The sequence below is a fragment of the Castellaniella sp. FW104-7C03 genome (assembly GCF_040276085.1).
Lineage (GTDB): Bacteria > Pseudomonadota > Gammaproteobacteria > Burkholderiales > Burkholderiaceae_B > Castellaniella.
The window spans coordinates 1-113,779 of record NZ_JBELOK010000009.1 but is presented as its reverse complement, the minus strand read 5'-3'; the positions used below and the strand labels follow the sequence as shown (position 1 = coordinate 113,779).

Below are 113,779 nucleotides of genomic sequence, written 5' to 3'. Positions count from 1 at the left end.
ACCAGCTGAAAAACCTGACCGAACAACTGGCGACCGCCAAAAGCCAGCTGGCTGCCTTCACACAGTCCAGTGGCTACGGCAACGTGGTTGGCAACCCGGATATCCGCAACCAGCTGCGTGCGGCCCTGCCCAATAGCGCCCAGGATCTGCTCGACCGCTCCGGTGGATCCAGCCTGGACGGGGATGTGGACCGGATCACCGATCAAGTGATGGCCCCCGTCAATTTTCAGGAGGATCGCCAGGCCCTGTCCAAACGGGCCCTGAACATCGAGGCCACGTCCAAGGCCATGAGCGAACGCGCCTACGATTCGATGACCCGACGCCTGGCCAATGTGGATGCCCTGCAGGACAAAATCAATCAGACCACCAACCCGAAGGAAATTGCAGAACTGCAGGCCCGCATCCAGATCGAACAGGCCAATATCCAGGCCGAACAGGTGCGGATCCAGTTGGCCTCCCAGCAGCTGGAAGCTGAACGTCATCTGCTGCAGGCCCGTGCAGAACGCGTCTATGGCGGATGGTTCGGCAACAAATCGGGCAAGAGCGAAGGCGACGCCGTAAACCCACAACCATAAGGCAAGACCATGGCCGGATTTGAAACTTCCGTCACACCGCCTTCAGATGCCGACAACATTGCACAGTGGGTGATGAGCCAGACAGAAAACGTCCTGAGTGATGCCGTCAACGGCCCTATGCAGGCCCTGTTCGAGGCCCTGATGCCGGTCATCGTCGTGGGGCTTACCCTGCAGTTCGTGATCTACGCCTTTGCCCTGATGCGCGGACAGGGCGGCATGACCGTCACCGAGTTCTTTCGCAAGGCCATCCTGGTGGTCATCATTTCCTTGTTCTTTGGTGCCGGTGGGCTGTACCAGAACGACATTGCCAAAGCCATGGTCGCTCTGCCAGACGACGTGACCCAGCTTGCCCTGGGCACTGGCAGCGTGGCCGAAGAAGTGGACAAGCTGCAGCAGGAAACAGGCGAAGCATCCAACGCCATGATGGGCGCCAGCAAACAGCCCTGGTACAACTTCATGCCATCGACCCGTGAAGTGCTGGTCAGCATTCTGGCCACGCTGGTGAGCTTCAGTTCGGCCATGGTAGGCAGCATCATCATGGTCATCATCGTCGTCTGCAAGGTCGGTATGGCTTTGGTCGTGGCCACCGGGCCCATTTTCATTGCGGCCACCCTGTTTGAGCCCACCAAGCCATTGTTCAACAGCTGGGTTTCTCAGGCCTTGAACTTCGTGTTTCTGGCACTGTTGGCAGGCCTCATCTTCGGGCTGCTGCTGCAGATAAATATCCAACTCATCCAGATGATCGCCACCGAAACCGAAAAAGGCATTACTGATGTGTTGTCGCTCTTTGGTGCTCAGGTATTGGTCGGCATCGCCAGCCTGGTCGTCATGATCATGCTCCCCGGCTTGGCCGCTGGCCTGTCCAACGGCTTCGGCGCTCGTCTGGGTATCGGTGCAGCTGCCCACGGAGCCTTCTCGGTGCTGCGCCTGCGCAGCATGTTGCGCCCCCGCGCCAAGTAATCCCTTCCGGCCAGCCGCTGGTTCGGCCCTCCCACCTCTGATCCGCCTGCCGCACCCCGGCAGGCTAGGAGCCCTGTACCCATGAAATCCTTCATCGCCGTCCTGGTATTCACAGGGCTGCTGGCTGGCTGCGCCTTTCACGCGCCCCAGCCGCCGCAGCCCGCCGATTCTCCCCGCGTGCCAGTGAACGCCACACCACCCTCGTTTGACGGAGCCTGAACCATGGCCGACACCCTCAAATCTGAAGACATCGCTGCCTACCTGGAGCGATCCCGAGGCCTGGAACGCGATCATCTGGGCGAGCTCATTGCCAGTCGCAAACGGGCCTGGCAGGTGGCGCTCGCCGCTGGCACCCTGGCACTGGTAGCCGTGGGCGCGGTGCTGGGCCTCACGCCCCTGAAGCAGCCGCCCGAAATGTATGTGGTGCGCGTGGACGACGCCACCGGCGGCATCGAGCACGTCAGCCGTCTGGGCCAGCCGCTGGAGGACTACGGCCAGCGCATCGCCAAGTATTTCCTGAACAGCTATGTGCTGAACTGCGAAGGCTACAGCTGGCAGACCATTCAGGAGCAATTCGATACCTGCGCCCTGCTGTCTTCGCCGCCCATCCAGACGGCCTACGGCAAACGCTTTGAAGGCCCCGAGGCCGTCACCACCCGCCTGGGCACCCAGGGCACGGTGGATGTGCAGGTGCATTCCATTACGCTCGGGGCCAACCAGGCCGCCATCGTGCGCTTTTCCAAGACCGAGCGCGACGTGACCACGGGCGAGACCAACAAGGTACGCCACCTGATCGCCACCATGGCCTACCAGTACGCCGATGTGCCGCTCACCGAAGCCGTGGCCCGGCGCAATCCGCTGGGCTTTCAGGTAACGCGCTACGACCTGGCCGCTGATCTCTCGCGTTGACGTCAGACCGCATCAGAAGGAAATCCCATGTTTGACCACTTCCCCAGCCGCCAGGCACTGGCCCTGATGCTGAGCCTGGCGCTTGCAGGGCCCGCCCTGGCCCTGGAAACCCCCAGATCCTCGCGTCTGGACCATCGTGTGCGCACTGTGAACTACAACCCGGCCGACGTGATCCAGCTGGACGCCGTAATCGGTGTGGCCACCCACATCGTGCTGGCCCCAGACGAACACTACGTCTATCACGTCTTTGGCGACAGCAGCGCCTATGCCTTCACCTACAAGGACAATCACCTGTTCTTCAAGCCCACGGCCGAGGACGCCAACACCAATCTGATCGTGGTGACTGACCAGCGCGATTACAGTTTCCGGCTGTCCTACAGCGACAGCCGCAGCGCTCCGGCCCTCTATAAGCTCGTCATCCGGTATCCAGACGTCGAAGCCCGCAAGCGCGACCAGGCTGCCCAGCAAGCTGCCATCAAGCGATCCCTACAGGCGACCCCCACCCGCGTTAACTGGCTGGCCTACACCCGAAGCGGCGACGCGGCGATTGCCCCAGTCCACGCCTGGGACGATGGCCGCCAGACCTGGCTGCAATTTGCCCCCGGTGCAGATATTCCAGCGGTCTATCGAGTCACACCCGACGGCCAGGAAGTCATCACCAACTTCCACATGGCCGACGACCGCACCCTGGTACTGCACCGCACCTCGACCCTGTGGCATCTGCGCTTGGGCGATCTGGTGCTCGCCATCCATAACGAGACCTATGGCGCAACGCCGCCACCGGCGCATACCGGGACGACATCGCCAACGGTCAAGCGGCGGATCAAGGGTCAATCTTCACGGTCCCAGTCGGTCGAATCACAGGCAGTAAGCAGCCAATCCTCGAGCATGCCCGTGCCCTCTTTCCGGGTTCGAGAAGTGAGCCCAGCAAGGAATACCCCATGAACGATGAACAACCCCACCCGAAGCTGGAGCGCGAGCCGTTGGAGCGTGAACCCCTGCACCGCGAGCCCCTGGACCTGGGCGCTACCGGCCACAGCGCCCCACGCGGTGCGCGGGCCTTTCTGTGGCTCACCATCCTCGTGGCCGTCGCCGTGGCAGCAGGCGTGCTGCTCAAGGCCTGGAGCCGCGATACCGAGCAGGCCAACACCACCGGCCTGGAGGCCGATCAAAGCGGCATCACCAACCGCCTGACAGCTCCCAAGGTCGAACGCCCGGCCCCAACAATCAAGCCAGAAGCACCGCCTCCAGCCGCAGAACCAAGCCACACCTACTATGTGCCGCCGCCCATGCCTGCCGCACCGCCGCCCGTCGATGAAGTCGCCCAGCGCAGGCTCGCGAGCCCCCTGAATGCCGGTTCCACCGATGGCGGCGCTGCAGCCAGCCACCCCACTGGTCCCGGCGGGCCGCTTGCCGATGCCGGTCCCCTAGCCGACAAGCTGCGGCCGCTGGAGCTCGCCCCTTCTGTCGCAGGCCAACTGGGCAACCGCAATTTCCTGCTCACCCAGGGCACCATGATCGACTGCACGCTGCAAACCAAGCTGGTGAGCACCCAGGCGGGGCTGTTGACGTGTCTAGCCACCCACGACGTGATGAGCACCAACGGCAAGGTGAAACTGATCGACGCAGGCACCAAGTTCACGGGCTACCAGTCCGGCGGGATCGTGCAGGGCCAGGCCCGCGCCTTCGTCACCTGGAACCGGCTGGAAACTCCGGCAGGCGTGATCGTCAATCTTGGGTCACTCGGCACCGGCCCCTTGGGCGAAGCTGGTCTGGATGGCCATATCGACAATCATTTCTGGCAGCGCTTTGGCAACGCCATCCTGCTGTCGCTGGTCGGAGACTTCGGCAGCTGGGCGGCCAACCAAGGGCAGTCTGGCAGCAACAACATCCGCTTTGACAACACCCGCGAAGGCGGCCAGGAGGTCGTCGCCAAGATCCTGGAAAAGTCGCTCGACATCCCCCCAACCCTCTACAAGAACCAGGGCACGCGCATCGGCATCATGGTGGCACGCGACCTGGACTTCAGCCAAGTCTATGACCTTGAACCCATCCCCTGAGCCGCTGCCCTTTGACCGGGCGATTGCGGTCAAGACCTTTCTACGGCCATTGGCCGCCCACCTGGCCGATTCCGCTGTCACGGAAATCGCCATTGTTCGAGCGGGCGAGCTCTACATCCGTGTCCGTGGGGCCTGGCAGCTGCATAAGTGCGGGGCGCTCACCTACCCGCATCTGGAGGCCCTGGCCACGGCCCTCGCAGCCTACAACCACATGGCCCGCGCCCCCATCCTGTCGGTGCTGCTGCCCGGTGGCGAACGCGGCCAGATCGTGCAGCCTCCGGCGTGCCTGGATGGCACGATGGCCATCAACATCCGCAAGCACACCCAGGCCGCCTTTACGCTCGATGAGCTGCAGGCACAAGGCACCTTCGATTCAGTGGCCGATACGGCGGCCGCATATACGGCAGGTGGCTTGTCGGCCGTGGACCAGCAGCTGATGGCGCTCAAATCAGCAGGCGATATCCCGGCTTTCCTGACCGCCGCCATTCTGGCCCGCAAGAACCTGGTCGTGACCGGGGCTACGGGATCGGGCAAGACCACCTTTGCCCGGTCCCTGATCGATCGAGTGCCCGTTGATGAACGGCTCATCACCATTGAAGACGTACACGAGCTCATCCTCCCACGCCACCGCAACTGCATCCATCTCATGTATGGCGGCACGCGGGGCCGGGTCTCGGCCACCGACAGCCTGGCCGCCTGCATGCGCCTATCCCCGGACCGGATCTTTCTGGCTGAACTGCGTGGGCCCGAGACCTGGGACTACCTGGCCGCCTTGAACACTGGCCATCCAGGGTCGGTCACGACCACCCACGCCAACGGTGCAGCCGATACGTTCGACCGACTGGCCGTGCTCATCAAACAGTCGCCCACGGGTGGAAACCTGGACCTGGCCACCATCCAGGCCTTCCTGCGCCAGACCGTGGACATCGTGCTGTATTTCGAGCGGTTCCAGCTGAAGGAACTGTGGTTCGAGCCGCGACGGCACGGGCCTGGGTAAGCCAACCCGCCCTCTCATTCATCCACGGCCACGCAGCCCCGTCTGCTGGCCCTATCCCCCCTGTACCCGTGTGAGGCGCTGCACACGACCAGGCAGGCCTTATCCGGGCCTGTCTGGAGTTTTCCCATGCTGACCCACACCAGCCACCTGACCCGGTCCCCAGCTGCCGCAGCCAAGCGCCTTGAAGACGCCATGCGCTTTGCCCACCGAAAAGCAGCGGAAGCCAAAACCCAGTCGCCCGCAGCAGGGCTCGATATCCGGCCCTTCGTCGTGCCCGGTATTTCCGAGACCTCTCGTGCCATCCCCAACCATATCGCCCGCTCTGGCATCTTCGCGCCCATCCGGCGTGGGGCCAGCATCATGCACAAGGAAACTGTGTTTCTGTCCGCTCGCAACATCCAGATCACGGGCAGCGGCGAACAGTTATCCGAAGACCATGCCGATATCTGGATGCACGCCATGTACCTGCAAGCCACCTGCCCCGCAGGCCAACAGCCCATTGTGAACCGCGCGGATTTCCTGCGCGGGATTGGGCGCAATACCAGCGGGGCCAGCTACCAGTGGCTGCATGAAGGCATGAAGGATTTGGCCCGTTTTACCCTGTGCATCGAAGCCAGGCGGCCGGATGGATCGGCCAAATACAGCTTTGGCATGCATCCGGCCTGCCGGGTACTGCCCATGATGGGCGGCTTCGACTACGCAGACGGCGTCTACACGCTGGTCATCGACCCGCGCTGGGCACAGATCTTCGGCAACCGGGAATATGCCCTGATTGACTGGGAGACGCGCCAGAAACTACGCGGCAATCTCGCCCGCAGCCTGCAGCGCCTGATCGCCACCTCTGCCGACACGCAGCAGCGCTATAGCCTGCAGTGGCTGAAGGATCGGGCGTACCACACCGGACACCTAAGAAACTTCCGTGCCGCCTTGCTCAAAGCCCTGGAAGAACTGGCCGATTTGAATCTGATCGCCAACCCTCAGATCGGGCTGGAAAAAGGCCGGGAAGTCGCCAGCTGGATCCGTAACAACGGTCGCTCTGCATCGTAATAACAAGGCGCCCAAAGGCCTGAAAGCAGGACCGGAAATTAGTCAAAACCAACCTGTGGATAAGCTATTCCAGCCATCGTAATAAGAAGGCGGGCACATCGTAATAACAAGGCGCTTTATCGTAATAAGAAGGCGTTTTCGTCGTAACAAGAAGGCGGGCACGAGTGCTGAAATGCAGTATCCATGCGGGTTTTCAGCCGTCCAAACCATGCTCTACCTTTCTTCTACCTTATCTCTACCAGAAGCGGTCTGTGGATAAGTCCGTCTGCCGTCCAGCCTGATCACCTCATCCCCACGCCATCTCAGCCTGCCACGCAGCGCAGCCGTTTGCACGGCTGCATCGGTCAGCAAGTGATCAACATCTGCCCGCTCGGGCCACACCCCACCCATTCCCCCATCACCGCCCTGAACCCGCAGGGCCAAGGAGTTCTCATGTCCCAGAACCCACACGCAAATCTCGACACCCGGATGCTTGCCATCGCGCATCGGGCCGCCCGTGAAGGCATCGGAGCGCTCAGCCTTGGCGAAGCGCTGACCGCCGCCCTGGTGCTGGATCGCGGCGACTGGCTGCAGGAGCGCGGCTACAGCATCGCCGACGCCCTGGATCGTATCGGCGGCGACTGGGCCGCCCGCATCCCGACGGTTGCCCGGCAGTTCCAGATGGAGCTGGCCCAGGCCCGGCTGCGCTTCTCGTTCGAGATCGTGCCGCGTGAAGGCGACGGCGAAGGCTACCTGCTGCGCCTGCTCGATCACAACCAGGAAGTCGGCTGCGGGCATTTCCCCGCCCGTGGTCAGTCCGTGCGCTTTGCCGATGATCAATGCGCCTACGACGAAGCCCACGCCGCAGGCCTGGCCTGGCTGGACGGCAAGCAAGCCGCCGTGCTGCCGGCCCTGCATCACTGAATCCCCACCCAAGGCCTTTCATGACTGACAACCCGCTCAAACCCGACCCCATCGCCCGTTATCGTGCCGTGCTGGAAAGCCTGGATCCGCGCCTGCGCCAGGCCGCGAAGTTGCGGGCGCTCTACCCGCTCATCGAGCCCCAGGTGGCTGCAGGCGTGCCTCACGCCGCCATCATGGAGGATCTGGCCGCAGCAGGCCTACCTGTGCGGCACAACACCTACATCACCACGCTGCGCCGCTGGCGCAGGGCCAGGCGGCTGGCCGCCGAAGAAGCAAGTCAGACGACCACTACACCCGCAGCCGAGCACGACGCGACACCCGCTGCCAAACCCACCCCACCACCGCTGGACGCTATCCAGGGGCGACCCAGCCGCATCCAGACCCCAGGGGATCTACGCAAGATCCGCGACATGCGTATCGACCTCGATGCCCTGCGCCGCGAAGGCCTGGCCAACCGAGCCAAGGCATCGCAAGACACCGAAACTCAACACGACAAGGAATGAACCCATGAAAGTCGCAGTCCTGAACTACACCGGATCGGTCGGCAAGACCGTCGTCGCCTCTCACCTGCTGGCCCCCCGCATGAACGGAGCCCAGATCTTTGCCGTGGAGTCCACCAACGAAACCGGGGCAGACCTGGGCCTGGAAGTCGATCAGCTGCGCGGCGAACACTTCGGCAGGCTGTTTCGAGAACTGCTCACCCGTGACGATGCCATCGTGGACGTAGGGGCCAGCAATATCGAGGATTTCCTGAACCACATGATGCGCTACGAAGGGGCCCACGAGGAAATGAGCTGCTTCGTACTGCCCGTCATCAACACCGGCAAGGCCCAGCGCGAAACCATCAAGACCGTGGCCGCCCTGGCCGAGCTGGGTGTGAATCCCGAACGCGTGCGCATCCTGTTCAACCGGGTGGAGTCCAGTGTCGAGGATGAGTTCCCCTCGATCCTGGCCTATGCCGCGAAGACTGGCGAAGTGCAGGCCAATCCCAAGGCTGCCATCTACGAAAACGAAGTCTTCGAGCTGCTGGCCGATCTGCGCACCACGCTCGCCGACGTGTTGGCCGACCAGACGGACTACCGGGCGCTCTTGAAGGCGGCCGACCGCAGCGACCATGCGCGGATTTCGCAGCTTTCCAACCGGCACGCCTTGCGCGCCCTAGCCCAGCCCGTGGATCGGCAGATGAATGCGGCCTTTGCAGCGCTCTTTGCCTGATCCCGCCATGGACACGCCCCAGACCCCAGGCCCGGCTCCGGGCCACGCCCGTACCAAGCTCGATCTGCTGTACTACGAGGTGCTGGGCGAAGTCGCCAGCCTCGTGGATCGGCTCGAAGCGGTCAGCACCAGCCTGGATGCTGCCCAACAGCAAATCCAGACCGTGGCCGACACGCAGCAGATTCTGCCTCAGCAACTGGCCCGGCAGCTCACGAACACCCTGGAAGCCGCTGCCAAGCCCATCCATCAACGGCACCAGCAGGCCATCCAAGCCATGCTGGATGCGACTGGCACCCGGCTGGATCACCTGGCTCAGGAAGCAGCCCACTGCGCCCGCATCACGCACCAGTCGGCCCGGCGCATGGCACTCATCGCCGTGGTCATTGGCGGTGCCGCCGGTGTGCTGGGTGGGCTACTGGCAGGCCTGGCCCTGGGCCAGTGGCTGATCCCCTGATTCCACGAAGGCACCCATGTCTACCCTGATCTCCCCCATCACCCGGCGGCGCATTGCCGCCTTCTCCCTGGCGCTCTTTCCCATCGGAACCTGGATGGCGGCCGCTACCTACGGCAGCGGCATCGCCTGGCGCGACTGGAATCGCCAGATGGCCTGGCATTTCGTGAAGCTTACCCCCGGCTATCCCCTGCTCTACGGGGCGCTGGGCGTAGGCCTGGTGCTGGCCCTGGCCCTGATCCTCTTTGTCGGCCGCACCGCGAAAACTGAAGGTTTCGAGGGGGCCGCCTACAAGCGTTTCGTGCGTGGCACCCGGATGACCACGGCAAAGCACCTGGCAAAGCTCTGCACAGAACCCGGCAAGCAACAGATCGACGTCGCTGGCATCCCCATGCCCACGGCGAACGAAAATCTGCATCTGCTGGTCAGCGGTGCCACGGGGTCCGGCAAATCCGTGCTGCTGCGCAATATGGCAGCGTCTGTGCTCGCGCGATCCCGCAGCCATCGGCACCATCTGCCAGGCCAAACACCTATACGCAATGACCGCATGATCGTCATTGACCCCAATGGCGATCTGCTGAGTAAATTCTGGCAACCCGGCGACGTGATTCTGAACCCGTACGACGCCAGAACCCAGGGCTGGTCCTTCTTCAACGAAGTCCGTGCCGACTACGACTGGAAGCGCCTGGCGCATTCCCTGGTACCCATGAGCCAGGACAAGAACGCCGAAGAGTGGAATGATTTCGGGCGGCTGCTGCTGCGCGAAACGGCGAAGAAGCTGCACCAGCTGCAAGGCACCGAGGCCAGCATCATGGATCTGTTTCGCCTCTGCACCATCGAGGATCCGAAGGTGCTCAAGCAGTTCCTGGATGGGACGCTCGCCGAATCCCTGTTCGTCGGCTCCAGTGAAGCCAGCAAGGCTCTGTCGTCCGCCCGGTTCGTGCTCTCCAACAAGCTGTCGGAACACACCAGCATGAAGCCAGGTCCTTTCTCCATACGCGACTGGCTGGACCAGCCCGGCGGTGGCAACCTGTACATCAACTGGCGCGAAGACATGATGAGTTCCATGCGGCCCCTGGTGTCCTCCTGGGCCGATGTCTTCATCACCTCGATTCTGTCCATGCCCGAAGGCACCGGCAGGCGCTGGTGGCTCTTCATCGACGAACTGGCGAGCCTGGAGGCCTTGCCGTCACTGGAAGCAGGCCTGACCAAAGGCCGCAAGAATGGGTTGCGCATCATCGCCGGCCTGCAGAGCACGTCTCAGCTGGAACATCTGTACGGCAGGACGATGGCCACCACCATTCGGGCGAGTTTCCGCAACCTGGTCGTGCTGGGCGGATCCCGTACCGACCCGCAGACTGCCCGCGATATGAGCGAAAGCCTTGGCAAACACGAGGTCGAGCGGCCAAAATACAGCGTCAGCCGCAGTGTGGATCATCGGAATACGTCGGACAATATGGATCGGACGGTGGAAGACGTGGTGACGGCTGCGCAGATTCAGGCGCTGCCGGTGCTGGAAGGGTATGTGGCGTTGGCGGGGGATTTGCCTGTGGCTCGGGTGCGAATGTCGATTCAGAAGTTTGACGGGCTCGCTGCGTCATTCCAGGATGGAAAATGACTGCAATCGGCCAGCAGTGGGCGTCTAAGTTATTTCTCATGGCAGCCATCCGTGAGCGCATTTTTACTTTTAGTATGCCAAGCAGCCGTCTGTCCGTGCCATCATTGAAACCACTGATTAGTGGGTTCATTGAATAACTGTTAGGCTTTTCTCAAAGAGAGATTGATGAGCTACATAGCAAAGACATACAACGTGATGATCGCCTCGCCGGGAGATGTCGCGTCCGAAAGAGCTATCATTCGTGACGTCGTCTACGAGTGGAATGTGGTTCACTCAAGCTCTCGGAAGATCGTTCTACTTCCGATTGGATGGGAAACTCATTCATCGCCCGAAATGGGTGCATCTGCTCAGGCCATCATCAATAATCAAGTCCTAGAAAAATGTGATCTCCTCGTCGGAGTTTTCTGGACCAGAATTGGCACAGCAACTGATGGCTACCCAAGTGGCACGGTGGAAGAGATTGAGCGCCATATCGATACGGGAAAACCGACCATGCTGTACTTCTCTAGCCAGCCGGTCGCAATGGACACAGTTGACCTAGATCAGGTTGCAAAGTTGAAGAGATTTAAAGATTCATGCCGTAGCCAAGGCTTATATGAGAGCTACGACAGTCATGCTGATTTCAGAACGAAATTCTATCGCCATCTTCAGTTGAAACTGAATGAGCACCTCTTTTTCCTGGATAATATCAGCGAGATTGACAGCAATCCAGTCGAAGAATCAAAGACTAAGATTCCCAGAATATCTGCTGAAGCACGAATCTTACTCAAGGAAGCAAGCTTGGACGCTCATGGGCGCATCATGTATCTCCGATACATAGGCGGCACCAACATCCAAACAAACGGAAAGAATGTAATACCATCAGGCGAGCGGCGTGAGGTCGCAAAGTGGGAGCAAGCGCTGAATGAACTCGTCGCATCGGGTCTTGTTGTTGAGCGCGGCCAGAAGGGAGAGTTTTTCGAACTCACAAACCTTGGCTATCAAATTGCAGAGATGATTGTGCTGTAAATCTAATAATTAGCACCACGTTTTATAAGCATACCGCTGAACCTGATGTCCAAGAGACGTAAATTTGCCGATCAATGGAAGCACAGAATGAATATAAGAAGTTTATCGATAACAGCCTTTTTATTGACATTTTTTTTGAGTCAATCTGCATTTGCTGGCGACAAAGAAGATATATCAAAGGCCATAAATGAAGGGAAATATGAAGAGGCTCTTCGAGAGTTGAAACCAGTTGCTGAGCAAGGCCATGCCTGGGCTCAAGATCTCCTTGGCCTGATGTACGCACAAGGTCAAGGTGTACCGCAAGACGATGCCCAGGCCAACAAGTGGTACAGAGCAGCCGCTAATCAAGGCTATGCTGAGGCTCAAAATCGTTTCGGATGGATGTATCTCTCAGGCCGTGGTGTGCCAAAAGATGAGGAAGAAGCCGTCAAGTGGATCCAGGCTGCAGCCGATCAAGGCAACGCTCATGCTCAATCGAGCCTCGGATTTATGTATGCGCAGGGCCTGGGTGTCTCGCAAAACTACAACGAGTCTATCAAGTGGTACCGCGCCGCAGCTGAGCAAGGAGACGCTGTCGCTCAATTTCACCTTGGCCTACTGTATGAAATAGGTAGAAATGGCGCTCAGAAGGACTACGCTGAAGCCCTCAAATGGTACAGTGCTGCGGCTGCGCAAGGTAAACAAGATGCTCGACTAAGAATTGGATTCATGTACGAGGCTGGCAGAGGTGTGCCGAAGGACTATGTCATAGCCTACGCTCTGTATAATCTATATTCTGCTAAAGATCTAAGTCACGGGGGCGATACTGCTTATGATCGTGAGAAAATTGCCAAAAAAATGTCGCCACAACAAATCGGTGCCGGGCAGAAGCTAAGCCGGGAAATGAATCGCCCAGGAAATTTTTTGAAGGCTCTGAACCAATACACTAAATAAAATTTGTGTATGAGAATTTGCGGCAAACACCAATTTACAGAAGCAACTATGGCACTGTCGTATACGAAACCCCATCTTGCGGAAAGATAACGCAAATTTCACCTATGTAGAGCCTTCACCATGTGTTCTTGATCCCCAGGAGTTCGACAGTAGCCTTCCTTTACATACCAGTCCAGCAGGTCACTCTGCTTAAAATTATCGTCTAATGTATAGGGCTTTAATCGAATAGAATTGCAGCCAAGCCGAAGGGCATATTCTTCCGCGTAGAATAATAGTGACCTTCCAACCCCTTGCCGGCGAAAGGGAGGAAGCACAAATATCTCGTATATGAAGCCCGGCATTCTATTGCTCCATTTTTCGTATGAAAGCAATCCTGCCTCCTCTCCATCTCGATATGCGACAAACTCTTTGGATCTTGCACAGTGCCCTCGTTCCGCTCGTTCCCGAAGGACCTTATTTTTTAAGTCAGCAAATTGCAAGATCTCTGAAATAATCAACATCAGTAGCGTCCGGTTAAATTGATGAGGGGGCCAGCAGCCATCCACAGTTCCTGTGGAAAACCCTGTGTAATCCCCCTGCCCTTCCTTCCAACAGCCAGCACTGGCGCGCCTTTCGCGCCCGCTGGCTGATCTTTTACCACCCCTCACTTCCCGGAGCACCCATGATCTCGCACAGCCAGATCTATCGGGCCCGTGCGGCTCTTGCCACCCACTATTACGCCGACCAGGCCGACGACTATTACAGCCGAGACGGCAGCGCCGCTGCCTGGCAAGGTAATGGTGCCCGGCGCTTGGGCGCTATCGGCACCATCGATTCCGCCCGGTTCAAAGCCATGCTGCAGGGTGATTTTGGCCATGGCATCACGGCCAGTCAATCCGTGCGCAAGGACGCCAAGGCCCGCGCTGCCCTGGATCTGACTTTCGGAGCCCCCAAAAGCGTCACGCTGCAGGCCCTCATCGGTGGCGACGAGCGCCTGATCCAGGCGAACGATGACGCGGTGGCCACGGCCCTGACTTACGTCGAGCAGCACTTGGCCATGGGTCGCAGAAAAGAAGGCGGCAAGTCGCGGGTGGAGCACACGGGCAACCTCATCATCGCCAAGTTTCGCCACGAAACGGCCCGGCCCACGGAAGACGCCGCACCGGACCCGCATCTGCACGTCCACGCGCTGCTGATGAATCTGACGCAGCGGGCCGATGGCCAGTGGGTGGCGCTGTCCAACGAGCAGATCTTCCAGCTGCTGCGGGTGACAGACTCCATCTACCAGGCAACGCTGGAGCGCAACGTCCGGGCGCTGGGCTATGCCGTGCGCCACGAGAAAAACCACATTGAGCTTGCCCACATCAGCCGGGAACAAATCGAATTCTTCAGCAAGCGCAGCGCGGGCATCACGGCAGAGCTCGCCGCACGCGGTACCAGCCGCGACCAGGCTCCGCACGCCTTGCGCCAGGGCATCACCCTCGCCCATCGGCAACAGAAGATTCAGGCCTACAGTCGGGCTGATCTGCAGCAGGAATGGCAGGCATCGGCCAAAGCCATTGGCATGCGGTTTGACCGGACAGGCCCGCAGGCGGCCATCCAGCCACAGCAGGAAACCAGGGACACCAGCAAGGCCTCTGATCTGGTCGCCCAGGCATCGCTGGACTGGGCAATCCAGCACCTGGCCGAGCGCGAATCCGTCATGTCGCTGGCCGATCTGCTGCAAAGTGCCGTGCGCCACGCGGGCGGTCATGCGGATGTCACCGCCATCCAGTCGGCCATCCAGGCGCGGGTACAGGCAGAGACACTGATCCAGGAAGCCCCACACTATCGCAGCACGCAGGACATGAAGGCAGCTCCCATGACCCGAGACGGCTGGGCGGCCGAAGTCGTGCGCCTGCGCGGCACTTCGCAGGACGCCGCTCTGCAGCTAGTCGATCAGGCCATCACCCAAGGACGGCTCTTGATGGAAAGCCCACGCTACGCCACACGCAAGGCCTATGAGGCCGAATCCCGCATCCTGGTGACTGAAGCCAGCGGCCGCCGTGCCTGGCAGGCCCCCATCGCCAGCACTGTGGCTGAATCCGGGCTGGATAAGCGCCTGACCCCAGGCCAGCGCGAAGCCGTGATGCTGATTGCCAGCGACACCGATCAGATCAGCGGCATCCAGGGCCTGGCCGGGACCGGCAAATCCTTTGCTCTGCAAAACGCCCAGGCCATCCTGCAGCTGCAGGGCCACAGCCTGGTGGCACTCGCCCCCTACGGCGACATGGTTCGCAATCTGCACAAGGATGGCGTACCCGCCAATACGGTGGCTTCGGTCCTGGCCGCCCGCGACAAGCGGCCCTTCACCAGCCAGCTGGGCCCACAGACCGTAGTGGTGATCGACGAGGCCGGGGTCGTGCCCGTGCGCCAGATGGATAAGCTCCTGGCGCTCATCCAGCCCACCGGCGCGAAGGTGGTGCTGCTGGGCGACACAGCCCAGACCAAGGCCATCGAGGCGGGCCGCGCCTTTGCCATGCTGCAGGAACACGGCATGAAGACCGTGCTCATGGGCGACATCCAGCGTCAGCGATCCGAACGGCTGCGCCAGGCCGTGCAATTGGCCGCCCGTGGTGAGGCCAGCCGCTCCCTGCCCTTACTGGATCGTGTGCTGACCATCCCGGATCAGTTCAGCATCGATGAACATGGCCACAAAACCCGCGACTGCTCGGCCCGATATAAGGCCATCGCCCAGGCCTATGTGGGACTGTCTGCCGATCAACAGGCCAGCACCATTGTCGTGACCGGCACCAATGCCTCGCGCCAGGCCATCAATGCCCGCATCCACGCCCTGCGCGGCCTGAAGGGCAAGGGCCAATGCTGCCAGCTGCTGGCCCGCCACGACACCACACGGGCCGAGCGCAGTGTCGCCCGGTATTACACCGTGGGCGATATCGTCGTGCCCGAACGCGATTACCAGTGCGGCTTGAAGCGCGGGGCACTGTACCGGGTGACTGGCATCCCCCGCCATGACCGCATCACGGTGCAGGCTGTGAACCCTGGCGCATCAAAACCTGAGCCCATCGAGCTCATCCCTCGCACCATGGGCAAGCTTTCGGTCTATCACCTGAACGAATCGGAACTGTCCGTGGGCGACCAGGTGCGCATCACGCGCAACGATGCCCAGCATGACCTGGTCAACGGCCAGCTGGCGAAGGTCGTCGCCATCGAGGCCAGCGCCGTCACCATCGAAACTGGCGACAAAAGCATCACCCTGCCGACTGACCGGCCGCTGCACCTGGACTATGCCTACACCACCACGGCGCACAGCGCTCAGGGTCTGACCTGCGACCGGGTGCTGTACAACGCGGAAAGCTTCAGCCGCACCACGGCCCAGGACACCTACTACGTCAGCATCTCGCGCGAGCGGCATGAGGTCGTGGTGTTCACAGATGACGCCGACAAGCTGCCCGAACGGGTGGACCGGCTGGGGGTCAAGGGGCTGGCGCATGACCTGGCCCCGGCACAAGTCGAGAGCCCCACTCTGCACCTGCAGGGGCCCGATGCAGCCCAGCAACAGGAGGCAGAACCTTCAATGGAGATCAGTTGACGCCTTTCTGCTCTCAAACAGCCTGCCGGATGCCCCCAGAATGGCCCTTAATTGCCTCCGAAGTATCCCTCTCTCGTCCCGAAGCTGTAGCCGCTCTGGCTCCATCGCGCATCTGGTTTGTATCCGTGGCGTATCCCGCATGGCTCCGACATGAAACTTCTTGTCTCGGCCAAAATGTCTACGCGCTATTCGGCCACAGTCGTAGCCGCCGTCCTCCCCGCTGGATCAATGGCTTGCGCCATTCCAGTGCCCTATCTGTCCTACATCACCAAAACCGGCCTGTTTCCGCCAAGCCATTGATCCACAAAGATTTTTCTCACCCCGCTAGGGGTGCGTCATGTGTGGGACGTTTAAGGCCACAAAGAAGCGCAGCGAATTTGGGGACTGAACGGCCCAGCCTGACCGGAAACCGGACAGGCAGCGTCACAGCACAGGGCCCCAGGCGAAGCCTGGGAACGGGGCCAGACATCAGCATCAGGCAGGCCACAAGATGCACAGAGCGGATCCAGAATGGCCACCACCAGGCCCACCAGCAGCAGCCCACAAAAGCCACCAGGCCAGAACACAACAAGGCCCGGACAAAGCCGGGCCAGGGTGCCATGCGGGACAGGGCCAGGATCACCCGGCCGGGCTCATGCAGTCTCTCAGAACGGAATATCCGACTCTTCCAGCGCGGCGGATCCAGCCGCCGGGGCTGGCGCGCGTGTCGGAACCTGCCCACTACGTCCCTTCGCCCTGCCTGCTGCGGCCGCCGCCTTCGCCTCACCCGCCGGGCCGTCATCCCGTCCGCCCAGCATCTGCATCTGGTCGGCGATGATCTCGGTGCTGTAGCGGTCGGTGCCGCTGTCCTTGTCCTGCCATTTGCGGGTCTTCAAGCGCCCTTCCACAAACACGGTACGGCCCTTCTTCAGGTATTCGCCTGCGATCTCGGCCTGTCGGCCGTAGAACACGACGCGGTGCCATTCGGTTTCTTCGCGGCGCTCGCCGCTGGCCTTGTCGCGCCAGGTGCTGGTGGTGGCAATCGACACGTTGCAGACGGCGGCACCGTCAGGCGTGTAGCGGATCTCCGGGTCCTTGCCCAGGTTGCCGATGAGGGTCGCGCGGTTCAATGATGCCATGGTGATTCTCCAATATTGAAAGTCTGGGGGGATGCCCCAGGCCGGGATCCGGCCCAGGGCGGATAAGGTGGTCAAGCCTGGTTCAATTCGTCCAGGTGGCGGATCACATCCTTGGCGGCCCATTGGGCGTTACCCGTCAGTTGGCGCACCCAGGCGCTGCGTGTCGGGCTCCAGCGAAAGCCGTGGCGCTTCAACACGTCGCGGGTGTCCTTGGCGGGTTTGCCGTCAAACAGGAACATGGCGCGGTTTTCCTGCGGATCCTCGCGGTAGGTATAGCCGTTGCCTGCCTGCTCAGTCTCGGTGCGCTCGGCCGCGTATTCCAACTCCTTGATGCGGGCCATGAGGCGGTGGATATTGGCATTGTTGTTCTGCAGCTGATATGGCGCAAAGCCGGTCCGACCGGCATAGTCGGGCGTCACCAGCTCGCGGGCGCGTTCTTCGTAGGTCAGGCCAGAATCCACCAGGGCGGCCACCTGCGCATCGGCGCCGGCCTTCGCATGGCGGCGCAAAATGGCATTGATCGCCTTCATCGTTTCCTGAATCGCCTGCAGGCTGGCCAGCTTGGCCTGCAGTTTCTCGATAGCGGCCGGGTCGTCGCTGGAAATCCCGCCTTTGCCCACTGCAGCGGCCTTGTCGGCGTAGTGTTCGGCCTTTTTCCGCAGATCGAAAGACTTTTCAAAGCCTCGACTGATCCGTTCCCGGTACCGGCGGTCGGATCGTTCCGAATGGTGCCCCACCAGGATGGGCTGGCCCATGGGGATGGCATCGGCCATGCGGCTGGCCTGGGACGCGACCGCATCGGATTGCGCATGTGCCTGCCCTGCGCAGGTTTCATAGCGGGCCGTACGGGCTGCCTGCTTGGCCTCAAAAGTGTTCATGGTCTGATCTCCAAAACAAGGGTTGAACTGCTTTTCAGCTGACCGGATCCGAAGATTCTTGAGCCGGAACGACAATCTGCCGTGTGGGGTCTACGCTGGTTTTCCGGTCTTGCCGCCGTCTTCCGTGAGTTCCGTCGCCGTGCCGATCTGGACCACGCAGCGCAGAGCGGAAAGGGGCAGGCACGCAAGCCGCAGCCCGAAGCCACCGGCGCAGGGACCGGGTGAGTACCTGGCAAAGCGCACCCCTTGCAGAGAGAAGCGGAAGTGGTACACGTCGGCGTTTCAGGCGGCGGGAGTCACGGAAGACGGGATCACGGCCCGATCCCCAAGCGATGACCCCACACGGCAGCCGCGCGGCAAGCGCCCCCAGCCCCGCACCCTCGGGGCTCTGACTGGGCCATGGCCCGCATTCCCGCAGAGACCCTTGCCATCGGCACCAGATGACAACACCGACCGGGGCACCCTGACCCGGTCGGTGTTGTCGTTGTGGCACTGCACTACTTCCTGGCCCCTGGCGGGCGACCCCAGACGCACGGCAGGGGCCGGCTGAATGCCCCCATCCTCATGATCAACCGATCATGCCATCTGCCGCCTTGGCCGATGATCAGGCTCAATCAGCCAGGCGACCAGGACAGGACGGATCCCCGCCCTGCCCCATGCCTTACATCTGCCCGCGCGAGGCCAGCGACGTGGTCTCAGTGGCGCTCACGATGATGTGATCCAGAAACCGCACATCGATCAAGGCCAGCGCCTGCTTCAGCTGCCGCGTCAGGGCCAGATCCGCCGGGCTGGGTTCAGCCAGACCCGAGGGGTGGTTATGGGCCATCATGAGCGCGGCCGAATTGAGCCGAAGCGCCGTCTTCACGATCTCGCGCGGGTAGATGCTGGCGTGGTTCAGCGTCCCATTGCCCTGTTCAATGTATCGGATGGGCTTCAGCTGTGTGTCCAGATACAGGAACGCGGCGCATTCATGGCCCAACCCAGCCAGCTTCGATTGAAAGAACTGCGCCACCCGGTCCGGATTTCCCATCATGTCGGTCGCGGGAATCAAGCTTTCGGCCGCGATCCGGCCAGCGGCCAGGATCTGATCATCCGTGGCGGGCTTGTAGCGGCCGTTGGGGCTGCGCACATACAGGGGGTGTGCGTCATTCATGTTGTCATAGCTCAGCGCGGCAATGCTGTTCGTCTTCATGGGTGCTTTCTCCTTTCTGGGTTAACCGGCTACCGGGGCCGAAGATTCCGAGCCTTTCGTAGGTTTTGCGGTGTCCGCAGACCTACGTCTGGCCCGGAGTGCCACCGTTGCCGTGAGTTCGTCGCCTTGCCGCGCTGGATCACGCAGGGACGACCGGAAAGGGGCGGGCACGCAAGCCGCAGCCCGAAGGAGAACGAAGAGAGACGAAGGGACCGGGTGAGTACCCGGCGAAGCACACCCCTTGCAGGAAGGAGCACAGTGATACAGTCGGCGTTTTAGGCGGCGAGATCAGGGCAATGGCTGCCCGCGCCGTGAAGATGGACAGCGGATACCGGCCGCGCGGCGAGCGCCGCTACTGGACGGAGGACGGTCTGACTTTAGAGCACCTCGAGTTATCAATAAATCTGGGTCTCATGGCGGTGTCGGTCAGTGCCTAGATGGCCGAGTTCGCCAACTCCGCAGCGAGTACCAACGCGACGCATAGCACGATAAGTGCCCACCAAAACGCGGCTGGCCGAACAATGGAAAACACGCCAAAGACGACCGCGACGAGAACCACCTGCGCGCGAAAATTTTGTTCTTCAGCCCACGCGAAACCGATGCCGGAGAGCGCATTGCGGACTTTTTTCGGGAACGACTGGTTTTTCATTGCCTCGACCCGTGAGCGCCGCAGATATCTGCGGCATCGGTGCGGCCACCCGGATCGAGCAGCCATAGCTGTCCCCGTGTGAAGAAACGGTCGCCCATCAGGTACGAGCCCGTCATCGGGGCGGTCAACGCGCGTTGGCAGATCGTGAGCGGTCGTCCGGACTGTTTGAGCGATTCGACGAATCGCTCGGCTGCCGCATCCACATCGGGCGAGACCGTGTGCAGAATGCCCCAGCGGATACCATCATATGTCCGCGCCACCCCCACAAAGATCTGGTTCGGACCGACACGAAAAGGGGTTTGCCATAGTCGGACGGTGGCGACCGCCTTATCCTGCGAATTCTGAATCGGCCGTTCGAAAGCCAGATCGTTGACACGGTTGTTCCAGAACGCCGGCGCGAGCGGTGCCGTGGTGTAGTCCAGACCCTGTCGGGCAAGGCGCAGCAGGTTTTTCGGATCCGGACTGTCGGCAGGGAACCAGCCTGCTCGGCTCAGAAGAGCGGACAATGCCTCCGCGCTTGGTGTGACGACGGCAAACGATAGCGGTTGTTCAGACGCGCCGAGCAGAGACGATGTGCTCGCAAGTTTTTGAGCACGCAGCATTTCGTCCAATGGACGATTGACCTGGATGACTGTTTTCGCCGCGGGAGGCGGGGCTGGCAGCGTGCGAGTGTGGACATAGGTAACGAACCCGGCGGCCGCGATGGCGACTAGGCCGAACGCCGCCGTTTTTCGGCGGCGTTCGGTTGGTGTATTCCAAGCAATTTGCCCGCCTGCACTCAGCCATTCCGTCAGGCTGATGCCCACAATAAGCCAAAGTGCACCAACCAGGTAACCTGCCCAGACGTCACTCAGATAGTGCACGCCGAGCATGATGCGGCTCAAGCCGACCAGGAGGACAAGCGCAGCGGCCGCCTTCTGAAAATGACAGTGAAGGTCAAGTACCAGGCATTGATCTTGTCGCCGGTGTTTGTTGGGGTGGAGTCGCCTCGACGGTCAGCAACGCGAAGTAAGCTTCGGCCACGGCGTCGGTCATCGCATATTCAGGCGGTGCACACGCTTCAATGGCGGCCAGCAGATGCTCGGCGACGATCCAGTTATCTTGACGGACAGCCTGCCGATACACCTTCAGCAGACTCCGCTCCAGAGAAGTTGTTTTCATTGCGACTCCTGCAACAAGAATTAATTACGATCGATCTCAGTCTTCGAGACGGCCTCAAGTGGGCAATATCATCTCGAATGTGATCAGATTCTCCGACGATGAGGCACTCACTGAACCGCCATGCGCCTCAACGATGGACTTGACGATGGCCAGGCCAAGACCGGCGCCGTCCTCACCGCGCTGCCTGGAGCTATCGGGCCGATAGAATCGGTCAAAAAGATGAGGCAGGTGTTCGGGCGATATTGCGGATGCCGGGTTCTGCACGCGCAGCACCCCGGTGTCATCGGTCGCGCTTATCGAGACCCTGACGGCGGCGCCCTTCGGCGTGTGGCGAATCGCGTTGGACAGCAGATTGCTCAAGGCGCGGCGGATCATCAGGCGGTCGCCTTGCACGCACACATCCGGGCCGGCCAGGATGAGCGCCACAGCGCGCTCCTCGGCCCAGGCCTCGAAGTAGTCAAACAAGCCGCGCACTTCGTCAGCGAGGTCAACGGCAACCATTTCCGGTTTGAGCAATTTATTATCGGCCTGCGCCAGAAACAGCATGTCGCTCACCATTTTGGCCATGCGCTCATATTCTTCCAGATTGGAGTACAGGACTTCACGATACTGCTCGACGCTACGCACCTGGGATAGCGCAACTTCTGTTTGAGTCATCAAGTTGGTGATGGGGGTGCGCATTTCATGGGCAATATCTGCCGAAAAGTTGGAAAGCCTGCGAAAGACGCTTTCGATGCGGTCAAGCATGTCATTGAACGATATCGCAAGCTCCGTCAGTTCCGCCGGCACAGCCTCCGGTGCGAGCCGAATATACAATTGATCGGATTTGATGCGCCGCATTTCCCGACTGATTCGTCGTATGGGCGCGTGGCCCTGATACACCGCGAACCAGATGGCCAAAATGGCAATCAAAGCGGCAGCAAGCGTTATCAACCTCAGATAATCGCGAAAGCTCCGGAAATAGCGTAGGTGAAAATCGATGCCTGTCGCAACGGTAACGGTCCAGGGTGTATTGGCTGAAGCCGCGTGCGGCACAAGCCGTACGACCGCCCCTCGATACGTCCGACCATCATCTTGCCAGATTCTTACCGACCCGATATCCACCTTGTTTCCCGACGGTGGCAAGCGGGAAAACCTGTCAAGGGCCGAACCAGGCGTTGCGTAGATCACGGCACCGCTCGCATCCGATATTCTGTACTCGGCATCATGATGTCCCGACACGGCAGCGGCCAGCCGGCGCCGAAGCGCTGCTGGCGCTTCGTCTATGGGAGAGGCCGACAACGATTGCTGCAGGGCCTGAACGACCGCGTTGAGCTCGTCGACATCCTGTTGGGCAAAATGATCGCTGATGGAGCGCTCAACCACCCATCCGAACGTCAGCAGGACCACCGTAATGACGGCCCCAATGGACAAAGTCAGGCGCAGTGCCAGAGAGGCGGGGCGGTGCGTCACGGTTCAGCCGACCTTGCCACCGATGTCGAGCATATAGCCCATGCCCCGCACGGTATGAATGAGCTTGGGCTCAAATGCCTCATCGATCTTGGCACGCAAACGGCGAATGGCCACATCGATCACATTGGTGTCGCTGTCAAAATTCATATCCCAGACCTGCGAGGCAATGAGGGAGCGCGGCAAGACCTCGCCCTGGCGCCGCACCAGAAGCTCCAGAAGCGCGAACTCCTTGTTTGTCAGAGTGATGCGCACGTCCTTGCGCCGGGCTTGCCTGCGCGGGATGTCCAGCACGAGGTCCGCGACCTGCAACTGGTCATTGAACACCGGCGCGGCCCCCCGACGCAGCAAGGTACGCACCCGGGCGAGCAGTTCCGAAAATGCAAAGGGTTTGATCAGATAGTCGTCGGCCCCAAGTTCCAGTCCTTTGACACGATCCTCTACGCTATCGCGTGCAGTCAAAAAAAGCACCGGGGTACACAACTTCGCCTCGCGCAAGGCTTGCAAGATGTGCCAACCATCAACGTCCGGGAGCATGACGTCAAGAATGATCAAGTCATAGAGTTCCGTCAGGGCGAGATGGCGCCCATCCAGACCCGTGCGGGCCAGATCGACCACAAAACCGGATTCCACCAGGCCTTGACGCACGTAGTCGCCGGTTTTTATCTCATCTTCAACAATGAGCAGTTTCATATCGGTGATCGCTCCTGCAACGCGCTTCTGTGCCACACCCGACTTGCGGCCAACACCCTGACCCGACATCGTCCGGGCCCATATAACACTCTACTGACCTGCGACTGACAGCAGGATGACAGACGGATTACAAAATTGTAATGTGCCTTTTCAATAAAAAACGCCTATCCTCAAGCTCGGAGCACGTGAAGCCAGGAGCAAGAGGTAAGGAAAATGAGGATACGAATTTTAAGCTTGGCAATCTCAGCAGCCGCTTTTCTAGCCAGTGCAAGCCCTGCAGTCCTGGCGGCCGAGCCTGCTCAGCAGGGCCAGGCCATCACACAAGCGTTCCAGCAGCCCATCGCAAACGCTCCGGGCAAATCACTGACCGGAGTCATAGTGGACTACGCACCGGGGGTAAAATCTCCACCACACCGCCACGGCGCTGCATTCATTCTCGCCTACGTCCTGTCCGGTGCCATTCGCAGCAAGGTCAACGACGGCCAGGAGATGGTCTTTCACGCGGGCGAGAGCTGGACCGAAAAGCCGGGTGATCACCACGTTGTCAGTGAAAACGCGAGCGACACCGAACCTGCAAAGCTGTTGGCCATCTTCGTTGCCGACAGCAATGACCATGACTTCGTCATCTGGGATACGCCCAAGGGTCAATAAGGAATGTTGGAATCCGCATGATATCTTTTCGCGTAATAGCATTGTTTGCCGCTCTGGTCTCGGGATCGGCACTGCTGGCGGCCCCCAGCCTGGGCGCTGAAGGGGCTGTCTCGGCCGCTTCGCTGAAGGATGGTGTGACACTCAAGGTTAAAAATCCGGACGAACTCGTCTTTAGCGCTGCGCCTGGCCCCCAAGTGGACCATCTGCACGTCTACGTGGACGGTGAACTGGTGGGACAAACACGCCAGCTCAAGGGCAGTTTCACGCTCGACGGTATGGACCTGTCACCAGGAAAGCACGCCATCTGCATCCAGGTGGCCAACCGGGCTCACGTCGCTACCGGCGCCGAGGATTGCGTCAGCATTCAGGTCGGATAAGTGCTTTGAACTGGCAAAACCTTGTCTACGCGCTGACCCAGGTTGGCCACAACTTTGGCGCAGTGGTCGTGGTGGCTGCGCCGCTCTATCGCCTGATCACCGGCCAGCCTGCACGTGAGCGCGGCGTACTGTGGCTGACCTTGTCGGGGTGGGCAGTACAAATCGCCAGCGGCACCTTGTTTGGGCTGGTGAGTCTCTACTTCTACCGCCAGCTGCCCGACATTCACGGCATTGCCATCGTGGCGCTGACCGTCAAGATCGTGTGCGCCATCACCGCGTTTGTGCTTATTGCCGTATCGCTGCGCGCGCGTGACCTGTACACGGGCCGACGCGCCACGATGGTCTGGCAAACCCTGGCCGTGCTGGCTATCGTCGCACTGACTGCGGCCGCCTTCCTGCGGTGGTATTCGTAAAGCATTGCCCCCAAACCGGGAGTTCAAGGCAGGGCACGCGCACGCCGTATGCCCCTACGTACCGTATGCGTATGTGTATGCCCTCACATGACAAAGTTGTAATGAAGGCGTCATCCGATTGCAAGCAAGGGAACGATAAAATGTCCTGCTTGTCGCCCATTCATGGTGACCTCGGCAATCTGGACCCATGACAAACTCATGGAAGAATATTTCGGACTAACGGATATCACGTGATGCGTTCTAAAACAATTTTTACCGCTCTGGCGGCAACAAGCTTCGCCACACTATTGACATTGGGCGGATCTGGCGTCGCAGTCGCCGGCACGCAGCCAGCCACGGCCGATGCGCAAAGTACAAAGGTTTCGGCCCAGACAGCGCCGGTTGAACTCGCGCACGTGCACGGGCTTGCCTATAGTGCGGACGGTCAACAGCTGTTCATCCCGAGCCATTACGGCATTGCGGCGTATGCGGAAGGACGATGGGCAAAAATGCCCGGGCCCGAGCATGATTACATGGGGTTCGCGGCCACCCGTGACGCGCTTTACAGCAGCGGCCATCCCGCGGCTGGCTCGAATCTGGTGAACCCGTTCGGTCTCATCAAAAGCACCGATGCGGGTAAAACCTGGCAGCAACTGAGCCTGGAAGGCGAGTCCGATTTCCACACCTTGGCCACCAGCTACGAAACCAATGCGGTTTATGTTCTGAATTATCGTCCCAACACCCGGATGCGCCAGCCTGGCCTGTATATGACCCGGACAGACGGTCTGATCTGGACGCAGGCAGCCGCCGATGGCCTGAAAACTAAAATCAACAGCCTGGCGGTGCACCCCAATGATGCCAATATCGTGGCCGTGGGCGCTGCCGACGGCTTGTACCTGTCGCGCGATGCAGGCAACCATTTTGAACCGCGGGTCGGGAACACTCAGGTGCTCGCGCAGTGGTTCGATCTGGATGGAGAGCACCTTTGGGTCAGCAGTTATGCGAATTCCCCCATGCTGACTCGCATGAGCCTGAAGGACGGTGAGGCCAATGAAAAGATCAAGCTTCCCGCACTGGACGAAGACGCCGTGGCGTTCATTGCCCAGAACCCTGCCCGCCACGACGATCTCGCGATCGCCACCTTCAAACGTAATGCCTATGTCACTCAAGATCGTGGTGCGACCTGGACGCAGATTGCGAAATATGGCACGACGCTTGATAAGTAAGACGCAGAATGCTTTGAATGATGGACGCTTGCTGTGAACGTGACACGATTGATTGCCACCCTACTCTTGCTGGTCTCATCGTGGGCATACGGCGCCAGCCACGAACCACCCCGTGACGCTTCGCCTGGCTCTAGTAGTACGCAAACACAGGTCTTCACCCCTTCAAAAGGTCTTTTCAAATCGATAACCGGTCTTTTTGATGGGTCGTCCTCCGAGCCAGGGCTGTTGCCACCCGAGAAGGCATTTCAGATTTCGGTCGTGGCGCGGGATTTCAACACGCTTGTCGCCACACTGACCCCCGCCAAGGGCTATTATTTGTACCGTAGCCGGATTGCGTTCAGCCTGCCGGATTCTCCGGACATCACGATTGCCAGCACATCGTTACCCTCCGGCAAGCTCAAAGACGACCCAACCTTCGGGGAAGAAGAGGTCTATTACGAGCCCGTAGAAGCCGTCATTGCCCTGGACCGGCCGGCTGACAGTGCGGCCCGGCAATCCCTGACCTTGTTCGCATCCTATCAGGGTTGCAATGATCCCTCAGGTGTTTGTTATCCGCCCATCGAGAAGACGCTCACGGTGCCACTGGCCCAGGCCAATGCCTCCGTTGCTTCTACTCGCACGGCTCCCACGGCGCCAGCCGCTGCGACCGATATCCGTGAACCGCGATCCAACACCAGCCTATCAGAGACCAGCGTAATCGGTAATTTGTTCGCACAAGGCAATGCGTGGGCACTGGTTACCGCATTCTTTGGTTTTGGCCTGATCCTGGCGTTCACCCCGTGCATGCTTCCCATGATCCCGATTCTGTCGGGGATTATCGTCGGACAGGGCCACCACGCCACGCGACGCCAGGCCTTTGGCCTCTCATTGGTCTATGTGCTCGCCATGGCAATGACCTATACGCTGGCGGGCATTGCGGCTGGACTTGCCGGTACGATGCTATCGGCCTATCTGCAAAACCCGTGGGTCCTGGGCGGCTTCGCGACAGTCTTTGTATTGCTTGCGTTATCCATGTTCGGTTTTTACCAGTTGCAGATGCCCGCTGCGATTCAAAGCCGCCTGACGCGCGCAGCCAACCGCACACCAGGCGGCAGGCTGTTTGGCGTCTTTCTGATGGGCGTGCTGTCTGCCGTGATCGTGGGGCCGTGCGTGGCTGCGCCCCTGGCAGGTGCGCTACTGTACATTGGGCAAACGGGTGACGCCGTGGTCGGCGGCATGGCGCTTTTCTCGCTCGCCATCGGCATGGGCGTGCCACTCCTGATCTTTGGCACAAGCGCCGGCGCCTTGCTGCCAAAAGCCGGCCCCTGGATGAAATCCGTCCAGCATTTCTTTGGCGTGACCCTGCTGGCCGTGGCCATTTACCTCGTCTCCCCAGTCATCCCCGCCGTGGTGCATCTGTTCTTATGGGCCATTCTGCTCATCATATCGGCGATGTATCTCAGGGCCTTGGACCCCTTGCCTGCGAGCTCGGCAGGATATATGCGTTTCGGAAAAGGTATTGGGATCATTGCCTTGACACTCGGCCTCGCGCTACTCATCGGCGGCCTTTCAGGCAGCCGAGATGTGCTGCAGCCCTTGGCTGCCCTCAGGAGCGTAAACACCACCACGCCAGCAGGCAGCGCTGCAACCGAGATTACATTCAGGCCCATCAAGAATCTGGCTGACCTGGAGTCACAATTGCAGGCGGCAGACGGCCGTTACGTGATGCTCGATTTTTGGGCGGAATGGTGTATATCGTGTAAGGAAATGGATCGTTTCACCTTTACCGACCCGCGAGTCCGGGGGCGCTTGAAGGACGTCATCCTGCTGCAAGCTGACGTGACGGCAAACAATGCGGATGATCAAGCGCTACTCAAGCGTTTTGCACTTTTTGGGCCTCCCGGGATCCTTTTCTTTGACAGGAAAGGCAAAGAAATCGACTTTCAAGTCATCGGCTTCCAATCGCCAAAACAATTCCTGAAGTCGCTGGACTCGGCCATCCCGCTTTGATTGGGTTCTTCCAGAACCGTCGCATTGTGCCGTAACCCTTGCGCATCGGGCAGTCTGCCCGGCGCCGGGACGCCTCGCATGTCGATAAAACACGTGAATCGCGCCACATTACAAGATTGTAATTAGCGCGTCATCAATCCGTCAGGGATGGATCGATACAGTGATCGATGGGCAGCACTGCTGCTTTCAATGACATGACTTTCAATGGTTACAACCGTTTCGAACCGGAGATCCGACAATGCTTCAAATACACCCTCTTCTTGCTTCGATTGCCCTCACGCTGGCTGCCGGGGCGGTCCAGGCGGCAACGCTACCGAACGGCGTTGTGTACAGCGCCAATGAAGGCGACGGCTCCGTGAGCGAGATCACCTTGCGTACCGGCGCCGTACACACGGCGAAGGTATCCGTCATCCCGCATAATGTCCAGATCTCCCCTGATGGAAAGACGGTTCTTGCCGTTGGCATGCCGGCGATGACCGGTATGGCCGGGCACGGTATGGGCAATGACCAAGCTGGTGAGAAGACCGATACGCACGCCAGTTCTGAAGATGGTAACGACGCCAAATTACTATTGATCGATGCCGGCCAGATCGACAAGACATTGGCGACGCTGCCTTCAGGCGGTCACCCTGCCCATGTTGTGACAAGCGAAAAGGGTGATCGTGCCTATATCACCAACTCCGAGGCCAATCAGGTCTCGGTCGTTGACATTCAGCACAAGAAAATCATCGCCGAGATTCCCACCGGAGCGTTTCCTCACGGCTTGCGTCTGAGCCCCAATGGGCAAGAACTGTATGTCGCCAACGTCACCGATAACAACGTATCCGTCATAAATACCCAAAATCTCAAAGAATCCGCACGCATCCCTGTTGGCAAGGCCCCGGTTCAAGTTGCCTTTACGCCTGATGGAGCACAGGTCTATGTATCGCTGCGGGATGAAAATAGTGTGGCGATCATCGACACCGTCACCAGACAGGTGCTCAATCGCATAAAGGTTGGCCGCAATCCCATCCAGCTATACACAACCGCGGATGGCAGCAAGGTTTACGTCGCCAATCAGGGCAGCGAGAGCGAGCCCGACAACACGGTCTCTGTCATTGATGTGAAAAGTCAAAGCGTTCAAGCCACGGTGACCACGGGCATGGGCGCCCATGGGGTTGTCGCCAGCAGTGAGGGGGGCTTTGTCTTTGTCACAAACAATCAGGACGACACGGTCAGCGCGATAGACACCAGCACACAGGAGGTTGTCGCCACATACCGGGTGGGGCCCAATCCCAACGGCATTACCTATCGGTCCATCCCGTAAGCCCCATTCCCAGCTCTCTCACATGGAGACCCGAACATGCGGATACTGAAGGCCATTTTTGCGGCGATACTGGCTCTGAGCCTGGCCGGCTGCGGCTACAACACATTCCAGAGTTCAGACGAGCAAGTCAAGGCGAGTTGGTCAGAAGTGGTCAATCAGTATCAGCGCCGCGCGGACCTGATCCCCAACCTGGTGAACACGGTCAAGGGCGAGGCAAATTTCGAACAGAGCACATTGACGCAAGTGATCGAGGCACGCTCAAGGGCCACCTCGATTCAGGCGACTGCCGAGCTGCTCAACAACCCCGAAGCGTTCCAGAAATTCCAGCAGGCGCAAGGCCAGCTGACGGGCGCCTTGTCGCGGCTCATGGCTGTCTCCGAGAACTACCCGGCCCTGCGGAGCAACCAGGGATTCCGCGACCTGTCGGCACAGTTGGAAGGCACCGAGAACCGCATCACCGTAGCGCGCAACCGTTATATCAAGTCCGTGCAAGACTACAACGTGACGGTACGAACCTTTCCTTCCAATCTGACTGCAATGTTGTTTGGCTACAAGGAAAAGCCCAACTTCACTGTCGAAAACGAGAAGGAAATAGCAAAGCCACCCAACGTCAGCTTTGAGAAACCGGTCGGCGGTGCGATACCGGCAACGTCCGGGGCGGTGCGGTGACCATTGGCGAGACGGTAGGCCGGATTGTCGGCGCCCTGCTGCTGGCCAGTTCGCTCGTCTGGAGCGCGCTTGCCATAGCGCAAGTGCCCGTGCCCCCATTGACGGGGCACGTCATCGACCAGACCAAGACCCTGGACACTGAGCAGAAGGCCACGCTGGAGCAGGCGCTGACCGACTTCGAGGCCAGGAAAGGCACACAAATCGCGGTGCTGATCGTCGCATCGACTGCACCCGAGCAGATCGAGCAGTTCTCGTTGCGTGTTGCCGAGCAATGGAAACCGGGACGCGCAAAAGTCGACGACGGCGCGATTCTTGTGGTGGCCAAAGACGACCGCACAGTGCGCATCGAGGTCGGCTATGGTCTGGAAGGCGCACTCACTGATCTCACCTCCGGGCGCATTATCAGCGAGCTCATCCTGCCCCGATTCAGGCAGCAGGACTTCTACGGCGGCATCGCCGCCGGGGTTGGGCAGATTATCCGCACTGTCGACGGCGAGGCCTTGCCAGCGCCAGAAGACAGGGGCCCTGCCCCCCAGGGTGACATCCAGCGCTACGGCCCTGTTCTCTTCATCGTGGCCCTCGCCCTGGGCGGTCTGCTGCGCTCGACGATAGGTAGGGTACCGGGTGCTGTCGTCACGGGCGGTGTGGTGGGCGCGGTGGCATGGCTCATGGTCGGTGCGCTATCGATCGCGCTTTTTTCGGCCATCGCGGCGCTGCTGTTCACCTTGATGGGTGGCGGCCGGGCCTTGCACGGGTTGGGGGGTCTATACCGCGGCGGCCGTGGTCATCGTGGCGGCGGCTTTCGCGGCGGTGGTGGTGGCTTCGGTGGCGGTGGCGCCTCGGGCAGGTGGTGACCATGAAGAGCCCGCGCATCGTGTGTCACCTGCTGACAACCGACTGGTATGTCCAGCGGTGCTTCCCCCGCAGTGCAATGGTGGCGATCGAGCGGGCGATCAAGGATAGCGAGGCCAGGCACGACGGCGAGATCCGCATCGCGATCGAGGGTTCGCTGGAGTTTCGCGCGCTGTTGCACGCACAGTCGGCCCGTGAACGGGCAATCGAGCTGTTCTCGCAGCTTCGGGTGTGGGACACCCAACACAATAACGGCTTGTTGATCTACCTGCTGCTCGCCGATCACGCGGTAGAGATCGTGGCGGACCGGGGCATTCACGAGAAGGTCAGCCAGGGCGAATGGAATGCGGTGTGCCGTCAGATGGAATCCGCCTTCAAACAATTCGAGTTCGAAAGTGGTGTGGTGGATGGTATCCGGATGGTGACACAACACTTGGTAACACACTTCCCGGCCAGTGGCCAATACGCAAACGAGTTGCCCGATGAACCAGCGGTACTGCGATGACACGGCCAGGGCAAGAGCATCAATCGCAAAGGCAGCCCAGACGAGTCATCAAATCATGGGGTCTCGGCTCACTGACGGTCACCGGTCACGATGCACCAACCAAGCTTGCGCCACCATGACATTACAGAATTGTCATGATGGTGTCATCTGATTGACATGAACACCTCGCTAGACTCTTATATATCAATGCAATAGCTGCGTGGGTTGCTTATTAGCGCCCAATGCCAGGCGCCAGCGTGATCTTATGCATCAACGATTTTTGTGTAGACGGCAACGCAATATTGGTTACGCGAAACAGGACCGTACGTGCCACCGCCTTACCCACAGTAACGGAGACGACTCCATGACTCAGCAGCAGCCCATAAAACGACCCGAACACGCGCAGCACGGTAAACAAGGGGCTGCCCAATACACCACCTCTACCCAATACACCTGCCCGATGCACCCCGAGGTGATCTCCGATCAGCCCGGTGACTGTCCGAAGTGCGGCATGCACCTGGTGCCCGTGCAAAGCGGCGAGCCACAGGCGCAGTCCCGCCATGACAAGGGTCATGGCCATGGTCACGGGCACGGGCACGCCCATCAAGCCGGCCATGAAACCGCTGCGCCGGTTCGCGGCGGCCAGTACGACCAGGTGCCCGCCGGCTATGTCGGTGCGGTCTACACCTGCCCGATGCACCCCGAGGTGCGGCAGACCACGCACGGCGCCTGTCCCCTGTGTGGCATGGGCCTGGAGCTGGAATCCGCCGCGGCCGGCGACGAGGGGCCCAATCCCGAACTGGTGGATTTCACCCGCCGCTTCTGGGTCGCGGCCGTCCTCACGATCCCGGTGCTAGTGCTGGCGATGGCTCCTTATCTGGGCCTCACGGCGATTCGCGACTTCTTCGGTGAACGAACCTCGATGTGGATCGAGCTCGTGTTCAGCACCCCGGTGATCCTGTGGTCGGGCTGGCCATTTTTCGTGCGCGGCTGGAATTCGTTTCGCACCATGAACCTCAACATGTTCAGCCTGATCGGCATGGGGGTCGCCGCGGCCTATCTCTTCTCGATCGTCGCGGTGCTGGTGCCGGGCATCTTCCCGGAAGGCTTTCGCGACCCCGTAAGCGGCCAGGTCGGAATCTATTTCGAGGCCGCGGCAGTCATCGTTGCCCTGGTGCTGCTTGGCCAAGTCATGGAGCTTCGTGCCCGTGAAGGCACCGGCAAGGCGATCCGTGCGCTACTGGACATGGCCGCCAAGACCGCCCGGGTGATCCGCCCTGACGGTACCGAGGAAGAAATCCCCCTGGAAGCCGTGCGGGTGGGCGATCACCTGCGCGTGCGCCCCGGCGACAAGGTGCCGGTGGACGGCGTGGTGCTCGAGGGCCGTTCTGCCATCGACGAATCGATGATCTCCGGTGAGCCAATCCCGGTGGAAAAAACCAAGGACGACAAGGTCACCGGTGCCACCCTCAACGGCACCGGCAGCCTCATCATGCAAGCCACCCGGGTCGGTGCCGATACCACGCTCAGCCAGATCGTCGAGATGGTGGCCAACGCCCAGCGCTCACGCGCGCCAATCCAGAAGTTTGCCGATAAAGTGGCGGGCTGGTTCGTCCCCGCGGTCATTGGCGTTGCGATCTTGTCCTTCATCGCCTGGGCGATCTGGGGGCCGGTGCCGGCATTGGCCTACGCGCTGGTCTCGGCGGTGGCGGTGCTGATCATCGCCTGCCCCTGCGCACTGGGGCTCGCCACGCCGATGTCGATCATGACGGCCACCGGGCGCGGCGCGCAGCTGGGGGTGCTGATCAAGAACGCCGAGGCGCTGGAGCGCTTCGCCAAGGTCGACACGCTGATTGTCGACAAGACCGGCACCCTGACCGAAGGCAAGCCCAAGCTCGTCGCCGTGCTGCCCGAAGCCGGGCACGACGAGGCCGAGGTGCTGCGGCTGGCGGCGACGCTGGAAATAGGATCCGAGCACCCGCTGGCCGCCGCCATCGTCGCCGGCGCCGAGGAGCGCGGAGTCGAATTGGGCAAGGCCGATGATTTCGAGGCCGTGACCGGCATGGGCGTCAAAGGTGTGGTCGATGGCCACCAGGTGGCGCTCGGCAATGCCAGGCTGATGGCCGAGCTGGGCCTCGATGGCGGCCCACTGGCCGCTGTCGCCAACGCGCGCCGCGACGAGGGCGAGACGGTCATGTTCGTGGTACTCGACGGCGCCATCGCCGGGCTGGTCAGCGTCGCCGACCCGGTGAAAGAAACCACGCCCGATGCCCTCAAGGCACTGCACAAACTGGGTTTTCGCATCATCATGGCCACGGGCGACAACGAGCGCACCGCGAAGGCGGTAGCCGCGCGCCTGGGGATCGATGAAATCCGCGCCGACGTGCTGCCCGAGGACAAGGCGCGCATCATCCGCGAGCTGCAGGCCAAAGGCCGCAGGGTGGCGATGGCGGGCGACGGGGTCAACGATGCCCCGGCACTGGCGCAGGCCGACGTCGGCATTGCCATGGGCACCGGCGCCGACGTGGCGATCGAAAGCGCGGGTTTCACCCTGGTCAAGGGCAATCTCGATGGCATCGTGCGCGCCCGCAAGCTGGCGCTGGCCACCATGCGCAACATCAGGCAGAACCTGTTCTTTGCACTGATCTATAACGGCGCGGGCGTGCCGATCGCCGCCGGGATCCTCTATCCGTTCTTCGGCATCCTGATCGGACCCATGTTTGCCGCCTTTGCGATGACCGCCTCCTCGCTGTCGGTGGTCTTGAATGCGCTGCGCCTGCGCAGCGAGAAGATTTGATCCAGGCCACCTTGATTAAATCAGATTTGCACACCGCGAGGTAAGCCACAATGAATGCCAAACCATCGACAGTCAAAACCCCTGCGGTGCGTAAAGCTCCTCGCGAGCGTCAACCCGCTTCCTCCCAGACGGCGGCCGACCAGAAGACTGCCCGTGAGCTCGACCACACCACCATTCCAAGCAATCCCGCAGCGGAACTACTCGCCTACCAGGCCGACCTGTGGCGGCGCGGCCTGCGCTACCTGGATACGCTGCGCCAGCGTGCCGACAACATGCTCGAGCATGAGCAGGCCGGCATGCCGCCACTGCTCGACTTCGACTATGAGATGATTCTGGACGGCCGCCGACTGGAGCGCCCCGCCAACTATGCCTTGCTGCGTATCACCCGGGTCGGCGAAGACTGTCTGGAAGACTGCCTTGACGAGACCAAGCCGCCGGTGATGATCGTCGACCCGCGCGCCGGTCATGGCCCGGGCATCGGCGGTTTCAAACAAGACTCCGAAGTGGGCATGGCGCTGCACGAGGGGCACCCGGTCTACTTCGTGATCTTCTTTCCGGAGCCCATGCCCGGGCAGACGCTGGAAGACGTACTGCATGTCCTGCGACGCTTCGTCGAGACGCTGGCCGAGCGGTATCCAGGCAAGCCACCGGTGCTCTACGGCAACTGTCAGGCGGGCTGGGCCATTGCGCTGCTCTCGGCTGATTGCGTAGGTCTGGTCGGACCGGCGGTACTGAACGGCTCACCGCTGTCTTACTGGTCTGGCGAATCCGGGGTCAATCCCATGCGCCTGGCCGGCGGACTGCTGGGTGGCGCCTGGATGACGCACCTGCTGGCGGACCTGGGGGACGGGCGTTTTGACGGCGCCCATCTGGCGGCCAACTTCGAATCCCTCAAGCCCGCAAATACCTTGTGGCAGAAGGATTACCAGTTATTTGCCGACATCGATGGCCAGCGCGAGCGCTTTCTGGATTTTGAGCGCTGGTGGACCGGCTTCTATAGCCTGAGCAAGGAAGAGATCGTTGCCATTGTCGAAAACCTCTTCATCGGTAACGAGATCGAGCGTGGCGAGTTTGAAATCTGCTCCGGTTGTACCGTCGACCTCAAGCGCATCCGCAACCCGCTGGTGATCTTCGCCTCCAGCGGCGACAACATCACCCCGCCGCACCAGGCGCTCAACTGGATCCCGGCGGTGTATCCGAGCACCGAGGCGCTCAAGGCCGCCGATCAGCGCATCGTCTATCTGCTCAACCCGCACGTGGGCCATCTGGGAATCTTCGTGTCCGCCAAGGTCGCACGATTGGAGCACCGGGCGATCCTCGAGAGTGTCGGCGACCTCAATGAGCTTGCCCCGGGGCTCTACGAGATGAAGATCGACAATCCCACTGGCGACCCGGACTGCCACAAGCCCGAGTTCCAGGTGCGTTTCGAGGAGCGTCGAGTGGAAGACCTGGATTACGCTGACCAGACGGCGGCGTTCAAGCAGGTAAAAGCCCTCTCCGCGCGCAACGTGGCCCTCTACGAGACCTTCGTCGGACCCTGGGTGCGGCTGGCCACCACCCCCTGGTCGGCCAAAATGCTGCGTCAGCTGCATCCGGCACGGACCAGCCGGCTGATGTTCTCGGAACGCTTCGCGCCCTGGATGGGCGGCGTGAAGTGGCTGGCCGAGAGGGTGGAGACCACACCAACGCCGGTCGATAGCAGCAGCCCCTACCGGCAATGGGAGACATTGGTGAGCGACTCGATCGCCTCGACACTGACGCAGGTTGGCACGACTCGCGACAGCGTCTTCGAGAAGGTGTTCGAGGGGCTCTATGGCGGGTCATGGCTCGACAAGAGCGAGACAGAGACACCCCATTCCCACAATAAGGAAGTGTAAGGAAATGTCGACGCGCCCATCCATCCTGGTGGTCAACTGCGGCTCATCCAGCCTGAAATTCGCCGTGTTCGGCCTGGCCGATGGCCTCAATCGTCAGTTGTGGGGGGAGGCCAGCGGCATCGGCACTGAACAGGGACGGTTCCGCGTGGTGGACGCTCGGGAACAAGTCCTCGCGAACAACGACGTGCGATTCGCGGATCATGCGGCAGCCATTGCGCGTCTCGACGAGATCTTGCGTCAGCAAGGTGAAGGGCTGAATCTGGTTGGCATCGGGCACCGAGTGGTCCACGGGGGGGAGGACTGTGACTGTTCGCAGCGTATCGACGACACACTGCTGCGTCGTCTGGACACGCTGATTCCATTGGCTCCGCTGCATCTGCCGCACAACCTGGCCGGCATCGCCGCCATGCGCGCGCATTTTCCCAACGTACCCCAGCTCGCCTGCTTCGACACGGCGTTTCATCACGGCCTGCCTGAGGTCGCCCGGCATACCGGACTGCCTCGGGAGTACGAGGCCCAGGGCGTGCGTCGCTATGGCTTTCACGGGCTCTCCTACGAATTCATCGTCGAGGATGTGGTGCGCCGCCACGGTCCAGCGGCACTTGACGAACGCCTGATCGTCGCGCACCTGGGCAACGGCGCCTCCTTGGCGGCGATCCGCGGTGGGCGCAGCGTCGAGACGACGATGGGTTTCAGCGCTCTGGGCGGCATGCCTATGGGTACCCGCAGCGGCGATCTGGATCCCGGCATCCTGCTGTATCTGGCCGGGCAGCAAGGACTCGATCCTAAAGCTCTCCAGTCATTGCTCTACCAACGCTGCGGCTTACTGGGCCTCTCTGGCGTGAGCGCCGATATGGGCGAGCTCCTGGCGCGCCGTCAGGACACCCCAGAGGCCGCGCAGGCGATCGACTTCTTTTGTCATCGCGCGCGCCACTTCATCGGCGCCCTGAGCGCCGCCCTCGGCGGGCTGGACCGGCTGATCTTCACCGGCGGCATCGGCGCGAACGCGCCGGACATCCGCGCGCAGATCTGCGATGGCCTGGCGTATCTGGGCGTGACACTGGACCCAGGGCGCAATCGCAAGCCCGAGCCGCTGATCTCCGCCGCCGAGGGCCTGGTCCAGGTGGAAGCCGTGACCACCGATGAAGAACGGATGATCGCGCGGCACGTGCAGCGCCTGTATGCCAACCAATGAAAGGAAACATGATCAATAACGCCGTCCAACGATTGGCCACGCTTGATGACCTGGTGCAGCAGGCACGGCACGGGGACCCGATTCGGGTCGCCGTGGTCAACGCGGCACAGGCTGCAGTGCTGGAAACACTTCGCGATGCGGTACGACTCGGAATCGCTGAACCGGTGCTGATCGGTCGCTGCGTCGAGATCGCCAAGGTCGCAGCCACGCTCGGCTGGGAGCTCGACCTGGCCTCCGTGATCGAAGCGGACTCGGAGGCGGATGCCGCCCGCCGCGGGGTGGAACTCGTGCGCGCCGGTCGCGCCGACGCGCTGATGAAGGGACACATCCACACCGATGCCTTCATGCGCGCCCTGCTCGACAGCGAGCACGGCCTGCGCCAGCCCGGCAGCCGCGTCAGCCACGTCTTTCTGGTAGATATACCCAATTACCCACGGTTGCTCGCCATCAGCGATGCAGCGGTGAATATCACGCCAGACCTCAACGCCAAGGCACAGATTCTGCAGAACGCCATCGCACTGATGCACATGATCGGCGTCGAGGTGCCCCGGGCGGCCGTAATCTCGGCGGTAGAGACCGTCAACCCGGCCATCCCCTCCACTCTGGACGCGGCCTGCCTGACGCTGATGGCCCGCCGCGGGCAAATCATTGGCGCCGAGGTCGACGGGCCACTGGCCTTTGATAACGCCATCTCCGAACGTGCAGCCCGGGAAAAAGGGATCGAGTCATCGGTGGCAGGCCAAGCGGATATCCTGCTGATGCCGGACCTGGTCTCGGGCAACATTCTGGCGAAAAACCTGGAGTACCACGGTGGCGCCACCGCAGCGGGGGTGGTCATGGGACTGACGGTGCCGGTAGTGCTGAGTTCTCGGGCCGACCCGCCGGCGGCACGCCTGGCGGGACTGGGCGTCGCGGCGCTGATGTACCGGGCGGGAATCCGGCTGCCGATCCCAATCGTGCCGGAGACGGAATCCGCCTTCCCCTGTGCCCCGCAACCCGAGTCGGCTTGTTGCCCCAAGGAGGTGTGCTGATGGACGCCCAGACGTTGGAACATGACTAATCCACGGTAATCTTTTAATCGGGCCACATCCATGCTGCAATACCCCCAGATCGACCCCATCGCCTTGCAAATCGGACCACTTGCCATCCACTGGTATGGCCTGATGTATCTCACCGGCTTTGCCCTGGCATGGCTGCTGGGCCGCTGGCGCATCCGGCATCACCCCTGCGGCCTGACCCTACGCGATCTCGAGGACATCATCTTTTACAGCGTGCTAGGCGTGGTGATTGGCGGGCGCCTGGGGTATGTACTGTTTTACAAACCGGGCGAGTACCTGAGCCACCCGCTCTCGGCGCTCTACCTATGGGAAGGCGGCATGTCGTTTCACGGTGGTCTGCTGGGCGTAATCGTGGCCATGCTGATCTTTGCCCGCAAGCGCGGTCGCACACTGCTGGAGATTGGCGACTTTGTCGCGCCACTCATCCCTTTGGGCCTGGCTGCTGGGCGCCTGGGCAACTTTATCAATGGCGAGCTATGGGGCCGCGCCACCACAGTGCCTTGGGGCATGGTGTTTCCACAAACGGGGGACGGCATCGCACGCCACCCATCGCAACTCTATGAAATGGGACTCGAAGGCTTTGCGCTGTTTGCACTTATCTGGTGGTTTGCACGCAAGCCACGTCCGATCGGGCAAACAAGTGCGGTGTTCTTGATGGGCTACGGGGTCTTTAGATTTATGGTGGAGTTCACCCGCGAGCCGGATAACTATCTCGGCTTATTCGCGGGTGGCCTGTCGATGGGCCAGTTACTTTCATTACCCATGATTCTCTTCGGAATTTTTATTTACTGGTGGGCCGCAAGACGATCGGCCCACGCACTGACGCCGTGACTGTCTCAGTCTGAGGTGGTGAACATTGCAAAGTTGTCATCGCAGCGTCATCCGATCGACATGAGCGCTTCACTAAACTCTTATACATCAATGCAATAGTTGCGTGGGTCGCGTATAAGCGGCCGACCTCGATATCTTGCTCGTTCCGATCACAGGATGCACACACGTGAAACACCAGCCACCACTTTCCATCGCTTTACCCTCCTCGGCGTCGTACGCGCTCAAGACTCGGACATCCGGCTTCAAACGGAGTCTGGCACCGTACACAGGGCGATCCCTCACAGCGCTTCAAAAGGACATCCATCATGGATGAATCGATCTCTCATTCAAGCGTCTGGGGCATTGCAGCGATCATGATCGTGATTGCGTCCTGGTTCTTCTACCGCTACCTGGCTCCGAAGACCTGGCGTGAATGGGCCAGCGCGGGACTCGTGCAGGCATTCATCATCGCACTGTACGCCGAGATGTACGGCTTCCCGCTCACCATCTATCTGATGGTCCGGTTCTTCGGGCTAGACAGTGCAAATCTGAGCGCCAGTCTCTGGTCCACGCTGCTGGGCGTGGGTGAGCTGGGCATGATGATCTCGATGCTGCTCGGCTATCTCTTGCTGTTTGTCGGCATTGGTTTGTTCGCCCAGGGCTGGCGCGAGCTCTACCGTGCGCAAAAGGAGAAGCGTCTCGCCACCGGTGGCTTGTATGCGCTGGTCAGGCACCCTCAGTACACCGGCCTGTTCATTGGCCTCTTTGGCGAGGGCGTCGTGCATTGGCCGACGATCTTCTCGGTGACGCTATTTCCCGTGATTGTGCTGATCTATTGGCTGCTTGCACGAAATGAGGAGAAACGCGTGCTGGCGGAATTCGGCGATGAGTATCGCGCCTATCGGCGACGCGTTCCGATGTTCATTCCGCGAATCGGCCAGTGGCGGCGACTGGTCGAGCGCTCCAGGGGCGGCAGCGAGCAGGAACTGCCGCGGCATTGACATGCCAAGACCAATCGCTCGCCGCCTTGCGCGGCTGTCCAGAACGAAAGGTCGACGTCTGAACGATCTCAACGAAAGGAGCTGGAAATGGCTTGGCTAACAGAGAACTGGATCTGGGTACTGTTTGGAGTGGCGTTCATTGCCATGCACTTGTTCGGACACGGGTGCCATGGAGGACATGGTGGAGGCCATGGCTCGGGTTCTGGCGAAGATCGCGACGCGAACAGGACCGCCGACCCAAAGGCCGTAGGGAACCCGCCGAGCGCCACGGGCGGTAGCCGCGAACCACATCCTCATTAGGAGAGCTTCCTGTACGGGGCGTATGCCGGGATGGTGTACGTGCCGATCTACAACTTCTTCAAGCGGCGCTGGGACACCGGACAATGACGAATATCTCGCACGCGTTCCACATCACACTGCGAGTTTTGAGGAGGATCCCGAGGGCCACGATGCCATTTGAACACATCCAGGCAGGCAGAGCAGATCCTGCGGGACTCGTTGACGACCACGACCTACTAACCAAGCCTGCACCGCCATTACATTACGACATTGTCATGCTGGTGTCATCAGATCGACATAAGCGCTTCGCTAAACTTTCATATATCAATGCAATACATGCGTCAGTTGTTTATTAGCTGCCGCACCCTGACAGTCGCAACTGTCTCTAGCTGACCAGGAGTTCAACATGACCTACCTCCGTACCTTTGCATCTATTGCCGTTCTGACCAGTGCAGCCCTGACCGCCCCGGCCTGGGCTGCCAATGGCGATCAAAACGACAGCCATCATCCGGCAAATGACACCGTCGCGCAGGCTGCTCAGGCGCAATCGGGTAGCCCGGGCGCAGGTATGCGCGCGGGCACGACTGCCCCCGACTATGCCAGCCAGATGAAGGCCATGCAGCAGATGCACGATGCAATGCTGGCCGCGAAGACGCCCGAGGAGCACAGTGCGCTGATGGCCAAGCAGATGAAACTCATGCAAGGCGGCATGAATATGATGGGTAGCATGGGCGGCATGAGCATGATGGGCCGCGGCATGGGCAGTGGCATGAGCACAGGCGCAGCGCCGGGCAAGTCGGCCGACATGGCCACCCGCCAGGACATGCTGGAGCAGCGTATGGACATGATGCAGTCCATGATGCAGATGATGACAGACCGCCTGCAGGCGCTTCCTGCAACAAAATGAGGAATCAGCCATGAGTACTTCAAATTCCCCTCACACGGCAGCAAGCGCGCAACAGCCACCTGCCACCCCCTATGGTTTTCGCTGTGACATCCAGGACAAGGACTTTGTGACGGCCGTCGCCCGCGTCACCGAAGCGCTGAAAGCCGAAGGCTTTGGCGTCCTGACCGAGATCGACGTGCAGGCCACGATGAAGGCCAAGCTGGGCATCGAGGGGCGACCCTACCGCATCCTCGGCGCCTGCAATCCGCCGCTGGCCCACCGCGCCCTGGAGGCTGAACCCGACATCGGCCTGCTGCTGCCCTGCAACGTCGTCGTGCGTGAAGAGGCCGACGGTCGCCTGGTCGTTGCCTTCATGGACCCCGTTGCGGTGTTGCAGATGACCTCGAACCCCGAGGTCGGGCGCATCGCCCACGAGGTGCGCGATCGGCTTGAGCGGGTGAAATCTGCACTGGCCAGTAGCACAACCCCGGCAGCCAAGGGCTGAGGGAGTGCACATGGTTTACAACGGCGGCTTCTTCATGGGCGGCATGCACTTTTTCTGGTGGATCTTCTGGTTGGCGCTGGTCGGCATCATCGTGTTCTACGGCTGGGGGCGTACGAGCGGGCGGCACAGACGCGCGCGCGAGTCGCCCCACGAAATGCTGCAGCGCCACCTGGCGAACGGTGAGATCACGCCCCGCGAGTACGAAGAACGCAAGGGCTTGCTTGATCGCGATGCCAGGCACACAAAATAAACCAGGCACAGGACAAAGATATCTCGTCAAACAGTTAAAAGCTTTCATGCGATGTCAGGGCCTGTCTTGAAACTACAGGCCAGTGCCGTTTGTATCAACCGAACAGATCAGGACTGCCTTGATCACCAGATACGGTTTAATCCGTTCGAATTGGCATGTATACCATATCAAGAAATCTGTTTCTTATCGCCGGCTTTTTTTTGACAAGCACTGCCGCCGCATCAGGCGTGAGGCAAATCTCTATCGTCGATGATCCAGCTCATGTACTCGGTCAACACTCGCACAAAGCGACTTCCCGGCTGGAAAATCTGCGGAAGATTTTTTTCGACACGCCACTGAGCGAACGAACACGCATCAGCTCGGCATTTGGTTATCGATTCCATCCCGTGTCTGGCAAGTGGGCAGGCCACCAAGGTATTGATTACCCTGCCCCGAAAGGCACACCCATCCGGGCGACAGCTCGCGGCAGGATATCCTTCATCGGCATTCAGAGCGGATATGGAAAAGTGATCTTTGTAGAGCATAACAATATCTATTCTACTGTCTACGCCCACCAAAGCCGTTTCAAAAATAGTTTGGAGAAAGGCGAATATGTCGACAAGGGACAAATCATTGGGTATGTCGGTTCTACCGGAACGTCCAGTGGCCCCCATCTGCACTATGAATTGCGTGTCAATAATCAGCCGGTAGACCCTGTTCGACAAAAGCGGCAACTGGCCGCCCACACCCAAAAATGAAGCGTCAGGTCCGGCGCCCGAACAATCGTAGTCCATCAAGCTACATTCACCGTACAGCAAAGTGAGCAAGGACGATTCCAATGACAATAGTCACGAAAAAAGCCGCTGTGTTCCTTGGTGCGCTTGGTTTTTTGGCACTCGGTACCGGTCTGTTCATGTACCAGTCGGCATCGAGTTCAAAACTGGCTTATATTGACCCGTCCGATCAAACACTCTTGGTCCGTGGTAGACAAATCTACACCAATAATTGTGCCGCATGCCATGGAGCACGGCTTGAAGGCCAGAATGACTGGCGCACGCGCAAGCCAAACGGACGATTACCCGCGCCGCCGCACGATAAAGCAGGGCACACTTGGCATCATCCAGATGCGCTTTTGATTGACATTGTCAAAAACGGCCTGGTGCCTGGGAAAACCGCGCCACCCGGATATGTGAGCGATATGCCAGCCTATGGCCAGTCATTGAGCGACCCCGATATAGCGGCGGTGTTGGCCTATATCAAGAGCTCCTGGCCACCTAAAGCACTGGCTGCACAGAAAGAAATCACGCTGCAACCGAGGCAGTAAGTGCCCGGCGAAGATGCTCTATTGCTTTGCCTTGTGCAATCGCTGCGCATCACCTGCAACCCATGCGATTCAATCCTCCCCCCGCAACTCCGGCCAGATCTGCCACCAGTCATCCGGACGCAGCTGCTTCCGAGTGACAGCACCGCCCGTCAATTCCTCGATCTCCACACAGCGGATGATTGGCACCGGACGTGTACCTGCCGCCCAGCTGCTGACTACCTGTACAGGTAACCCTAACTTCTTGGCCAATGGGGTCATCCCGCCCATCACTTCACAGGCATCACGAACAGGCTGAAAATCCCGCATATGCTTCCATAACCATGTGTTTAACATGGATTTTATTAGATAAATTCGTTATTAAGATATGACGACGCGTTGTTTATTTGTGCCGTTTTGCAGCGCCAAAGTTCAGCACCGGCTAGTCAATTTGTAACTGCAGGTCAGAAAACGGCATTCATCGCATGAAACAATCTGCACCGATCTGAACCAAGCGTTTTTCCTGCCCCCCTGGGGGACTGACGATTTTATGATCTTTCGTTTGCCGCGGGATAGTCACAGCCGTAAACAATTTGCCCTGGCCTCGTATCCTCCACTCGTAGTGGTATTCGCTAAGCTTTAGCACCCTCCAGTAGAACCTTGAATTGCTTGAAAAATCAATCAGCTGATTACCTATTGACAAAACTAATCAAAATGCTGACAATAGCTTTAACTGCTCAACGCAGACCAGCTCTTTAACAAGCAACAAGCGATGAATACTGCGCCCTGCCCGATCACGCGGCACGCGACTGCGCAGCAACCTGTAAGGCATCGGGGTTGAAGCAAAACCGATGAAATCCGCCAATCACAGCCAGCCCCTCGCGTGGGGCATGGATGGCCGCGTGCGGCGAGGACTTCCCACAACGGGACGCGCCCGGTGCATTCATATGAATGCCCAAACTCAGGGATGGCGACGTAATCCTTTGACGACAGCGGGAAAGACCGCAGTCCCCGGCATCCAGACGAGCCGCCACCGGCGGGCCAGCGTCTGGCCCTACCGGGGGTGATCCAAGCACCCGACCCCCATCGCGGCATCTTGGCGGGTCGGCCCCCAGGGCTCCGGCGAGCCCGCTTTGGCAGGCGTCCCTCCGGGCATCTACCAAAGTGCCCGTACTTACATTTTCGAACCCCTATTTTTACCAGCCATCCCGAAAGGATCGACTTATGACAGTAGCACGCACCTTCACCGCTCACCCTCCCCACCGCCCAGCAACACGGGCGCTGCTTTACCGCATCAACGTGGCGGAGGCAAAACTGGGGGTCTCACGCTCCACCATCTATCGACTGGTGCATGACGGCGAGCTGGAGCTGGTCAAGATCGGCAAGCGCTCCAGCGGCATCACCGCCACCAGCCTCCATGCCATGATCGAGCGAAACAAGACGCCGTGCTGATACCATAGTCGTATTCACGCAACACAGAGAAAAACGCCCACCGGGTTCAAACTGGGTAGCCAGGTGGGTAGCTAGAGCAAAAACGCGGCTTGTGCTGATGTGATAACTATCTGATTAACAAAAGTAATACTCATCGCATGAAACTCGCCACCTGGAACGTCAATTCGCTTAACGTCCGTCTGGGCCATGTGCTCGACTGGTTGCATGCCAACCCGGTGGATGCCCTCTGTCTGCAAGAGCTGAAATTGCCAGACGAGCGCTTCCCCGATGCTGCGTTGCGGGTGGCGGGCTATCACGCCTGCTGGGCCGGGCAAAAGACATACAACGGGGTGGCTATCATCAGCAAGACGCCACCTCTGGATGTGCAACGCAATATCCCTGGTTACGAAGACCCGCAACAACGGATCATCGCCGCCACCATAACGGATATCCAGGGCCAGGCGGTGCGTGTCATCAGTGCCTATTGCCCCAATGGGCAGTCGGTGGGCAGCGATAAATATGCGTACAAGCTGGATTGGTATCAGGCGCTGCATGCCTGGCTGGGTGATGAAATCAGTCAGCATACTGATCTGGCCATTTTGGGTGACTACAACGTGGCACCGGCAGATGCAGACGTGCACGACCCAAAAGCCTGGGAGGGCAATGTGTTGGTATCAGAGCCCGAACGCCAAGCGTTTCAACGATTGCTGGATCTGGGCCTCAAGGATACTTTTCGCCTGTTTGATCAGCCGCCCAAGATATTCAGCTGGTGGGATTATCGGATGATGTCGTTTCGGCGAAATGCAGGTGTGCGTATCGATCACATCCTGGCAAGCCCCGATCTTGCCAGCCGCTGCCTCGAGTGCGTGGTTGATAAAATACCGCGTGGATGGGAAAAGCCCTCCGACCACGCGCCTGTTGTGGCGCAATTCAAAATATAATGCGGAGATATTCCGCGTTTTTGCTTCCCTCATGCCCCTAGACAGCCAATTGATCGCGCGCGTAGATCGCGGCGCGATTCTCGACATCACCCTTGAAAACCTGCCCTTTCGTGTATACGTGGCCCAGCGGCCAGCCGATGTACAGCAGGTTGCCGATATTGTGCCCGCCCAACAGTTTCAGGGCGAGGGAGACGTCCATGTAGCCGCTGTCAACGATACCGACGACGTCGCCAGCCAGATTCAGGATGTACTGTTTAATCTGAATCCGGGCGATGCCATCGTATTTCTGTGCACCAGTGCCCAGGCTTATGCAGATACCTTGGCTGAGTTTGGTCAGTCGCCAGATACGCCGGCGGTATCATGACAACATCGTCCCTTTCACAAGCCGCAGATATGTCTCCCAAGCACGCCGGAAATATCTTCATGGTGGTGGCACCCAGTGGTGCGGGCAAGTCCAGCCTGGTCAATGCCTTGCTGGCACAGGATGATACCCTGTCGTTGTCTATTTCCTGCACCACCCGCCCCCCACGTCCCGGGGAAGAAGATAAAAAGCACTACCGTTTTGTGTCAGTGGATACTTTCCAGGCCATGCGCGAACGCGGTGATATGCTCGAATGGGCCGAGGTGCACGGCAACTTTTACGGCACACCGCGCGACCGCGTGGCCCAGACCATCGCTGCCGGACAAGACATCATTCTCGAGATCGATTGGCAAGGTGCCCGGCAAGTCCGGCAGCATTACCCGCAGGCCATCGGCGTCTTTATCCTGCCGCCCTCCATCGAGGCGCTCGAAACGCGCCTGAACAAACGCGGCCAGGATGCACCCCAGGTGATTGCTCGCCGTCTGCTCGCCGCAGGGGGCGAGATGGCGCATGCATCCGACTGCGAATATGTTATTATTAATCAAGACTTTAGCCTGGCTTCACAGCAGCTTCAGGCTGTTGTACTAGCAGCCCGGTTACGATATACCGCACAATCCGTTCGCCACGCTGATCTGTTCATGCAGCTGGGCATACGTAAACCTCTCAATAACGCTAGCTAATCAGGACACTCATGGCCCGTATCACCGTCGAAGATTGCCTTCAGCAAATTCCCAACCGCTTTGACCTCACCTTGGCCGCCACTTATCGTGCCCGCGAGCTTGCCCAAGGTCACGAAGCCCGCATCGAAAGCCACAATAAGCCTACGGTCACCGCACTGCGCGAAATCGCACAAGGCCAGGTTGGCACCGAAATGCTGCGCAAGGTTCCAACCTGATCTAAACGCAAAGAGGGGATTCAATGGCGTTTTCTGGCATACGCGGTGCATCGTCCGGGCTTCTGGCGGTGTTGCGCAAAGGGCCCAGGCTACACAGAAGAAAACCCCACGCTGCCCCCGCGTCCATCCCTGCGGCCGCACCCAGCCCCATCGCCTCGTTGGCGGGGCTGCAACAAATCACCTCTACATACCTGGCACCGCGTGATATTGATCGTGTGCGTGAAGCCTACCGGTTTGCAGACAATGCGCATCTGGGGCAATTTCGCGAAAGCGGAGAGCCCTACATCTCGCATCCCATAGCCGTCACTGAAATTTGCGCAGGCTGGAAGCTCGACGCAGATTCTCTGATGGCCGCCTTGCTGCACGATGTCATCGAAGATCAGGGCGTTGCCAAGCAAGACCTCACCGAAAAATTTGGTCCGGACGTCGCTGATATTGTGGACGGCCTCACCAAACTCGAGCGCCTTGAATACGCCACCAAGGCCGAGCAGCAGGCAGAGTCTTTTCGTAAAATGCTGCTGGCCATGGCACGTGACGTGCGTGTCATCCTCATCAAGCTGGCGGATCGCCTGCACAACATGCGCACGCTGGATGCCGTGCCACCCGAGAAGCGCCGCCGGGTAGCCCGCGAAACCCTGGACATCTATACACCCATCGCCCATCGCCTGGGCCTGAACGCCCTTTTTCGCGAGCTTCAGGATCGCTGTTTCAAGGCCATTTACCCCAACCGCTACGACGTGCTGTACAAGGCCATGATGGCCGCCCGCGGCAATCGTCGTGAAGTCATCACCAAAATAGCAGAAGCCGTACGGGCAGCACTGCCGGCAACTGGCCTGGATGCAGAAGTCAGCGGCCGGGAAAAATCCTTGTACGGCATCTACAAGAAGATGGTCGAGCAGAAAAAATCATTTTCTGATGTGCTTGATATCTACGGGTTTCGGGTGGTTGTGCACACACTGCCAGAGTGCTACCTGGCCCTGGGCACACTACATCAGTTATATCGTCCCGTACCAGGCAAATTCAAGGATTACATTGCCATTCCAAAGATCAATGGCTATCAGTCCTTGCACACCACCTTGATTGGCCCCTATGGCACGCCGGTCGAATTTCAGTTTCGTACGCGGGACATGGATCACGTGGCCGAAGAAGGTGTTGCCTCTCACTGGCTTTATAAAGAACAAGGCACCTCACTGAACGATTTACAAAAGCGCACGCACCAGTGGCTGCAATCGTTACTGGATATCCAGAACCAGACGGGTGATTCCGGCGAATTCCTCGAACACGTCAAGGTTGATCTGTTTCCGGATGCCGTTTACGTGTTTACGCCCCAAGGAAAAATCCTTTCTTTGCCGCGCGGGGCTACACCCGTAGATTTCGCATACGCCATCCACACGGATGTCGGCAACCATGCGGTGGCTTGCAAGATCAATGGCGATTTTTCTCCGCTGCGCACCGAACTGCACAGCGGAGACGCCGTAGAGATCATGACTTCATCGGCCTCGCGTCCCAGCGCTCAGTGGCTTAATTATGTCCGCACCGGACGGGCACGCTCCGAGATTCGCCACTATTTGCGCACCGAGCGCTACGAAGAATCCATCGCGTTTGGACGGCGCTTGCTTAACCAAGCGTTTGATCAGCTGGGGATCACCTATCCAGCCGATACGGATCCCCAATGGGATCGTCTGGCCAAAGGCTCGGGTGGCGCCTCGCGCACCGAAATTCTGGCGGATATCGGCTTGGGGAAACGTTTGGCTGCGGTGGTAGCGCGCCGCTTTGCCCCCGAAAACGCCATGCTCGAAACCACGGCCATGGCGGTAGACGAGTTCAATGCCGTCTCCGGCGCTCCAATCGTTATCCACGGCAACGAAGGTCAGGCTGTACAGCTGGCGCCGTGCTGTGGCCCATTGCCGGGCGATGCCATTATCGGCGGTATCCGCCTTGGGCACGGGCTGGTGGTTCATATGGCTGATTGCCCGGTTGCCTTGCGCCTGCAAGCCAAAGAGCCCGAACGCTGGATCCCGGTGATATGGGACGTCACCACTGCGCGGCACCTGACAACCCGCCTGGACATTACTGTGCTTAACGAGCGTGGCGTACTGGGCCGTCTGGCGGCTGAGATCACCGAGGCAGACTCCAATATCACGCAGCTCAGCATGCCTGACGAAGCGGCTGCCACAGCATTGCTGCATGTCACCGTGCAGGTCGACAGCCGCAAGCACCTGGCTCAGGTCATCCGGGCAATCCGGCATGTTCCTCAGGTGCAAAAGATTGTTCGTGCCAAGGGATAGCTGCCTGGGATAGAAAACCCCAAGCAGTCGATCCGCCCGTGTCGGTGAAGACGCCAGGCGGATGGGCAATGCTCAGCTGTTGCCGCTGTCGCCGTTCTGGATCAGGGCTTTGCCTTCTTCGGTGATTTTCACATTAAGCGCTTTGCGTAAATCAACCATCAGGGCTTGTTGTTCAATTTCACCCCATACGCGCCCCAACTGGGCAGCCAGGCCGTCCAGGGCGGGCTTGTCGATGGTGCCAGGTTTAACCGCATCCACCCGAACAATCGCGTAGGCATCCGGCAGCGTGACGCCACCAAACGCTGGCAATTTGTCTTGCGACACAGAAAATGCGGCGTCCAGCACAGATTTTCCGAGACCGGCAGAATCCAGACGGCTGATGGTGATGGCATCCTCGAAGCCTTCTGCCGAACTGGCGTCAGCCTGCAGTGCCGACAAGGCTTTTTCGCCTTCAGCGACAGCCGCCGCCTGTGCCCGTTGGCTGGTCAGCTGTGTGCGGATATGATCTTTTACCTTGTCCAGTTTGGGCACATGCGAAGGGATAACCTGCTTGACGCGCACCACCACCATGGTGTCCGGTGAAATTTCAATCACCCCCGAGTTTTGCTTGTCGCCAAGCACCTGGCGACTAAACAGTGCCTGACGCACCCGGACATCGCCCAGCACAGCCGCATCGTTACTGGCTGTGGCTGAATCGGGGCCGGCTTCGTCCTTGCTTAGCAGGCGATCTCGCGCAATACCAGTGGCCGAACGCAATTGCAAGCCCAGCTCTTTGGCGGCGGGCTCGAGGCTGGTGGGGTTATCGTACACCAGGCTGGTGAGCTTGGTGGCCATATCGGCAAAGCGGTCGGCTGCCAACTGGCGGCGCACTTCGGTTTCTACCTTGCTGCGCGCTTCGTCAAAGGTTTCGCCTTTTTCGGGCTCAACCTGGTTGGCCATAAAGATGTGATAGCCATCCGGCCCCTTCACGGGCTCGGAGATCTCGCCCTGCTTGAGTGCAAAGACCACCTGCTCCATGGCCAAGGGCAAGGTGCCGCGCTGAATCCAACCGAGTTCGCCGCCATTACGGGCGGTTCCTGCGTCCTGGGACTCCTTGCGGGCGAGCTCGGCAAACTGGCTGGGGTCGGCCTTGGCCCGCTGGCTAATGTCTTCGGCGCGGCTGAGCGCAGCCTTGCTGGCTTCATCCGAAGCACCCGATGGCAGCTTTACAAGGATATGGCTGACGTTATAGCGCGCAGGCACAACGTAACGTGCCTTGTTTTGCTCGTAGTAGTCTTTCAGCTGTGCATCGGTGACGCTGGCCACGCTGGCTACGGCAGCCGCTTCGTCCAGCACGACATAGCTGGCAGTCACTTGCTCCGGCAGACGGAGGTCTTCCTGGTGCTTGTCGTACCAGGCCTGAATATCTTCAGCAGAAATCTGCACCGACTGCTGATGATCCTTGGCCAGAAACACTTTAAGGCGCACGGTGCGCTCTTCGGTAAGGGCTCGCTTGATGGAATCGAGCACAGGCGTAGGCAAGGCTGCGGTGTCGCGCACAGGCCCTAGGACAGTATCCAGGGCCAGCTCGGCACGTTGGCTGTCTTCAAAATCGCGCGGGCTCATGCCGATAGACGCCAGTACTTCGTGGTAGCGGTCTGCGGAAAACTGACCATCCACCTGCACCTGCGGCATGGCAGCAATCGCACGACGCAGCGCGTTGTCGGACACACTGAAGTGCTCATCAGTGGCCAGCACGATTTGAACCTTGCGATTGATCAACTGATCCAATAGTGCCTGACGGGATTCCGGGTTGTCCAGCAAGGCCGGATCAAAGCGGCCCTGACTGCTTTCTTGCATTTGCTGCAACTGATTGCGTTGCGCCTGGGTGAATTCCTGCTTGGTAACCGACAATTTGCCGATTTCCGCAATGGCAGTATCAGCGGTCACAAACGAATATCCGCTGATGCCAAGAAATACAAACGAAGGCACCACCAGGATCAGAAGGATCAACTGCATCAAACGCTGGTGCGTGCGAATAAAATCGAACATGGGCGAAGGTCCTGCTGAGTAGGGCTGGCATCCAAACCAGGCACTTGAAACAAAAAAGGCGATCACCATCGCCCCTGCCGGCTGGTCGAACCGGCAGCCGTAAATGCCACGCAGTTTAACACCGTAAGGCACGGGCATGCTAAGCCACCCTGCAAACCGTTAAAATGGAGCTCATTTTCCCTGAGGCGCCTTTTGGCGTAGCTTCTTCATGACCGCTCACTCTGTTTGGCCCTGGCCCCGTCTGATTGCCCATCGGGGCGGTGGCCGTCTCGCACCCGAAAACACGCTGGCGGCAATGCGCGCGGGCCATGCCTGGGGCTATCAGATGGTTGAATACGATGTGAAGCTCAGCGAAGATGGGGTGTTGTTCCTGTTACACGATGATCGCATCGATCGTACTTCCAGTGGTACGGGCCTGGCTTCCGAACTCAGCTGGAAAGCGCTGTCCGAGCATGATTTTGGTGCCTGGTACGACGCGGGCTTCGCTGGCGAGCCTGCCTCTACCCTCAGTGCGGTGGCGCGCTACACCCAGGCGCAGGGGATCCACAGCAACATTGAGATCAAGCCGACCACCGGCCATGAGCATCAAACGGGCCTGGCAGTAGCTGCCGCGGCACGTACCTTGTGGGCACAGGCTGCGCTTCCCCCTTTGTTGTCTTCTTTTTCAGAAGTTGCCCTCGAGGCCGCCCGTACGGCGGCCCCGGATTTGCCGCGTGCCCTGCTCATCGAGGGGCCTGTCCCCACCGACTGGCGAGTCCGGCAACTGGGGCTGGGCTGTATAGGTGTCAATATTGATGCTACTTATGCCGAGCCGGCTGTGATACAAGAGATTCTCGGCCAAGGTGCCACCCTGGCAATCTGGACGGTGAATGATGTCGCCCAGGCCAGGCAATTGCTGCAATCGGGGTGTCACGCAATTTTTACCGATCAGCTGGCGCAGATACGCCCGGCCGATTTCGGCCAAACCCCTTAAAGGCAGCGGATGTTCAGCTATCGACACGCGTTTCATGCCGGCAATCATGCCGACGTTCTCAAACACACCATTTTGGTGCAGATACTCGAATATCTGAACCAAAAAGACACGCCGTACTGGGTGATCGATACCCACGCCGGGGCGGGACTATATGCGCTGGATGGCGAATGGGCCGGCCAAAGTGGCGAGGTCAGTGATGGCCTGGATCGCTTGCTGGGCGCACCAAACGCGCCTGAGATGGTGCAGCACTATCTGGAAGCCGTGCAGGCGTTCAACCCCGACGGCGTGGCCAATGTGTATCCAGGCTCACCCAGCCTGGCCTTGCAGGCGATGCGTTCACAGGATCGCCTGAGGCTGTTTGAACTGCACCCCACTGAGGGGCAGGTGCTCGAAGACACCTTGCGCAAGCGCATGCGCGCCTCTCCACGACAAGTGGCGGTGGCGCGTGAAGATGGCTTTCAGGGCCTGAAGCGCCTGCTGCCACCACCCTCGAGGCGAGGATTGGTACTGATAGACCCGTCTTACGAAGACAAACAGGATTATCGGGCTACCTTGCACGCAGTGCGAGATGGCTTGCAGCGTTTTGCGACAGGCTGCTTTGCAGTGTGGTATCCGCTGGTGCAACGGGTGCAGGCCCACGAAATGGTGCGTTCTCTAGAGCGTTTGCCGGGCAACTGGCTAAACGCCAGCCTGACTGTACACAAGCCCTCGGCCGATGGGCTGGGCTTGCATGGCAGTGGCATGTTTGTTCTTAACCCGCCCTGGACGCTTCAAGCGGATCTTGAAACGGCCCTGCCCTGGTTAAAGAACATCCTGGCACAGGACGATCAGGCCCGGTTCAGCCTTGTACACAGTGGCCAGATGCCCACGCCAGACGCAGTGGGGCACCGGCCTTCTGTTCGTCAGAAGCGCTCGCCGTCGCGCAAGTAGCGCCATTGCCCAACGGGCAGGTCGCCCAACACCACCTGCCCCATGCGCACACGCTTCAGCCCCACCACCTTCAGGCCCACTTGCTCGCACATACGGCGTATCTGCCGCTTGCGGCCCTCGTGTAGTGTGAAATGCAGTTGATCTTCGTTTTGCCAATGAACCTTTGCCGGACGCAGGGCATGCCCATCGAGCATCAGGCCGTGGTTCAGCAAGGCCAGGCCGTTGCTTGACAAGCGGCCTGAGACGCGTACCAGATATTCTTTCTCGAGCGAGGCATCATCCCCGATCAGTTGGCGGGCGATTCGGCCATCCTGGGTGAGTACCAGCAGGCCTTGAGAATCGATATCCAGCCGTCCCGCAGGGGCAAGCCCACGGACATGGCCAGGCTCGAAGACCTTCCGGCCACGGCCGGCGTGATATTGCGTGTCGGCCCTTATCAGGGAGACTGCCAGCCGATAACCCTGATCTGCCTGATGGGAGACGTAGCCCACGGGCTTGTTCAGGATGATGGTGATTTTGTCGGTTTGCCGTTTGGCCGCTTGACGCTCCAGTGTGATCTTGGCACTGGGCAAGGCCTTGGTGCCAAGTTCTTGTACGACCTGACCATTGACACGCACCCAGCCGCGCTCGATATAGGCATCTGCCTCACGGCGTGAACACAGGCCACGCTGAGCCATCAGCTTGGAAATACGAACGAATTCCATCAAAGTGCCTCAACCCCTGCTTCACCCGTACGAATCCGGATAGCTTGTTCGACAGGCGTGACAAAAATTTTGCCGTCACCAATTTTGCCGGTGCGTGCCGCCCGGATAATGGCATCGATCACGCCTTCGACCTGATCCTGGGCAACCACGACGTCAATACGGATTTTGGGTAAAAAGTCCACCACGTACTCGGCTCCGCGATAGAGCTCGGTATGTCCTTTTTGTCGGCCAAAGCCTTTTACTTCGGTGACGGTCAGGCCGTTGACGTTGAGATCTGACAGGGCTTCGCGAACCTCGTCGAGTTTGAACGGCTTGACGATCGCTGTGATCTGCTTCATGTCGGGCTGCGCCATGGTTTCGGGGTTCCGCTTAAAAGCTTTTAATATAGCGCAGGTCTGCCTCCTCTATAATTTCAGCACTATGCCCAATACTACGTCTCCCCACAATCAGTTCGATAACAAATCCCAGGCCTGGTCGGCGCGCTTCTCAGAGCCCGTGTCCGATCTGGTCAAGCGCTATACCGGTTCGGTCAATTTCGACCAACGTATGGCGGTCTTTGATATTCAGGGCTCTCTGGCCCATGCCGATATGCTGGCAGCGGTTGGTGTGATCAGTGCCGCCGACCTCGCCGACATCCAGCGAGGTATGGCGCAGATTCTGCAAGAAATCCAGAGCCACCAGCTGCAGTGGTCGCTCGATCTCGAAGACGTTCACCTCAACATCGAAAAGCGCCTGGTTGAACTCATCGGAGATGCAGGCAAACGCTTGCACACGGGCCGTTCGCGTAATGATCAGGTAGCCACGGATATCCGCCTTTGGCTACGAGATCAGATTGATCAGGCGCTGGATTTGCTGCAACAGCTGCGCCAGCGACTGGCTTCACTGGCACTCGAACACGCCGATACCATTTTGCCGGGCTTTACCCACTTGCAAGTGGCTCAGCCGGTTACTTTCGGGCATCATCTGCTGGCTTATGCCGAGATGTTTGGCCGTGATGCCGAGCGCCTGGCCGACTGCCGGCGACGCACCAATCGCCTGCCCCTGGGCGCTGCTGCCTTGGCCGGTACCAGTTATCCCATCGACCGCGAGCGCGTAGCCCGTACTCTCGGGTTTGATGATGTCTGCCGCAATTCCCTGGATGCAGTGTCCGACCGCGATTTCGCCATCGAGTTCTGCTCGGCATCCGCACTCATCATGATGCACATCTCGCGCCTGTCCGAAGAGCTCGTCTTGTGGATGAGCCCCCGGGTGGGTTTCATTGTGCTGGCCGACCGCTTTTGTACCGGCAGCTCGATCATGCCGCAAAAGAAAAATCCCGATGTCCCCGAACTGGCCCGAGGCAAAACCGGCCGTGTTTATGGCCACCTGATGGCTTTGTTTACCCTGATGAAGGGCCAGCCGCTGGCCTATAACAAAGATAACCAGGAAGACAAAGAGGGCCTGTTTGATACGGCAGACACGATTCGCGATACGCTGACGATCTTTGTGGACATGATGGGTGGCGTGCAGGTCAAGGCCGACAACATGCGTGCAGCCGCCCTGCAGGGCTATGCGACAGCCACTGATCTGGCAGATTATCTGGTCAAACGCGGGGTGCCTTTCAGGGACGCCCATGAAACTGTGGCACTGGCTGTCCGTTCTTGCGAACAGCGCGGCTGCGATCTGGCAGATCTTTCATTGGCCGAACTCCAAGGCTTTCACGTGTCCATCGGCGACGACGTCTTTGGAGTGCTGACGCTGGAAGGCTCAGTGGCGGCTCGCAAGCACATCGGTGGCACTGCCCCCGAGCGTGTCCGCATCGAGGCGCAGCGTATTCTGGATGGCAAAGGCCAGGCCATGCCGGATTGATGGCCTGATTGATCTAAGGTTCGAAAACCGCAATCGACTCCACATGCGCCGTATGTGGAAACATATTGACGGCGCCGGCGGCAGCCAGGCGCCAGCCGCCCTGGTGATGCAGGATGCCGGCATCGCGGGCCAGCGTGGCCGGATTGCACGACACATACACCACCCGGCGCGGCCGCTCGGACGGTGTCAGGGTGGCCAGGGCCTCCGCCAGTGCCATGGCACCCTCGCGCGGCGGGTCTATCAGCATTGCGTCAAAGTGGCCAAGCCCGCGCAGCCAGTTGTCATCCACCTCAAAAAGGTTGAGCTCGGTAAACCGGGTGCGGTTTTCCAGACCTTGTCGTGCTGCATCCTCGCGGGCGCGCGCCACCAGGGTTGAGCTGCCTTCGATACCCAGAACCTCACGCACCTGTGTGGCGAGAGGCAAGCTGAAGTTACCCAGCCCGCAAAACAAATCGGCTACCCGATCAGTGGGCTGAAGTTGCAATAAGGCCAAGGCACGAGAGATCAGGGCCTGATTGATGGCAGGGTTGACCTGCGTGAAATCGGCGGGGCGATAATGCATGCGCAAACCGTACGCCGGCAACGCATAGGCCAGCGCGTCGATATCATCCGGATTCAGGGGGTGGGCGGTTTCGGGCCCCTTGGGCTGCAGCCACCAGACAATGTTGTGTTTGATCGCAAACTGGTGCAAGTGCGCAATATCGCTGTCGGTCAGGGCTTCCATGTGGCGCAGGCACAGCACCGTGGCCTCGTCGCCCACAGCCACTTCGATTTGAGGGATACGATCGGGGCAAGACAAGCCTTGCACCAGGCCGCGTAGTGGCATCAACAGTTGGGAGACATGCGGCGGTAATACCCGGCATTCGCGCATGTCTGCGACGTAGCTGCGGCCACGCTCGCGAAATCCCACCAGTACGCCGCCTTTCTTGGCGACGTAACGTACCGACAAACGGGCCCGGTAGCGATAGCCCCAAGTAGGCCCTTGCAGGGCAGGCAGGATCTGCTGAGGCTTCACCTTGCCAATGTGCTGCAGGGCGTCTTCGAGGGCGCGCTGTTTGATGGCCAACTGTGCAGCAGGCTCGAGGTGTTGCATGGCACAACCACCACACACGCCAAAGTGCGGGCATGGTGGCGTAGTTCTTTGAGAAGACGGCCGCAGCACGCGCTCGATGCGGGCCTTGTCAAACGAAGGTTTGCGTCGGGTAATGTGTGCCAGTACTCGCTCGGAGGGCAATGCGCCCTCAACAAAGACAACTTTGCCCTCGTGGTGGGCAATCCCCTGCCCTTCAAGATCCAGCGATTCGATCTCAAGGGGATACAAAATAGCGTCAGGCATATGTCCAGGCAGACAGAAATTCTTTCCAGTGGGGCGCATCCAGCGCAGTCAAGGTGTCGCGCACCAGTTGCAACTCGGCTTCGTAGGATTGAGTATCGAGCTCGCCTTTGATCAGCCGGTAACGGCAGTACACCAGCCAGGTATTCACGACATCGGTTTCGCAGTAGTTGCGCACATGCTCACGCTCGCCCGCATGCCACGCTTGCCAGACTTGCCCGCCATCCATATCCAGCTTGCCGGGAAACCCGCACAGCTTGGCCAGCTGATCCAATGGCGCATTGGCGCGGCCGTTGAACTTGGCCAGCACATCCATGAGATCGACATGGCGGGTATGGTAGCGATTAAGGTAGTTGTTGAACCGGAAATCGCGATCGTCTTCTCCGGTATCCCAATAGCGTGGGGCTGCAACACCGTGAATCAGGCTTCGATAGTGCAACACCGGGAGATCAAAGCCCGAGCCATTCCAGCTGATCAGCGTAGGCGTGTAATGCCCAATTGTCTTGAAGAAGCCGGATATCAGGGTGGCCTCGGAGTCGTCTGCCTGCCCGATGGTGCGCACTCGAAACCCGGTGTCGTCACGAAACGCGCAACCCACCACTGCCACCTGCTGCAAGTGCAGTGGCAGAAAATCGTTGCCGTGGGTTTCCCGGCGTTCGGCCAGGGCAGTTTCGATTAACTCTGCGTCTGGCAGGCTTGCCCACTGTGGATTAAGCCGACGCAGCCCCCGGGCATCCGGGATGGTTTCGAGATCGAAGACCAGTGCTGGAATCATCGTGGTGGCAGGTAGGACAGCGGGTTGACCGGTTTACCCCGACGTCGGATTTCGAAGTGCAGCCGTGGTGAAGTGGTGTCGGTTTGGCCCACAGTAGCGATTTTTGCGCCTTTTTTGACAGTTTCGCCCGTTTTGACCAGCAGCGTCTGATTGTGTGCGTATGCGGTAATGAAACCATCGCTGTGACCCAGCAAAATCAGGTTGCCGAGCCCACGCACACCATTACCGGCATACATCACTTTGCCACTGGCGGCAGCCACGACGGGGGCGCCAATGGCGCCTTCGATATCGATACCCTTGGTGTTGTCGTTAAAGCCTGAGATGACCTTGCCAGTTGCCGGCCAGCCCCAGGTGACAACATTGGCGTCGCTGGCACGGGAGGGTGAGGCATCCACCGGCGCCGCAGCTTCAGTGGGGCTGGATTCTATGGTTTGCGCCGGTACAGGCGTAGCCACCGGCGTGGCGCTACTGGGCTTGGGAGTATTGCCATCCAGGCGCAGTACCTGACCGATGGCCAGCTGGCTGGGGTCGGAGATATTGTTAAGTGATGCCAGACGGGAGACTTCCATGCCGTGTGCCTGGGCAATTTTGTATAAGGTATCGCCTGCCCTGACCACATATGTGCCTTTCGCCGCCGCCGATGTGCTGGAAGTAACACTGGAGTGATCTGCCACCGGCGCACGTTGTGACCGTGATGCGCAGCCCGACAACAGCGCTGCAGAGAACAAAACAGCCCACACCAGCACGCGCCCGGTGCGTGGCGATCGGGTGAACGGAGCATCTGTCACCAGCGTCCCATCGAGCATATGGATCTCCTACTTAGGTCTGCGTCCCTGGACGCAGCGGTACAAATCGAACATCTTCGAGCTCTACCCGGTGCCACGAAGCAGCCCCTGTGCGCTCGAAAAGAATAAGCCTTTGGTTTGCCGCACCTTCAGGGGCGATCAACCGCGCCCCCACTGCCAATTGATGCAGCAGAATCTCAGGGATTTTAACCCCCGCCGCAGCAACGACAATGCCATCAAAGGGGGCCCGGTGTTCCAGGCCCTGCATCCCATCCCCAAATGATAACCGCACACGGCTGCGTGGGCGCCCGTGCGAGAGATTGAGCCGTGCCTGATCGTACAGGCCGCGAATGCGTTCGACAGCATAGACTTCGGGCACAAACTGCGCCAGCACAGCTGCCTGATATCCGCAGCCAGCGCCAATTTCCAGTACTTTCTGGGGATTACGGCCCTCGCTCATCACGGCCAGCATGTAGGCCACTACCCAAGGCTGAGAGATCGTTTGTCCGTATCCGATCGGCAGCGCGGCATCTTCGTAGGCACGACTGGCTAAACCTTGATCCACAAAATCATGTCTTGCAACACCTTGCATCGCTGCCAGGATCCGCTCGTCGCTGATTCCCTGCTCACGCAGCCGGCGCACCATTTGTGTTCTCAGGCGATCAGAATTAAGCCCCAGATTGCTTGTTGCCACCGTTTTATTGCCGGGCAAGACACGTGCTGACACGGGGCCGGCTGGCCCGGTTGGCCCCAAAATCCGCGTATTGCTGTTGGCCACCGAGTATCCCGGGCCCAGCGTGGCACTGCGTACCGGGCTGCGCCGGGTTTGCGCGGCTGGGTTGGAAGGAGAGCGTGATTTAGTCATGCGCTTGCATCCAGTGGGCCACTGCCTGTACCTGCGTGTGATCACTGAGATCCAGCCGCAAGGGGGTGAGAGACACGGCACGATCCTGGATTGCACCAAAATCCGTATCTTCACCCCCATCCAGCGGTTGGCCCACAGGCCCGATCCAGTAAACAGATTCACCGTATGGCGTGGTGCTGCGGATCACGGGTTCGGAGGGATGTCGGCGCCCGAGCCGCGTAGGCCGAAAACCCGATAGCTGGCTATAGGGCAAGGCAGGAATATTGACGTTCAGCAGCAGCGGCTGTTGCCAGGGTTGCTCTTTAAATCGCTTGATCAGTTCGTGGGCAACCTGAGTAGCCGTATCCAGATGCCGCCAGTCGCGCTCTACCAGCGAGAATGCGATGGATGGCACACCAAAGAGAAACCCCTCGGATGCGGCCGCCACGGTCCCCGAATACAAGGTGTCTTCACCCAGGTTGGCACCATTGTTGATGCCCGATACCAATAAATCCGGCTGAAAATCCAACAGGCCCGTGAGCGCAATATGCACGCAATCCGACGGAGTGCCGTTAATGAAATAAAAGCCGTTGGCCGCTTGTCGGACAGATAAGGGGCGGCGCAGCGAGAGCGAATTGGAGGCCCCGCTGCAGTTGGTTTCGGGCGCCACCACCACTGTCTCGCCAAATGGGCGTACGGTCTCTACCAGGGCCTCGATCCCTGCCGCGTTGTAGCCATCATCGTTGGTAACCAAAATCCGCATGGGTTTTTATTTCCTGCCTGCAACCAGATGGTGCGAATTGTACTCGGGGATATCCCCCGAACGGATGGCGAATATGGCCAGGCAGCTATAGAATGGCCCCCATTCTCATTTTCAACACAGCAGAGCCTTGCCCATCATGATTCAACTTTACTTTTTTGCCGGCATTATTCCCGCTCTGCTCATTGGCTATCTGATGGGGTCAGTCTCCTTCGCGGTGGTGGTCAGCCACCTGCTGGGTCTGCGCGACCCCCGCAGCTTTGGCTCTGGCAACCCCGGCGCCACCAACGTGCTGCGAGGCGGCAATAAACTGGCTGCGCTGCTTACCCTGCTGGGGGATGCAGCCAAGGGCTGGGCCGCAGTGGTCCTGGCTGCGTGGGCAGTCGGCCGCGGGTGGCTGCCTGATGCCGCACTGCCGCTGGCCGGCTTGGGTGCTTTCCTGGGGCATGTATACCCGGTGTTTTTGCGCTTTCGGGGCGGTAAAGGGGTGGCGACGGCCCTGGGCGTACTGCTGGCCCTGCAACCGTGGTTGGCGCTGGCGACTGCACTTACCTGGATGATTGTGGCGGTCGTCACCCGCTATTCATCTCTGGCGGCCATCATTGCGGCGATCTTCGCACCGTTTTATTACATATTGGGCGGCGGCGTTGCCTGGCGCATGGACGCACTGACGGCCTCGGTGATTGTGGTGATCAGCGGGCTGCTGCTGGCCCGCCACCGCGATAATATCGTGCGCCTGATGGCCGGCAAAGAAAACCGTATTGGTGCCAAGAAAAAAATAGGCTAGGCGGCCGGTACGCACACGTCCTGCAGATCCCATCGGGGGCGCACGGCAAAGCTGGCCTCTTGCACGTCCGACAGATCCACCAAACCGGCCTGCACCCGCAAAGCGGCAGCCCAGGCAATCATGGCACCGTTGTCCGTGCACAAATGCATGGGCGGAAAAAATACCTGCCCACCCATTTTGGATAACGCTGTCTGCAGATGTGCCCGCAGATGGCGATTTGCCCCAACACCGCCGGCCACCACCAGGGTTTTAAGACCCGTCTGCTTCAAGGCTTGCAAAGACTTTGCCGCCAGTACGTCCACTATCGCTGTTTCGGTGGCGGCAGCCAGATTGGCTCGTTGCTGAATATCCGTATCTTCGCCCGCTGCGTGCAATTTACGCATTTGCGTCATAACAGCGGTTTTAAGGCCGCTGAAGCTGAAGTCGAGATCACCGCTGTGCAACATCGGACGCGGCAGCGTGAATGCACGTGGGTCCCCTTGTTGTGCCAAACGCGAGAGCTCGGGGCCACCTGGGTAGCCCAGGCCCAGGAGCTTGGCACTTTTATCAAATGCTTCTCCGGCTGCGTCATCCAGCGTTTCACCCAGCAGGCGATAACGTCCGACGCCATCAACCTGCATCAACTGTGTATGGCCGCCGGACACCAGCAAGGCGACAAATGGAAAGGCGGGCACTTCATCGGCCAGCAGAGGTGATAGCAAATGCCCTTCGAGGTGGTGGATGGCGATGGCCGGCAGGCCCTGCGCCCACGCAAATGAACGCGCAAAGCTTGCACCAACCAACAGTGCGCCGGCCAGGCCTGGCCCGGCTGTGTAAGCCACTGCGTTGAGTTCGTCTGGTTTGACGTGTGCCTGCTGCAGCACTTCTCGCGTCAGGGGCACAATACGCCGAATGTGATCACGCGAAGCGAGTTCGGGGACGACGCCGCCATACTCGCGGTGCATGGCAATCTGGCTGTAAAGCGCATGTGCCAGCAGGCCACGTTGCGTGCAGGCAATGGCCACGCCGGTTTCGTCGCAAGAACTTTCAAATCCGATGATCAACATAGGCCGCCAGTGTACAGCGGTTCACAAAACCGAATCACCGGCTATAGAATGGCGTCGTTACACACAATATTCAGGTGTTACACCTGCTACTCGAGGGGATTTCATCATGTTCGAAAAGCTGTTTAAGCTTCAGGAACACGGCACCACAGCCCGTACCGAAATTCTGGCCGGCCTAACCACGTTTTTAACGATGTCCTACATCGTGTTCGTGAACCCCGACATCCTGTCCAGCACAGGGATGGATAAGGGTTCTGTGTTTGTCGCCACATGCGTAGCCGCAGCAGTGGGCTGCTTGATTATGGCCTTTGTGGCTAACTGGCCTATCGGTATGGCACCAGGGATGGGCCTAAATGCGTTCTTTGCATTTACCGTGGTTGCCCAGATGGGGTACTCGTGGCAGCAGGCACTGGGCGCCGTGTTTATCTCCGGCGTGGTGTTTGTGATCCTTACTGTCACCGGGGCCAGAGAATGGCTGGTAGCGGGGATACCGGCGTCATTAAGGGCCGCCATCGCAGCCGGGATAGGCTTGTTTTTAGGGATTATTGCCCTGAAAACAGCCGGTATCGTGGTGCCTAACCCGGCCACCATGGTGGGCCTTGGAGACCTTACCCACACCGGCACCCTGTTTGCCATTTTTGGGTTTTTCATCATCGCAGCACTGGGTGCGCTCAAGGTACGCGGTGCCATCCTGATCGGGATCCTGGCAATCACCCTGCTCTCCATCGTTACGGGGCTTAGCCAGTACCAAGGGATTTTTTCTGCACCACCCAGCCTGGATCCTACCTTCTTCCAACTGGATGTGATGGGAGTGCTGAACACAGGGTTCTTTCACATTATTCTTGTGTTCGTGCTGGTTGAAGTCTTTGACGCCACGGGCACCATGATCGGCATTGCCACTCGGGCGGGTCTCATCAAGCCCAACAATCCAGGCCGCTTGGGGCGTGCCCTGCTGTCTGATAGCTGCGCCATTGTGGCCGGATCTTTCCTGGGTACCAGCAGCACCACGGCGTACATCGAAAGCGCCTCCGGTGTGCAGGCAGGTGGCCGCACCGGCATGACCGCGCTGGTCATCGGGATCCTGTTTTTGCTGGCGCTGTTTTTATCGCCACTGGCCGCGGTTGTACCGGCCTATGCCACCGCACCCGCACTGCTGTATGTGGCCTGCCTGATGCTGCGCGAGCTGGTTGACGTGCAATGGGATGACATCACCGAATCCGTACCGGCAGCCATTGCTGCAGTGGCCATGCCGCTTACCTACTCCATTGCCAATGGTCTGGCATTTGGTTTCATCAGCTATGTCGTCATCAAGGCGCTTGCGGGCCGCTTCCGCGACATCCACCCTGCCACCTTGCTGGTTGCCATTTTGTTTGTCATCAAATACGCCTTGTTTCCAGGCTAAGGCCGACAGGCCTTGCAGGGCAGGTACACTGTCCCCATATGATCTGTAATCCGGTGGGCGGCCTTTTGCCGCCCCGCCACAGACAGGAGCCCGCATGAGCATCATTGAACTCACCCAGGATACCTTCCAAGAGGCCACCAAGGCCGACCAGCCCCTAATCATCGATCTCTGGGCACCTTGGTGCGGCCCATGCCGCCAATTTGCGCCCACCTTCGAGGCAGCGGCCGAAAAGCACTCTGATGTAACCTTTGCCAAGATCAACACCGAAGAGCAGCAAGAGCTTGCCGCAGCGCTGCGCATCCGCTCAATCCCCACCTTGATGGTGTTTCGCGAAAACGTGCTGCTGTTTCAGCAGGCTGGCGCCCTGGCTGCGTCACAGCTCGAAGAACTCATCACCCAGGTCAAGGCGGTTGACATGTCGCAGGTACATGCCCAGATCGCTGAGCAGGAAAAAGCCTCTTCAACCACGCACTAACTGCCGCATCCACTGTGGCGCATGCTGCCAAACAGCGCGCCACAGTGTACGATTCGGCTAATGACACCTCTTCTCTCGCGATCGGGCCGCCAAGCATCTCCTCCCCCTTCACGGCCTCGTAAAGCGCCCAGGCCCGATCCCGACCGCTGGCGAATCCTCGCCGTCCTGCTCACAACCATCTTCATGTCGCTCATTGGCGTCAGTATCGTCAATGTTGCCCTGCCCTCCATCCACATCGCCCTTGATGCCTCCCAGTCGGATGTGCAATGGGTGTTGTCCGGCTATGCCCTGACGTTTGGTGTGGTACTGGTGGCTGCAGGCCGTGCCGGCGATCTTATGGGGCGCGGCGGCCTTTTTGTGGTGGGTGTGGTCATCTTCACGCTGGCTTCCATTGCTGCCGGTCTGGCACCTGATGCTGATTGGCTCAATGGCGCACGTTTTGTGCAAGGTGTAGGGTCGGGCCTGCTCAACCCGCAGGGTCTGGGGATGATCCAGCAATATTTTCGGGGTGAAGAACGCGGTCGGGCCTTTGGGTATTTTGGGACGGTCGTTGGGTTTTCTGTTGCTGTAGGGCCGGCGTTGGGCGGCTTACTGATTGAGCTGGGTGGCCTGCATCTGGGCTGGCGTCTGACCTTTTTGGTTAATGTGCCCTTTGGTATTGCAGTGATCATTTTGGCGCTCAAGTGGTTTCCCCGCCCCCTGTTTAGTCGTCCGGGCAGCCTCCTCTTGCGTGCAACGGCGGCGGATGATCCCAGCAACAGGGCGGCTATCCGCAATCGGAAAGACGGCTGGCGATCGCTGGATCCTGTCGGATCTTTACTGCTGGGCCTCGCCGTGCTTGCGTTTTTATATCCGTTTGTCGAATCGCGTACTGCGCCCATTACCTGGACGTTACTGCCACTGGCAGGCATCCTGACATGGCTTTGGGTGCTCTGGGAGCGTCACACCGCCCGACAAGGCCATAGTCCGATGGTGAATCTGGAAATTTTCTCTACTGCCAGCTTCAGCAACGGGGTAACCATCATGGCGCTCTACTTTCTGGGCACAACCAGCATCTGGGTGCTGGTTGCTTTGTATGTCCAGGAGGGGCTGGGGCTCAGTGCCCTGGAATCAGGCATGTTCGGGATTCCCGCCGCCCTGCTCTCGTCCTGGGCGGCCGACTGGGCCGGCCGCCGTGTCATGAAGTACGGCCGCAGAATCGTCATTGGCGGCCTTCTGCTGGCGCTGGTAGGGCTGTTGCTTAGTATGCTGGTGATTGTGCTGCAGGCCTATGGATATGCCAGCCCCTGGTGGCTGCTGCTGAGTTTGTCCTTTATCGGCCTTGCACAGGGTTCCGTGATCAGTCCCAACCAGGCCCTGACGCTGATGGACGTCCCGCTGGACTACGCGGGAAGCTCGGGTGCCATCATGCAAACTGGCCAACGTATTGGCACTTCGGTGGGTATCGCCATGATTACCGCTGCCGTGTTTTTTACGCTCGACCGGTTTTCCTGGCCTGTTGCCACGGTTGTCGGGTTCTGCGTGATCACGGCCGTGGTGCTGATTGCGCTGGCCTTTGCGTACAAAGACCTGCGGGATCGCCGCAGGTCTGGCAAGGCCATTTATCAGACCGCAGCCTGAGCCCTCCACGGGATCAGGCTGCGGAGATGCTTAAGGCATGCGATTGAATTCCCTGACTTCTTTTTCAGCCTCGTCGCGTGCCATGCCGTAACGCTCTTGTACCTTGCCTACCAGGTATTCAAAATTACCTTCGGCGACATCGATATCATCATCGGTAAGCTTGCCCCACTTGGCTTTGATTTTGCCAGAGAGCTGTTTCCATTGACCTTTGATTGTGTCTCGATTCATTTTGTGCTCCAGGGGTTATTAAAAATACATGCGGTTTTCCTTGACCAGGATAATTGTGCGGGCCTAGAAAACAGCCAGTGCTTAATTGGAAGCCTTAACTTTCAGGCCGGAAATATCCACCTTTTGCACACCTTTTGTACTGCTGGCAACTGCTTCGGCTTTTTTGATTTCGATTTCACTGGGTACTGTGCCAGTAAGCGTCGCGACCCCATTATTGGTTTCCACGGATACATCCGTGCTGGAGAGATCCTTGGTGGTCGCCAGCTGAGTTTTGATCTTGGTGGTGATCCAGGCATCGCTGACTGCTTCCGCCGCTGTGGCTGACTGATCAGCGTTGGTGTTTTGCTCAGCCGCCAGCACACCAGCCTGCGAGCCAAAGCCCAACGCGGTAGCTAAAACGATATTGGAAGCGATTGCAGATTTCTTCATATGGCTTTCTCCTAGTACTTTGAACAGTTTTAATGAGCCGAGATAAGCACACTGTTCATCATCAGGGGCCTTGGGCACATTCTGAATGCTCATGAGAACGTGACCTAGGGTTGACCCTAAGCTAGCATCGAAAACCTGAAGTTCGTGAATACAAAATGCTACTGAAGAAGAGAATATTGGTAATATTTTCTAGGCCTATACAGAGAAATTAAGATATTAATTCTGTAACATTTATCTGTGAAAAAATCTTGATTTGAATAATTCAAGCAAATAATCAAAAAGCAAAAAAAGGCGCCGAAGCGCCATACATATGAGATTTAATCTTCAGAGGTTTTTTTATCCGGGTGCGGGGTATCGTGCCCACCCGAAATCCATGCGGGCGGATCGCTGGCGGGAAAAGATTCGATACTGGCTTCATCCAGCATGTCCTCAATATCCTGCGGCGTTTCTTGCCGGGGGGGTTGCTTGTTTTGGGTGACCATGGCTTTGTTCTCGTCTCAAGGTTGATGTGGGTAACGACAGCTCACTGTCTGCTTCCATGGTAACGCCACAAAATCAGATTGAATACACTAAATGATGCCTTGCATGTATCTGATTCTTAAAGGCCATTTATGCCTGTCTTCAGGCACAACCGGCAAACACATGCGCTATGCTGCCTACGTTGGCTAAGCAGAAATTGGTGCCACACTCTGATCTCAATACCATAGGCTGCAGAAACTGCTAGCATCAATACCCTGAGGTCTCGTATATAAACCATCATGGTAAGAAAACTTAGTCTGGCCTGCGTCTGGCTGTTGGCCATCCTGTGCTACGTCGTCCCGTACTGGGTGTTGGACCAGGTCAATGCCTGGTACGGCAGCTTTATGTTCTGGTCCGCCGCCGGCGTGCTGGTGATTATCTGCAATGTCCTGGCCACCCAAGGCTTTCGGGAGCAGGACAAATGAACCCGATAGCAATCTGGTTGGGTGTAGCGGTTTACCTTGTGGTGTCAATTGCCGTGGCGTGGCTGTCGCGCGATGAAACCACCAATGGCCGGCAAGTCAGCATGTCGGGCTACTTTCTGGGTGCCCGGCGCTTTGGCGGCTTTGTCTCAGCGCTAAGCTATAGCGCCACCACATATAGTGCCTTCATGATGGTAGGCTTGGCTGGCCTCACCTATAAAGCGGGTATCGGGGCGTACGGCTTCGAGATCGTTTATTTTGTTGGGGTTTCGCTGGTTGCCGTCTTTGGCCCGCGTTTCTGGCGTGTGGGTAAGGCCTATGATTTCATCACCCCCAGCGAAATGCTGGGCCATCGCTATCAAAGCCGCGCGGTGGCGGTCTCTACTGCCTTAAGCAACTGCCTGTTTCTTATCCCCTATGCAGCGGTTCAGCTGGCTGGCGTTGGATATCTGCTGGCGGGGATGAGCAACGGTGCCATCAGTTTCACCACGGGCACTGTTTTTGCCACTGTAGTGGCCCTGGTGTTCTCATACATCGCAGGCATGCGCTCGGTCATGTGGACTGATGCCCTGCAAGCAGCCTTTATGCTGGTCTCAGCCTCGGCTGTGGCCTGGTTGGTGGTGCAGCACCTGGGAGGCCCCAGTGCCATGTTCAGCCAGCTCTCCGAAGTTAAGGGCAATGTGCTTACGGTGCCGGGTCCTGGGTTCTTTTCTTTTGCCACGTTCTTAGGGCTGACACTGCCCTGGTTTTTCTTTAGCTTATCCAACCCGCAGGTTAGCCAACGGCTATTCATGCCCAAGTCCTTATCTGCCTTGCGGCGCATGCTGATTGGCTTTTTATGCTTTGGCCTGATCTATACCCTGGTATCGGTTACCTGGGGATTTGGTGCCTTGTTGGCGCTTCCGGGCCTGGAGAAGGCTGATCTGGCCACCCCCAGCCTGCTGGCGTCCGATATCATCCCGCCCCTGCTGGCTGAGGTTGTCATGATTGGCATTTTGGCCGCAGCCATCTCCACCATCGATTCCATCATGCTTACCTTGTCCTCGATGCTCTCGCGTGATGTCTATTCACACGCAGCAGGGCATCAGGATGATGCGCGCCAGCTACGCTTTGGCAAATTCGTGCTGGCTGTGGTGGCCGCCTTGGCCTGGGTGTTTGCCGAACTGCAACTTAACCTGATTGCGGTCTTGTCAGTCGCCGCATCTACCGGCCTGGCTGTAGTGGTGCCTGCCATCATGGGTGCATTTTTCTGGCGGCGCGGTACAGCAGCCGGTGCCTTGTGGAGCATCTTGGGCGGTAGCGCAGCAGTCTTGTTTTTGTTCGCCAGTGGTTTACGCCCCCTGGATTTATCGGCTGGTGTCTGGGTGCTGCCCATCTCTATTGGGCTTTTTGTAGGGGTCAGCGTGCTTACTCGGGCACCGGAGGCCCGCGCAGACGAGTTTATTGCCCGTGCCAACGCGGGCTAATGGCGCGATTGCTTAAGGTGCCTTGTCGTGCGGGTGGTCTTTGGATTGAAGCTCGCTTGCCTGACCTCGCCGTGTATTGACAGCAGGAAGGTGCCAGCCGCGGCGTATAGCCAGGAAGCGAAGTCCGAAGCACAGTATGCCGCCCACCGCCGTGGTCATCACAGGTGACACCTCCAGCAGGTGGCCACCCACCACCACGGCAGCGCCGGCAAGTGCGGCAAATGCATAGAGATCTGCGCGCAAGACCACAGGTATTTCTGTCACCAGAATGTCTCTGAGCATGCCCCCGCCCACACCCGTCAGCATGCCTAAAATGGCCGCCATGGCGGGCGAAATCCCGTAGACCAACGCCTTTTCTGCCCCCGAGACGGCAAAAAACGCCAGGCCGACAGCATCAAACCACAACATATGGGTGCGCAACCGATCAGTGACGGGATACCACAGGAAGGTGATCAGTCCCGCCGCCACAGACACTGCCAGATACGCCCAGTCTGCAATGGCTGCGGGCGGCACCGCACCGATCAGCACATCGCGTGTCATGCCACCTACGTTGCCTGTTACAAAAGCCAGCACCAGAACGCCCAAAACATCCAGCCGGTGCCTCACCGCCACCATGGCGCCGCTGATGGCAAACACGAAGGTGCCGCCAAGGTCCAGCACCAAAAGCAAGGCATGGGGAATGGGCAGCATGGCAATGGAATCCACCAAGTAATCAGCCAGCGGAAAGCCACGCGTGGGCAGCCACCACCATGGCCTCTACGCCCGTTTCCAGTGTTGGATGCAAAACGGGCAAAAATCGCGGGCTGTGATTGCTGGGGATCTCATTGATACGGTTGGCTGCTTTCGCCTTGGCATAGACATCGGGGTCTGTGCCACCGACGAACCAGAAGACCGATGGCACGCCCCATTGGCTGCCAAACGAGCCGAAGTCTTCACTGGCGGACGCTGGCCCCACCTGGTGGACACGCTCCGCTGAAAAGTGTGCCCGGAAAACAGCGCCCAGGCGCTCGGTGGCCTCTTCGTCATTGGACGCCATCGGATACCGATCGAGCGGAGTGATTTCGGGTGGAGTGGGCGCTCCCGAAGCAGCTGCTTCGGCGTTGACAATGCGGGTGATGGCGGCCAACACCCGTGCCCGTACGCCCTCATCAAAGGTGCGCACATTAAGCTTGATGATCGCTTCGTCCGGAATCACATTCTCTTTGGTACCCGCCTGTAGTGCCCCCACGGTGACCACAGCAGCCTCGGAGGGTGCCAGCTCGCGCGCGACGATGGTCTGGAGCCGCAGCACCACAGACGCGGCCATCACCACGGGGTCGATGCTTGCCTGAGGCATGGATCCGTGTGCACCCCGCCCAAAGAGCCGGATCTGAAAGCTGTCAGCGGCGGAGGTGATGGTGCCTACGCGCCCACCCAGAGCCCCTGCCGGGCCCACCATCACGTGCTGTCCCAGAACCACTTCGGGCTTGGGGAAGCGCTTGAAAAGACCATCGTCGATCATCGCCTGTGCGCCGGCTGCGGTTTCTTCGGCAGGCTGGAAGACTGCCATCACCGTGCCTTTCCAGGCCGCGCGGGTTTGCGCAAGCAGTACCGCTGCGCCCAGCAGCCACGTGACGTGCATGTCGTGGCCGCAGGCGTGCATGACCGGCACGATATGGCCTTCTGCATCTGGCGCGCTGACCTTGCTGGCGTACGGCACCCCTGTGGCTTCCTGGATGGGTAACGCATCCATGTCAGCGCGCAGCATCACCACAGGGCCGTCACCGTTTTTCAGCAACCCAACCACCCCGGTTTTACCCATGCCTGCTGTTACTTCAAAACCCGCCTGCTGCAGGCGCTTGGCCACCAGAGCCGCAGTACGCACCTCTTGCATCGAGAGCTCGGGGTGCGCGTGGATGTCTGTGTAGATGTGTTCGAGCTCTGGAAGTAGGCCGGTTAACCTGGCCAGCAGATCCTCTTTATCACTGTTTTGATTTGCACCCATCACAACTAGCCTCCAGTCATAATATCAATCACAGACGATAAACAAGATAGTACGCCTATCAAAGTGGGTATCGGGTGCGATGAGCTAGGCCAAAAGGGATTGCATAACTCGATACAGATCTGCTTTTCCCTCGAAACCGATACCGGGCAGCTCAGGCATGGTGATGTAGCTGTTTTCGACGACAACGCCATCTGGGAAGCCGCCGAACGGCTGGAAGAGATCGGGGTACGATTCGTTACCGCCCAGCCCCAATCCGGCAGCAATATTCAGCGACATCTGGTGCCCGCCATGTGGTATGCAACGGCTGGCAGACCAGCCGTGCTCTTTTAGCATATCCAGTGTGCGCAGGTACTCGACCAGCCCGTAGCTCAACGCACAATCAAACTGCAGCCAATCCTGATCCGGGCGCATACCGCCGTAGCGGATCAGGTTACGCGCATCCTGCATTGAAAATAAATTCTCGCCTGTTGCCATTGGGTTCTTGTAATAACTACGCAACACAGCTTGAAGTTCAAAATCGAGAGGATCGCCCGGCTCTTCGTACCAGAACAGATCATATTGGGACAGCGCCTTGGCATAAGCGATTGCGGTGTCCAGGTCGAAGCGGCCGTTAGCATCGACGCAAAGCCTCTGCCCATTTTGCAACACACTCAGGATGGCGTCGATACGGCGAAGGTCTTCATCCAACGAAGCGCCTCCGATTTTTTTCTTGACCACGGTATAGCCACGATCAAGATAGCTACGCATTTCGTCTTTAAGCTTGTCATGATCTTGTCCGGGGTAGTAGTACCCGCCTGCGGCGTAGACAAATACCTTTTTATTGACCTGCCCATTGCCATAGCGGTCGGCCAGTAATTGAAATAACGGTTTATCTTCGATTTTTGCGACCGCATCCCAGACAGCCATGTCTATCGTACCGATTGCCACTGAACGTTCACCATGGCCACCAGGTTTTTCATTGGTGAACATCACATCCCAAATTTTATGTGGATCCAGGTTATTGCCGCTGGCATCAAGCAGTGACGCGGGATCCGCTTCTAGTATCCTTGGAATGAAACGGTCGCGCATCAGCTTGCCTTGACCGTAGCGGCCATTGGAATTGAAGCCATAGCCAATAACGGGTTTCCCAGTGCGGATGACGTCGGTGACGACCGCAACCAGACTCAGGTTCATTTTGCTGAAATCGATATACGCGTTTCGGATGGGCGAACTTATTGGCAGTGTTTTTTCAATAATATTGACGATTTTCACTGACGGCTCCTATGTGAAATATCATTAAGCTAAGTGTCGTTATGATCTGCGCTATCGCCGTTCACGGCCAATGCTATTTTTCTCCCACGTTATGCTTTCAAAGCACTGATATGAATCTCTCCTGGCTCGACGACTTCCTGGCTTTGGCACTGACCAAAAACTTCTCGCGTGCCGCCGAGCTGCGCCATATGACCCAACCTGCATTTGGCCGCCGGATCCGGGCACTCGAAGAATGGCTGGGCACTGATCTTTTTAATCGCGGCACGCAAGCAACGACCTTGACTGAAACTGGTGAATGGTTCCGCAAGGTTGCCCAAGATCTGCTTGCACGCGTCGCCAGCCTGCCCGGCGAAGCACAGGCCATCGAAGAGTCATCATCAACAATCCTGCTGTTTGCCGCAACTCATACGCTTTCTTTCACCTTTATGCCCAACTGGCTTCGCAGCCTTGAATCGCAACGACCCGTCGGCGCCATACAGTGCGTCTCGGACATGCTGCAACGCTGCGAAGCCCTGATGCTCCAAGGAAAGGTTCACTTTGTGCTCAGCCACGCGCATTCGGACGTCGAAGGGGCGCTTGAATCCGCAGGCTATCCGTCCATTCAGCTTGGGACTGACACACTCATTCCTGTGTCGTCGACAGACGAAAAAGGACAGGCCTATCATCGTGCAAACGACACGTCCCGCCCGATACATTTATTGCATTACAGCGCAGAATCGGGCATCGGCCGTATCATGCAAACCGTCCTGGCGCCTCAGATGGAGCACTTGTCCACCCAGACGGTATTCAAGGCACACCTTGCTTCCGTACTCAAGCCAATGGTCCTTACTGGTCGTGGGATAGCGTGGTTGCCCCAGTCCTTGATCGCCGATGAACTTGCCACTGGCCGATTGGCAGGCATCGGCCCTCTAAGTTGGCGCATACCGTTGCAAATACGGCTCTATAGAGATCGGGGCAAGATCAACGAAACCGCAGAAAAATTCTGGGATACTGTCTCCAGCATCAGCTGTGGCATGTAGGTTTTCCCGTCGATTTACGTATCAGCAATGGAATCGCGGCACCGCTGGCCCGGCTGTGCCAGGCCACAAATCATTCCCACTCAATGATTGTTTGCTGGTGAAAAGCATTGATTTAATTGGGTAATCTTCTGCTAGGCTTCGCCAATACCATCAAAAATACCCATCTGGGATGCCCGCTCAGAAATACCGGAGCCTGCGTGGCAATGCCGGGGGCTGCATGGCTGAATACGGGGCGTTTCGATGCCTGTCGAAAGGTTTCCCTGAGACGCTGATTTTGTGCCTGCAATACCATAGGTTTTTGCTGAAAGTCCCGTCCCATAGGGATCTTGACCTTCCACTGCCCTATTACCAGACGATATCAACTCACTCAAGGATAACGCATGACCAAGATCCACAATACCCTGAATGAGATTTATACTTTCTAGTCAAACCATACCCTAGAAAGAATTGTTATGCCCACAAAATATAATTTATGTTATTGTCTATGCATGTAATGTCTCCGATAGAGATATGAATTGAACAAAGAAAGTAATTTTCACATCAAGACGCTTGGCCCTCGTGCTGCGCAGCTGCTCGTTGAGCTGAACGAGCAGCGTCGGTCCACGTTCAATGTCGCCGATGTCGCCTCCATCACTGGCCTGTCGCCCTCAGCCGCCCGCAATCTGGTGCACAAGGCTCAGCAAAGAGGCCTGGTAACGCGGTTGAAGCCCGGGCTGTACAACCTCGTGCCCTTTGAGCTCGGCCGCGCCACAGAACACGTCGATAGCCCGTACATCATCGCCAGAGAACTCGCTGGTACGGCGCCCTACTTCCTGTCGCACGGCACGGCATTCGAACTGCACCGCATGGTGACCCAGCCCAACTTCACCATCTACGCCTCCAGCACCCGACGGGTCCGACCGCAGACCGTCGGTGGCTATGACTTCCGGTTCGTCCTTATCATGGAGAAACAGGAATTCGGAGTCATGAAGCATTGGATCGACAGACAGCGCTTCGTCATGATCAGCGACATGGAACGAACCATCATCGATGGCCTCAGACACCCAGCATACGTCGGTGGAATCACCGAGGTCGCCAAAGGCCTGTGGATGAAGCGAGACACGCTGAATATCCAGCGACTGATGGATTACGCCCAACGTCTCGGTGTTGGTGCAGTCATCCGCCGCCTGGGCTACTTGCTGGAACATTACGAACTGGCTGATGCAGCAACGCTGGAGCCTTTGCTCTCCCAACTGACCGCCACTTACCTGCGCCTCGACCCGTTGCTTCCTGCGGAGGGGCCCCACTTATCCCGCTGGAAACTCCAGCTCAATGTGCCCGCCGAAGAACTGGACAGCATAAGGTTTACCTGATGATCCCACAACGCAACATCTCAATGATCTCGAACGCGCTGGTGAACGCTGGCGGCCGCCGCATCCCCGAATCTGTGATTGAACGCGACTACGTGCTGGCCTGGTTCCTGACTGGATTGGCAAACCACCCGCTGCGCGACGTGCTGGCATTCAAGGGGGGAACGGCTTTGCGCCGCTGCTGGTTCGAGGATTACCGTTTTTCTGAAGATCTGGATTTCACGCTGATCAACCCGATCACGCTCGAAGACATACTGGCTGGATTTGACGAAATTTTCGCGGCCATCAACGCTGAAGCTGGACTGCGCATCACATTCGATCGCTTAGATCGCCACAGCCACCAAAACAATCATACCTTTTACCTGCGTTATCAGGGCCCGCTGCCTGCCGAAAACGACGTGAAGGTCGATGTCACCATTCGCGAGGTTCTGTGCTTTCCGCTGCAAGACCGCCCGGTTCATCGTACCTACGACGGTTTTGACGACCTGCCAGCGGGGCCGACCGTGAAGATCTACGCCATCGAGGAAATCGTCATAGAGAAGCTTCTCGCCCTGAGTGATCGGGCGCGCAACGAACCCCGCGATCTGTATGACCTATGGTATCTGCTCGATTCGGCTGACCTGCGAATTGCGGAAATGCGGCCCGAGCTCGAAGCGAAGCTGGAACTGCGTCAACGTGTCCTCACGGGCATGGAGCAAGCAATCGCGAAAAAGGAAGACCGTCTACGGCAGCTATGGTCGCAGCGGCTCGCTCACCAAATGAATCATCTACCGCCCTTCGACGACGTCTTCCGAGAAGTATTGCGCGCGATTCGTGCCGCCGACCTACCATAGGCTGGGCGACAGGCCTACCGTGCCAGACTTTAGTAGTCTAAGATAAACAATGGAGACTGGAATTTGCGATTCTTAGCTGACGGGCCATCAATCCCCGATGACCTCCTCCTGGCCAGAGATCAGGGCCGCGTAATTTTCTTCTGTGGTGCGGGAGTATCAAGAGCGCGCGCGAAACTCCCTGATTTCTTTGGCTTAGCTCGTAAGGTAGTTTCCAAGCTTGGCGTTGATCAGAACAGTCCAGCCTATAAGCTTATCCAAGAAGCTCAGGAAATTGACCGACGCATTGGCGTTCCCGGCGTTATATCGGCCGACCGTGTCTTCGGACTTCTGGAGAGAGACTTTGCATCTCGTGACATTGAGGAGGCGGTAGCATCTGCGTTGAAGCCGTCCACGGGATGTGATCTCACCGCACATAGGATTTTGCTCGACTTAGCGACTACGCCAGAGGGTGCTGTTCAATTGGTTACGACGAACTTCGACAGATTGTTTGACAACTGCGGTAGAAAACTTCCAACATGGCGACCGCCAAGGTTACCAGACCCTTTGCACCAAAATGAGATCAATGGAGTAGTGTATCTTCATGGTCGATCCACGCCGACTTATACCGGCGCCGAGGGTGACGGATTTGTTCTCTCAAGCTCCGAATTTGGTCGTGCATATCTATCGGACGGATGGGCAACAACATTCATTCGTGAAATACTTAACAAGTATGTCGTTGTATTCGTTGGGTATACGGCTGACGATCCGCCCGTTCAATATCTCCTTGAAGCATTGCGGAAAGCTTCAGGAAGGCTTGAGAATGCTTATGCTTTTCAGTCCGGTGACTACAATGGTGCTGCTGCACGATGGCAGCACAAAGGTGTTGAAGCTATTCCCTATAGCCCTGATAACGAACACGCTGCTTTATGGCAATCCCTTGAAGCTTGGGCAGAGCGTGCGCGTGATCCTGATGCTTGGTATGCAAAGGTTATTGACGCATCCAAGAAAGGGCCAGCAGCAGTTCAGCCGCATGAGCGGGGTCAGGTGGCACATGTCGTTTCCACCTATGAAGGTATGAAGAAGTTTTGTGTCGGCGAAGTTCTTCCACCTGCTGAATGGCTTTGTGTGTTCGACAAGTATCGCCGATTTGCAAAGCCGGGCAGTTCAGGCTCATTGGGCCGCAAAGGACCCTATTTTGATCCGTTCGATCTATACGGCCTCGATTCCGACACCACGCCCAGCAAACCTGATCCTGAAGATCATTATGCTAAGCGCGAGGCTGCAACCGATGCGTGGGACGCCTTCGAACTTAATCGCCTTGATCGATCACCGATCCGCGATGAAAATCTTGCCGCGCTTCGCGGCCATTGGGCTAACCATTCCCCACGTCTTGTCCCGCGGATAGGTCAGCTGGGAGTATGGCTAGCAAAGGTCTGCGACCAACCTGCCGCTGTGTGGTGGGCGGCTCATCAGCTGTCACTTAATCGGAGCATTCAAGAACGCATTTCATGGGAGCTAGAGCGAAGCAATCGCCCCATCCACAAGGACATTCGCAACGCCTGGCGGTCGCTTTTTGAGGCTTGGAACTACGTCGAAGATTTCCACAGAGATTGGTACGCGTTGCAAACCGTCATTAAGACCGACGGATGGAGTAGCGCTGTCACTCGGCGGCTTGGGGAGGTGCTTCGACCACGTCTTTCTGTGGAGCCGGATTTCTGGGCTGCCCCAAAGCCGCCTGCACTGGTGCCAGATAGAGAGGACGGCGCTCGCTTGTTGCGGATGGACGTCAAATATCCTGAAACGCATGAAGCAGTTACGGTACCGGACGAGTGGTGTGCAATTGTCGTTAGAGTCCTGCGACACAATCTTGAGCTGGCCCTTGCACTTGAGCACGAAATAGGAGGTTACGGCCTTAGCAATATAAGCCCGATAGTTCAGGACAGTATCGAAGGTACCGGCTATGATCGAACTCACGGACTTTCAGCCGCGGTTATCCGATTTGCCGAAATTTTTTCGCAACTGAGCAAAACCAATAGAGCTGCCGCTAAGCGCGAGTTTTTGTCTTGGCCTACGGACGATGACACCATCTTCGCACGCTTGCGAATATGGGCATCAGGAAAGCGAAACGTCGTCTCAGATGATGACTTCGGACAATTTATAGCGTCTTTGAGCGATGACGCGTTCTGGAATAACTCTCATCAGCGAGATCTTTTGTTGGTCCTCGCGAATCGATGGACGAAACTCAGCGGTAAGTCTCGCAAACTAATCGAAGAAAAGCTGGTGATAGGCCCAAAGCGATGGCGGCGCGAGAAGATTGCAGCCTTCGATAGCAGACGAGCTTGGTCGATTCTAAATCGCATTCAGTGGCTTCAAAACTCAGGATGCAAGCTTTCTGCCAACACCCGTAGACAAGCGAAGCTGCTCCGTGCTGCTGTGCCCGACTGGAAAGAGGATTATGGCGGGAAGGCTGCTGAATCGTTGGAAGGTCGGACTAGATGGGTCAGGACTAACACCAGTCATGAGGAACTAGCGGAAACTCCCCTTTCACTAGTACTGCTGCGAGCCAAGGAACGTAGCGGTCGATCAGACGATTTTCTCATCGAGAACGATCCTTTTTCTGGCCTCGCTGCTCAACGCCCTGCGCGCGCTTTTGCTGCGTTGACCTATGCAGTTAAACGAGGAAATTTCCCAAATTGGGCATGGCAACGGTTCCTTAATTCAGAGGCACGGAAGAATGACACGACCAGATTAACCTGGCTGATTGCCGAACGACTAGCTCGTTATCCAAATGCGCAGCTTGCAACGATCCTTCGCCCTGCAACCGATTGGCTACAAGATGCCAGTCCGAAACTAAGCAAAGACTGCCTTCCTGTTTTCGACCGCATTTTGAGGAAGCTGGCCGACGTCCTCCGTGAATCTCCGAACGAAGGACGTTCGGGTATTGTTCGTGGTTCCGAGGAACCAGACTGGACGATGGAAGCGATTAATTCTCCTACGGGTAAGATCGCGCAGGCGCTTTTTAACGATCCACGCAAGGATAATCTCAGTCAAAATCAAGGCTTTCCTTCCGAATGGCTCGTTCACGCTGAGGCCCTATTAGCGCTTCCAAACGACTTGCGCAGACATGCGATTGTGATCTTGTTTCACAACCTCAACTGGTTTTTCGCTGTCGATCCGAAATGGACGGAACAATATTTGTTGCCTGCGCTTCAAGGTAACGACACGGACGACCGCGACGCAGCATGGTCGGGCTTCTTATGGGGGGCGAGAACTCCAAATCGAGAGCTCTATATGCGGTTGAAAAACGACATGCTGGAGTTCGCCGCTAATCCTCTCCCATCGCGCCGCTCATATGGTGAAATCATCGCAGGTATGATTCTTGCCGGGTGGGGAACTGTCGACAACGTTACCGGCGAGCGCTGTATCTCCAATGATGAGATGCATAGCTTACTTTTGACTGTCGATGACGAGTTTCGATCACGGGTACTATGGCAGGCTCAACGATGGTCTGACGAGAAGAACGAAAACTCACACAAGCGATGGAGAGGACAGCTTCCCGAACTACTGCAGATTTGGCCGCGCCAACTGTCAGCCAGATCGCCCAACACGTCGGCCCGCCTCTGCGAATTGGCTTTCTCCAGCGGAGATGAATTTCCGACCATAACCGCATTGGTTTTGCCGCTCTTGGGCAGAATCGAGCGTGATCATTTGATGCTGCCAGAGCTTCGTCGATCCGGAGACAACATAGTAAATCGGTACCCGGAACAGGCGCTGGCTCTACTCCATGCCGTTCTGCCAGACAACGCGCTGGCATGGCCCTATGGTATGGAAGGGATATTGAAACAAATTGGAGAGGCAAGCAGCGCACTAAATAGCGACGATAGACTGATTTCTCTGAAGCGACGATGGGACGCAAGGTGATGCACGACATGCCCATATGGTTCGCGAACCACAATTGCCTTTCTATTCTTTGCGTCTTTACCGTTGTTGAAAGGCTTTATCGTTAGGGGAGTTGTGTCGCCACCCGTGCGGTGCGAGACGGGGTCCGATCTTGATGCCATAAAAACTCAAGAACACCCCATGTCTCGTCAGGAATGGCTGATGTTCTTTCCCGATACCATGCTAGCGTCATTCATCTAGCCATGGTATCGGCGATTCTTCATGGCGAGCCCTTCGCATGCCATGAAAAATACCATTGATGATGTGGTAGACATAGTTATTGAGATTTTATTTTTAAATAAAATCAATAACTTATAAAATACCCTCACTCCCACTCAATAGTAGCAGGCGGTTTGCTCGACACATCGTACGTGACCCGATTAATGCCGCGCACTTCATTGATGATGCGTGAGGATACCCGCTTCAATAACGCGTATGGCAGCTCGGCCCAGTCGGCTGTCATGAAGTCGCTGGTTTGTACGGCACGCAGGGCTACCACGTAATCGTAGGTGCGGCCGTCGCCCATCACACCCACAGATTTAACCGGTAAAAATACGGTAAAGGCCTGCGATGTCAGGTCGTACCAGGATTTGCCGGATTCGGGCTCGATGGTGTTACGCAGCTCGGTGATAAAGATATCGTCGGCGCGGCGCAGCAAGTCGGCGTATTCGGGTTTAACTTCACCCAGAATGCGCACCCCCAGGCCAGGCCCCGGAAACGGATGACGAAACACCATTTCTGGGGGCAGGCCCAAGGCCAGGCCCAGGTGGCGTACTTCGTCCTTAAAAAGCTCGCGCAGAGGCTCAAGCAGCTTCAAATTAAGCGTCTCGGGCAGCCCGCCTACATTGTGGTGCGATTTGATCGCCACAGCCTTGCCTGTCTTGGAGGCCGCGGATTCAATCACGTCGGGGTAGATGGTGCCTTGCGCCAGCCAGCGGGCAGATTTCAACTTGGCGGATTCAGCTTGAAAGACCTCGACAAACTCACGGCCAATGATCTTGCGCTTGGCTTCGGGGTCCGCCACACCGGCCAGCTTGCCCATGAACTGCTCGCTGGCATCCACGTGGATCACGCGAATCCCCAGATTGCGTGCCATGGTGTCCATCACCTGCTTGGCTTCGTTGTGACGCAGCAGGCCGTGGTCGACAAACACGCAGGTGAGCTGCTCGCCGATGGCTTTGTGGATCAGGGCCGCGGCCACCGAAGAATCCACGCCGCCAGACAAGCCCAGGATGACTTCGTCATTACCCACTTGCTCGCGGATGCGGTTGACGGCTTCGGTGACGTAATCAGGCATGTTCCAGTCGCGCGAGCACCCGCAGATCTCGGTGACAAAGCGCTGAAGCATGGCCTGGCCCTGCACCGTGTGGGTGACTTCGGGGTGAAACTGAACGGCATAGAAATGCCGTGTTTCATCAGCCATGCCGGCAATGTCGCATGAGGGAGTGGATGCCATCCGCACAAAACCCGGAGGCAGTTGTGTGACGCGGTCGCCGTGGCTCATCCATACCTTGAGCATGCCGTAGCCTTCGGGGGTTTCAAAATCCTGAAGCCCGTTGAGCAACTGCGTATGGCCGTGGGCGCGGACTTCAGCATAGCCAAACTCGCGATGGTCGGAGAACTCGACCTTGCCACCCAGTTGCAGCGCCATCGATTGCATGCCGTAGCAGATGCCCAGCACCGGCACTCCTGCCTCGAAAACCGTCCCAGGCACTTTCAGGGATTCGTCGGCGTAGGCCGATGCGTGGCTACCCGACAAAATGATGCCTTTCAGGCCATGATCCAGCTGATCCTGGATAAATGTGTCATCGACGTCGCCTGGGTGAATCTCGCAATAAACCCCTGTATCGCGGACGCGACGGGCAATAAGCTGGGTTACCTGGGAACCATAATCCAGGATCAGAATGCGTTGGTGCATGGCAGACGATTTGAGTGGCTGATCAAGGCGTTACTTTAACCCATGCGAGGGTGCAGCTTCCAATGTTCGGGCCCGCGCTGCCGATAATATTTGTGTCAGAGTCACCACTGCCATTACAGTAGTCGGGTTATGGATTTGTCAGCTGCAAACCAATGTCCTCACGTGCTTCTCTGATCCCCCTGCCTTTTGCAGGCCTGCTGGCTCTTGCCGTTGCCATGGGGATTGGCCGCTTTGCATTCACACCCATCCTGCCCATGATGCAGGCCGATCAGGGCCTGAGCCTGGCTCAAGGGGGATGGTTGGCTAGTGCCAATTACCTGGGCTATTTACTCGGCGCTCTGTTGGTAACGCACCTGAGTTGGTCACCGGCGCGTTTGTTGCGCACCGGCCTGTGGCTGGTGGTACTGATGACAGCGGCCATGGGGCTGGATGGCCATTGGGCCGGCTGGATAGTCTGGCGCCTACTGGCGGGCGTGGCCAGCGCCTGGGTGATGATCGGGACGGCATCGCTGTGCATCGCCCGTCTGAACGCGCAAGGTAAGGAACGGCATAGCGGCATCGTCTTCGCCGGCGTGGGCTGCGGAATTACATTCGCGGGGCTGGCCTGCATGGGGCTGACACTACTGGGCACGACCTCTTCGCACGCCTGGCTGTGGCTGGCGGCCGCGGCTCTGCTGGGGCTGATCGGGGCATCCATGCTGTGGCGACCGTCGAACCAAGCCGATCCAAGGCCAGCGACCATACCTCGAGAAACTGACGCGGTGGACAAGCAGGCACCGGCTTCACAGGCCACGCCCGCTCCCATCCCGCCGCTGCACTGGGGACTAATCCTGTGCTATGGCGTGTACGGTTTCGGCTATATTCTTCCTGCCACTTTCCTACCCGCCCAAGCGCGATTGCTGGTGCCCGATCCCTGGTTGTTCAGTTTGGCTTGGCCAATTTTCGGACTGGCGAGTGCAGCGTCCACCCTGATTGCAAGCCGTCTGGCGCGCCGCTTCAGTCGCCAGAAGATCTGGGCAGGCGCTCAGATCCTGATGGCCATCGGCGTGCTGCTGCCGGCCCTGTGGCATGCGCTAGCTGCCATTCTACTGGCTGCGTTGTGTGTTGGCAGTACCTTCATGGTGATCACCATGGTAGGCCTGCAAGAGGCTCAGGCGGCCGTCGGCCGCATTGGCGCCAAGCGGCAGATGGCGGCAATGACGGCATCCTTCGCCATGGGCCAATTGATCGGTCCGCTGTTCTTCAGTCTGACTCACGCCTTGTTCGGTGCGCCGCTGGGATTTGCTCTGGTTCTGGGCACCCTGGGCCTGATCGCCGGTGCGCTGCCCATCCTGCGACTGCGTACGTGCGACAAAGTCACCAGCCAGACGGAGATCAGCCCATGACAAGCCCCCATCCTTACCTGCTCATTCATGGCGCCTGGCACGGCGGCTGGTGCTGGTCGGCTGTCGCAGAGAGATTGCGGCAAGCGGGGCATCGCGTCGATACCCCTACCCTGCCGGGACTAGGAGAACGCAGCAACCTGCTGGGGCCGGACATCACACTGGACACCTTCATCCGGGATGTGGAGTGCTACCTAACCAAAGAGGATCTGCGCGAGGTCATTCTGGTCGGCCACAGCTTCGGCGGGTTGGTGATCTCCGGCGTGGCCGACCGCCTGCCCAAACGTATCCGACGCCTGGTCTATCTGGATGCCTTTTTGCTGCCGCCCGGCCAATCAACTTTCGACACCTTGCCCGAGGCCGTCATTCAGCGGCTGGAACACAGCGCCGCCGACACCGGCGGCATCCCGCCGCCCCGGCCTGAAAGCCTGGGCCTGACACGGGCCGCCGACATTGCCGCCGTGCAGAACCGCTTGACGCCACATCCGATCGGATCCTATCGTGAACCGCTGCGCCTGAACCATCCGCTGGGCAATAGCTTGCCGGCCACATATGTGCGCTGCATCCGCCCCCCCTTCCAGGCCGTCGCTCAAGCCTATGCATGGGCGCGCGAAACCTATGGCACTCGTTGGTCCTGGCAGGACCTGGACTGCGGCCACGACGCGATGATCAGCGCGCCCGATCGGGTGGCCGAGGCCTTGCTGGACGCCGAACCTGCCAGCCGCTGATACGTCAGGGTGGCGAAGATCGCAGCTTCTTGTGGCGGCAGCCGTCGTCCCGCGTTGCGCCTTCGCACAGGTCGCGCAAACGTCCCAGGGTGCGGGTCTGGGCTTTGCGCGATAGTGGTCGGCACCGATCAATCCGCGCGATAATTGGGCGCTTCTTTGGTGATCTGCACATCGTGCACGTGGGATTCACGCACGCCGGCCGAGGTGATCTCGACGAACTCGGCCTGGGCATGAAGATCGGTGATCGTGGCACTGCCGCAGTACCCCATGGATGCGCGGATACCGCCCACCAATTGGTAGATGATGGCAATGACACTGCCCTTGTACGGCACGCGGGCCTCGATACCTTCTGGCACCAGTTTGTCGATATTGTTGTTGGGATCCTGGAAATAGCGGTCGGCAGAGCCATCCGCCATGGCGCCCAGGCTGCCCATCCCACGGTACGACTTATAAGAGCGCCCCTGAAACAGCACGACTTCTCCGGGGGCTTCTTCGGTACCGGCAAACATGCCACCCATCATGCACGTGGACGCGCCCGCAGCCAGCGCCTTGGAAACATCGCCCGAATAGCGGATGCCGCCATCGGCGATCAGGGGGATACCTGTGCCCTCGAGGGCCTGAGCCACATCGGCAATGGCGGTAATCTGGGGTACACCTACACCTGCCACGATACGTGTGGTGCAGATTGACCCCGGGCCAATACCCACCTTGACGGCATCAGCACCAGCTTCTGCCAATGCCAGTGCAGCGGCAGCAGTAGCGATATTTCCGCCAATCACCTGAATATGGGGATAGTGCTTTTTAACCCAGCGCACGCGATCGATGACGCCGGCGGAGTGGCCGTGTGCCGTATCCACCACAAGCACATCGACACCGGCCGCAGCCAGTTTTTCGACACGCTCGTCGGTGCCCTCGCCTACGCCGACAGCTGCACCGACACGCAACTGGCCCTGACTGTCTTTGCTGGCCAGGGGGTGCTCGGTATTCTTGACAATATCCTTGACCGTAGCCAGGCCGCGCAGCTGGAATTTGTCGTTGACGATGAGTACGCGCTCGAGGCGATGCTTGTGCATCAGGGCTTGCGCTTCTTCGAGGGTGGCACCTTCGTGCAGCGTGACCAGCCGTTCTTGCGGCGTCATGATCTCGCGCAAAGAAACGTCCAGGCGATCTTCGAAGCGAAGATCCCGGTTGGTGACAATCCCCACCAGCTTGCCGGCCTCGACCACTGGCAAGCCCGAAATGCCATGCTGGCGCTGCAATGCGATGGCATCGCGTACTTTCATGGTGGGCGTAACAGTAACCGGATCGATGACGATGCCGAATTCGTGGCGCTTGACGCGCGAGACTTCCCGGGCTTGTTCGTCGGCGGTGAGGTTTTTATGGATGATGCCGATACCGCCCTCTTGGGCCATGGCAATGGCCAGGCGAGACTCGGTAACCGTATCCATGGCGGCAGAAACCAGCGGGATATTTAGCTGGATATCCCGTGTAAGCTGGGTGACAAGACGCGTGTCGCGCGGCAGAACCTGGGAGAAGGCAGGCACCAGGAGGACGTCGTCGAAGGTGAGCGCTTTTTTGATCAGACGCATAAACTGTGTAGACTCCGGGCAAAGCAGGATTATACGCGCTTGAGCCCCTAGGATAAACCCCTATCCCTGCTGGCGGCCCAAGGCTACGATAGTATGCAAATGGGAGGCTCCTCATGGCTTTTGTGTTTGTCCTGATTATCCTGATCCTCGTGGCGGCAGCTGTGGTGCTGTGGCGGGCTGATTTACGCATGCGCTACCTTACCCGCCCCATTTATCGCGTGTTTCAGCGGATCCTGCCCAAGATGTCCGACACCGAGCGCGAAGCCCTGGAGGCGGGCAGCGTCTGGTGGGATGGTGCATTGTTTTCAGGGCGGCCCAGTGCCCGTGCACTGCATGCCATCCAGCTGCCACGGCTGTCTGCCGAAGAACAGGCATTTCTGGATCACGAAGTAGAAACATTGTGTGCCATGGTGCACGATTGGCGGGTTACTCGCGAAGATCTGGATTTGCCACCTGAAGCCTGGGACTACATCCGCAGCCACCGCTTTTTTGGCATGATCATCCCCAAAGAATACGGCGGCCTGGGGTTTTCTGCGGTGGCGCATTCGGCGGTGATCACACGCCTGGCCTCGCGCAACTCGGCGCTATCGGCCACGGTGATGGTACCCAACTCGCTGGGCCCTGCCGAGCTCCTGCTGCATTACGGCACCACCGAGCAAAAAGATTACTACTTGCCACGTCTGGCTAGCGGCGAGGAAATCCCGGCCTTTGCACTAACCAGCCCGTGGGCGGGCTCGGATGCTGCTGCCATTCCAGACTCCGGTGTCGTGTGCAAGGACATGTGGCAGGGGCAGGAAACCCTGGGCATGCGAGTGAGCTGGGACAAGCGATACATTACCCTGGGCCCGGTTTGCACAGTGTTGGGGCTGGCCTTCAGGTTATACGACCCCGATGGTTTGCTGGGCGCGCAACCCGATATTGGTATTACCTGCGCCCTGGTACCTCGCGACCACCCTGGGGTGGAGATCGGCCGGCGGCATTTCCCGCTGGATGCGATGTTCATGAACGGCCCCACACGCGGACACGATGTGTTTATTCCGCTGGAGTACATCATTGGTGGCCAGGCCCGTGCCGGCCAGGGCTGGCGCATGTTGATGGAGTGCCTGGCGGCCGGGCGATCCATCTCCCTGCCCTCCTCCTACGCAGGCATGGCGCAGCTGACCGCCCGCGCAGTAGGTGGCTATAGCGTGGTGCGCGACCAATTTCATACGCCCATTCACAAGTTTGAGGGTGTGATCGAGCCCCTTGCCCGGATTGCCGGCCACACCTACCTGATGGATGCGGCGCGTGCCATGACGGCGGGTGCGGTGGATCTGGGAGAAAAACCTGCCGTGGTCTCGGCTATTGTCAAATATCACGTCACCGAGCGCGGCCGCATGGTGGTAAACGACGGCATGGACATCATCGGCGGGAAAGGCATTATTCTTGGCCCGCAAAACTTCCTGGGTCGGGCCTATCAGCAGATCCCCGTGGGGATTACCGTGGAAGGCGCCAATATTCTCACGCGCAGCCTGATCATCTTTGGCCAGGGGGCCATCCGTTGCCATCCGTTTGTGCTCGCCGAGATGCAAGCGGCCCAGGACAGCAACCCCAAACAGGGGCTGGATAACTTTGACAAGGCCTTTTGGGGCCACATGCGTCACACCGGCAGCAATGCCCTGCGGGCCATTGCACACGGCTGGACAGCCGCGTGCTTTGCACGCCCCGACACTGCAGTGGCGCCGGCGATGGTCCGATACTATCGGCAGCTCACCCGCTACTCCGCGGTATTGGCCACCTTATCGGATGTCGCCATGCTGAGTCTGGGGGGCTCGCTCAAGCGCCGGGAATCCATCTCTGCGCGTCTGGGTGATGTGTTGTCGCAGCTCTACCTGATCTCCGCCACCCTGAAGCGCTTTCACGACGAGGGCCAGCAGCCAGGCGACGCGCCACTGGCCCATTGGGCGATTCAGGACGCCTTTTGTCGGGCTGAAGACGCAATTTCCGGAGTGTTGCACAATTTCCCCAACCGAATATTGGCGTGCGCCTTGCATGTGGCACTGATGCCCTGGGGACGCAGTTTCCCGGCACCATCCGACAAGCTCTCGGCAGAAGTGGCACAGGCGCTATGCACGCTTGGTCCAACCCGAGACCGGCTGACCCACCTGGCCTATCTTCCTGAAGATCCACAAGAGCCCGTGGCCGCCATCGAATCCGCACTGCAGGCCGTGATGGATACACAAGATCTGGCGCGCAAGGTCCGTGATTTTGAAAAGTCCGGCAAAATTCCTGCAGGTGATCCGCGTGCCAACGTACGCGACCTTGCACAGGCCGTGCACGCTGCCGGCGGATTGACCGACGATGAATACGAACGCCTGCACGCCCGCAACACCTTGCGCGACCGCGTGATCGGCGTTGACGACTTTGCCCCCGATTTCTCGGGGCTGTCAAACACCGATACACCCTCACACACGCAAGCGGATGGAGCTTAACCCAGCCAGACCCGGGCGTTACGGAACATCCGCATCCATGGCGTAAATCCGCCATGGATGCTGGTGCCGTCATCCGTATCTGCAGGCCCCCAGCTGGCAGGCCGCCATGACATCGCGACATTACGGGTTACGCGCTCAGGGTGCGGCATCATGGCAGTAAAGCGCCCGTCGGCGGTTGTGACTGCTGTGAGGCCTTCCGGGCTGCCATTGGGATTGTCCGGATATGAGATTGTTCTTTGGCCGGCGGTGTCTACAAAGGCGGCAGCCGCTGTTACCTGGCTGGCATCGCCCTGGCGGGCAAAGTTGGCATAGCCCTCGCCGTGCGCCACTGCAATGGGTGCACGCACGCCCGCCATGCCGGCAAAAAAGATGGAGGGTGAATCCAGGATCTCGACCAGCGAGAGACGGGCCTCGTATTTTTCGGAGACGTTACGGGTAAAACGCGGCCAGTGTTGCGCGCCGGGGATCATGTCGGCCAGAGCAGCCATCATCTGACAACCATTGCATACACCCAGGGCAAAGACATCGGGCCGTGCAAAGTAAGCGGCAAACTGGTCTGCCAGTGCCGCGTTGTAGCGGATGGTGCGGGCCCAGCCTTCGCCGGCGCCCAAGACATCACCGTAGCTAAACCCGCCAACAGCCACCAGACCCTGCAGGGTATCCAGGCGCACACGGCCAGCCAGCAGATCCGTCATATGGACATCCACAGCCTCGAAGCCTGCGGTATCAAAGGCCCAGGCCATTTCGACCTGGCTGTTGCAGCCTTGCTCGCGCAGGATTGCAACACCTGGCCGTGCGCCACGCGCAATAAACGGTGCAGCGACGTCTTCTTGCGGGTTGAATGCAACCTGTGGCACCAGGCCGGGGTTTTCTGTATCCAGCCAGCGGGCGTGTTCGGCCTCGGCGCAGTCGGGGTGATCGCGGCGGGCCATGATCCGGTGCGTGGTTTCGCTCCAGATCTGACCAAGCTCGGACAAAGGCCGATGGTAGGTGATGGCGCCATCCCGAAACACTTGAAACTCTTGCCGGGAGTTGAGCATGCCCACTACATGCGCAATGGCGGCCAACCCCTCTTGACGCAGAAACTGCAAAACCTCGTCGCGATGGGCGCGCGGCACCTGAATCAGCCATCCAGCTTCTTCGTTAAACAGTGCGGTCAGGTTATGTTCGTGGTGCAACACCGCCACCTGGTCATTGCGGATCTTGAAGTCTCCGGCATCGGCGATGTGGGGGTCGAGTGTGAGCATGTCGAGATTGAGCGATACACCGACATGACCGGCAAATGCCATCTCGACTGCGCTGGCCATCAGCCCGCCGTCAGAGCGATCGTGGCAGGCCAGTACCCAGCCGCGGCTGACCAGTTCGCGCAGGGCCATCAGGGCAGTACGCAGCAAATTACCGTCTTGCATGTCCGGGGTTTCAGCCCCGATCTCGCCATACACCTGGCTCAGGATCGAGCCGCCCATGCGTTGACGGCCCTCGCCAAGATCGATGAGCAGCAACACGCTATCACCCGCATCCGTGCGCAGCTGTGGTGTCAGCGTGGTGCGCACATCAGCCACAGGCGCAAAGGCGGTAACCACCAGGGATACCGGCGATAGTACAGCATGCGTGCCTTCATCGTCCTCCCAGGCTGTGCGCATGGAGAGCGAATCCTTGCCAACCGGAATGGACAAGCCCAGGGTCTGGCACCAGTCGCTGACAGCGGCAACCGTATCAAACAGCGCGGCATCCTGCCCGGGTTGTCCGCAAGCAGCCATCCAGTTGGCAGACAGCTTGACGTCTTCGAGACGCGCCACCCCGGCTGCAGCAAGGTTGGTGAGCGCTTCTGTGACTGCCATGCGCCCGGAGGCCGGCGGGTTGAGGATCGCCAGCGGGCTGCGCTCGCCCAACGCCATTGCTTCGCCGGCCACACCTTCGTAATCACGCAAGGTAACGGCGCAGTCGGCTACCGGCACCTGCCAGGGGCCAACCATCTGGTCTCGGGAGGTCAGGCCACCCACGGTGCGGTCGCCAATCGTGATGAGGAACGACTTGTTGGCCACCGTGGGGTGGCGCAAGACGCGCTCGATGGCTTCACCCAGATCAACGCCAACAAGATCAAGCGGCTGGCCCTGAATGGTTTCACGACTTGCTTCACGCTGCATCCGGGGCGGTTTGCCCAGGATCACATCGATGGGGACATCCACTGGCCGCAGGCCATTGGCTGACACCTCGCCCTCCGGGCGATCCAGCCCGGGAAGACCCTCTCCCTGGGTGACACGCAAGCGGCGGGCCTCGGTAGCAACGCCCACCACGGCATAGGGACAGCGCTCGCGATCCGCAATTTTTGCAAAGCGGGCCAGATCTTCTGGCTGGATGGCCAGTACGTAGCGCTCTTGGGATTCGTTGCTCCAGATTTCGGCCGGTGAAAGGCCGGATTCTTCGAGTGGGACACGCTGCAGCTCGAACTCGGCACCACGCCCGGCATCGTTGACAAGCTCTGGAAACGCATTGGACAGGCCACCGGCACCCACATCGTGAATCGCCAGGATCGGATTATCTGCGCCCTGCTGCCAGCAACGGTCGATGACCTCTTGGGCACGCCGCTGCATCTCGGGATTACCGCGTTGCACGGAGTTGAAATCGAGCTCGGCCTGATTGGTGCCCGCCCCCATGCTGGAGGCCGCACCGCCGCCCATGCCGATACGCATGCCCGGCCCGCCCAGCTGAACCAGCAAGGCGCCCGGTGGCAGCGGATCTTTATGCGTGAGACGATCGTCGATTTGCCCCAGCCCGCCTGCGAGCATGATGGGCTTGTGATAGCCCCAATGCACGTCATTGACGGTTTGCTCAAAGGCTCGAAAATAGCCCAGCAGGTTGGGACGGCCAAACTCGTTGTTGAAGGCAGCACCGCCAATGGGGCCCTGGATCATGATATCCAGGGGGGAAGCAATGCGATCAGGGGCTTTCGCCGGGGTCTCCCAGGGCTCGTGGGTCTCGTCTACCCGCAGGTTGGATACCGTGAAACCCGTGAGGCCCGCTTTTGGTTTGGAGCCACGCCCTGTGGCGCCTTCGTCGCGGATTTCACCGCCGGCTCCGGTGGCCGCACCCGGAAACGGCGCAATCGCCGTGGGATGATTGTGCGTCTCAACCTTCATCAGAATGTGCATGGTTGCAGCATCACGGCGATAAACAGAGTTATCGGCCCCCGCAGCATGAAACACTGAGGCTGGGCCACCCTGCATGACGGCTGCGTTATCGGAATAAGCCACTACGGTGCCTTCGGGCTGCGCAGCATGGGTGGCACGAATCATGTCAAACAGGGTTTGCGATTGGGCCTGCTTATCCAGCGTCCAGTGGGCATTGAATATTTTGTGGCGGCAGTGCTCGCTATTGGCTTGCGCAAACATCATGAGCTCGACATCGGTGGGGTCGCGCCCGAGGTCGGAGTAAGCCCGCAGCAGGTAATCGATTTCATCCCCCGACAGAGCCAGGCCCATCTGCAGGTTGGCTTGTTGCAGTGCGGTGCGACCATCGGCCAGCACCGGGACTATCTTGACTGGCTGTCCAGAGACAGGCGTAAACAAGGCCTTGCCATCGAAATCGGCTGGCACCACCGTTTGTGTCATGCGGTCGTGCAGACAGGTGGCGAGCAGCTGCAATTGCGGTTCGTCGAGTTTGCGACTGCCAACCAGGGTGCGTTCGGGCGAAATGTAATACCGGACGCCGTGCTCGATGCGCCGCACCTGTTGCAAACCGCAATGATGGGCAATATCGGTGGCTTTGCTGGCCCAGGGAGAAATCGTGCCCAGGCGTGGCACAACCAGCAGCTGAATGACGTGACGATCGGCGGGAGGCACTACATCACCACCATCATCCAGCAAGGCTTTGACGCGTGCGAGATCCTCATCGGACAAAGGGCCGTCTGTCTCGACAAAATAGCACGAAGCCGCCGCCACAGCGGCAACCGGCAGGCCTCGGCCATTGAGAGTGCTCAAAAGGCGTTGCCGGCGAAAATCGGACAAAGCGGCAGAACCGGGGATGATCAATACAGAGGTCACGACAGAAGCCCACAGACAAAAGGATCAGAAGCTGTCTATTTTACCGGGATCGGGGCGTCATCACGGCAGAGACCTGACTCGGGATGATTGCAATACGATGCGGCAGCCGGGATACCCCCGTTTACCTGTGTGCGGTCATAAGCTGCAAAAGCGCACCCGGCCGCAAAGGCAGCCTGTTACTCGGGGTAGCGGACCTCGAGGATATCAAGCGCTTCGACACCCGCCGGGGTGCGCAAAATCACGGTATCGCCTTCGCGTGCCTTGATCAGGGCCCGGGCCACCGGCGACACCCAGCTGATTTTCCCGATCAAGGGCTCGGCCTCATCCACCCCCACAATGGTGACGGTGAATTCCTGGCCCTGACTGTCACTGTAATACACGGTTGCGCCAAAAAAGACCTGGTCGCGATTCGGTTGCAAGGCAGGGTCAACGACTTCAGCAGACTCCAGCCGGCGGGTTAAAAAGCGAATCCGGCGGTCGATCTCGCGCAGACGCTTTTTACCGTAGATGTAATCCCCGTTTTCAGAGCGATCACCATTGGATGCCGCCCAGGAAACCGTTTGCACGACATCGGGGCGCTCGGTGTTGAGCAGATGCGTGAGCTCGGCATTCAGCGCTTTATAACCAGTGACGGTCATATAGTTTTTTGTGCCTGCTGGCAGCGGGCTGGGATCAGGTAGCTGATCCTCGTCGTCGGAGTCTGATTCTTTGACGAAGGCTTTATTCATGGTGCACCTTGCTTAAATCCAATCGTGCCAAACAGGCGTGAGATTGGCCGGGAGATCAGGCATGCGCCCAAGATCCACCCGCCCTGCCCCTGGTGCGTGAAAATCCGAACCACGGGAGGCCTCAAATCCATAGCTTAAAGCAACGCGGGAGTAGTAATCATATTGTGCCGGGCTGTGGCTGCCCGTAATCACTTCGATACCCTGTCCGCCCGCTTCCTTGAAAGCCGAAAACAATGCATCGGCCTGAGCTGGTTTGTAGCGATACCGCCCTGGGTGCGCCAGTACGGCCTTGCCCCCTGCCGCACATATCCATTGAACCGCCTGCGCCAGTGGTACCCATTGCGTGGGCACAAAGGCCCGCTTGCCGTCGCCCAGGTAGCGGTCGAACGCCTGCTGCAGCGTCTTGACGTGACCTTGGTCCAGCAAATGCCGGGCAAAATGTACCCGGCTGATCAGATTGGGGTTGTCCACGTGACTCAATGCGCCTTCCCAGGCATCAGTAATGCCGCAATCAGTCAGAAGCTGCGCAACTTTCCTGGCCCGATCCACTCGTGTTTGGCGGATGCGGGCCAGCCCCTCGGCCAGCACCGGATGCTGCGGATCAATGTTGAGCCCAACAATGTGAATGGTTTTTTCGCAAAAATTGGCTGAAATCTCGACGCCGGGAATAAACCCCATACCCAGTTGACCTGCCGCTTCAGCGGCCTCTGTGAGCCCGCGGGTTTCATCGTGATCAGACAGCGACCACCAATCAACCCCGTTTTGATGTGCACGCGCTGCGACAGCAGCCGGCGGCAGTTCGCCGTCAGACTCAAAGGAGTGACTGTGAAGATCGATGTTTAAGGCCATAAGCAGGAAGGATTGCCTTGCCTGACCATCAGGCAGGAATCAATCTGCCAGCAGAAACTGACGGATTGCGTGGATTTGATCGGGGCTGCGCAAGCTGGGCGCATGGCCCACCCCCTCGAATTGCACCGATTGTGCATGAGGGTTGCGAGCCAGCATATCACGCACAGTATCGGCCCGAAGAATATCCGATTGAGCACCACGCAGCACCAGCACGGGATGAGCAAGGTGATCCCAAGCCTGCCAGAGCAAGTCCTCGGCCGCTACCGTGGCTTCGGGTGTTTGCAAGGCAAAGGGCTGTGCAATGCGCAGATCGTAGTGTTTTACCCACTGCTGGCCGTGCTGCACAAACACATATTGGGTCAGGGCTCCCCAGCCGGCGGCATCGTGCGGCCCAAAGCCTTGCGATACCTGCTGGATGTACTGAACGGCCTGATCAAAAGAGGCAAACCGGATATCCTGCCCAACATACTTACCAATCCTGGCCAGGCCATCGAGATTAAGTGTGGGCCCAATATCATTGAGTACCACCTTGCCCAATGGCAAGTAAGGCGCCTGGCCCGGGCCATAGGCCCCACGATCTGGGCGCAGTTGTGCCGACAGCCCCGTCATACCTGCCAGACCAAGGCCGATCAGACCGCCCATGGACGTCCCCACCCAATCCAGGTGGGCAGGTGCCAGGCGGGCGATCAGGGTGATCATGTCGGCGACATACTGCGGCACGACATAGCTATTGGCATCCAGCAGCCAATCCGAACGGCCGCGGCCGACGACATCGGGGCACACCACGCGGTACTCGGCGCACAGTGCCTGTGCGAGCGGATCGAAATCGCGGCCGGTACGGGTAAGCCCGTGGACGCACAACAGAACCTGATCGTTGTCCGGATCACCCCACTCCCAATAAGCCATGCGATGCAGGCCCGCCGTGCTGGCGCAGGTAACAAATTTGAGACGGGGTTCGACAGACGACATGGCCACCTTGGGTATCAAATGTGCACCGCCTGCCCCAATGCGCGTAGTGCCGCTTCCTGGATGGCTTCGCTTTGGGTGGGATGCGCGTGAATAGTGTGGGCGACGTCTTCCAGGCACGCCCCCATTTCGATCGACTGGGCAAAGGCGGCCGAGAACTCGGAGACACCACGCCCCACCGCCTGCCAGCCAATGATAAGGTGATTATCACGCCGGGCCACCACACGCACAAATCCATCGGGGGATTCGAGCGTCATGGCACGCCCGTTGGCCGCCAGCGGAAACACGCCCTCGACGGTATCCAGCCCATCTGCGGCAGCCTGCTGCGGGGACAAACCCGCCGTGACAACCTCGGGATCGGTGAAACACACGGCAGGAATGGCAGCGGGCATAAACCGGCGAGTGAGGCCGGCAATTTGCTCGGCCACGCATTCGCCCTGGGCCATGGCCCGGTGCGCCAGCATGGGCTCGCCCGTGAGATCACCAATCGCCCAGACGCCGTTCATGGACGTATGGCAGCGGTCATCAATGCGTACCGCCAGGCCGTTCATATCCAGCATCAGGGAACTGAGCCCAAATCCACGGCTGCGGGGCTTGCGCCCCACAGCCACCAGGATCTGCTGGGCCGCCAGAATTTGCTCGGCGCCCTTGGCCGGCTGGACGCGCACGCCCTTGCCGTCTTCTGCCAGGCCTAGTACCTGGGTCTGCAGATGCAGGCCGACGCCCAGGGCTTTAAGCGCCGCATGCACAGGCTTAACAAGTTCGGCATCGTAGGCGGGCAACACACGATCCTGGGCCTCGATGACATCAACCTTGACTCCCAGCTTGCGATAGGCAGTGCCAAGCTCGAGACCTATGTAGCCGCCCCCCACCACAGCCAGAGAGGCCGGCAATGTTTTGGGTGAAAGCGCCTCGGTGGATGAGATGACCGACCCGCCAAACGGCATGAATGGCAGCGCCACAGGCTCAGAGCCTGTGGCCAGCAACAGGTGCTCGCAGCGGATGCGCTGTGGCGCACCCGCCTTGCCCTTGGCAACAGGATCGACATCCACGGTTTTGCCATCGATGATGTGTGCCCAGCCCTGCACCACTGTGACTTTGTTTTTCTTCAGCAGGGCGCCAACGCCGGTTGTGAGCTTTTTGACGATGGCGTCTTTCCAGGCCACGCTGCGCTCGAGATCGAGCGTGGGGCTGGATACCTGGATTCCCAGCGCCGAATGCTTGTCGTATCCCTGCAGGGCATGAAATTTCTCGGCCACGTGGATGAGGGCTTTGGAGGGGATGCAGCCGATGTTCAGGCAGGTGCCGCCAAGAGAGGCTCCCTCGACCAGCACCGTGGGGATACCCAACTGGCCGGCACGGATGGCCGCCACATAACCGCCAGGCCCGCCGCCAATGATCAGCAAAGTGGTATTGATGAGATTGGACATGCTTACTCCACAAACAGAAGCGCCGGGCACTCGAGATAGCGCCGGATGCACTGGATGAATTCGGCGGCATGCATACCGTCGACCACGCGATGATCAAAGGACGAAGACAGGTTCATCAGCTTGCGCGCCACGACTCTGCCTTCCTGAAACACTGGCCGTTCAATTACCCGATTGACGCCGACGATGGCGACTTCGGGGTGATTGATGACAGGTGTGGATACCACGCCGCCCAGTGGCCCCAGGCTGGTGATGGTAATGGTTGAACCGGTTAGTTCGTCGCGCGCGGCCTTGCCCTGGCGGGCGGCTTCGGCCAGGCGGGCAATTTCTGCCGCGCACGACCAGAGATCCAGGGTTTCGGCGTGATGCACCACAGGCACCATCAGGCCGGAGGGCGTTTGCGCGGCAACCCCCAGATGCACCCCGCCATACTGGGTGACAATCCCCGCTTCATCATCAAAGCATGCATTGATCTGCGGAAACTCGCGCAAGGCCAGCACCATGGCCCGGGCCAAAAACGGCAATAAGGTCAGCTTGCCGCGCTCGGTGCTGTAGCGGGTATTCAGCCGCGCACGCAGGGATTCGAGCTCGGTGACATCAATCTCTTCGACATAGGTGAAGTGCGGAATCCGGCGTTTGGACTCTTGCATCTTCTGGGCAATCTTGCGCCGCAGGCCAATGACCGGCACCTCGGTTTCCTGATTGCTGGACTGATATAAGGACCCGGATGTGCGATTGGAGGTGGCATTGCGGTCGCGTGCCAGCCAGGCGTCAAGATCACCCTGGGTAATGCGTCCGGCAGGGCCGGTGCCAGGCACGTACTGCAAGGTAATGCCCAGGTCCCAGGCACGCCGGCGCACTGCCGGGGATGCCAGGGGCCGCTGGCCCTCTGTGCGTGCCGGTGCATGCGAGGAAGCATGCGCCACCTGCGGCCGGGCTGATGCAGCAGGGGCATCTGCTGTTTGATGGGGCTGTGTCGGGCTGGCAGATGGCTGCACCTCGGGTTCAGGGCTTTTGGTTTCTTTGTGTGCAGGGGCAACAGGGGCGGCCGCCACAGCCTTGGAGGCATCAGCAGCGACTGGTGCGCGATTCCGGATGGTGTGCTCGTTGCCCTCGCCTTCTATTTCGAGGCGGATGAGTTCTGAGCCCACGGCCATGGTTTCACCCACTTGTCCACCCAGGGAAACCACCGTGCCATGTACAGGTGACGGCACCTGGACGGTGGCCTTGTCTGTCATGACATCGGCGAGGATCTGGTCTTCGACCACAGCCTCGCCCGGCTGCACATGCCATTCGACGAGTTCGACTTCAGCGATGCCTTCGCCGATATCCGGCATCTTGATGATATGAATACCCATTATGCCTCCCGGAACGCACGTTTGAATGCCTCGGCAACCCGTTTGGGGCCGGGGAAATATGCCCACTCATGAGAGTGCGGATACGGCGTATCCCATCCCGTGATGCGTTCGATCGGGGCTTCAAGATGATAAAAGCAGTGCTCTTGCACCAGTGCGCAGAGCTCGGCACCAAACCCGCTGGTGCGGGTGGCCTCGTGCAAGACCACGCAACGGCCGGTTTTGCGCACCGAGTTCAGGATGGCGTCGAGATCCAGCGGCCAGAGGCTGCGTAAATCAATGATGTCGGCATCAATGCCGGCGTCACGGGCCGCCACCTCGGCCACATAAACCATCGTGCCATAGGTAAGCACGGTGAGTTCGCGGCCCTCGCGATACAGCGCAGCCTTGTCCAGCGGCACGGTGTAATAGCCTTCGGGCACGTTGCCCAAAGGATGCTTGGACCACGGCACCACCGGTTGATCATGATGGCCATCAAACGGCCCGTTATAAAGCCGCTTGGGCTCGAGGAAGATCACCGGGTCATCGTTTTCGATGGAACTGATCAGCAGGCCTTTGGCGTCGTAGGGGTTGGAAGGCATCACCGTACGCAAGCCCGACACGTGGGTAAACAGCGCTTCGGGGCTTTGGCTGTGCGTTTGTCCGCCAAAAATGCCACCCCCGCAGGGCATGCGAATAGTAAGCGGTGAGGTGTAACCACCCGCTGACCGATATCGCAGCCGCGCCGCCTCAGAAAAGATCTGATCGGCAGCCGGATAAAAGTAATCTGCAAACTGGATTTCAACCACGGGGCGAAGCCCATAAGCCCCCATCCCCACGGCAGCGGCCACAATCCCGCTTTCGGAAATGGGTGCATCAAATACCCGCGATTGGCCATACTTGGCCTGCAGGCCTTCGGTGCATCGAAACACGCCGCCAAAATAGCCAACATCCTCGCCAAACACCACCACGTTATCATCGCGCTCAAGCATGATGTCCATGGCGGAGCGCAGGGCCTGAATCATGGTCATCGGACGCGTTTTCATTTTTTCCTGTGCCATCGTCAGACCCCCAGCTCTTGGCGCTGCCGGCGCAGATGCTCTGGCATGTCCTTGTATACATCTTCAAACATCGTGGCCACACTGGATGTGCGCCCTGTGGCTAGCGTGCCGTGGGATTCTGCCTTTTTCTGGGCAGCCACTACTTCGGCCTCGCATGCTTTTTGCGTATCCTGGTGCTCTTGCTCAGACCACATGGCTTGCGCAATCATGTATTGCTTCAGGCGCGTAATGGGGTCTCCCAGTGGATACCGTGACCAATCATCTGCCGGCCGGTATTTGGACGGATCATCCGAGGTGGAGTGCGGCCCAGCGCGGTAGCTGACCCACTCGATGAGGGTTGCGCCATGGTTGTTGCGGGCTCGATCAGCTGCCCAGCGAGATGCTGCGTACACGGCCAGGAAATCGTTGCCATCTACCCGCAGCGATGCGATGTTGGATCCGATGCCTCGTGCGGCCAGGGTGATGCCTTCGCCACCCGCCACCGACTGAAATGTGGAAATCGCCCACTGGTTGTTGATGACATTAAGGATCACCGGTGCCCGGTAGACATGGGCAAACAGCAAGGCCGCCTGGTAATCGGATTCGGCTGTGGCGCCATCACCAATCCAGCCGCAGGCAATACGGGTGTCGCCCTTGATGGCAGACGCCATGGCCCAGCCCACTGCCTGGGGCATCTGCGTGCCCAGATTGCCCGACAGCGTGAAGAACCCTTTTTCGGGCACCGAATACAGCACAGGCAATTGACGGCCCTTGAGCGGATCTTTGTCGTTTGAAAAGATCTGGCACATCATGTCGAACAAAGGGTAATCCTGGGCAATCAGGAGCCCCTGCTGGCGATACGAGGGAAAGTGCATGTCACCCGGCCTCAGGGCCAGCGACTGCCCGATGGCAATGGCCTCTTCACCCAGGCATTGCATGTAAAACGAGGTTTTTTTCTGACGCTGGGCAATCACCATCCGGGCATCAAAAATGCGTGTTTTGATCATCGCCTGCATGCCGCGACGCAAGGTATCCTGATCGGGCGGGTTTTCGGCCCAAGGGCCTTGCGCTTTGCCCTCATCATCCAGCACCCGGATCAAACCCAGTGCGAGGTCGCGGGTATCGTAGGCTAAGGTGTCGATGGGCGGTTTGCGGGCGGCGCCAGCCGGCTGCAGCCGCAGATATGAGAAGTCAGTGGCCTGACCGGGACGCCCCGAGGGTTCGGGGACATAGAACTTGAGTGGTATCTGTGTCATGGTGGCGAAAATCTTGTGGATTTTTCAAGAGCCCAAAAACGGGCTGTTGTCGTCTTTTGGACGGCTGCCGCATCATCGCCGATCCCGCCATACAGCGCAAGACCGCGAAAACCATTACGGGCGCCGTCCATGCCAATATCGACGTGACGACTCCAGAACACTGTACAACGATAGGCCATTGGCGCGCGAGCGCACGTTGACCCCGCCCAGCCAGTCTGTGCGCCAAATCTCCGCACCTGCTGCCTGCCAGCGCTGCAATACAGCGGACGCAGGATGATTGTGACGGTTCCAGCGTCCCACCTGCACAATCAGATGCCTGGCAGCAACCGTATCCACAAACAAGGCGGAGGACGAGGTTCTGGATCCGTGGTGGGCAGCCACCACCACATCCACCGGCGTCAGCCCACGCTGTACCAGTGCGGCTTCGGTGCGCGCTTCGATATCCCCTGTCAGCAACGCGCTGTGATGCCGCCCCCGCACCCGCAGCACACAGCTGCCCGCATTGGCCTGACCCCCCTTGCGCACCAGGCGCTCATCCAGTGGCCATAAAAATTCGAAACTCACGTCATCCACCTGCCAGCGTCCACCAAACAGACACGCGGTTGCGGCCATTGGCAGGACGGCAGGTGCGGCATCCAGGCGGCGCGCCTCGCCACTGAGCCATCGGGGCAAGTCAAAGGAACTGTATGTTTGCTGCACCGGCATGGCCGCCAACACACTGCGTGCGCCTCCTGCATGATCCAGATCTGCATGAGACAGCACCATGACATCCAGCTGCCGGATGCCCAGGGCGCGCAAGACCGGTACCACCGTGCGCTGGCCCTCGTCGGAATCACGTGCATGACGGGCCCCGGCATCAAATAAAAACGCATGCCGGGCGGTCCGGATGATCACGGCACTGCCCTGCCCAACGTCGAGTGCGTAGGCATCCCATTCACCTGGCACAGGCGTGGCGGGCTTCCAGATCATCATCGGCACCAGGCCCAGCCACGCCCAGGGGCGCAGCCGCCATAAGCTGGTGGCGAGCCGTCCCTGGCCGACCAATGAATGTGGCCACAGGGCAAAGGCCGCACCCCCACATGCCAGCACATACCCTCCGACAGGCCCGGCGGCCACTGGCCAGGACGGCAGCGCAGCCAGCCACTCGGTTGGGTGCATCATCAGACTCAGGATGCCGTGGGCAATCTGGGCAAGCCCGGTGACAAGTGGCGCCAGACCGGGCACCAGGGACACGGCAGCCAGTAAAAGAGACAAAGGCGTGACAAGGAGCTCGATCACCGGAATGGCATAAGCATTGGCCAGTGGCGATACCAGCGAGATTTCGTGAAAGACCCATGCCAGTACCGGTGCCAGGGCCAACGTGATTGCCCATTGCAGACGAGCGGCCAGACCAAGCCCGTGCAGAAACCGCTTGAGCCGGCCGGCGGAAACAGGCGCAGCGCCTGGACCCAGTGTGCCCTGCTTGGGGGCCAACCGCGCGCCTACTGCCAACAGTACAGCCACTGCGGCAAAAGACAGCCAGAACCCGCTGGCCAACAGTGCCCAAGGATCCAGGGCGCAGACAACAACGGCCGCAAGCGCCAGCACGCGGGCACCAGACAGGCGTAATTGCAATAACTGTGCCCCCGCCACCACCGCCAACATCATAAAGGTTCGCTGGGCAGGCACACCCCAGCCCGCCAGCAGACAGTACAACCAGGCAAACAGCAAGGCCGCACATGCAGCCGCACGGCGTGCCGGCCAGCGCTCGGCCAGAATCCGCCCGCGCCAGCGTCCTCGCCGCCAGACCCATTGGGTGAGCCACGCGGCTACGCCTGCCAGCATCGTGATGTGTGATCCGGATATAGACACGAGGTGCGATAAACCAGTGCGGTTGAACACTTGCCAATCGGCATCCTCCATGCCGTCCTGGTCGCCGATGGCCAATGCCCGCAGGACAGCACCGTAGCGCAGCCCTTGCAAAAATGGCGCCATGGCCTCGCGGATTTCATGGCGTGCCCTGTCGGCGATGATCCCAACACCTTGCCAGCCATCATCTCTTTGATATTCCGGTACTCCTCGCACCGTGCCCAGGGCCCGGATACCTTGTGCAAAAACATGTGCTTCATAGTCGAATGCTGCGATATTTTGCGCAGCATGAACCGGCCTAAGCACCAATGCCATGCGCCACACCTGCCCTGCCTGAATCACAGGAAACGGTGGCTCTGCAGGGGTGGGCGCGGCATAGGGGCTGCGCCAGCCTGCCGCAGACCAGCTCACCAGCACCCGCCGAGGGACCCCGGGAGGATGGGCCTGCAAGATATCGGCCTCAAAACGGATTTTGTCGGCTTGCAGCCTAGGTAGCCCATGAACACGCAAGATGACGCGCGATACCTTGTCGACATTGCCAGGCGCAAGGTGCTGATCAAGCCGCTGTTGCGCACGATGCACCGTCACTGCCGCCGATACACTGGCCACCAGAATCCACAGGCCCACACGCCACAGCCAACGGCTTGCGCAGCCACGCCTGCGTTGCATCCAACGCTTGCCCAGGGCCAACAAGCCTGCGCCCATGCCACCCATCAGCACAGGCAGCAGTACTCCCGGTAACGTCTGCAATTGATGGACAATCGCGATACCGGCCAGGCCGGCTGCTACTGTCAGCCGACCGATCATGATGGATGTCCTTTGGCAACAAGGTTTGCTACTGACAGCAAAGCCTTGCACAGGGGCTGCACACGCGTATTACGCTACTGCAGCTTGCCAGGACAAATCGAGATCAGCGTGCTGTTTGCAGCACAGCCGACAGACGCGGCAATACCCGAACTGCATTATCTGCGCATCTGGCTACAAGCTGGGAAGCGGGTTCCTCACGCAGCTGTGCCAGGCACTCGGCAATCTTCGCCACTTGGGCAGGCTCATTACGCGGCCGTATAGGCGCGCCTGCAATCCCAAGCCAGGCTGGCGGGATATCCGGCGCATCTGTTTCAAGCACCAGGGCATCACCCGGCAACCGAGCAGCCAGCCGACGGATTTGCAGTGCGCGGTCAAAGGTCATCGCGCCGCCAAACCCCAGCACGAACCCCTGCTGGATGAATTGCTGGGCCTGCTGGAAACTGCCATTGAACGCATGGGCAATCCCACCCACTGTTGGGCGCCTGCGCAAATGCTTGAGCAAAACATCTTGTGAGCGCCGCACATGCAGCAGCACGGGCAGATCGAACTGTACGGCCAGGTCCAGTTGCCGCTGATAAAAGTACTCCTGCCGGGATCGTCCAGATGGCGTGCTGATTTCCGGCACAAAGAAATCCAGGCCAATTTCGCCGATGGCCACCAGATGGGGATCATCGCGCCAGGCCTGCAGACAGTCTTTAAGGCTGTCCAGATCAGCCTCTGTGGCCCGTGCAACAAGCAGCGGATGGATCCCCAGGGCATAGGCCCCGCCAAGCAGTTGCCCTGCCAACTGGCGCACCACCTGGAAGTTGTTTGCGCCCACGGCCGGGATCACGATTGCGCGCACGCCGGCCTGCCGCGACCGGGCAATCACCGCATCACGGTCATCTTCAAACTCTGCGGCATCGAGGTGACAATGGGTGTCAATCAACATGGCAGGTTCGTCCGGAGGGTCAGCTTTCGGCGAGATTCCCCGATTGCATGTGCAATTGGCGATGAGCCAGTGCCGCCAGGGCGGGATCGTGCGTGACAATCACAAACGCGATCCCGAGATCCCGATTGATTTCACGCAGCAGGTCGAACATCTTGTCTGCGGTATGACGGTCGAGGTTGCCGGTGGGTTCGTCGGCCAGTACGCAGGCAGGCTGCGTAACCAGGGCACGCGCCAGCGCCACGCGCTGGCGCTCGCCACCCGACAACTGGCCTGGAAAATGGCTGGCACGGTCTGGCAGACCTACTTGCTGCAACAGGGCTTGCGCCTGCTGGCGAGCCTGGGGCCGACGCATGCCACGCACAATCAGCGGCATCGCCACATTATCCAGGGCGGAGAACTCGGGCAGCAAATGATGAAACTGATACACGAAGCCCAGCGCCCGATTGCGCAACTGGCTGCGGCGGCGTTCGTTCAGGCCGCTGGCAGCCTCGCCGGCAACCCAAAGTTTCCCGGTATCCGCCTGATCCAACAGCCCCAGTACGTGCAACAAGGTACTTTTGCCAGACCCGGAGGCACCAACGATCGCAACCATCTCGTGGGCCTGCACTGTCAAATTGACGTCTCGTAAAACCTCAACGCGGCTGGCACCCTCATCGTAGGTTTTTGCCAGGTTCTCTGCCCGTAAGACGATGCTGGGATCTCGGGTTGAATTAGTCATGACGCAGCACCTGGGCGGGTTGCAGGCGCGACGCACGCCAACTGGGGTATAGCGTTGCCAGCAGAGACAGCACCAATGAGGTCACGCCAATCCAGGTGATGTCGCCAATCTGGGGATTGGAAGGCAACTCGCTGATGAAATAAATTTGCTGTGGAATAAAGTGAATTCCCAGCATGCGCTCAATCCAGGGGACGATGACATCAATGTTGTAGGCAAGCAGTGTGCCCAGAATCACCCCCGCCCCCGTGCCGATTACGCCAATCAGTGCGCCTTGCACCAAAAATATCCGGGCGATCTCACCGGGTGTTGCACCTAGCGTGCGCAGTATGGCGATATCCGACTGCTTGTCCTTGACGGCCATCACCAGAGAAGACAGCAGATTGAAAGCGGCAACCGCCACAATCAGGGCCAGAATCAGGAACATCATGCGTTTCTCGGTTTTGACGGCAGCAAACCAGGTACGGTTGCTTTGCGTCCAGTCTGTGGCGCGCACACCCTGGGGCATGCGCTGCAACACCTGCAGAGCCACCTGGGGCGCCCGCTGCATATCGGCAATACGCAGACGCACACCGCTGACGCCACTGTCACGAAACACGCGGGCCGCATCCTGAACATTGACGAAAGCCAGTGTCGCATCGTATTCGTAGTAACCAGAGGAAAACACCCCGGAGACCGTGAACTGGCGCATGCGCGGCGCAAAGCCTGCCGGAGAAATCGACCCCTGCGGCGCGAGCATCAGCAGCGTATCGCCTACCGCCACCCCTAAAGATTGTGCAATCTGGCTGCCGACAATGACATGATATGAGCCAGGGCTCAGGGAATCCAGTGTGCCGGTTTGCATCTGTTGCGCCAGGTCAGACACCTGGGGCTCAACCGCCGGGTCAATACCCCGCACCTGTACGCCGCTAAGCGACTGCCCGCGCGCCACCATGGCCTGGGCAGCCACAAACGGGGCAGCTCCCCGCACTTCGGGATCGCCCTTGGCGGCCTGCGCCAACTCTTGCCAGTGCTCAAGCACCTGCTGATGATCAACACCCGAAAAATAGAGCTCGATATGCGGTAAAACGGACAGCATGCGATCCCGCACCTGCGTCTGGAAGCCGTTCATCACCGAGAGCACAATAATCAGTGCCGCGACCCCCAGTGCGATACCTGCCATCGAGCTGGCAGCAACAAACGACACAAAGCGGTCGCCCCGACGCCCTTTGCGTCCCGTGCGGGCCAAACCGGCATATCGGGCACCAATCCACCATTCATAGGCCATCTGAACTGCCTTCTGTTCTGTTTAACTCTACAATTCTGCCATGCATATTGTGATCCCCGGGGCCTGGCCCGAACCTGAAGTTGCTGGCGAGCTTGCCGGACATGTAGCCCAGCGCGCGCCCGTACTGGCTGCCTGGATGGCCCACAGCACCACAGCCATTACCCAAAGCCCTGCTGCAGACACCTGGTGCATGCCGCACGAACATTGGTTGCTGAAGGCTTGTAACTTCAACCCAGCTGAAGCAGAGCATATTAGCGCAGGTCTGGGGCCGCTGCGTGGCGCACCGGCAGACAAGGAACCCGTCTGGCTGGCTGAGCTTGTGCATATGGCACCCTCACGTGACGGTGCGGCACTGCTGCCCGCCCGAGTGCTCGATATCACGCCAGAACAATCCCACGCCCTGTGGGAAACCGCAAGGGATTACCTCCAGGAAAGCGGCCTTGAGCTCGAGGCCTTGACGACGGACACCTGGCGCGTGCGCTGGCCTCAAGCCGTTACGCTGCCGTGTGCCAGCCCTGCGCTTGTGGCCACCAGTGCCGTCAACGACTGGTGGCCTCAAGAAGCTGCTGCACGGCCATGGCGGCAATTGGCAAACACCTTGCAGATGGCTTGGTACGAGCACCCTGCCAATCAGGCCAGAGCGGCACTGGGGCAAGCGCCGGTCAACAGCCTCTGGTTGTACGGCGGCGCCGGCCAGTCGCAATTGGGCCGCACCCCACCCAACGATATCCAGACTGATTTCTCGCTATATGACCTGGCCATCTCGCAGCAGTGGGGCGAGTGGATTGAGGCGCTGGCGCGCCTGGATCAGCAGCTGTTCACACAACTGACCACGCAACCGGCCTCTCTGATCCTGAGCGGACGTAACCGTTATGTAGAACTCAGTGCACACACTGGCTGGTTTGCCCGCTGGCGCACACAAGACTGGAGGCGCTGGTGGTGCAGCCGCTGATTCGCCCGAGGCACAGCAACCGGCAACGCACCGAAGCCCTGACTCAACAAGGGGTGCACCCACTGCTTGCCCGTTTGTGGGGCGCGCGCGGCTTGGCCGCATTGGCCCCCACAGAGTGGGCCGGGCTGATTCCGCCGTCGCACCTGAGCCACGTGCAAGAGGCAGCTCAGCTGCTGGCAGACGCCATCAGCAGCCGCAAAAAACTGCTGATCGTGGCCGACTACGACTGCGACGGCGCAACCGCCTGTGCCGTGGCAGTGCGTGGTCTGCGGGCGATGGATGCAGATGTTGATTTTTTAGTGCCCAACCGGTTTGAAACTGGCTATGGGCTGTCGCCCGCAGTGGTGCAGCTTGCCTGCAAGCATGCAGCCGGCAAGCCCGATTTGCTGATTACTGTAGACAACGGCATTGCCAGTATCGAAGGGGTAGCCGCTGCACGACAAGCCGGCATGGAGGTGATCGTCACCGATCATCATCTGCCCGGAGACACGTTGCCTGAGGCCCTGGCAATCGTAAACCCCAACCAGCCTGGCTGCGGCTTTCCATCCAAGCACCTGGCCGGCGTGGGCGTGATCTTCTATGTGATGCTGGCCTTGCGCGCCGTACTACGCGAGCGCAACCTATTGCCCGCACAAGGCGGGCCGCGTCTGGATGCCTTAAGCGATCTGGTGGCTCTAGGAACCGTGGCTGATGTCGTGCGTCTGGATGCCAACAACCGGCTTCTAATCACGCAAGGCCTGAAGCGCATCCGCCAGGGCCGGATGCATGCCGGTGTGGCCGCCTTATTCGAGATTGCCGGACGCAATCCAGGAGAGGCATCCACAGCGGATCTCGGATTTGCGCTGGGCCCGCGGATCAATGCGGCAGGCCGAATGGCCGACATGAGCCTTGGCATTCATTGTCTGCTTGAGGACAACCCCCAGCGGGCACTTGAGCTTGCCCGAGCGCTGGACGAGGTGAACCGCCAGCGCCGCAGCCGTGAAACAGAAATGCGTGATCAAGCGCTGGCCCATCTGGACGCCCAACCCGGCACATTGTCAGCCAGCATTTGCGTCTGGCAGCCCGGCTGGCACCCAGGAGTCATTGGCCTGGTGGCATCCCGCCTGAAAGAAACCTACTGGCGCCCCGCCCTGGCGTTTGCGCCAGATGAATCCGACACACTGCGGGGTTCTGGCCGATCCATCCCCGAAGTTCATCTGCGCGATGCCCTGGATCTGGTCAGCAAACGCTTGCCGGGTGCGATTATCCAGTTTGGAGGCCATGCCATGGCCGCCGGTCTCACCCTGCATGCACCTGCCTTCAAGGATTTTTCTGTGCAGTTTGATGACGCGGTGCGCACGCTAAGCGGCCGTGAGTCATTTGAACCCTGTCTGGAAACAGACGGCTCGCTGGAGCCTGGCTTCGTCAGTACCGAAACAGCGCGTCTGCTGGCCGATCAGGTGTGGGGCGCAGGGTTTCCTCCCCCACTGTTCCAGGACCGATTTCGGGTGGTTCATCAGCGGCTGCTGAAAGAACAGCACCTGAAGGTCTATCTCGAGCGCGACGGGAAGCGAATCGATGGCATCTGGTTTAATCATGCGCAATTGCTGCCCGAAGAAGTCGAGATTGTCTACCGGCTGGAATCCAACACCTGGGGCGGCCAGACGACGGTTCAGTTGCTGATCGAATACGCTCAGGCGGCGTAAAAACCACACCTGTCCAGCAAACCGATGACAGCCGCTGCAGGCCTTGCGATCTCAAGCAGCGGCAGGTTTGCGCGAAGACAGCACAATCCCGCCAATAATCAGTGCAAACGCCAGCACGTGAAACAGCTGCGGTGATTCGCCCAACACCACCAAAGAAAGCAATGCGGCAATCAGAGGCGTCAGGTTATTGAAAAACCCCGCCAGGGTTGGCCCAACCCGTTGTACGCCTGCTCCCCAGCAGCGAAACGCAATCACGGCCGGGCCGACCGCAACAAACAGCACAGTCAGTGCCAACGGCCAGCCCCAACTGATCCGCCAATCGGTGATCTGCCACTCGATGGCTGCAAACACGCCCGACCACACTACGCCATACAGCACCTGCCCCAACAAAAACCCTGCCCAGTGTGCCCGCACAGGAGAGTCAGCCGGCACCCCCGCAAGCTGCCAGCTATAAAACGCCCAGATAATGGTAGCCAGAACCATGATCAGGTCTCCTGCCACAAAATGCAGCGCCAGCAGCTGCTGCCAGTCGCCATGCGAGAGCACAATGGCAACCCCTGCCAAAGACAGAATTGCACCCAGTATCTGGCCCACTTGAATCGGTACACCGTGAAACACGCGCCCCACAATCATCATCCATACCGGGATGCTGGCAGTGACCAGCGTGACATTTAACGGCGTGGAGGTATGCAGCGCCAGATATTGCAGCGAGTTATACAGGCCGATTCCCAATAGCCCCAATATGGCGTAGCGGCGCCACTGCTGCCAGATGGCACTGCCACGAGCCAAAACCCGATACCCCATGGGCAACAAAATCAGCAAGGCGAATGTCCAGCGCAGAAAATTGAGCGTCAATGGCGGGACAAGATCCACCACGGCCCGTCCCACCACTGCATTGCCGGCCCACAGGGTGGGAGGAACCAGAAGCAGTGCTATCGTGCCGGGGCTTAATCTGTCATTCATCTGTCAATCACCTGCATATATTTTGCTGAATTCTAACCCCCACTAAAATTGTTGACATAATATACGCGCAACCCTTATCATAAGGGCTTGTTTCATCAGCGGTTTTCAGTCATTGCCGGCATGCTGGCTGCCTTGGTGGATACCATTTATCCACTGCCTCTCTGGGGTTTCAGGCCCCTGTCCAGGTTCTGATCGTCTGCATATCTTTATTTTCGCGTCCATCGATGCGAAACCTGCTGCATGTGCAACGCTGATGCATTAATCAATTCACGGAGAATACATGGCCAAAGAAGAACTACTCGAAATGCACGGATCCGTCACCGAGGTGTTGCCCGATTCACGCTTCCGCGTCACGCTGGACAATGGGCACCCAGTTATCGCCTACACCGGCGGCAAAATGCGCAAGCACCATATCCGCATCCTTGCCGGCGACCAAGTCACCCTCGAGATGTCGCCCTACGACCTCACCAAAGGGCGCATTACGTTTCGCCATCTCAATCGTGCACCAGGCTCCGCCCCTGTGCAACGTCGTCGCCACTGATTTTCAGGTGCCCACCCGCTGGGCGACACCATTTGCCTTAGTGGCAATCCGGTACGGCCTGATCCAGATACACTTCAAAGGCGATGGTTTTCGCCTGCTCTTCGCCCAACTGCGTCAGGCTTTTGGCAGAAAATGCCTGCTGCAGGGTACCCCGGGCTGAGGTGGACAGATCTGCCCTCACCAATTGCGTCAGATAGGCTTTACGGTACGGGGCCAGCTGTGCCGAAAACTTGCGCCACTCTGGATATGTCAGCAATTGGCGCAGAAACCCCTCATCCTGTACGGCAGCATCGCACTGCCCGGTACGTAAGGCCAGCAAAGCATCTGTGGCCGAGGCATATACCTGCTCGATGGCACCCAGCCGTGCATTGAGCTCTCCTACATAGCGGCCGTCGGCACTCAGGCACACTGTGCGTCCGGCAAGCGATACCCAGTCATGAATATCAGTATCGGTTCGCATGATCGCCATCGGACTGACCGACCACGCGACCGTTTGTTTGAGCACCTGCGGCGAGACCTGACTGTCTTCGGGCAAAACCCCCACCCACGCATCCAGTTGTCCATCCTGCAATTGCGCCAGTGCCTGATCGGCTGCGATCGCCTGCATGGGAGCAGATCCCTCCCACTTGGCACCCGCCAGCACTTCGATACGCACAGGCGTACGAGGTTTAGCCCCCGGTACCGGCGCCTCGGGAACGTTTTCTATACCCAGGCGCCAACCATCATGGGCAGGCCCGGCAAGAGCCGAATTGGCAGCCAGAACCAGTGCCGGGCCCACGATAAGCACCCAAGTGGTACGTAACAGCAGGCTGAGCGCACGCAGCCCTTGAGCATTAGACATATTGATACCGCAACACACGGCGCTTGATGTTTTCAAGAATGACCTGATCAATCAGGGTGGCCAGAATTGCAATCGTAAGAATATTGGCCATCACGCCGATCATGTCGGCTGTCTCACCTGCGTATGCCAGAGAGCGGCCCAGCCCCTGACCAAAACCAATCAGCATTTCCGCTGAAATCAAGGCACGCCAAGCGTTACCAAACGCCAATTGGGCCCCGGTAATAAGGGCGGGCATCACAGCCGGCAGATAAACCCGGCGCACCATATCCCAGGGGCTGGCGCCCATCACCCGCGCGGCAGACACATGAGTCTGCAAAACACTTTCGGTGGCATTCATCACCGATAAGGCTGCCGGGAAAAATGCTGCCAGCGCAATCACTACAATAATGGGTACGTTGCCAAACCCCATCAAAATCAAAAACAGCGGTACCCAGGCAATGGATGGGATCGACTGCAAAATAATGATGGCAGACTTAAGCACCTCGCGGAAAAACAACAGCAACCCGCCCGCCAGGCCAAAGCCGATACCGAACAGCAGCGCGAAACCATAGCCAATACCCAAGCGCCCCATGCTGCCCGCCAAAATGGCACGAAACTCTGCCGTTTGAAGATCATGCCAGACGCGTTCAAGCACACTGGGCACTCCAGGCATCAGAAAATCTGGCAGTGTCCAGGCAGCACTTTGCCAGATCAACAAGATGGCAGCAATCGCCACGCCCATCGCCAGTTTGCGGCCTGCAGAAGAAACCTGTCTTTTTTTGCTCATACTCAAGAATTTATGGCCGGACAAACCCGGCCACTAAAAATAAGGAATGGGTGCGATTATCGCACCCATAGACATACGACACTAAGCCGGCGTCTTACAGCTTGCGATCATGCTGCCAGTTGAGATCGACAATCGCACTCACATCGTAAGGCTGTCCATCCTTGGTCTTGAGCGAACCACGCGCTTGCATGATATCTGCGACTTCCTGCATGCGGCTCAAATCCTTGGCTGTCAGGGCCGGGCTGAAGGTTTGCGTCTGGATGGCCTTGCTGATCACTTGTTCACGCGGGATCTCCCCGTTGTTCAGTGTCTTGAGGGTGGGTTCGGCGATAAAGTAGCCGGCAATCAGCTTGGCTGCTTCATCGGGCTTGTTTTGCAGCAGCTCGATGGCTTCACGCTGTGCATCCAGAGACTTCCAGACCAGGTCTTTTTTGTTCTTGAGCGTATCACCCGAAGTGATGGTGACCATGCAGGGGAATGGCCAGACTTCGCCAATCTCGTAGATCTGCTTGACCGGGGCGATCAGTTGCGCAATGCTGGCCTGAGGCTCGAACAAAAAGGCTGCATCTACCCGTTTACCCACCAGAGACTGTACAGCCACCTGTGGGCTGACACCCATGACGGATACATCGCCGGCTTGCAGGCCGGCGTTTTTCAGTACGACACCACGCAACACGGTATCCGCTGTGCTGCCCTCTTTTTGAGATGCCAGCGTGTGGCCTTTGAGGTCGGCTACCGTATTGATGCCTGCGTCGTCACGCACGACCAGCGCGTGATATCCACGCTGCGCCCCGGCAACCACTTTAAGATCGGCGCCACGAGACGACCAGGAGGCCGCATTGGTGAAACCCAGCACGCCGGTATCCAGTTGGCCACCGACAATGGCCTTGATCAGATCAGTACCAGACTTGAACTCAACCAGTTGCACATCCAGGCCGTGCTTGGCATAAAACTGACCCTCATAGGCGGTAATCGCCTGAGCATCATCCATGACACGGATATAGCCTACCTTGAAGGGCTCGGCGGCCAGCACCTGTGTTGCCAGTGTCAGGGCGGCAAGCGCTGGAATTAATACACGGCTGAATTTCATGCTGCAATTTCCTCAGTAACAGGGTGAGAAGGTGATTCTTCGGGATCGGTGGTCATTCCCAGCAGGGACAGAATTTCGCGCCGCATGGCAGCAAAACCGGACAAGTCATGTGTCTTGTCATGAGCAGAAAGGTGGAATTCCTTTAAAAGCCTGGACGGACGCGAGCTGAACACCAGAATGCGATCCGCCAGGAACAAAGCCTCATCCACATCATGCGTGACCAGCAATACAGTAGGCTTGGTTTCAAGGATCAGCGTACGCAAGGCATCTTGCAGGGTCATGCGCGTCAGCGCATCCAGCGCCCCAAAGGGCTCGTCCAGCAGCAGTACCTCGGGATGGCTGATAAATGCCCGGGCCAACGCGCAACGCTGGCGCATCCCCCCCGACACCTGGTGCGGGAAGTAGTGTTCGAAACCTTTGAGGCGAACCTTGTCCAACCAGACAAACGCCTGCTGACGCGCCTGGGATTTGGGTATTTTTTGCAGCTCAAGCGCCATGGCCACGTTTTGTGCCAGAGTCAGCCAGGGAAACAGCGCGTTTTCCTGAAACATCAGCATGCGACTGGGATCAGGGCGCTGGATAGGCACACCATCAGCAAGGACTTCTCCGGCACTGGGCTTCTCAAGGCCCGCGGCCAAATGCAGCAAGGTGGATTTGCCACATCCTGACGGCCCTACCAGTGCGACAAGCTCACCTGGCTGGATATTGCTGTCAAAGCGATCCACAACCCGCAGATCACCAAACTGTTTTTCTACTTGCTGAAAGGATAGATTCATAATGACATCGGGACGGTCAAGTTTGGCTGGACAAACCTGCGCCCTTTAATAGACAGGATGTCGCTACTTTAGCGGCCTGTCTACATAAACAACAACAACAAATTATTGATTTCAACATAACATCTGGTTATATAAGTTTCACTCGTACATGCTCCATGGACGCGCTACCATGGGCCTAGCATAATCAGGAGCCCGTCATGCCGCGCCCTTCAGAGTTCGATCCTCTTGCCCTGTTACTCGCGGGCCACAAGCAAACACGCCAGCAACTTGGCGTTTTAGGCAGTGCCAATGGCGCTCAAGTCATTACCTGGTTTGATCACACAGCATCACAGCAACGAGAAATCCTCGAATCGGGCGTGTTCCCTGCCCTGATCGAATCCATGGCCGGATCCGATGCTGTCTGCCTGAAAGGCATGACTCGCGGCTTGACTGAGCAAAGCCATGTACTGGCCCACCAATGGCCGGCTATACGACAAGCCCTACAGACGCCTGGTCAGAACAGTGAGGCCACTCAGCGCTGGATACAGGACTACCTGACATACCTGCAATGCGCCGATGAGGATCTACTGCCGATGGCCCAGCGCCTGCTGGACGACGCTGCCCTACAGGATATCGAGGCGCGATACACCCAGGCATTCGCGCAAAGTTAAGGGTTTTCTCTCCCTGCCGGGCAAAGTCAAAGTGCAGGTATCCTCTAAGCTGATTTAGTACGGCCGCAGCATCTGCGGCCGTTTCTCGTATCCTGAAGGAGTTCTCCATGCTGAGAAACTGGCTGGAACATCTCGAGGAAGGCCTGATTGCCTTTCTGCTGGCGGCAATGACGATCATTACCTTTGTTCAGGTCATCGCCCGCTACGTTTTCAATTACAGCTTTGTCTGGGCGCTCGAGCTCACCATGTATTGCTTTGGTGCACTCATTTTCCTGGGCATGGCCTACGGCGTGCGCGTGGGGGCCCACATCGGCGTGGATGCCTTCATCCGGATGTTGCCAGCGCGTGCCGCCAACCGCCTGGCCATACTCAGCACCTTGCTGTGCATGGCGTACGCCGCCATCGTCCTGTATGGCAGCTGGATCTATGTCAGCAAAATCCACATGATCGGCATCATGGCCCAGGATCTGCCTATCGCGCAGTGGATCCCACGCCTGGTGCTGCCCATCGGCTTTATCCTGCTGATCTACCGCTTTGGTGAGGTGCTCTGGCACCTGGTCAGAGGCGACCAGGCATCGCTGTTGGGCGACGAAGTCGCTGACGCCATGAAATACCGTAGTGACGAGCCCGAAGGGGATGCCAAATGACCACAATCATCCTCTTTATCCTGCTGTTTACCTTCATGTTCATGGGCATGCCCGTGGCCGTGGCCCTGGGGCTGTCCTCGCTGCTCACGATCCTGGGCTTTGGGCACGATTCCCTGGCCTCGCTCTCGCTCAAGCTCTACGAGACCTCCGAGCACTTCACCCTGATGGCCATCCCGTTCTTTATTCTCGCGGGCGCCTTCATGACTACCGGTGGGGTGGCCAAGCGCATGATCCGCTTTGCCATCGCCTCGGTGGGCCACCTGCACGGGGGCCTGGCCATTGCTTCGGTCATGGCCTGCGTGCTGTTTGCCGCAGTCTCGGGCTCGTCGCCAGCCACCGTGGTGGCAGTGGGCTCGATCGTGATTGCCGGGATGGTGCGTGCGGGCTACAGCCAGTCATTTGCCGCCGGAGTGATCTGTAACGCCGGTACCCTGGGTATCCTGATTCCGCCCTCTATCGTGCTGGTGGTCTACGGGGCAGTCACCGAAACTTCGGTGGGCGCCTTGTTCATGGCCGGCGTCGTGCCAGGCTTGTTGCTGGGCCTGGTGCTGATGGTGGCCATCTATGTGATTGCCCGTATGCGCGGCATGCCCCGCCAGCCACGCGCCAGCATGGCCGAGGTCGTCACCGCAGCGCGCGACTCCATCTGGGGGCT

Annotated in this window: 111 protein-coding genes (1 of these 111 cut by a window edge); 66 read left to right on the top strand and 45 right to left on the bottom strand. The window is 59.1% G+C overall.

Annotation, left to right across the window (positions count from 1 at the left end; all coding sequences use genetic code 11):
* The 15 genes from ABS758_RS11920 to ABS758_RS11850 form a co-directional block, all read left to right on the top strand.
* Positions 1-575: the 3' portion of a TrbJ/VirB5 family protein gene (locus ABS758_RS11920; protein WP_345797814.1), read on the top strand. It extends 136 nt beyond the left edge of the window; 575 of the gene's 711 nt are visible here — the last part of the coding sequence; its start codon lies beyond the left edge, outside the window; it ends in the stop codon at positions 573-575.
* 9 nt (positions 576-584) lie between these two features.
* Positions 585-1,535 (top strand): TrbL/VirB6 family protein, encoded by a 951-nt coding sequence (locus ABS758_RS11915; protein ID WP_350382911.1) that lies wholly within the window; start codon positions 585-587, stop codon positions 1,533-1,535.
* Between the two features lie 81 nt (positions 1,536-1,616).
* Complete coding sequence (locus ABS758_RS11910; RefSeq protein WP_345797812.1) at positions 1,617-1,754, top strand: conjugal transfer protein; 138 nt, start codon at positions 1,617-1,619, stop codon at positions 1,752-1,754.
* Between the two features lie 3 nt (positions 1,755-1,757).
* Positions 1,758-2,444, top strand: a complete 687-nt coding sequence (locus tag ABS758_RS11905; protein WP_345797811.1) for a VirB8 family type IV secretion system protein — start codon at positions 1,758-1,760, stop codon at positions 2,442-2,444.
* A gap of 27 nt (positions 2,445-2,471) precedes the next feature.
* Positions 2,472-3,389, top strand: coding sequence for a TrbG/VirB9 family P-type conjugative transfer protein (locus ABS758_RS11900; RefSeq protein WP_345797810.1), 918 nt, complete (start codon positions 2,472-2,474; stop codon positions 3,387-3,389).
* On the top strand, positions 3,386-4,504 hold the full coding sequence (gene virB10, locus ABS758_RS11895; protein WP_345797809.1) for a type IV secretion system protein VirB10: 1,119 nt from the start codon (positions 3,386-3,388) through the stop codon (positions 4,502-4,504). Before ABS758_RS11900 ends, virB10 begins: the two co-directional genes overlap by 4 nt.
* Positions 4,482-5,501: a P-type DNA transfer ATPase VirB11 gene (gene virB11, locus ABS758_RS11890; protein WP_350382914.1), complete on the top strand. Its 1,020-nt coding sequence runs from the start codon at positions 4,482-4,484 to the stop codon at positions 5,499-5,501. The genes virB10 and virB11 overlap by 23 nt, the downstream gene beginning before the upstream one ends.
* 126 nt (positions 5,502-5,627) lie before the next feature.
* Positions 5,628-6,548 (top strand): TrfA, encoded by a 921-nt coding sequence (locus ABS758_RS11885; RefSeq protein WP_350382917.1) that lies wholly within the window; start codon positions 5,628-5,630, stop codon positions 6,546-6,548.
* Positions 6,549-6,731: 183 nt separating this feature from the next.
* Positions 6,732-7,451 (top strand): hypothetical protein, encoded by a 720-nt coding sequence (locus tag ABS758_RS11880; protein ID WP_350382918.1) that lies wholly within the window; start codon positions 6,732-6,734, stop codon positions 7,449-7,451.
* Between the two features lie 20 nt (positions 7,452-7,471).
* Complete coding sequence (locus tag ABS758_RS11875; RefSeq protein ID WP_350382919.1) at positions 7,472-7,954, top strand: hypothetical protein; 483 nt, start codon at positions 7,472-7,474, stop codon at positions 7,952-7,954.
* Between the two features lie 4 nt (positions 7,955-7,958).
* Positions 7,959-8,666: a StbB family protein gene (gene stbB / locus ABS758_RS11870; RefSeq protein ID WP_350382920.1), complete on the top strand. Its 708-nt coding sequence runs from the start codon at positions 7,959-7,961 to the stop codon at positions 8,664-8,666.
* Positions 8,638-9,120: a hypothetical protein gene (locus ABS758_RS11865; RefSeq protein ID WP_350389092.1), complete on the top strand. Its 483-nt coding sequence runs from the start codon at positions 8,638-8,640 to the stop codon at positions 9,118-9,120. Before stbB ends, ABS758_RS11865 begins: the two co-directional genes overlap by 29 nt.
* Positions 9,121-9,136: 16 nt before the next feature.
* The gene (locus tag ABS758_RS11860; RefSeq protein WP_350382924.1) at positions 9,137-10,735 is read left to right on the top strand and encodes a type IV secretion system DNA-binding domain-containing protein; all 1,599 of its coding nucleotides are present in this window, start codon (positions 9,137-9,139) and stop codon (positions 10,733-10,735) included.
* Between the two features lie 165 nt (positions 10,736-10,900).
* Positions 10,901-11,743: a DUF4062 domain-containing protein gene (locus tag ABS758_RS11855; protein ID WP_350382927.1), complete on the top strand. Its 843-nt coding sequence runs from the start codon at positions 10,901-10,903 to the stop codon at positions 11,741-11,743.
* Positions 11,744-11,788: 45 nt separating this feature from the next.
* Entirely contained in the window at positions 11,789-12,676 is an 888-nt protein-coding gene (locus tag ABS758_RS11850) for a tetratricopeptide repeat protein (RefSeq protein WP_350382929.1), read from the top strand.
* Between the two features lie 98 nt (positions 12,677-12,774).
* Here the strand turns inward: ABS758_RS11850 and ABS758_RS11845 are convergent, their stop codons facing one another.
* Positions 12,775-13,176, bottom strand: coding sequence for a GNAT family N-acetyltransferase (locus ABS758_RS11845; protein ID WP_350382931.1), 402 nt, complete (start codon positions 13,174-13,176; stop codon positions 12,775-12,777).
* Positions 13,177-13,337: 161 nt separating this feature from the next.
* On the opposite strand from ABS758_RS11845, the gene mobF reads away from it, so the two are divergent.
* Entirely contained in the window at positions 13,338-16,247 is a 2,910-nt protein-coding gene (gene mobF, locus ABS758_RS11840; protein ID WP_350382933.1) for a MobF family relaxase, read from the top strand.
* Between the two features lie 150 nt (positions 16,248-16,397).
* Positions 16,398-16,547: a hypothetical protein gene (locus ABS758_RS11835; RefSeq protein ID WP_350382935.1), complete on the top strand. Its 150-nt coding sequence runs from the start codon at positions 16,398-16,400 to the stop codon at positions 16,545-16,547.
* Positions 16,548-16,891: 344 nt separating this feature from the next.
* On the opposite strand, the gene ssb is transcribed toward ABS758_RS11835, so the two are convergent.
* From ssb to ABS758_RS11795, 8 genes are all read right to left on the bottom strand, one after another.
* Positions 16,892-17,365, bottom strand: a complete 474-nt coding sequence (ssb, locus tag ABS758_RS11830) for a single-stranded DNA-binding protein (RefSeq protein ID WP_345797798.1) — start codon at positions 17,363-17,365, stop codon at positions 16,892-16,894.
* Positions 17,366-17,436: 71 nt separating this feature from the next.
* A complete protein-coding gene (locus tag ABS758_RS11825; RefSeq protein ID WP_345797797.1) occupies positions 17,437-18,243 on the bottom strand; it encodes a DUF3560 domain-containing protein in 807 nt (268 codons plus the stop codon).
* Between the two features lie 661 nt (positions 18,244-18,904).
* Positions 18,905-19,435, bottom strand: coding sequence for a JAB domain-containing protein (locus ABS758_RS11820; protein ID WP_066459643.1), 531 nt, complete (start codon positions 19,433-19,435; stop codon positions 18,905-18,907).
* A gap of 433 nt (positions 19,436-19,868) precedes the next feature.
* Positions 19,869-20,084, bottom strand: coding sequence for a diacylglycerol kinase (locus ABS758_RS11815; RefSeq protein ID WP_084386800.1), 216 nt, complete (start codon positions 20,082-20,084; stop codon positions 19,869-19,871).
* Positions 20,081-21,031, bottom strand: a complete 951-nt coding sequence (locus ABS758_RS11810; protein ID WP_350383066.1) for an LssY C-terminal domain-containing protein — start codon at positions 21,029-21,031, stop codon at positions 20,081-20,083. The genes ABS758_RS11815 and ABS758_RS11810 overlap by 4 nt, the downstream gene beginning before the upstream one ends.
* On the bottom strand, positions 21,021-21,245 hold the full coding sequence (locus ABS758_RS11805; RefSeq protein WP_066459637.1) for a hypothetical protein: 225 nt from the start codon (positions 21,243-21,245) through the stop codon (positions 21,021-21,023). The genes ABS758_RS11810 and ABS758_RS11805 overlap by 11 nt, the downstream gene beginning before the upstream one ends.
* 54 nt (positions 21,246-21,299) lie before the next feature.
* Positions 21,300-22,697 carry a Cu(+)/Ag(+) sensor histidine kinase gene (locus tag ABS758_RS11800; RefSeq protein WP_066459636.1) on the bottom strand — a complete coding sequence of 466 codons (1,398 nt, stop codon included), beginning with the start codon at positions 22,695-22,697 and terminating at the stop codon, positions 21,300-21,302.
* 3 nt (positions 22,698-22,700) lie between these two features.
* Positions 22,701-23,387: a heavy metal response regulator transcription factor gene (locus ABS758_RS11795; RefSeq protein ID WP_066459634.1), complete on the bottom strand. Its 687-nt coding sequence runs from the start codon at positions 23,385-23,387 to the stop codon at positions 22,701-22,703.
* 213 nt (positions 23,388-23,600) lie between these two features.
* On the opposite strand from ABS758_RS11795, the gene ABS758_RS11790 reads away from it, so the two are divergent.
* The 21 genes from ABS758_RS11790 to ABS758_RS11690 all read left to right on the top strand — a co-directional run bounded on the left by ABS758_RS11790 (position 23,601) and on the right by ABS758_RS11690 (position 43,294).
* The gene (locus ABS758_RS11790; protein ID WP_066459632.1) at positions 23,601-24,038 is read left to right on the top strand and encodes a cupin domain-containing protein; all 438 of its coding nucleotides are present in this window, start codon (positions 23,601-23,603) and stop codon (positions 24,036-24,038) included.
* A 17-nt stretch (positions 24,039-24,055) separates the two neighbouring features.
* Positions 24,056-24,415, top strand: a complete 360-nt coding sequence (locus ABS758_RS11785; RefSeq protein WP_298016075.1) for a hypothetical protein — start codon at positions 24,056-24,058, stop codon at positions 24,413-24,415.
* Between the two features lie 5 nt (positions 24,416-24,420).
* A complete protein-coding gene (locus tag ABS758_RS11780; RefSeq protein WP_066459625.1) occupies positions 24,421-24,828 on the top strand; it encodes a hypothetical protein in 408 nt (135 codons plus the stop codon).
* 233 nt (positions 24,829-25,061) lie between these two features.
* Entirely contained in the window at positions 25,062-26,033 is a 972-nt protein-coding gene (locus ABS758_RS11775) for a F510_1955 family glycosylhydrolase (protein WP_066459623.1), read from the top strand.
* 33 nt (positions 26,034-26,066) lie between these two features.
* Positions 26,067-28,022 carry a protein-disulfide reductase DsbD gene (dsbD, locus tag ABS758_RS11770; protein WP_084386798.1) on the top strand — a complete coding sequence of 652 codons (1,956 nt, stop codon included), beginning with the start codon at positions 26,067-26,069 and terminating at the stop codon, positions 28,020-28,022.
* A 238-nt stretch (positions 28,023-28,260) separates the two neighbouring features.
* Positions 28,261-29,328 carry a YncE family protein gene (locus ABS758_RS11765; RefSeq protein ID WP_066459622.1) on the top strand — a complete coding sequence of 356 codons (1,068 nt, stop codon included), beginning with the start codon at positions 28,261-28,263 and terminating at the stop codon, positions 29,326-29,328.
* 36 nt (positions 29,329-29,364) lie between these two features.
* Positions 29,365-29,997 (top strand): LemA family protein, encoded by a 633-nt coding sequence (locus ABS758_RS11760; RefSeq protein ID WP_066459621.1) that lies wholly within the window; start codon positions 29,365-29,367, stop codon positions 29,995-29,997.
* A gap of 23 nt (positions 29,998-30,020) precedes the next feature.
* Entirely contained in the window at positions 30,021-30,851 is an 831-nt protein-coding gene (locus ABS758_RS11755; RefSeq protein WP_066459661.1) for a TPM domain-containing protein, read from the top strand.
* 2 nt (positions 30,852-30,853) lie between these two features.
* The gene (locus tag ABS758_RS11750; RefSeq protein WP_066459619.1) at positions 30,854-31,354 is read left to right on the top strand and encodes a TPM domain-containing protein; all 501 of its coding nucleotides are present in this window, start codon (positions 30,854-30,856) and stop codon (positions 31,352-31,354) included.
* A gap of 343 nt (positions 31,355-31,697) precedes the next feature.
* Complete coding sequence (locus tag ABS758_RS11745; protein ID WP_350382944.1) at positions 31,698-34,130, top strand: copper-transporting P-type ATPase; 2,433 nt, start codon at positions 31,698-31,700, stop codon at positions 34,128-34,130.
* 50 nt (positions 34,131-34,180) lie between these two features.
* Positions 34,181-36,007, top strand: a complete 1,827-nt coding sequence (locus ABS758_RS11740; protein WP_350382947.1) for a DUF3141 domain-containing protein — start codon at positions 34,181-34,183, stop codon at positions 36,005-36,007.
* A 4-nt stretch (positions 36,008-36,011) separates the two neighbouring features.
* Positions 36,012-37,202 carry an acetate/propionate family kinase gene (locus tag ABS758_RS11735; RefSeq protein ID WP_350382949.1) on the top strand — a complete coding sequence of 397 codons (1,191 nt, stop codon included), beginning with the start codon at positions 36,012-36,014 and terminating at the stop codon, positions 37,200-37,202.
* 8 nt (positions 37,203-37,210) lie between these two features.
* A complete protein-coding gene (locus tag ABS758_RS11730; protein WP_066459617.1) occupies positions 37,211-38,233 on the top strand; it encodes a bifunctional enoyl-CoA hydratase/phosphate acetyltransferase in 1,023 nt (340 codons plus the stop codon).
* A 60-nt stretch (positions 38,234-38,293) separates the two neighbouring features.
* Positions 38,294-39,091: a prolipoprotein diacylglyceryl transferase gene (lgt, locus tag ABS758_RS11725; RefSeq protein ID WP_066459614.1), complete on the top strand. Its 798-nt coding sequence runs from the start codon at positions 38,294-38,296 to the stop codon at positions 39,089-39,091.
* 305 nt (positions 39,092-39,396) lie between these two features.
* The gene (locus ABS758_RS11720) at positions 39,397-40,071 is read left to right on the top strand and encodes a methyltransferase family protein (RefSeq protein WP_066459612.1); all 675 of its coding nucleotides are present in this window, start codon (positions 39,397-39,399) and stop codon (positions 40,069-40,071) included.
* 87 nt (positions 40,072-40,158) lie between these two features.
* The gene (locus ABS758_RS11715) at positions 40,159-40,371 is read left to right on the top strand and encodes a DUF2933 domain-containing protein (protein WP_084386796.1); all 213 of its coding nucleotides are present in this window, start codon (positions 40,159-40,161) and stop codon (positions 40,369-40,371) included.
* A 385-nt stretch (positions 40,372-40,756) separates the two neighbouring features.
* Positions 40,757-41,257: a hypothetical protein gene (locus ABS758_RS11710; protein ID WP_066459611.1), complete on the top strand. Its 501-nt coding sequence runs from the start codon at positions 40,757-40,759 to the stop codon at positions 41,255-41,257.
* 10 nt (positions 41,258-41,267) lie between these two features.
* Entirely contained in the window at positions 41,268-41,741 is a 474-nt protein-coding gene (locus tag ABS758_RS11705; protein ID WP_084386795.1) for a DUF302 domain-containing protein, read from the top strand.
* A gap of 10 nt (positions 41,742-41,751) precedes the next feature.
* The gene (locus ABS758_RS11700; RefSeq protein WP_232305139.1) at positions 41,752-41,991 is read left to right on the top strand and encodes an SHOCT domain-containing protein; all 240 of its coding nucleotides are present in this window, start codon (positions 41,752-41,754) and stop codon (positions 41,989-41,991) included.
* A gap of 155 nt (positions 41,992-42,146) precedes the next feature.
* Entirely contained in the window at positions 42,147-42,728 is a 582-nt protein-coding gene (locus tag ABS758_RS11695; RefSeq protein ID WP_084386835.1) for a M23 family metallopeptidase, read from the top strand.
* 80 nt (positions 42,729-42,808) lie between these two features.
* Entirely contained in the window at positions 42,809-43,294 is a 486-nt protein-coding gene (locus ABS758_RS11690) for a c-type cytochrome (RefSeq protein ID WP_084386836.1), read from the top strand.
* Between the two features lie 69 nt (positions 43,295-43,363).
* On the opposite strand, the gene ABS758_RS11685 is transcribed toward ABS758_RS11690, so the two are convergent.
* Together ABS758_RS11685 and ABS758_RS11680 are read right to left on the bottom strand one after the other, a co-directional pair.
* Complete coding sequence (locus tag ABS758_RS11685) at positions 43,364-43,600, bottom strand: transcriptional regulator (RefSeq protein ID WP_066459935.1); 237 nt, start codon at positions 43,598-43,600, stop codon at positions 43,364-43,366.
* 464 nt (positions 43,601-44,064) lie between these two features.
* Positions 44,065-44,217, bottom strand: coding sequence for a hypothetical protein (locus tag ABS758_RS11680; RefSeq protein WP_350389090.1), 153 nt, complete (start codon positions 44,215-44,217; stop codon positions 44,065-44,067).
* 277 nt (positions 44,218-44,494) lie between these two features.
* Here ABS758_RS11680 and ABS758_RS11675 point away from each other — a divergent pair, with 277 nt between their 5' ends.
* The 6 genes from ABS758_RS11675 to ABS758_RS11650 all read left to right on the top strand — a co-directional run bounded on the left by ABS758_RS11675 (position 44,495) and on the right by ABS758_RS11650 (position 49,186).
* Entirely contained in the window at positions 44,495-44,722 is a 228-nt protein-coding gene (locus tag ABS758_RS11675) for a helix-turn-helix transcriptional regulator (RefSeq protein WP_066452519.1), read from the top strand.
* Positions 44,723-44,859: 137 nt separating this feature from the next.
* Positions 44,860-45,642 carry an exodeoxyribonuclease III gene (gene xth / locus ABS758_RS11670; RefSeq protein WP_350382951.1) on the top strand — a complete coding sequence of 261 codons (783 nt, stop codon included), beginning with the start codon at positions 44,860-44,862 and terminating at the stop codon, positions 45,640-45,642.
* Positions 45,643-45,673: 31 nt separating this feature from the next.
* Entirely contained in the window at positions 45,674-46,006 is a 333-nt protein-coding gene (locus ABS758_RS11665) for a hypothetical protein (RefSeq protein WP_350382952.1), read from the top strand.
* Positions 46,003-46,683: a guanylate kinase gene (gene gmk, locus ABS758_RS11660; RefSeq protein ID WP_350382953.1), complete on the top strand. Its 681-nt coding sequence runs from the start codon at positions 46,003-46,005 to the stop codon at positions 46,681-46,683. The genes ABS758_RS11665 and gmk overlap by 4 nt, the downstream gene beginning before the upstream one ends.
* 11 nt (positions 46,684-46,694) lie before the next feature.
* On the top strand, positions 46,695-46,898 hold the full coding sequence (rpoZ, locus tag ABS758_RS11655; protein ID WP_350382954.1) for a DNA-directed RNA polymerase subunit omega: 204 nt from the start codon (positions 46,695-46,697) through the stop codon (positions 46,896-46,898).
* A 23-nt stretch (positions 46,899-46,921) separates the two neighbouring features.
* Positions 46,922-49,186, top strand: a complete 2,265-nt coding sequence (locus ABS758_RS11650) for a RelA/SpoT family protein (protein WP_350382956.1) — start codon at positions 46,922-46,924, stop codon at positions 49,184-49,186.
* Between the two features lie 72 nt (positions 49,187-49,258).
* On the opposite strand, the gene ABS758_RS11645 is transcribed toward ABS758_RS11650, so the two are convergent.
* On the bottom strand, positions 49,259-51,217 hold the full coding sequence (locus tag ABS758_RS11645) for a SurA N-terminal domain-containing protein (protein ID WP_350382957.1): 1,959 nt from the start codon (positions 51,215-51,217) through the stop codon (positions 49,259-49,261).
* 208 nt (positions 51,218-51,425) lie between these two features.
* Between ABS758_RS11645 and ugpQ the strand changes: the two genes are divergently transcribed.
* A complete protein-coding gene (gene ugpQ, locus ABS758_RS11640) occupies positions 51,426-52,190 on the top strand; it encodes a glycerophosphodiester phosphodiesterase (RefSeq protein ID WP_350382959.1) in 765 nt (254 codons plus the stop codon).
* 9 nt (positions 52,191-52,199) lie between these two features.
* Positions 52,200-53,120, top strand: coding sequence for a 23S rRNA (adenine(2030)-N(6))-methyltransferase RlmJ (locus ABS758_RS11635; protein WP_350382961.1), 921 nt, complete (start codon positions 52,200-52,202; stop codon positions 53,118-53,120).
* Here ABS758_RS11635 and ABS758_RS11630 read toward each other — a convergent pair.
* Together ABS758_RS11630 and ABS758_RS11625 are read right to left on the bottom strand one after the other, a co-directional pair.
* The gene (locus ABS758_RS11630; RefSeq protein ID WP_350382963.1) at positions 53,093-53,824 is read right to left on the bottom strand and encodes a pseudouridine synthase; all 732 of its coding nucleotides are present in this window, start codon (positions 53,822-53,824) and stop codon (positions 53,093-53,095) included. The two genes, ABS758_RS11635 and ABS758_RS11630, sit on opposite strands and share 28 nt — an antisense overlap.
* Positions 53,824-54,162, bottom strand: a complete 339-nt coding sequence (locus ABS758_RS11625; protein ID WP_350382966.1) for a P-II family nitrogen regulator — start codon at positions 54,160-54,162, stop codon at positions 53,824-53,826. Before ABS758_RS11625 ends, ABS758_RS11630 begins: the two co-directional genes overlap by 1 nt.
* An 82-nt stretch (positions 54,163-54,244) precedes the next feature.
* Between ABS758_RS11625 and argH the strand changes: the two genes are divergently transcribed.
* Positions 54,245-55,672, top strand: a complete 1,428-nt coding sequence (gene argH / locus ABS758_RS11620) for an argininosuccinate lyase (protein ID WP_350382967.1) — start codon at positions 54,245-54,247, stop codon at positions 55,670-55,672.
* 13 nt (positions 55,673-55,685) lie between these two features.
* Here argH and rlmD read toward each other — a convergent pair whose 3' ends face one another.
* The 5 genes from rlmD to surE are packed head-to-tail and all read right to left on the bottom strand — an operon-like array spanning position 55,686 to position 60,172.
* A complete protein-coding gene (gene rlmD / locus ABS758_RS11615; protein WP_492304506.1) occupies positions 55,686-57,008 on the bottom strand; it encodes a 23S rRNA (uracil(1939)-C(5))-methyltransferase RlmD in 1,323 nt (440 codons plus the stop codon).
* The gene (locus ABS758_RS11610) at positions 57,001-57,780 is read right to left on the bottom strand and encodes a 3'-5' exonuclease (protein ID WP_350382969.1); all 780 of its coding nucleotides are present in this window, start codon (positions 57,778-57,780) and stop codon (positions 57,001-57,003) included. The genes rlmD and ABS758_RS11610 overlap by 8 nt, the downstream gene beginning before the upstream one ends.
* Positions 57,777-58,586 carry a peptidoglycan DD-metalloendopeptidase family protein gene (locus ABS758_RS11605; RefSeq protein ID WP_350382971.1) on the bottom strand — a complete coding sequence of 270 codons (810 nt, stop codon included), beginning with the start codon at positions 58,584-58,586 and terminating at the stop codon, positions 57,777-57,779. The genes ABS758_RS11610 and ABS758_RS11605 overlap by 4 nt, the downstream gene beginning before the upstream one ends.
* A gap of 13 nt (positions 58,587-58,599) precedes the next feature.
* The gene (locus ABS758_RS11600; RefSeq protein ID WP_350382972.1) at positions 58,600-59,430 is read right to left on the bottom strand and encodes a protein-L-isoaspartate(D-aspartate) O-methyltransferase; all 831 of its coding nucleotides are present in this window, start codon (positions 59,428-59,430) and stop codon (positions 58,600-58,602) included.
* Entirely contained in the window at positions 59,423-60,172 is a 750-nt protein-coding gene (gene surE / locus ABS758_RS11595; protein WP_350382974.1) for a 5'/3'-nucleotidase SurE, read from the bottom strand. The genes ABS758_RS11600 and surE overlap by 8 nt, the downstream gene beginning before the upstream one ends.
* A 136-nt stretch (positions 60,173-60,308) precedes the next feature.
* Here surE and plsY point away from each other — a divergent pair, with 136 nt between their 5' ends.
* Positions 60,309-60,956 carry a glycerol-3-phosphate 1-O-acyltransferase PlsY gene (plsY, locus tag ABS758_RS11590; RefSeq protein WP_350382977.1) on the top strand — a complete coding sequence of 216 codons (648 nt, stop codon included), beginning with the start codon at positions 60,309-60,311 and terminating at the stop codon, positions 60,954-60,956.
* Here the strand turns inward: plsY and tsaD are convergent.
* Positions 60,953-62,002, bottom strand: a complete 1,050-nt coding sequence (tsaD, locus tag ABS758_RS11585) for a tRNA (adenosine(37)-N6)-threonylcarbamoyltransferase complex transferase subunit TsaD (protein WP_350382979.1) — start codon at positions 62,000-62,002, stop codon at positions 60,953-60,955. The genes plsY and tsaD overlap by 4 nt on opposite strands.
* Before the next feature lie 106 nt (positions 62,003-62,108).
* Between tsaD and ABS758_RS11580 the strand changes: the two genes are divergently transcribed.
* The 3 genes from ABS758_RS11580 (at position 62,109) to ABS758_RS11570 (ending at position 65,496) form a co-directional block, all read left to right on the top strand.
* Positions 62,109-63,401, top strand: a complete 1,293-nt coding sequence (locus tag ABS758_RS11580) for an NCS2 family permease (protein ID WP_350382981.1) — start codon at positions 62,109-62,111, stop codon at positions 63,399-63,401.
* Between the two features lie 94 nt (positions 63,402-63,495).
* Positions 63,496-63,876, top strand: coding sequence for a thioredoxin (trxA, locus tag ABS758_RS11575; protein ID WP_350382984.1), 381 nt, complete (start codon positions 63,496-63,498; stop codon positions 63,874-63,876).
* 153 nt (positions 63,877-64,029) lie between these two features.
* Positions 64,030-65,496: an MFS transporter gene (locus ABS758_RS11570; protein WP_350383071.1), complete on the top strand. Its 1,467-nt coding sequence runs from the start codon at positions 64,030-64,032 to the stop codon at positions 65,494-65,496.
* A 30-nt stretch (positions 65,497-65,526) separates the two neighbouring features.
* Here the strand turns inward: ABS758_RS11570 and ABS758_RS11565 are convergent, their stop codons facing one another.
* The 3 genes from ABS758_RS11565 to ABS758_RS11555 form a co-directional block, all read right to left on the bottom strand.
* Positions 65,527-65,724 (bottom strand): CsbD family protein, encoded by a 198-nt coding sequence (locus ABS758_RS11565; protein WP_350382985.1) that lies wholly within the window; start codon positions 65,722-65,724, stop codon positions 65,527-65,529.
* An 81-nt stretch (positions 65,725-65,805) separates the two neighbouring features.
* Complete coding sequence (locus ABS758_RS11560; RefSeq protein ID WP_350382987.1) at positions 65,806-66,246, bottom strand: BON domain-containing protein; 441 nt, start codon at positions 66,244-66,246, stop codon at positions 65,806-65,808.
* Positions 66,247-66,470: 224 nt separating this feature from the next.
* Positions 66,471-66,635: a hypothetical protein gene (locus ABS758_RS11555; RefSeq protein WP_350389088.1), complete on the bottom strand. Its 165-nt coding sequence runs from the start codon at positions 66,633-66,635 to the stop codon at positions 66,471-66,473.
* Between the two features lie 276 nt (positions 66,636-66,911).
* On the opposite strand from ABS758_RS11555, the gene ABS758_RS11550 reads away from it, so the two are divergent.
* Entirely contained in the window at positions 66,912-67,097 is a 186-nt protein-coding gene (locus ABS758_RS11550) for a hypothetical protein (protein ID WP_350382989.1), read from the top strand.
* A complete protein-coding gene (locus tag ABS758_RS11545) occupies positions 67,094-68,560 on the top strand; it encodes a sodium:solute symporter family protein (RefSeq protein ID WP_350382990.1) in 1,467 nt (488 codons plus the stop codon). The genes ABS758_RS11550 and ABS758_RS11545 overlap by 4 nt, the downstream gene beginning before the upstream one ends.
* A gap of 12 nt (positions 68,561-68,572) precedes the next feature.
* Here the strand turns inward: ABS758_RS11545 and ABS758_RS11540 are convergent, their stop codons facing one another.
* The 3 genes from ABS758_RS11540 to ABS758_RS11530 all read right to left on the bottom strand — a co-directional run bounded on the left by ABS758_RS11540 (position 68,573) and on the right by ABS758_RS11530 (position 71,795).
* Positions 68,573-69,250 carry a trimeric intracellular cation channel family protein gene (locus ABS758_RS11540; protein ID WP_350382992.1) on the bottom strand — a complete coding sequence of 226 codons (678 nt, stop codon included), beginning with the start codon at positions 69,248-69,250 and terminating at the stop codon, positions 68,573-68,575.
* Positions 69,251-69,272: 22 nt separating this feature from the next.
* Positions 69,273-70,544: a M20 family metallopeptidase gene (locus ABS758_RS11535; RefSeq protein ID WP_350382994.1), complete on the bottom strand. Its 1,272-nt coding sequence runs from the start codon at positions 70,542-70,544 to the stop codon at positions 69,273-69,275.
* A gap of 84 nt (positions 70,545-70,628) precedes the next feature.
* Positions 70,629-71,795, bottom strand: a complete 1,167-nt coding sequence (locus tag ABS758_RS11530) for a mandelate racemase/muconate lactonizing enzyme family protein (protein WP_350382995.1) — start codon at positions 71,793-71,795, stop codon at positions 70,629-70,631.
* A 110-nt stretch (positions 71,796-71,905) separates the two neighbouring features.
* On the opposite strand from ABS758_RS11530, the gene ABS758_RS11525 reads away from it, so the two are divergent.
* From ABS758_RS11525 to ABS758_RS11510, 4 genes are all read left to right on the top strand, one after another.
* Positions 71,906-72,814, top strand: a complete 909-nt coding sequence (locus tag ABS758_RS11525) for a LysR family transcriptional regulator (RefSeq protein ID WP_350382996.1) — start codon at positions 71,906-71,908, stop codon at positions 72,812-72,814.
* A 515-nt stretch (positions 72,815-73,329) separates the two neighbouring features.
* On the top strand, positions 73,330-74,166 hold the full coding sequence (locus ABS758_RS11520) for a type IV toxin-antitoxin system AbiEi family antitoxin domain-containing protein (protein ID WP_350382997.1): 837 nt from the start codon (positions 73,330-73,332) through the stop codon (positions 74,164-74,166).
* Complete coding sequence (locus ABS758_RS11515) at positions 74,166-74,996, top strand: nucleotidyl transferase AbiEii/AbiGii toxin family protein (RefSeq protein ID WP_350382999.1); 831 nt, start codon at positions 74,166-74,168, stop codon at positions 74,994-74,996. The genes ABS758_RS11520 and ABS758_RS11515 overlap by 1 nt, the downstream gene beginning before the upstream one ends.
* 63 nt (positions 74,997-75,059) lie before the next feature.
* Positions 75,060-78,896 (top strand): SIR2 family protein, encoded by a 3,837-nt coding sequence (locus ABS758_RS11510; RefSeq protein ID WP_350383000.1) that lies wholly within the window; start codon positions 75,060-75,062, stop codon positions 78,894-78,896.
* 343 nt (positions 78,897-79,239) lie between these two features.
* Here the strand turns inward: ABS758_RS11510 and guaA are convergent, their stop codons facing one another.
* Entirely contained in the window at positions 79,240-80,832 is a 1,593-nt protein-coding gene (gene guaA, locus ABS758_RS11505; protein WP_350383002.1) for a glutamine-hydrolyzing GMP synthase, read from the bottom strand.
* 152 nt (positions 80,833-80,984) lie between these two features.
* Here guaA and ABS758_RS11500 point away from each other — a divergent pair, with 152 nt between their 5' ends.
* Both ABS758_RS11500 and ABS758_RS11495 read left to right on the top strand, forming a co-directional pair.
* Positions 80,985-82,217: a YbfB/YjiJ family MFS transporter gene (locus tag ABS758_RS11500; protein ID WP_350383004.1), complete on the top strand. Its 1,233-nt coding sequence runs from the start codon at positions 80,985-80,987 to the stop codon at positions 82,215-82,217.
* Positions 82,214-82,942, top strand: a complete 729-nt coding sequence (locus ABS758_RS11495; protein ID WP_350383006.1) for an alpha/beta fold hydrolase — start codon at positions 82,214-82,216, stop codon at positions 82,940-82,942. Before ABS758_RS11500 ends, ABS758_RS11495 begins: the two co-directional genes overlap by 4 nt.
* A gap of 128 nt (positions 82,943-83,070) precedes the next feature.
* Here ABS758_RS11495 and guaB read toward each other — a convergent pair whose 3' ends face one another.
* Positions 83,071-84,531: an IMP dehydrogenase gene (gene guaB, locus ABS758_RS11490; protein WP_350383008.1), complete on the bottom strand. Its 1,461-nt coding sequence runs from the start codon at positions 84,529-84,531 to the stop codon at positions 83,071-83,073.
* Positions 84,532-84,644: 113 nt separating this feature from the next.
* Between guaB and ABS758_RS11485 the strand changes: the two genes are divergently transcribed.
* The gene (locus ABS758_RS11485; protein ID WP_350383011.1) at positions 84,645-87,002 is read left to right on the top strand and encodes an acyl-CoA dehydrogenase; all 2,358 of its coding nucleotides are present in this window, start codon (positions 84,645-84,647) and stop codon (positions 87,000-87,002) included.
* Here the strand turns inward: ABS758_RS11485 and purL are convergent.
* From purL to ABS758_RS11425, 12 genes are all read right to left on the bottom strand, one after another.
* Positions 86,999-91,045 carry a phosphoribosylformylglycinamidine synthase gene (purL, locus tag ABS758_RS11480; protein ID WP_350383013.1) on the bottom strand — a complete coding sequence of 1,349 codons (4,047 nt, stop codon included), beginning with the start codon at positions 91,043-91,045 and terminating at the stop codon, positions 86,999-87,001. The genes ABS758_RS11485 and purL overlap by 4 nt on opposite strands.
* A 176-nt stretch (positions 91,046-91,221) precedes the next feature.
* Positions 91,222-91,773, bottom strand: a complete 552-nt coding sequence (greB, locus tag ABS758_RS11475; protein WP_350383015.1) for a transcription elongation factor GreB — start codon at positions 91,771-91,773, stop codon at positions 91,222-91,224.
* A 12-nt stretch (positions 91,774-91,785) separates the two neighbouring features.
* Positions 91,786-92,622 (bottom strand): PHP domain-containing protein, encoded by an 837-nt coding sequence (locus tag ABS758_RS11470; protein WP_350383017.1) that lies wholly within the window; start codon positions 92,620-92,622, stop codon positions 91,786-91,788.
* Positions 92,623-92,661: 39 nt separating this feature from the next.
* The gene (locus ABS758_RS11465) at positions 92,662-93,591 is read right to left on the bottom strand and encodes an alpha/beta fold hydrolase (RefSeq protein ID WP_350383020.1); all 930 of its coding nucleotides are present in this window, start codon (positions 93,589-93,591) and stop codon (positions 92,662-92,664) included.
* A gap of 14 nt (positions 93,592-93,605) precedes the next feature.
* Positions 93,606-95,018: a dihydrolipoyl dehydrogenase gene (gene lpdA / locus ABS758_RS11460; RefSeq protein ID WP_350383022.1), complete on the bottom strand. Its 1,413-nt coding sequence runs from the start codon at positions 95,016-95,018 to the stop codon at positions 93,606-93,608.
* Positions 95,019-95,020: 2 nt separating this feature from the next.
* Positions 95,021-96,373: a dihydrolipoamide acetyltransferase family protein gene (locus ABS758_RS11455; RefSeq protein WP_350383025.1), complete on the bottom strand. Its 1,353-nt coding sequence runs from the start codon at positions 96,371-96,373 to the stop codon at positions 95,021-95,023.
* The gene (locus ABS758_RS11450; RefSeq protein WP_492304507.1) at positions 96,373-97,395 is read right to left on the bottom strand and encodes an alpha-ketoacid dehydrogenase subunit beta; all 1,023 of its coding nucleotides are present in this window, start codon (positions 97,393-97,395) and stop codon (positions 96,373-96,375) included. Before ABS758_RS11450 ends, ABS758_RS11455 begins: the two co-directional genes overlap by 1 nt.
* Before the next feature lie 17 nt (positions 97,396-97,412).
* The gene (locus ABS758_RS11445; RefSeq protein ID WP_350383029.1) at positions 97,413-98,645 is read right to left on the bottom strand and encodes a 3-methyl-2-oxobutanoate dehydrogenase (2-methylpropanoyl-transferring) subunit alpha; all 1,233 of its coding nucleotides are present in this window, start codon (positions 98,643-98,645) and stop codon (positions 97,413-97,415) included.
* Positions 98,646-98,759: 114 nt separating this feature from the next.
* Positions 98,760-101,300 carry a DNA internalization-related competence protein ComEC/Rec2 gene (locus ABS758_RS11440; RefSeq protein WP_350383032.1) on the bottom strand — a complete coding sequence of 847 codons (2,541 nt, stop codon included), beginning with the start codon at positions 101,298-101,300 and terminating at the stop codon, positions 98,760-98,762.
* A gap of 103 nt (positions 101,301-101,403) precedes the next feature.
* The gene (locus tag ABS758_RS11435) at positions 101,404-102,231 is read right to left on the bottom strand and encodes a TatD family hydrolase (protein WP_350383035.1); all 828 of its coding nucleotides are present in this window, start codon (positions 102,229-102,231) and stop codon (positions 101,404-101,406) included.
* 19 nt (positions 102,232-102,250) lie between these two features.
* Positions 102,251-102,949, bottom strand: coding sequence for an ABC transporter ATP-binding protein (locus tag ABS758_RS11430; RefSeq protein WP_350383037.1), 699 nt, complete (start codon positions 102,947-102,949; stop codon positions 102,251-102,253).
* Positions 102,942-104,213, bottom strand: a complete 1,272-nt coding sequence (locus tag ABS758_RS11425) for a lipoprotein-releasing ABC transporter permease subunit (RefSeq protein ID WP_350383040.1) — start codon at positions 104,211-104,213, stop codon at positions 102,942-102,944. The genes ABS758_RS11430 and ABS758_RS11425 overlap by 8 nt, the downstream gene beginning before the upstream one ends.
* A 40-nt stretch (positions 104,214-104,253) precedes the next feature.
* Between ABS758_RS11425 and ABS758_RS11420 the strand changes: the two genes are divergently transcribed.
* The gene (locus tag ABS758_RS11420; RefSeq protein ID WP_350383042.1) at positions 104,254-105,165 is read left to right on the top strand and encodes a hypothetical protein; all 912 of its coding nucleotides are present in this window, start codon (positions 104,254-104,256) and stop codon (positions 105,163-105,165) included.
* The gene (recJ, locus tag ABS758_RS11415; RefSeq protein WP_417276728.1) at positions 105,150-106,850 is read left to right on the top strand and encodes a single-stranded-DNA-specific exonuclease RecJ; all 1,701 of its coding nucleotides are present in this window, start codon (positions 105,150-105,152) and stop codon (positions 106,848-106,850) included. The genes ABS758_RS11420 and recJ overlap by 16 nt, the downstream gene beginning before the upstream one ends.
* A 51-nt stretch (positions 106,851-106,901) precedes the next feature.
* Here recJ and ABS758_RS11410 read toward each other — a convergent pair whose 3' ends face one another.
* Entirely contained in the window at positions 106,902-107,813 is a 912-nt protein-coding gene (locus tag ABS758_RS11410; protein WP_350383045.1) for a DMT family transporter, read from the bottom strand.
* A 280-nt stretch (positions 107,814-108,093) separates the two neighbouring features.
* On the opposite strand from ABS758_RS11410, the gene infA reads away from it, so the two are divergent.
* Positions 108,094-108,354 (top strand): translation initiation factor IF-1, encoded by a 261-nt coding sequence (gene infA, locus ABS758_RS11405; protein WP_350383048.1) that lies wholly within the window; start codon positions 108,094-108,096, stop codon positions 108,352-108,354.
* Between the two features lie 37 nt (positions 108,355-108,391).
* Here infA and ABS758_RS11400 read toward each other — a convergent pair whose 3' ends face one another.
* From ABS758_RS11400 to ABS758_RS11385, 4 genes are all read right to left on the bottom strand, one after another.
* Entirely contained in the window at positions 108,392-109,195 is an 804-nt protein-coding gene (locus ABS758_RS11400) for a type 2 periplasmic-binding domain-containing protein (protein WP_350383050.1), read from the bottom strand.
* Positions 109,188-109,916, bottom strand: coding sequence for an ABC transporter permease (locus ABS758_RS11395; RefSeq protein ID WP_417251210.1), 729 nt, complete (start codon positions 109,914-109,916; stop codon positions 109,188-109,190). Before ABS758_RS11395 ends, ABS758_RS11400 begins: the two co-directional genes overlap by 8 nt.
* 139 nt (positions 109,917-110,055) lie before the next feature.
* Positions 110,056-111,051 (bottom strand): ABC transporter substrate-binding protein, encoded by a 996-nt coding sequence (locus ABS758_RS11390; protein WP_350383052.1) that lies wholly within the window; start codon positions 111,049-111,051, stop codon positions 110,056-110,058.
* The gene (locus ABS758_RS11385; RefSeq protein WP_350383053.1) at positions 111,048-111,827 is read right to left on the bottom strand and encodes an ABC transporter ATP-binding protein; all 780 of its coding nucleotides are present in this window, start codon (positions 111,825-111,827) and stop codon (positions 111,048-111,050) included. The genes ABS758_RS11390 and ABS758_RS11385 overlap by 4 nt, the downstream gene beginning before the upstream one ends.
* Before the next feature lie 197 nt (positions 111,828-112,024).
* Here ABS758_RS11385 and ABS758_RS11380 point away from each other — a divergent pair, with 197 nt between their 5' ends.
* The 3 genes from ABS758_RS11380 to ABS758_RS11370 form a co-directional block, all read left to right on the top strand.
* Complete coding sequence (locus ABS758_RS11380) at positions 112,025-112,477, top strand: hemerythrin domain-containing protein (RefSeq protein WP_350383055.1); 453 nt, start codon at positions 112,025-112,027, stop codon at positions 112,475-112,477.
* Positions 112,478-112,584: 107 nt separating this feature from the next.
* Positions 112,585-113,124, top strand: a complete 540-nt coding sequence (locus tag ABS758_RS11375) for a TRAP transporter small permease (protein ID WP_350383056.1) — start codon at positions 112,585-112,587, stop codon at positions 113,122-113,124.
* A partial coding sequence (locus tag ABS758_RS11370) for a TRAP transporter large permease subunit (protein ID WP_350383057.1) occupies positions 113,121-113,779 on the top strand: 659 nt, incomplete at its 3' end. The genes ABS758_RS11375 and ABS758_RS11370, both read left to right, overlap by 4 nt.

What these genes read in the sequence shown, in the direction of transcription:
- ABS758_RS11915 (WP_350382911.1), top strand. Translation starts at nt 585, where the DNA reads ATGGCCGGATTTGAAACTTCCGTCACACCGCCTTCAGATGCCGACAAC.
- ABS758_RS11910 (WP_345797812.1), top strand. Translation starts at nt 1,617, where the DNA reads ATGAAATCCTTCATCGCCGTCCTGGTATTCACAGGGCTGCTGGCTGGC.
- ABS758_RS11905 (WP_345797811.1), top strand. Translation starts at nt 1,758, where the DNA reads ATGGCCGACACCCTCAAATCTGAAGACATCGCTGCCTACCTGGAGCGA.
- ABS758_RS11900 (WP_345797810.1), top strand. Translation starts at nt 2,472, where the DNA reads ATGTTTGACCACTTCCCCAGCCGCCAGGCACTGGCCCTGATGCTGAGC.
- virB10 (WP_345797809.1), top strand. Translation starts at nt 3,386, where the DNA reads ATGAACGATGAACAACCCCACCCGAAGCTGGAGCGCGAGCCGTTGGAG.
- virB11 (WP_350382914.1), top strand. Translation starts at nt 4,482, where the DNA reads ATGACCTTGAACCCATCCCCTGAGCCGCTGCCCTTTGACCGGGCGATT.
- ABS758_RS11885 (WP_350382917.1), top strand. Translation starts at nt 5,628, where the DNA reads ATGCTGACCCACACCAGCCACCTGACCCGGTCCCCAGCTGCCGCAGCC.
- ABS758_RS11880 (WP_350382918.1), top strand. Translation starts at nt 6,732, where the DNA reads ATGCGGGTTTTCAGCCGTCCAAACCATGCTCTACCTTTCTTCTACCTT.
- ABS758_RS11875 (WP_350382919.1), top strand. Translation starts at nt 7,472, where the DNA reads ATGACTGACAACCCGCTCAAACCCGACCCCATCGCCCGTTATCGTGCC.
- stbB (WP_350382920.1), top strand. Translation starts at nt 7,959, where the DNA reads ATGAAAGTCGCAGTCCTGAACTACACCGGATCGGTCGGCAAGACCGTC.
- ABS758_RS11865 (WP_350389092.1), top strand. Translation starts at nt 8,638, where the DNA reads ATGCGGCCTTTGCAGCGCTCTTTGCCTGATCCCGCCATGGACACGCCC.
- ABS758_RS11860 (WP_350382924.1), top strand. Translation starts at nt 9,137, where the DNA reads ATGTCTACCCTGATCTCCCCCATCACCCGGCGGCGCATTGCCGCCTTC.
- ABS758_RS11855 (WP_350382927.1), top strand. Translation starts at nt 10,901, where the DNA reads ATGAGCTACATAGCAAAGACATACAACGTGATGATCGCCTCGCCGGGA.
- ABS758_RS11850 (WP_350382929.1), top strand. Translation starts at nt 11,789, where the DNA reads ATGTCCAAGAGACGTAAATTTGCCGATCAATGGAAGCACAGAATGAAT.
- ABS758_RS11845 (WP_350382931.1), bottom strand. Translation starts at nt 13,176, where the DNA reads ATGTTGATTATTTCAGAGATCTTGCAATTTGCTGACTTAAAAAATAAG.
- mobF (WP_350382933.1), top strand. Translation starts at nt 13,338, where the DNA reads ATGATCTCGCACAGCCAGATCTATCGGGCCCGTGCGGCTCTTGCCACC.
- ABS758_RS11835 (WP_350382935.1), top strand. Translation starts at nt 16,398, where the DNA reads ATGAAACTTCTTGTCTCGGCCAAAATGTCTACGCGCTATTCGGCCACA.
- ssb (WP_345797798.1), bottom strand. Translation starts at nt 17,365, where the DNA reads ATGGCATCATTGAACCGCGCGACCCTCATCGGCAACCTGGGCAAGGAC.
- ABS758_RS11825 (WP_345797797.1), bottom strand. Translation starts at nt 18,243, where the DNA reads ATGAACACTTTTGAGGCCAAGCAGGCAGCCCGTACGGCCCGCTATGAA.
- ABS758_RS11820 (WP_066459643.1), bottom strand. Translation starts at nt 19,435, where the DNA reads ATGAAGACGAACAGCATTGCCGCGCTGAGCTATGACAACATGAATGAC.
- ABS758_RS11815 (WP_084386800.1), bottom strand. Translation starts at nt 20,084, where the DNA reads ATGAAAAACCAGTCGTTCCCGAAAAAAGTCCGCAATGCGCTCTCCGGC.
- ABS758_RS11805 (WP_066459637.1), bottom strand. Translation starts at nt 21,245, where the DNA reads ATGAAAACAACTTCTCTGGAGCGGAGTCTGCTGAAGGTGTATCGGCAG.
- ABS758_RS11795 (WP_066459634.1), bottom strand. Translation starts at nt 23,387, where the DNA reads ATGAAACTGCTCATTGTTGAAGATGAGATAAAAACCGGCGACTACGTG.
- ABS758_RS11790 (WP_066459632.1), top strand. Translation starts at nt 23,601, where the DNA reads ATGAGGATACGAATTTTAAGCTTGGCAATCTCAGCAGCCGCTTTTCTA.
- ABS758_RS11785 (WP_298016075.1), top strand. Translation starts at nt 24,056, where the DNA reads ATGATATCTTTTCGCGTAATAGCATTGTTTGCCGCTCTGGTCTCGGGA.
- ABS758_RS11775 (WP_066459623.1), top strand. Translation starts at nt 25,062, where the DNA reads ATGCGTTCTAAAACAATTTTTACCGCTCTGGCGGCAACAAGCTTCGCC.
- ABS758_RS11765 (WP_066459622.1), top strand. Translation starts at nt 28,261, where the DNA reads ATGCTTCAAATACACCCTCTTCTTGCTTCGATTGCCCTCACGCTGGCT.
- ABS758_RS11760 (WP_066459621.1), top strand. Translation starts at nt 29,365, where the DNA reads ATGCGGATACTGAAGGCCATTTTTGCGGCGATACTGGCTCTGAGCCTG.
- ABS758_RS11750 (WP_066459619.1), top strand. Translation starts at nt 30,854, where the DNA reads ATGAAGAGCCCGCGCATCGTGTGTCACCTGCTGACAACCGACTGGTAT.
- ABS758_RS11745 (WP_350382944.1), top strand. Translation starts at nt 31,698, where the DNA reads ATGACTCAGCAGCAGCCCATAAAACGACCCGAACACGCGCAGCACGGT.
- ABS758_RS11740 (WP_350382947.1), top strand. Translation starts at nt 34,181, where the DNA reads ATGAATGCCAAACCATCGACAGTCAAAACCCCTGCGGTGCGTAAAGCT.
- ABS758_RS11735 (WP_350382949.1), top strand. Translation starts at nt 36,012, where the DNA reads ATGTCGACGCGCCCATCCATCCTGGTGGTCAACTGCGGCTCATCCAGC.
- ABS758_RS11730 (WP_066459617.1), top strand. Translation starts at nt 37,211, where the DNA reads ATGATCAATAACGCCGTCCAACGATTGGCCACGCTTGATGACCTGGTG.
- lgt (WP_066459614.1), top strand. Translation starts at nt 38,294, where the DNA reads ATGCTGCAATACCCCCAGATCGACCCCATCGCCTTGCAAATCGGACCA.
- ABS758_RS11720 (WP_066459612.1), top strand. Translation starts at nt 39,397, where the DNA reads ATGGATGAATCGATCTCTCATTCAAGCGTCTGGGGCATTGCAGCGATC.
- ABS758_RS11715 (WP_084386796.1), top strand. Translation starts at nt 40,159, where the DNA reads ATGGCTTGGCTAACAGAGAACTGGATCTGGGTACTGTTTGGAGTGGCG.
- ABS758_RS11710 (WP_066459611.1), top strand. Translation starts at nt 40,757, where the DNA reads ATGACCTACCTCCGTACCTTTGCATCTATTGCCGTTCTGACCAGTGCA.
- ABS758_RS11705 (WP_084386795.1), top strand. Translation starts at nt 41,268, where the DNA reads ATGAGTACTTCAAATTCCCCTCACACGGCAGCAAGCGCGCAACAGCCA.
- ABS758_RS11700 (WP_232305139.1), top strand. Translation starts at nt 41,752, where the DNA reads ATGGTTTACAACGGCGGCTTCTTCATGGGCGGCATGCACTTTTTCTGG.
- ABS758_RS11695 (WP_084386835.1), top strand. Translation starts at nt 42,147, where the DNA reads ATGTATACCATATCAAGAAATCTGTTTCTTATCGCCGGCTTTTTTTTG.
- ABS758_RS11690 (WP_084386836.1), top strand. Translation starts at nt 42,809, where the DNA reads ATGACAATAGTCACGAAAAAAGCCGCTGTGTTCCTTGGTGCGCTTGGT.
- ABS758_RS11685 (WP_066459935.1), bottom strand. Translation starts at nt 43,600, where the DNA reads ATGCGGGATTTTCAGCCTGTTCGTGATGCCTGTGAAGTGATGGGCGGG.
- ABS758_RS11680 (WP_350389090.1), bottom strand. Translation starts at nt 44,217, where the DNA reads ATGAATGCACCGGGCGCGTCCCGTTGTGGGAAGTCCTCGCCGCACGCG.
- ABS758_RS11675 (WP_066452519.1), top strand. Translation starts at nt 44,495, where the DNA reads ATGACAGTAGCACGCACCTTCACCGCTCACCCTCCCCACCGCCCAGCA.
- xth (WP_350382951.1), top strand. Translation starts at nt 44,860, where the DNA reads ATGAAACTCGCCACCTGGAACGTCAATTCGCTTAACGTCCGTCTGGGC.
- ABS758_RS11665 (WP_350382952.1), top strand. Translation starts at nt 45,674, where the DNA reads ATGCCCCTAGACAGCCAATTGATCGCGCGCGTAGATCGCGGCGCGATT.
- gmk (WP_350382953.1), top strand. Translation starts at nt 46,003, where the DNA reads ATGACAACATCGTCCCTTTCACAAGCCGCAGATATGTCTCCCAAGCAC.
- rpoZ (WP_350382954.1), top strand. Translation starts at nt 46,695, where the DNA reads ATGGCCCGTATCACCGTCGAAGATTGCCTTCAGCAAATTCCCAACCGC.
- ABS758_RS11650 (WP_350382956.1), top strand. Translation starts at nt 46,922, where the DNA reads ATGGCGTTTTCTGGCATACGCGGTGCATCGTCCGGGCTTCTGGCGGTG.
- ABS758_RS11645 (WP_350382957.1), bottom strand. Translation starts at nt 51,217, where the DNA reads ATGTTCGATTTTATTCGCACGCACCAGCGTTTGATGCAGTTGATCCTT.
- ugpQ (WP_350382959.1), top strand. Translation starts at nt 51,426, where the DNA reads ATGACCGCTCACTCTGTTTGGCCCTGGCCCCGTCTGATTGCCCATCGG.
- ABS758_RS11635 (WP_350382961.1), top strand. Translation starts at nt 52,200, where the DNA reads ATGTTCAGCTATCGACACGCGTTTCATGCCGGCAATCATGCCGACGTT.
- ABS758_RS11630 (WP_350382963.1), bottom strand. Translation starts at nt 53,824, where the DNA reads ATGGAATTCGTTCGTATTTCCAAGCTGATGGCTCAGCGTGGCCTGTGT.
- ABS758_RS11625 (WP_350382966.1), bottom strand. Translation starts at nt 54,162, where the DNA reads ATGAAGCAGATCACAGCGATCGTCAAGCCGTTCAAACTCGACGAGGTT.
- argH (WP_350382967.1), top strand. Translation starts at nt 54,245, where the DNA reads ATGCCCAATACTACGTCTCCCCACAATCAGTTCGATAACAAATCCCAG.
- rlmD (WP_492304506.1), bottom strand. Translation starts at nt 57,008, where the DNA reads ATGCCTGACGCTATTTTGTATCCCCTTGAGATCGAATCGCTGGATCTT.
- ABS758_RS11610 (WP_350382969.1), bottom strand. Translation starts at nt 57,780, where the DNA reads ATGATTCCAGCACTGGTCTTCGATCTCGAAACCATCCCGGATGCCCGG.
- ABS758_RS11605 (WP_350382971.1), bottom strand. Translation starts at nt 58,586, where the DNA reads ATGCTCGATGGGACGCTGGTGACAGATGCTCCGTTCACCCGATCGCCA.
- ABS758_RS11600 (WP_350382972.1), bottom strand. Translation starts at nt 59,430, where the DNA reads ATGACTAAATCACGCTCTCCTTCCAACCCAGCCGCGCAAACCCGGCGC.
- surE (WP_350382974.1), bottom strand. Translation starts at nt 60,172, where the DNA reads ATGCGGATTTTGGTTACCAACGATGATGGCTACAACGCGGCAGGGATC.
- plsY (WP_350382977.1), top strand. Translation starts at nt 60,309, where the DNA reads ATGATTCAACTTTACTTTTTTGCCGGCATTATTCCCGCTCTGCTCATT.
- tsaD (WP_350382979.1), bottom strand. Translation starts at nt 62,002, where the DNA reads ATGTTGATCATCGGATTTGAAAGTTCTTGCGACGAAACCGGCGTGGCC.
- ABS758_RS11580 (WP_350382981.1), top strand. Translation starts at nt 62,109, where the DNA reads ATGTTCGAAAAGCTGTTTAAGCTTCAGGAACACGGCACCACAGCCCGT.
- trxA (WP_350382984.1), top strand. Translation starts at nt 63,496, where the DNA reads ATGAGCATCATTGAACTCACCCAGGATACCTTCCAAGAGGCCACCAAG.
- ABS758_RS11565 (WP_350382985.1), bottom strand. Translation starts at nt 65,724, where the DNA reads ATGAATCGAGACACAATCAAAGGTCAATGGAAACAGCTCTCTGGCAAA.
- ABS758_RS11560 (WP_350382987.1), bottom strand. Translation starts at nt 66,246, where the DNA reads ATGAGCATTCAGAATGTGCCCAAGGCCCCTGATGATGAACAGTGTGCT.
- ABS758_RS11555 (WP_350389088.1), bottom strand. Translation starts at nt 66,635, where the DNA reads ATGGTCACCCAAAACAAGCAACCCCCCCGGCAAGAAACGCCGCAGGAT.
- ABS758_RS11550 (WP_350382989.1), top strand. Translation starts at nt 66,912, where the DNA reads ATGGTAAGAAAACTTAGTCTGGCCTGCGTCTGGCTGTTGGCCATCCTG.
- ABS758_RS11545 (WP_350382990.1), top strand. Translation starts at nt 67,094, where the DNA reads ATGAACCCGATAGCAATCTGGTTGGGTGTAGCGGTTTACCTTGTGGTG.
- ABS758_RS11540 (WP_350382992.1), bottom strand. Translation starts at nt 69,250, where the DNA reads ATGCTGCCCATTCCCCATGCCTTGCTTTTGGTGCTGGACCTTGGCGGC.
- ABS758_RS11535 (WP_350382994.1), bottom strand. Translation starts at nt 70,544, where the DNA reads ATGGGTGCAAATCAAAACAGTGATAAAGAGGATCTGCTGGCCAGGTTA.
- ABS758_RS11525 (WP_350382996.1), top strand. Translation starts at nt 71,906, where the DNA reads ATGAATCTCTCCTGGCTCGACGACTTCCTGGCTTTGGCACTGACCAAA.
- ABS758_RS11515 (WP_350382999.1), top strand. Translation starts at nt 74,166, where the DNA reads ATGATCCCACAACGCAACATCTCAATGATCTCGAACGCGCTGGTGAAC.
- guaA (WP_350383002.1), bottom strand. Translation starts at nt 80,832, where the DNA reads ATGCACCAACGCATTCTGATCCTGGATTATGGTTCCCAGGTAACCCAG.
- ABS758_RS11500 (WP_350383004.1), top strand. Translation starts at nt 80,985, where the DNA reads ATGTCCTCACGTGCTTCTCTGATCCCCCTGCCTTTTGCAGGCCTGCTG.
- ABS758_RS11495 (WP_350383006.1), top strand. Translation starts at nt 82,214, where the DNA reads ATGACAAGCCCCCATCCTTACCTGCTCATTCATGGCGCCTGGCACGGC.
- guaB (WP_350383008.1), bottom strand. Translation starts at nt 84,531, where the DNA reads ATGCGTCTGATCAAAAAAGCGCTCACCTTCGACGACGTCCTCCTGGTG.
- ABS758_RS11485 (WP_350383011.1), top strand. Translation starts at nt 84,645, where the DNA reads ATGGCTTTTGTGTTTGTCCTGATTATCCTGATCCTCGTGGCGGCAGCT.
- greB (WP_350383015.1), bottom strand. Translation starts at nt 91,773, where the DNA reads ATGAATAAAGCCTTCGTCAAAGAATCAGACTCCGACGACGAGGATCAG.
- ABS758_RS11470 (WP_350383017.1), bottom strand. Translation starts at nt 92,622, where the DNA reads ATGGCCTTAAACATCGATCTTCACAGTCACTCCTTTGAGTCTGACGGC.
- ABS758_RS11465 (WP_350383020.1), bottom strand. Translation starts at nt 93,591, where the DNA reads ATGTCGTCTGTCGAACCCCGTCTCAAATTTGTTACCTGCGCCAGCACG.
- lpdA (WP_350383022.1), bottom strand. Translation starts at nt 95,018, where the DNA reads ATGTCCAATCTCATCAATACCACTTTGCTGATCATTGGCGGCGGGCCT.
- ABS758_RS11455 (WP_350383025.1), bottom strand. Translation starts at nt 96,373, where the DNA reads ATGGGTATTCATATCATCAAGATGCCGGATATCGGCGAAGGCATCGCT.
- ABS758_RS11450 (WP_492304507.1), bottom strand. Translation starts at nt 97,395, where the DNA reads ATGAAAACGCGTCCGATGACCATGATTCAGGCCCTGCGCTCCGCCATG.
- ABS758_RS11445 (WP_350383029.1), bottom strand. Translation starts at nt 98,645, where the DNA reads ATGACACAGATACCACTCAAGTTCTATGTCCCCGAACCCTCGGGGCGT.
- ABS758_RS11440 (WP_350383032.1), bottom strand. Translation starts at nt 101,300, where the DNA reads ATGATCGGTCGGCTGACAGTAGCAGCCGGCCTGGCCGGTATCGCGATT.
- ABS758_RS11435 (WP_350383035.1), bottom strand. Translation starts at nt 102,231, where the DNA reads ATGTTGATTGACACCCATTGTCACCTCGATGCCGCAGAGTTTGAAGAT.
- ABS758_RS11430 (WP_350383037.1), bottom strand. Translation starts at nt 102,949, where the DNA reads ATGACTAATTCAACCCGAGATCCCAGCATCGTCTTACGGGCAGAGAAC.
- ABS758_RS11425 (WP_350383040.1), bottom strand. Translation starts at nt 104,213, where the DNA reads ATGGCCTATGAATGGTGGATTGGTGCCCGATATGCCGGTTTGGCCCGC.
- ABS758_RS11420 (WP_350383042.1), top strand. Translation starts at nt 104,254, where the DNA reads ATGCATATTGTGATCCCCGGGGCCTGGCCCGAACCTGAAGTTGCTGGC.
- ABS758_RS11410 (WP_350383045.1), bottom strand. Translation starts at nt 107,813, where the DNA reads ATGAATGACAGATTAAGCCCCGGCACGATAGCACTGCTTCTGGTTCCT.
- infA (WP_350383048.1), top strand. Translation starts at nt 108,094, where the DNA reads ATGGCCAAAGAAGAACTACTCGAAATGCACGGATCCGTCACCGAGGTG.
- ABS758_RS11400 (WP_350383050.1), bottom strand. Translation starts at nt 109,195, where the DNA reads ATGTCTAATGCTCAAGGGCTGCGTGCGCTCAGCCTGCTGTTACGTACC.
- ABS758_RS11395 (WP_417251210.1), bottom strand. Translation starts at nt 109,916, where the DNA reads ATGGGCGTGGCGATTGCTGCCATCTTGTTGATCTGGCAAAGTGCTGCC.
- ABS758_RS11390 (WP_350383052.1), bottom strand. Translation starts at nt 111,051, where the DNA reads ATGAAATTCAGCCGTGTATTAATTCCAGCGCTTGCCGCCCTGACACTG.
- ABS758_RS11385 (WP_350383053.1), bottom strand. Translation starts at nt 111,827, where the DNA reads ATGAATCTATCCTTTCAGCAAGTAGAAAAACAGTTTGGTGATCTGCGG.
- ABS758_RS11380 (WP_350383055.1), top strand. Translation starts at nt 112,025, where the DNA reads ATGCCGCGCCCTTCAGAGTTCGATCCTCTTGCCCTGTTACTCGCGGGC.
- ABS758_RS11375 (WP_350383056.1), top strand. Translation starts at nt 112,585, where the DNA reads ATGCTGAGAAACTGGCTGGAACATCTCGAGGAAGGCCTGATTGCCTTT.